The sequence below is a fragment of the Pseudogemmobacter lacusdianii genome (genome assembly GCF_030848395.1).
Taxonomy (GTDB): Bacteria; Pseudomonadota; Alphaproteobacteria; order Rhodobacterales; family Rhodobacteraceae; genus Pseudogemmobacter; species Pseudogemmobacter lacusdianii.
In genome coordinates this window covers 55,713-143,409 of sequence record NZ_JAVDBT010000012.1, presented here as the reverse complement: position 1 = coordinate 143,409, position 87,697 = coordinate 55,713, and the positions used below count along the sequence as shown (strand labels likewise).

Genomic DNA, 87,697 nt, shown 5'->3' with positions numbered 1-87,697 from the left:
CCGTCGTCGCCCTCGCCGCAACCGTCATCTTCTGGCTATGACACAAGAACGAGTCCTGACCCTAATGGCCTGTTTTCTTGCGGCTTTTCGGCAGTTCCCACCAGTTACCAGATATTCCCGCCTATATGCAGGTTCTTCTGTCACCGCACATTACTGGCGATTCCCGTCAGACGGGCCGAGTCGAGGGGGATTCTCACCCGCCGCATAAGTCTAGCGAAGCCGGCGCCAAGGCACCAGCCAGCCTTTGGTGAGTCGCTTAAGAATCTGGATTCGCTTGGCTCTTTAGAGGCAGGTCACGCTGCGCCGGTGCAGATGTGAGCGGCCAGAGATCACTCGCCGCCGTTGGTGGCGCGGTCGTTCTGCCGGGCCTTACGATCGCCCTTTTCACGGTTAACGCCGCCAGCATTCGGCTCAGTATTGCCGCGAATCGTATTGGCGTGTTTCTCAGCGGCCAGATCCATCTTACGCTTTTGCGCCTCGGCCTCGACGCGGAAGCCGTCTTTCGGTGCGTTTTGACCAGGATGCGGGGGGTGGTTCGGCTTGTCTGCGGACATATGCGGTCCTCCTTTCAAGAAAGAACCCATCGGCGCAGACAATGTTCCGGAGAAAACACCCCTGCGCCTTGGGGGACGCAGGGGGAAGCACAGGCTGAGCCTTAGGGGACGTTGCGGCTCAGCAGGGGAAGGGGGGACGCCTTGGCCCCATGTGGTGACCTTCGCCGCCGAAGGTCACAGCAAAATGACAGAGGCGCGGCCCCTGCGAGCCGCGCCTTTTTGCTAGATTTTGAGCGCATTTAGCGCGAGCGGATCATCCCGACGATGTCCTTGGTCTCATCGATGACCGGGCGCGCAATCGCATCCGCGCGATCAGCGCCTTTGCCAAGGATGCGGTCAATCTCGGCCGGATCTTTCATCAGCCGGTTCATCTCGGTCGTGATCGGCGAAAGCTTGGCCACGGCGAGATCGGCGAGCTTGGGCTTAAAGGTGCCAAACTGCGCCCCGGCAAACTCGGTCACCACTTGATCGACGCTGAGCCCGGAAAGCCCGGCATAGATGTTGATCAGATTGCGTGCATCGGGGCGGTCTTTCAGTCCTTCGGCGCTCTCGGGCAGCGGCTCAGAATCCGTCTTGGCGCGGCGGATCTTCTTGGCAATCGCATCGGCATCATCGGTGAGGTTGATGCGGCTGTTGTCCGAAGGGTCCGACTTCGACATCTTCTTGGTGCCATCGGTCAGGCTCATCACCCGAGTGCCCGCGCCCTCGATCACCGGCTCGGTGATCGGGAAGAAGGTGCGGCCGTAGTCATGATTGAACTTGGCGGCAATGTCGCGCGCCAGTTCCAGATGCTGCTTTTGGTCTTCGCCGACCGGCACATGGGTGGCTTTATAAAGCAGAATATCCGCCGCCATCAGCGAAGGGTAAGCCAAGAGACCCAAAGAGGAATTCTCGGCATTCTTGCCAGCGGTTTTGTCCTTGAACTGGGTCATCCGATACATCCAGCCGATGCGGGCGACACAGTTGAAGATCCAAGCAAGCTCGGCATGGCCGGTGACTTGGCTTTGGTTGAACAGGATCGAACGGTCGGGGTCGATGCCAGCGGCGATAAAGGCGGCTGCCGCCTCACGGGTCTGCTGACGCAGCCGCTCGGGGTCTTGCCAGACGGTGATCGCATGCAGGTCCACGAGACAGTAAATCGTCTCGATCCCCTCGTCCTGTTTCTCAACGAAGCGCTTCAGCGCCCCTAGATAATTGCCCAGCGTCAAACCGCCCGAGGGTTGGATGCCCGAGAAGATGCGCTGTGGGAAGGTCGTGGCCATTAGGGACTCCGGCTGGAAATCGACACCTGTCTCGCGTAATCCATGGGTCAAGGGGCGTCAACGGCCCCGCGCCGGTAACCTTGGCGCATCTGCCGATGGGAGAGACTATGGACCGCGACTTGAACGCCCCGCCGCTGAACCCTTTGCCTTGGATCGTCTGGGCGCTGGCCTTGCCGATCATTGCGGTCGAAGTGGTGGTGCAACTGGGCGCGATGGGCTTTGCCGGTGGCCCGGATGCCATTGGCTGGCGGCTGCGGGCGATGGAATATTTCGCCTTCGCACCCGATTTCCTGCGCCGCTCGCTGATGACCGGTGACTGGCCGCTGCAAGTGATCTGGCGGCAGGTGTCTTATATTCTGGTGCAACGGGACATCACCTCGACGCTCTTCGTCGTCGTCTTCCTTCTGGCTTTGGGCAAGATGGTGGGTGAGATCTTCCGCTGGTGGGCGGTGGCGCTGATCTTCCTTGCCTCGGCGGCAATGGGGGCCTTAATCTACACTTTGGTGATGCCCACCAATCAGATCCCCCTGATCGGAGGTTTCCCAGCGGCCTATGGTTTGATCGGGGCGTTCACCTTCATCATGTGGGTGCGCCACAGCGCCTCGGGCAGCAACCAATGGCGCGCCTTTAGTATGATCGGCGTGCTGATGGGGGTGCAGATCTTCTTCGGCGCAATCTATGGCGGGGTGACTTGGGTGGCCGAGTTGGGCGGTTTTGTCACCGGCTTTGCGCTGTCCTTCCTTGTTGCGCCCGGCGGGCCGCGCCAGCTGATGCAGCATCTGCGCCGCCGCTAAATCCCTTAGCGCCCCGCCCTATTTTCTGCCCCGGCGAAGCGAGGCTTTCAGCTCTGCCATGCTCATCGCGCCAATCGCGGCGGCACTGCCGAAATAGGTCACGATCCCGGCCAGCACGATGACCCCGAGTGCCGCCGTGCGCGGGCCGGGCGTCGCCAGCTGGGGGGCGAGCCAAGTGGAAAGCCCCCAAAGCACCACGCCCATCAAAGCCGATGCGACCACGATCCGCGGCACGCGCTGCACAAAACGCGCATCAAACCGGGCCGCGGCGCCCATAGCGCGGGTGCCGCGCCACAGCTGCCAGACCATCACCCAAGCCGAGGCCGTGGTGGCGATGGCCGCCGCCAAGAAGCCGACAAATGGCATCAGCGCGAGCGCGATGACAAGGTTCACCACCATCGACCAGACCGCAAAACGGAACGGGCTGCGGGTGTCTTCGCGCGCATAATACAGCGGTTGCAGCACCTTTTGCAGCACGAAGGCGGGCAGGCCGATGCCGTACACCGCCAAAGCCTGCGCGGTATAGATCGCGGCTTGCGGGCCGAAAGCGCCCCTCTCATAGACCACCGTGATGATCGGCCAAGCGATCACCACCAGCGCCACGGCGGCGGGCAGGGTCAAAAGCAGCGCAAATTCGGTGCCCCGGTTGTAAGCATCGCGCGAGCCTTGGTCATCGGCGGCGCGCAGACGCCGCGACAGCTCGGGCAGAAGCACGATGCCGATGGCGATGCCCACCACGCCCAAGGGCAGTTGGTAAAGCCGGTCGGCATTATAGAGCCAAGCCATAGCCCCATCGGTGGCCGAGGCAACCTGCCGCCCGACGATCAAGTTGATCTGCACCACGCCGCCCGCCAGCACCGCCGGGGCCGCAATCACCGCCAGACGCCGCAACTCGGGCGTCAGGCGCGGCATGCGGAAGGGGAGCCGGAAGCCCAAACGGCGCACCGCGATCCACGTCACCAAAAGCTGCAACACGCCCGAGATCGAGACCGCCCAAGCTTGGGTATAGGCCATATCCCAGCCAAAGCGATCCGCCAGCAGCATCCCCGCAATCAGCGACAGCGACAAAAGCACCGTCACAGCCGAGGTCACCACAAACCGCCCCATCGCATTGAGCATCCCCGACAAAAGCGCGGTCAGCGAGATGAAGAGGATATAGGGAAAGGCGATCCGCCCCATGGTCACGGCCAGATCAAACCGCTCATCTCCGACAAAGCCCGAGGCCATCGCCAAGACCAGCACCGGCATGGCGATGATGGCCAGCAGCGAGAACACCGTCAGCAGCGCCGCCATCCCCCAATAGGCATCGCGGGCAAAGCCCTCGGCATCCTCTTTCGCCTCGGATTTCTTGGCAAACATCGGCACGAAGGCGAAGTTGAAAGCGCCCTCGGCAAAGAAGCGGCGGAACATATTGGGCAGCGATTGCGCGACGATAAAGGCCTCGGCCACCGGGCCATCGCCAAGGAAACGCGCCATCAGAATGTCGCGCACCAGCCCGGCAATGCGGCTGATCAGGGTCCAAAAGCCCACCGTCAGGAAGCCCGAGATCAAGCGCATGGGTTTCATCGTCAAAGGCCTTTCGCGGCGCGCGCATTCGAAAATCGCAACAGGGGAAGCGTCTTGGCAGCGATAGCACATTTTCCCGCGCCAAGAGCAAGTCCCAGAGCCTGCCTCAGCGCGGGGAGGGGGCTAGCCCTGCGCCCGCTCGGCACCTTCGGCAATGGCAGCGCGCAGCTTTTTCTCCAAAGCCTCTTGCTTGGACTTTTGGTGCAGCTTCAGTCCGAACATGTCTTTGACATAGAACGTGTCCACCACCTGCGCGCCATAGGTCGCGATCACCGCCGAGACGATCGAGATATGGTTGTTCGCAAAAGTCCGGGTCAGGTCATAAAGCAGCCCCGGCCGGTCGCGGGTGTCGACCTCGATGATCGTGTAGATCTCCGAGCCTTCATTGTCGAAGGTGATATGGGTCGGGAAGCGGAACTCACGCTCGCGCTTTTTCACCTTATCGCGGTCCTTCAAAGCCTCACGCGGGACGACTTCGCCCTTTAGCGTGCGGTCAATCATCTGCCGCAAGCGCGGCAGGCGCGAGACCTCATAGGGTTTGCCCTCGGCATCCTGCACCCAGAAAACCGGCGTCGCATAGCCGTCTTTCGACGTATAGGTGCGGGCATCGACCACGTTGGCGCCAACCAAAGCCAAGGCCCCGGCCAAGCGGCTGAAGATCCCCGGATGATCGACCAAGGCAAAGCAAGCGCGGGTGGCGTCGCGGTCAGGATCGGGGTGCAGATCGATGCGGATCTCACCATCGGACAGATCGCGCAGAAGGGTTGCAAAGACCGCCTGCGTCTCGGTCATCAAGCCTTGCCAATAGGGCGCATAATGGCGGCCAAGCTCTGCCCGGATGTCCTTGGCCTCCCAGCCGGTCAAAGCCTCACGCAAGGCGCGCTTGGCCTCATCCTCGCGGTTGGCGCGGTTGACGCGCTCAAGCCCGCCCTCAAGCGCTGTCGCGGTTTCCTTGTGCAACTGGCGCAAGAGCATCGCCTTCCAGTTGTTCCAAGTGCCCGGCCCGACGCCGCGAATGTCGCAGACCGTCAGCACGGTCAAAAGGTCCAGCCTTTTGCGAGTTTTTACCGCTTTGGCAAAGTCGCGCACCGTGCGCGGATCGCCGATGTCGCGCTTTTGCGCGGTGTCGGACATCAGCAGGTGATAGCGCACCAGCCATTCGACCGTCTCGCATTCCTCTTCATTCAGCCCCAGCCGCGGGCAGATCCGCCGCGCGATCAGCGCGCCAAGGATCGAGTGATCTTCGGGCCGACCCTTGCCAATGTCATGCAGAAGAAGGGCGACATAAAGGACCTTCCGGCTGATCCCCTCTTTCAAGATCGAGGAGGAGAGCGGCAGGTCCTCGACCAGCTCGCCGCGCTCGATCTGGGCCAGAATGCTGATGGTCTGGATGGTGTGCTCGTCCACCGTATAGTGGTGGTAGACGTTGAACTGCATCATCGCCACGATCGGCTCAAACTCGGGGATGAAGGCCGAGAGCACGCCCAGTTCGTTCATCCGCCGCAGGGGGCGTTCGGGGTTGCCATGCTTTAAAAGCATATCCAGGAAGATCCGCGCTGCTTCCGGGTCTTCGCGCATGCCATCGTCAATAAGATGCAGGTTCGCGGCCACGATCCGCATCACATTGGGGTGGATCAGATAGCCGGTGCGCAGGCCTTCCTCGAAAAGCCGCAACAGGTTCAATTTGTCGGAAAGGAAGGCTTGCGGGTCTTTCACATCCAAGCGGCCCTGCACCAGCTTATAGCCCGGCTTCACCCTTTTGCTGCGCTTGAAGATACCAAAGAGGCTGGCCTCACGCTTGGCGTGGCGGGCTTCCAACTCGGTGAGGAAGACGCGAGTCAGCTCGCCCACGCGGGTGGCGTGGCGGAAGTAGTCTTGCATGAAGACCTCAACCGCGCGGCGGCCGCCTTGGTCCTTATAACCCATGCGCGCCGCCACCTCGACTTGCAGATCGAAGGTCAGCTGGTCGGTGGCACGTTTGGTGATGTGATGCATATGGCAGCGCGCGGCCCAGAGGAAATCCTCGGCGCGGTGGAAGGCCTCATATTCATCGCGGGTGAACAGCCCGGCATCGACCAGCCCCGCCGCACGCGGCACCCGGTGCAGGTATTTGCCAATCCAGTATAGCGTTTGCAGGTCGCGCAAACCGCCTTTGCCTTCCTTGATATTCGGCTCAAGCAGGTAACGCTGCCCGCCCTGGCGCTTGTGGCGCGCGGCACGTTCCGCGAGTTTGGCCTCAATGAACTCCGGCCCGGTTTTGCTGAACAGCTCGGTCCAAAGCCGCTCGGCCAGTTCATTGGCCAAGGGCTTGTCGCCCGCCACATAGCGATGCTCCAAAAGCGCGGTGCGGATGGTGATGTCGTCGCGCCCAAGCCGGATGCAATCGGCAATGGTGCGCGACGAATGCCCGACCTTCAGCTTCAGATCCCACAGAAGATAAAGCATCGTCTCGATCAGAGATTCCGCCCAAGGCGTGATCTTCCAAGGCGTGACGAAGAGGAGATCCACATCGGAATGCGGCGCCATTTCGGCCCGACCATAGCCGCCGACCGCGAGAACGGCGATGCGCTCAGCCTCGGTCGGGTTGGGCAGGGGGTGCAAGCTCTGCGCCACGGCAAAGGCCGCCATCACCAGACCATCGGTCAGATGCGCCTGCGACAGCACGAAATGCCGCGCATGGCGTGGGTCATTGGCAAAAGCGGCTTCCAGCACCGCATTGCCTTGGGCTTTGGCGGCGCTGAGATGCTTTGTTGCCAAAGCGCGGGCCGTCAAAGCGTCACTGCCCGCAGGCCGCTCGGCCAAGATCGACGAGCTCAGCGAAAGCGGGTCGATAATGTCAGCGGGGGGCAGCAAAAGCGGCCCCCCGGACAATGGACCTGCAGGAAGGGCGGGCCGATCAGAGGCCGGCGCCGGAGAAGCTACGCGGTGCGGGGTCAATCACAAAGACCTGGTTGTTGCGGATTTCAGCGACCGCCAGGCCGCGCTCATTGCTGCCATCCCCGCGGAAGCGGAAGATGCCGGTGACGCCGACGAAGCCCGCGCCTTGCGTCAGGCCCGAGGCGCCAAGCCCCTTGCCAGATTTCGCCAAAGCGCCAATGGCGGCGATGCCGTCATAGGCAAGGCCCGCGACCGGCAAAGGCTGCTCGCCATAAGCGGCGGTGTAGCGGTTTTGGAACTGTGCTTGCAGATTGGGATCGGGCAAAGCGAACCAGCCCCCCTGCACGCCGGGCAAAGACAGCGTGGCATGGGGAATATCCCAACGCGTCAGGCCCAAGAATTTGGTGGTGGAACGGTCAAGCCCACTGTTGACCAAGGATTGCGTCAAAAGCGGCAAAGCGCCTGCCGTGTCGGCGGTCATGAAAAGTGCCGAGGCACCTGCAGATTTCGCGGTCGACACGATCGTCGGCGCGGCCGCTGCGACCCCGCTTTGCGAGAATTCATAGCCCTGCACCGCCACAACCGTGCCACCCGCCGCTGCAACGCCGCGCTGGATGGCGGCTTTGCCAACCTCACCGGCGGTGTTTTGATCATGCACGATCATCACGCGATTTTTGCCACTGCGCACGGCGAAACTCGCCAGCCGCGAGGCGGTGTTTTGGAAGGTCGGCCCCAGAACATAGACATTGCCGCCCGCGATATCGGTGTTGTTCGAGAAGGCGAGGACCGAAATCCCACGCGGTGCGGCAGCGACGCCGACCGCATTGGCCTCTTGCGCAAAGACCGGGCCAAGGATCACCATCGCGCCCTCATCCATCGCTTTGGTGGCCATCGCGCGGGCACTATCGGGCGTGCCGCCGGTCTGATAGACGCGCAAATCAATGGTGACGCCGGAAAGGTCCGCCATCGCCAAACGCGCTGCATTCTCCAACTGGCGAGCCATTGCAAGATCGGTGGCTTGGCCTGAACCGCCTGGAACCAGCAGGGCCACCTGAACCGGCTCACCTCGGCCGGGATTGGGGCCACCCGATGGGCCTGCAGAGACGCAAGCCGAGAGCGCGAGGGCGGAAAGAGTAAGTGCAGCCGGCGCCAGTCGGCGGGTGAGAACAAGCTGGATCAAGGACTTGCAGCCCTTGCGGAATGCGGACAACATGAAATTACCTTGTATCTGGAGAGGCTCAGTGACGATTGGCAGGTTAGAGGGTTCCACCTCCCGTGTAAACGCGGCCCGCGCGCTTTGCCGGAGGATGGCATGAGCCGCGCCCCCATGGGTGGCGGCGCAGGCGGTATTCCGCCGGGCCTGCATCTGGTTGCCGTGCCGATTGGCGCGGCGCGCGACATCACTTTGCGGGCGCTGGACCTTCTGGCCGGGGCCGATGTGCTGGCCGCCGAAGACACCCGCACCCTGCGCCATCTGATGGAAATCCACGGCGTGGCGCTGAACGGTCGCCCGCTGGTGGCCTATCACGACCATAATGAGGCCGAGGCTTTGCCGCGTCTGATGGGCTTTTTGCGCGCCGGAAAGTCGGTGGCCTATGCGCCCGAGGCGGGCACGCCCTTGGTCTCGGATCCGGGCTATGGTCTGGCGCGGGCGGCTGCGGCCGAAGGCCTGCCCGTTGTGGCTGCACCCGGCGCCTCGGCGGTGCTGACGGCGCTGGCGGTCTCAGGCCTGCCTTCGGACCGGTTCCTCTTTGCAGGCTTTCCACCCTCGGGCGCCGGCGATCGTACCCGGTTTATCGCGGAGCTGGCGCCCTTGCGGGCCACTTTGATCCTTTACGAATCGCCCCGCCGACTGGGGCGCTTGCTGGTGGAACTCGCCGCCGGTCTTGGCCCCGAGCGCCAAGCCGCCGTCTGCCGCGAACTGACCAAACGCTTCGAAGAAGTGACCCGCGGCAGTCTGTCGGAACTGGCCGAGATTTATGCTGCAGCTGATCCCAAAGGCGAAATCGTCCTGGTTATCGATCGTGGCGCAGAGATTCAGGCCGATGAGGCGACCTTGGAAGATATGCTGCGTGCCGCGATGACAACGCTTAGCGTGAAGGATGCCGCCGCAGAGGTCGCGGCAAAAACCGGCAGCAGTAAACGAAGCCTTTACCAAATGGCGCTAAACCTGACCAAGAGTTGAAAGCCCCGTGCTACCTTTGCGTCAAATGAGGTGACAGATGCCCTTTGACTTTGGTTTTGGTCTCGACAGTGTAACGCCGCGCCAGCACCGTGGGCGAATGGCTCAACTGTCTGGCCTCGCGGCTGAAGATGTCGTTTTGCGCAGTTACGAAGCCCAAGGGTATCACTTGGTCGCGCGCCGCAAGCGTGGCCCTGTGGCCGAAATCGATCTTCTCTTGCGTCAAGGCGCGCAGCTTATCGCGGTTGAGGTTAAATCCAGCCGCACCCATGATGCCGCAATGGCACTGGCCCGTCCGGGCCAATTGCACCGCGTGGCAATGGCGTGCGAGGGCTGCATGTATGACATGGCCGCAGATGGGATTTCCGACATGCGACTTGATCTGGCGCTTGTTGATGGGCAGGGCCGGGTCGAAGTGATGCAATCCGTGCTTTACTACTAAGGCTCTGCCTCGGTTTCACGCGCAGGGGGTTTGCATCCCCCGCTGCCATAGGTCATCAAAGGGCATCTTGTGATGGAGATGTCGATGGCCCTGAAGGTCGCCTTGCAGATGGACCCGATTGGGTCGGTCAATATTCACGCCGATTCCACCTTCCGCATCGGGCTCGAAGCTCAGGCGCGGGGGCATGCGCTGTTTTTCTACATGCCAGACAAGCTTGCCTTCATCGAAGGTCGGGTGATCGCCCGCGGTCACTGGATCGAATTGCGCAATGAATTGGGCAATCACGTCTCCTACGGCCCCGAGGTTGAGCTCGATTTGGCCGATCTTGACGTGGTTTGGCTGCGGCAAGATCCGCCCTTTGACATGGGCTACATCACCAATACGCATTTGCTAGACATGGTTCATCCCAAGACCTTGGTGGTGAATGATCCGTTCTGGGTGCGCAATTATCCCGAAAAGCTCTTGGTGCTGAACTTCCCCGAGCTGACCCCGCCCACCGCCATCGCCCGCGATCTGACCACGATTCGCGCCTTTAAAGCCAAGCATGGCGACATCATTCTGAAGCCTTTGTATGGCAACGGTGGTGCGGGCGTCTTCCGGCTCGATGCCAATGACCGCAACCTGTCCTCGCTGCATGAACTCTTCACCGGCATCAACCGCGAGCCTTTGATCGTGCAAAAGTTCCTGCCCGCCGTCGCCAAGGGCGACAAGCGGGTGATCTTGGTGAATGGTGAGCCGGTGGGGGCGATCAACCGGGTCCCGCAAGCTGGGGAAACGCGTTCAAACATGCATGTGGGGGGGCGGCCTGAGAAGGTCGGTCTGACCGAGCGCGATCTTGAAATTTGCCGCGTCATCGGCCCGACTTTGCGCGAAAAGGGGCAGATCTTTGTGGGCATCGATGTGATTGGCGATTGGCTGACCGAGATCAACGTGACCTCGCCCACCGGCATTCAAGAGCTGGAGCGGTTTGACGGGATCAATACCGCCGCCAAAATCTGGGAAGTGATCGAAGCCAAGCGCGGGGGGTGACGCGCTGGCCTTCACCCCGGCTTCCCCGTCAGCCGATAGCTGATCGCCTCGGCGATATGCGGCTGGCGGACCTGCGGCGATTCGTCGAGATCGGCGATGGTGCGCGCGACCCGCAACACCCGGTGATAGGCGCGGGCCGAAAGGCCCATTCGCTCGGCCACCTTCAAAAGCAAAGCCTTGCCCTCGGCATCAGGACTGGCGGTTTCCTCTAAAATCGCGCCCTCCATATCCGCATTGACCCGCAGATTTGGCTTTTGCGCGAAGCGCTGGTCTTGTCGTGCGCGGGCCTGCGCCACCCGCGCCGCCACCACAGTCGAGCTTTCACCCGAGGCCGGCAGGTCCAGATCGGTGAAGGCGACCGGCGGCACCTCGACCCGCAGATCAATCCGGTCCATCAGCGGGCCCGAGATCCGGCCAAGATAGTCATCGCCGCACAGCGGGGCCTTGCCGCAGGCGCGGGCCGGATCGGTCAGATAGCCGCAGCGGCAGGGATTGGCGGCTGCGACCAGCAAAAATCGGCAAGGATAGCGGACATGGGCATTGGCGCGGGCGACGACAACCTCGCCGGTCTCCATCGGCTGGCGCAGGGTTTCCAGCACCGCACGCGGAAATTCGGGCAACTCATCCAAGAAGAGCACGCCGTTATGCGCCAGCGAAATCTCCCCCGGCTTGGCCCCCTTGCCGCCGCCCACCACTGCCGCGATTGAGGCGGTGTGGTGCGGTTCTCGGAACGGGCGACTGCGCGAAATCCCCCCTTCGCTCAGCAGCCCGGCCAACGAGTGGATCATTGAGGTCTCTAGCGCTTCACTGGCGCTTAACGGGGGCATGATGCTCGCTAACCGTGCCGCAAGCATAGATTTTCCTGAGCCGGGCGGACCCAGCATCAAAAGATGATGCCGCCCGGCAGCGGCGATTTCTAGCGCCCGCTTGGCGCGCTCTTGGCCCTTCACCTCGCGCAGGTCACGCCCCGAAGGGGGCATTGTCACTGCGCCAGCTTGGGCGGCAGGCAGAGCCGCTTGGCCGGTGAAGTGCCGCACCACGGCGTTCAAATTCTCGACGCCTAGAACCTGCGTGGCCCCCACCCAAGCCGCCTCGGCCCCACAGGCGCGCGGGCATAATAGCGCGCGATCGCCCTCGGCCGCGGCTATCGCCGCCGGCAAAGCGCCCAGCACCGGCATCACCCGTCCATCCAGCGACAGCTCTCCCAGCGCAACGTGATGCTCAAGCTCATCGCGGGGGATGATCTCCAGCTCCGCCAACAGCGCCAGGGCGATCGGCAGGTCGAAATGCGAGCCCTCTTTCGGCAGATCAGCGGGCGAGAGATGCACGGTAATGCGCTTTTGCGGCAAAGCGATGGACAAAGCGGCCAGCGCCGAGCGGACCCGCTCGCGCGCCTCGGAGACGGCTTTATCGGGCAGGCCGACCAGTGAAAAGCTGGGCGTCCCTGGGGTCATGGCGCATTGGACTTCGACCAGACGCGCGTCAACGCCCTCAAAAGCCACAGTATAGGCGCGCGCGACCATGCTCCGGCTTTCTGCTTAAAGTTGGTTAAAAAAGGGCTTCGCCTTTGGGGTAGCGGAGGAATGGTTAAGAAAAGGTAAGCAAAGACGCGCTCCGCAGAGCGGACCGGTCAATATGCGCCATGAATGGGGGGCGAGCACGGCGCTTATGTTGGGGGCTGGGGCAAAGCGATGGGCCTCGCTCGGCCGGTTACCTTTCCGTCAGCCCAATCGCCGGGCTGCTCAAGGTTAGGACCTCGCACGACCAAGCCGGTGATGGGCGTTCAGGGAAGGTAATTGATTTCAAAGGTTTGAGCAGGAGTAAGGCTCAGGCTTGTCACCGAAAGATTGTCGATCCTTTGCGCGAAAGCCTCTTCGGTCGAGATCCCAAGTGCGGTCTGCAAAGCGCAGAGGATCGGGCCGAAATGGGCGACGACGATGATATCGGGAGCAAGGCCTTGCAGGCGCTTAAGTGCGGTCACACTGCGGGCCAATAGCCTGTTCCAGCTTTCGCCGCCGGGCGGGCGGACATCGCCGGGATGCTCCCAAAAGGCGTTGATAAGCTCGGGCGTCTCAGCCTCAATTTCGGCGAATGAACGGGTTTCCCAAGCTCCGAAATGCATCTCGCGCAGATCGGGGTCATGCGGCAAGCGGACGCGGCCGAGGAAATCGGCGGTGGCCACGGCGCGCGACAGATCGGATGAGATCACCGGCGCCTTTTCGGGCAAGTACTGGTGCAGCCGCTGCAAAGCAGCACTGTCGGAAAGATCGGCCGGCAGATCAGTCCAGCCAATCATGCATTTGGCATGGGTCGGCGCGTGGCGCACCAGCCAAAACCGGGTCACGGAAGGTGACCTTTCAGAGCCAAAGGCAGGCCCGCAAAGACCGCCACTGCCAGATCGGCCGCCGCCGCCACGCGCTGGTTCAGCCGCCCCTGCTCATCCCGGAAACGCCGCGACAAAGCATCCAGCGGCACGATGCCCGAGCCGACCTCATTGGTCACGCAAATGACCCGTGCGGGGCATGCCGTCAAAGCCTCAATCAAACGCGCAGATTCTGTTGTAAGTTCATGATCTGCCAGCAAATGATTGGTCAGCCACAGCGTGAGGCAATCGACCAAAACCACCTCATCGGGCTGCGCTTGTGCCAAGGCGAAGCCCAAATCCAACGGCGCCTCAACCGTTACCCAATCCGTGCCGCGCTGGGCTTGGTGCAGGGCAATCCGCTCCTCCATCTCGCCGTCAAAGGCCTGCGCGGTGGCAATATAGCGCCGTTTCAGCCCGCAGCCCTTGGCCAAAACCTCGGCATAAGTGGATTTTCCCGAACGCGCGCCGCCGGTGATGAGGGTCAGATGCGGCAAGATCAGCGGGGCAGGGGGCACAGGCAACCTCATCGGCGAAACTGGCTTTGTATAGCCCTGCCGCGCGCTGCCGCGAAGGTCCAAAAGCGGCCAGCACGCGGGATTTCCCGCCTGCAAGCCGTTGAGTTTGCCCGGCCCTCGCCCTAACCTACACCGAAAGTGAGGTGCGCAATGCTGGCCGGGAAACGGGTGCTTTTGATCATCGGCGGCGGGATCGCGGCCTATAAAAGCTTGGATCTGATCCGCCGCTTGCGCGAGCGTGGGGTGAAGGTCCGCGCGGTGATGACAGCCGGCGCGCAGGAGTTCATCACGCCGCTCGCGGTCGGGGCTTTGACCGCGGATCATGTTTTCACCGATCTTTTCGACCGTCAGGACGAGCAGGATGTCGGCCATATCCGTCTGGCCCGTGACACCGATCTCGTGCTGATCGCCCCTGCCACCGCCGACCGGATGGCGCAAATGGCGCAGGGTCTTGCGGGCGATCTGGCCGGTGCGGTGCTTTTGGCCACCAAAGCGCCGGTCCTTTTGGCTCCGGCGATGAACCCCGCGATGTGGGCGCATGCCGCGACGCGGCGCAACCATGCCACTTTGCAAGGCGATGGGCTGCATTTCATCGGCCCCAATCGTGGAGAAATGGCCGAACGCGGTGAGGCTGGTGAGGGCCGTATGGCCGAACCTTTAGAGATTGTCGCCGCGGTTGAGGCGCTCTTTTCCGCAGGCCCTTTGCAGGGCAAACATGTGCTTGTCACCTCGGGTCCCACCCATGAACCCATTGATCCGGTTCGCTATATCGCCAACCGTTCCTCGGGTGCGCAAGGCACGGCCGTCGCTGCTGCTTTGCGTGATCTGGGCGCACGGGTCAGTTTTGTCACTGGCCCCGCCACAGTCCCGCCCCCATCGGGCGTTACGGTCATTCGGGTTGAGACTGCGCGTGAGATGCTGGCGGCGGTTGAGGCCGCTTTGCCCGCAGATGCTGCCGTCATGGCCGCCGCCGTCGCCGATTGGCGGGTGGAAAACGCGGGCGCGCAGAAGATGAAGAAAGACGGCTCGGGCCGCGCCCCGGCGCTGAACTTTGCCGAAAACCCCGATATTCTTGCAACGGTTTCCAAATCTGCCAACCGCCCGCAATTGGTGGTGGGCTTTGCCGCTGAAACCGAAACCGTGGTCGAACACGCCACGGCCAAACGGCTCCGCAAGGGCTGCGACTGGATCGTCGCCAATGATGTCTCGCCCGCCACCGGCATCATGGGCGGCAGCGAAAACGCGGTCACTTTGATCTCGGAGACCGGTGCCGAGGCATGGCCGCGCATGGGCAAGGATGAGGTGGCGCGCCGCTTGGCCGCCCGGATCGCGGAGGTGTTGTCATGAGTATTTCGGTTGCCATTCTGCGCGAGGATTGGGCCGATCCCGAACTGCCCTTGCCGATTTACCAAACCGCTGGCGCGGCGGGGGCCGATATTTGCGCCAATTTTCCGCCCGAGAGCCGCGCGGAAGGGCTGACCCTGCAACCGATGCAGCGCGCGATCTGCCCCACGGGCCTGCGCGTCGCGATCCCGGCAGGGTTTGAGATGCAGATCCGTCCGCGCTCGGGTCTGGCGACGAAACATGGGATTTCATTGCCAAATACGCCGGGCACCATCGACAGCGATTATCGCGGCCCCTTGGGCGTGGCGCTCATTAACCTTGGGCCTGAACCTTACACGATCCGGCACGGCGACCGGGTCGCCCAAGCCGTGGTGGCCCCTGTGGTGCAAGCAAGCTTCGTGGTGGTCGAGGCGCTCGACAGCACCGATCGCGGCGAAGGCGGCTTCGGCTCCACCGGATTTGGCGCGGTGAGTTTTGGCTTGGGCTTGAGATGATCGGACTTTTCGGCTTTGCGGCGATCTGGGGCTTTGGCCTTTGGCGCGGCGCAAAGCGGCTGGCGCTTTGGACCATCTCGGCGCTCTGGCTGGGGCTCATCCTTCTGGTCCACTCCCCCCGCTTCGGTGCTGAAGGGCCAGCGCGCATCCTTGGCGGAGAGTTCCAAGCTTGGCTGGTCTTGGGCCTTTTGGGGCTTGGCATCTTTCTATACGCGAGCTTCTTTCAGGCCGTGAAAGCGCGGATCAAACGGCCCGAGCCGGTGCCGCAAACCGCAGGCTTTTCTGATGCAGAACTGAACCGCTACACCCGCCATATCCTTCTGCGCGAGATTGGCGGGCCGGGGCAAAAGCGGCTGAAAGAGGCGCGGGTTTTGGTGGTGGGGGCAGGGGGGCTTGGCTCGCCAGCGCTCCTTTATTTGGCCGCCAGCGGCGTTGGCACCATCGGCGTCATCGATGCAGATGTGGTTGAGGCCTCGAACCTGCAGCGCCAAGTCATCCACCGCGATGCGGGCATCGGCATGCCCAAGGTTTTCTCGGCTGAAGCGGCGATGAAGGCGCTGAACCCCTTTATCGCCCTGCGCCCCTATCACCGTGAGATCACCGCCGAGAATGCCGGTGATCTCTTGGAAGATTACGATCTTGTGCTGGATGGCACCGATAATTTCGACACGCGCGATCTGGTGAACATCGCTTGCGTCAATGCGGGCAAGCCATTGATTTCAGGCGCGATTACCCAATGGGAGGGGCAACTTTCCATCTGGGATCCGGCGCGCGGCGCCCCTTGCGCGCATTGCATTTTCCCCAATCGTCCTGCGCCGGGCATGGTGCCAACCTGCGCCGAAGCCGGGGTTGCCTCGCCCTTGCCGGGGATCATTGGCACAATGATGGCGATGGAGGCGCTGAAGCTGATCACCGGCGCGGGTGAGCCCTTGCGCGGTCGCCTGATGATCCACGACGCGCTTTATGCCGAGACGCGTGTGATCGGCCTCAAGCGCCGCGGCGATTGCGCAATCTGTGGCACAGCGCCGCCTGCCTCGCACAAGCCATAAGAAAAGGGGCAGCCGAAGCCGCCCCTTTCTTAACGTTTCCTCAGATCTTAGCCGAAGCGGTAGCTCGAGGCGGTGACGCCGCCAAAAAGATCGGTGTCGTGATAGACCCGCGTCGCCACCTCACCTTCGGCTGCGCCCAAAGCGGCATAGACCGGGATGAAATGGTCTTCCTCGGCATGGGCCTCGCGGGCATGCGGGGCTTTTTCCCAGTCCAAAAGCTGCGCCGTGCGCTCGGCCGGGGGCAGGGCCAAAGTCTCGCCCAGCCATTTGTCAAAGGCCTCCGAGGGGACTTTCGCGCCAGGGCCAAAGTTGCGCAGGTTGTGATAGCTGAGGCCAGAGCCAAGGATCAGCACGCCCTCATCGCGCAAGGGCGCCAAAGCGCGGCCCAATGCCAAGTGCTCTTCGGGAGAATATCCTTTGCGCAAGGATACTTGGAACAATGGCACCGAGGCATCGGGATACATCACATAGGCCGGCACAAAGGTGCCGTGGTCATAGCCCTGCACCGGATCCAACCGCACCGGCAGACCTGCGGCGGCAATCAAATCCGCCGTGCGCTGCGCCAGTTCAGGCGCGCCGGGGGATTTATACTGGATCTCAAAGGTGTGCGGCGGGAAGCCGTGATAGTCATAAACCATCGGCGGCTGGGCCGAGGACATGACGGCGAAGCTGTCATCCTCCCAGTGACCCGAGATCATCAAGATAGCCTTCGGCGTCTCGGGCAATTCTTTGACCATCGCATTGAAGCTGGCTTCAAGGTTCACAAAGCGGGCGCGCCAATCGGGCATCCAAGGCCAAGGGCCGCCGCCGTGGCTGATAAAATAGGTGGGCATCCGTGCCATGAGGTTCTCCTTTGTCTTCTTAAAGGCAAGATGGCGGTCCACCGCTCATTGTGCAATTGGGCGCAGCCGGTGATTTATTGTGCGTGGCCGCACATCTCGGCCTGCGGATGGTCGGCGCGGCCTGCGCCAGCAGCGGACACTTCTTGCAAGCCGCTAGCCGCTTCATCATAGTCGTGCCAAACCTGAGGGGAGCCTGACCCATGAAACTGACCACCGCCTTTGGCGCTGCCGCGCTGACGCTTTTCGCCACGACCAGCCTTGCGCAAGATCTGCCGGATCTGGGCGGCAAGGAAATCGTGGTTGTCACCGAAAACGCCTATCCGCCGCTGCAGTTCCTTGACAAATCCGGCGCTGCGGTGGGCTGGGAATATGATGCGATGGCCGAGGTCGCTAAGCGTCTGAACGCCGTGGTGAAATACGAAAACACCAGCTGGGATGCGATGATCCCCGCAATCTCCGAGGCGCAATATGACATCGGCATGACCGGAATCACCATCAAGGAAGAGCGGATGGAGATGGTCGATTTTTCCGACGCCTATATGCGCTCGGAAATGCTGATGATGGTGCGCGCCGATGAGACGCGTTTCACCGATGCCGCCAGCTTCGCCGCCGATCCGAACCTTTTGGTTTCGGCCCAGCCCGGAACCTCGCCCTTCTATGCCGCCGTTTACGATATTCTCGACGGCAATGAGGAAAACCCCCGCATCATCAAGTTTGAAACCTTTGGCGCTGGGCTTGAGGCGCTGAAGAGTGGCGATGTCGATCTGACTTTGTCGGATTCGACCGGGGCCAATGGCTATGTTGGTGCCTCGAACGGCACGCTGAAAATCATCGGTGAGCCGCTGGCATCGGAAGATTTCGGCTTCATCTTCCCCAAAGGCTCGGATCTGGTGGAGCCGGTCAATGCCGCGATTGCCGCGATGCAGGCTGATGGCACGCTGGATGCGCTGAACCAAAAGTGGTTCGTTGACTATAAGATGGGCGAATGAACCTTTGGCCTAATGGGCTCGGGGCGCTTGCCCCGCGCGCCGACCGATGACGCCCAGTTCTAAGCCTGAAAACGATTTTCCCTGGTGGCTGGTGATCCTTGCGGTCACCGGCCTTTGGCTTTTCTACGAGGTGCTGTCGGATGACACCTATCGCAGCGCTTTAAGAACGCTCACCAAGGGGATCTGGATCACCCTTGGTGTGGCGGTCTTCGCCTATATCGGGGCCTGCCTGATCGGACTTGGTCTTGCGGTGATGGGGCTGTCTAAGCGCCTTTGGCTGCGCCAACTGGCCCGGCTTTACATCGAGGTGATGCGCGGTGTGCCGATCATCGTGCTCTTGCTCTATGTCGCCTTCGTGCTGGTGCCGGGGCTGGTGCAGGGGGTGAATTGGCTCTTTGGTGAGGGAACTTTGCGCACCCGCGATGTGCCGCTTTTGTGGCGCGCAGTGCTGGCTTTGATGCTGGCCTATTCCGCCTTTCTGGCCGAGATCTTTCGCGCGGGGCTCCAGGCCGTCGACAAGGGCCAGATCGAGGCGGCTATGGCCTTGGGGCTTACCCCGCGCCAACGCTTCCGGCTGATCCTCTTCCCGCAAGCCTTCCGCATGGTTCTGCCGCCCTTGGGCAATGATTTCGTCGCGATGGTGAAGGATTCCTCACTGGTCGCCGTGCTGGGCATCGGCGATGTGGCGCAGTTGGCCAAGGTGACGGCAGCAGGCAATTTTCGCTATTTTGAGACCTATAATGTCGCCGCGCTGATCTATCTGGTGATGACGATTGGTCTGTCTTTGCTGCTGCGGCGGTTTGAGACCCGGATGCGGATGCGCGGGCGCGAGCGGGTTTAGGGGGCGCTGCCCCCGCCGGGCCTTGCGGCCCGCCTCCCCCGGGATATTTTAAGACAAGAAATGATCAGGAAGGAGCGTTCGATGAACGTGCTTTTGCAGAAATGGGACGGCGGTTTTGGCCTGCCGCCCTTCGCGCACATCAAGGATGAAGACTTCCTGCCGGCTTTTGAGACGGGTTTGGCCGAGGGCCGCGCAGCGATTGCCGAGATCGCCAATGGTCCGGGCACCAGCTTTGCCGAGGTGATCGAGGCTTTGGAGCAGGCTGGCGAGACGCTCGACCGGGTGGCCGGGGTGTTCTACAATCTCGCCGGCGCGGATTCCACCGATGCGCGTGAGGCTTTGCAGCGCGATCTGGCGCCGAAGCTGAGCGCTTATTCGAGCGAGATCACCAATAACAAATTGCTTTATGCCAAGATCGAAACCCTTTGGCAGCGCCGCGAAACGCTGGGTCTCAGCCCCGAGCAACTGCGCGTGTTGGAGCTTTACCGCCGCATGTTTGTCCGCTCCGGCGCGGCTTTGGAGGGGGAAGGGGCCGCGCGGCTGACGGAGGTCAAAGCCCGGCTCGCCGTCCTTGGTACCCAGTTCAGCCAGAACCTTCTGGCGGATGAGCGCAGCTGGTTCATGGAGCTTTCCGAAGACGACCTCGAAGGTCTGCCCGGCTTCGTGATCGAGGCCGCCCGCGCCGCCGGGGCCGAGCGCGGCCTTGGCCCGGTGGTCACGCTCAACCGCAGCCTCATCGTGCCCTTCTTGCAATTCTCGCCCCGCCGCGCCTTGCGTCAGCGCGCCTATGAGGCTTGGGTCGCGCGCGGTGCCAATGGCGGCGCCACCGACAACCGCGGCATCGCGGCTGAGACCTTGGCCTTGCGTGCCGAGCGGGCGGCGCTTTTGGGCTACGAAGATTTCGCCAGCTTCAAGCTTGAGCCTGAGATGGCCAAAACCCCGCAAGCGGTGCGCGATCTTTTGATGCGCGTCTGGACCCCGGCCCGCAAAAAGGCGCTGGAAGATGCCGCTGTCTTGGAGGCGATGCTGCACAAAGACGGCATCTCGGGCCCCTTAGAGGCTTGGGATTGGCGCTATTACAGCGAGCAGCGCCGCAAGGCCGAGCATGACCTCGATGAGGCGGTGCTGAAGCCCTATCTCTCGCTCAACGCCATGCTGGGCGCGATGTTCGACTGCGCCACGAAGCTCTTCGGCCTGCAGTTCCGCGAGATCGATGGCCCCTTCTACCACCCCGACGTCCGCGGCTGGGAGGTGACCCGCAACGGCAGCCATATCGCTGTTTTCCTTGGCGATTATTTCGCGCGTGGCTCGAAACGTTCGGGCGCTTGGTGCTCGGCCATGCGCAGCCAGCGCAAGCTGGGCGGCGCGCAGCGGCCGATCGTGGTCAATGTCTGCAACTTCGCCAAGGGCGATCCCTGCCTTCTCAGCTACGACGACGCCCGCACGCTCTTCCACGAATTCGGCCATGCGTTGCACCAGATGCTTTCGGATGTGACCTATGAGTTCATCTCTGGCACCTCGGTCGCCCGCGATTTCGTCGAACTGCCGAGCCAGCTTTACGAACACTGGCTTGAGGTGCCCGCCGTGCTCGAAGCCCATGCCCGCCATGTCGAGACGGGTGCGCCAATGCCTGCCGATCTTCTGAAGCGGCTTTTGGACGCCGGCACCTATGATCAGGGTTTTGCCACGGTCGAATTCCTCTCCTCGGCTCTGGTCGATCTGGAATTCCACTCCGGCCCGCCGCCCGCCGATCCGATGCAAAAGCAAGCGGAGGTCTTGGAAAGCCTTGGCATGCCGCGCGCGATCCGCATGCGCCACGCCACGCCGCAATTCGCGCATGTCTTCTCGGGCGACGGCTATTCTTCGGGCTATTACAGCTACATGTGGTCCGAGGTGATGGACGCCGATGCCTTCGCGGCCTTTGAAGAAACCGGCGATCCCTTCGATCCCGAAACCGCCGCTAGGTTGGAGAAATTCATCCTCTCCGCCGGTGGCAGCCAAGATGCCGAGGCGCTTTACACCCAATTCCGCGGCAAAATGCCGGGGGTGGAGGCTTTGTTGAAAGGCCGCGGCCTTCTCGACGCCTGAGCAAAAGCGGGGCCTTTCCCGCTTTCAGAACAAAAATATCCCCGCCGGAGGCTCCTCCGGCGGGGCATGGCATTCCGGCCAAGGCCTTAGCGCCGCAACGCCCCCGGAGGCATGCCATAAGCGCGGCGAAAAGCGCGGCTCAAAGTGGCGGGGCTTGAAAAACCTGTCCGCAAGGCGATTTCCGCTAATGGATGCTGGGTCTCAGACAGCAACTTCCGCGCCGCTTGCAGCCGCAAGGCCAGCCCATGCGCGCCGGGCGTGGTGCCAAAGGCTTGGCGGAACAAAGCTTCCAACCGACGTGGCGACAGCCCAACCGCCGCCGCGGTCTCGGCGGTGCTTTCGGGCGCATCAAGCCGCGCCTCCATCCGGGCGGCGGCACGGGCCACGCGCGGGTCCATCGCGGGGTCGGTGCCGGGGCGCGCCAATTGCGGCTCTCCCCCGGGGCGCACGGAGGTGAGGAAGGACAGAGCCACCTGCCGTGCCAGCGCCGCCCCATGCCGGGCGCGAATAAGATGCAGCATGAAATCCTGCGCGGGCGCCGCTCCGCCAATCGTTACCCGGTTGCGATCAATGACATAGCGGTCGGGGGCCACGTCAATCTCGGGGTGGCGGGCGGCCAGATCCTCTTGATCCTCCCAATGCACCGTGGCGCGGTAGCCGTTCAAAAGCCCCGCCCGCGCCAGCACCCAAGGCCCGGCATCGACCCCTCCAACCAGCGCAAAACGCGGCGCAATCCGGCGCAATTCGCGGATCAAAGGCCGTGTCGCCACCTCATCCAAGCGGTAGCCCGCGATCACGATCAGCGCATCCGCCCCCACCGCCGCCGCCAGTGGCCCTGAGGAGGGCAGCGAGAGCCCGCAAGTCAAAGCCGAAGGCGCGCCATCGGGCGTCACCACTCGCCAGCGAAACGCCTCATGCCCCAATTGGCGGTTGGCATTGCGCAAGGGATCCAGCGCCGAAGCCACCTCAAGGATCGAGGATTGCGGCAGCACGAAGAGCGCGATGGTGAGGGCTGCGCGCGAGGGTGCAAAGATTGCATTTTCCGTCATGCAAAATGCGTAATCTGCAACGCATGGCTTTCCAAGCCCTTTATGCTGACCACAACTCTAGGGAGGAACCTATGCCGCTGACCATGAACCGCGAAGTCTTCATCACCGCCGCCATCACTGGCTCGGGCGGCACGCAGGACCGCAGCCCGCATGTGCCGCGCAGTCCCAAGCAAATCGCCGAAAGCGCCATTGCCGCCGCCAAAGCCGGCGCTGCCGTGGTGCATTGCCATGTACGTGACCCCGAAACCGGTAAACCCTCGCGCAGGCTGGACTATTACCGCGAAGTGACCGAGCGGATCCGCGATTCGGACACCGATGTGGTCTTGAACCTGACCGCCGGTATGGGCGGGGATCTGATGTTCGATGGCACCGAGAATATGAGCCGTATGGCCGCGCATTCCGACATGGCTGGCGCAGAAGAGCGTGTGGCGCATGTCGTTGAATGCCGCCCCGAGATCTGCACGCTGGATTGCGGCACGATGAACTTCAACGAGGCCGATTATGTGATGGTCAATACTCCCGGCATGCTGCGGGATATGGCCAAGCGCATGGTCGCCTCGGGCACGCGGATCGAGATTGAGGCCTTTGACACCGGCCATCTGTGGCTGGCGAAATCCTTGGCAGATGAAGGCATTATCCCTGATCCGGTGCTGGTGCAGCTGTGCATGGGCGTGCCGTGGGGCGCGCCGGATGACCTCAACACTTTCATGGCGATGGTCAATAATGTGCCGAAAAACTGGCACTGGTCGGCCTTTGCTTTGGGGCGGCACCAGATGCCCTATGTGGCGGCTTCGGTGTTGGCAGGCGGCAACGTCCGCGTGGGGCTTGAGGACAACCTCTGGCTCGACAAGGGCGTGCTGGCGACCAATGCGCAACTGGTCGAACGCGCCACCACGATCATTGAGAACCTTGGCGCGCGGGTGATCACCCCGGCCGAGGTGCGCGCCAAGCTGCAACTCGAAAAGCGCGCGCCTTTGGCGAAGTGATCCGCCAAAAAGGGGGAGCCGCCGTTCCGGCGGCAGCCTCCGGCGGGGATATTTTTAGACAGAAAATGACAGGCGCCACGCAGATGGCCCGGGTCTGAACAGGGAAGGAAGGTGCCGGATGGCACGTAAGGCAGCGATTGTCGGCGGTGGGGTGATCGGTGGCGGCTGGACCGCGCGGTTCTTGCTGAATGGTTGGGATGTGGGCGTCTTCGACCCCGATCCGCAAGCCGAGCGCAAGATCAGCGAAGTGCTGGCCAATGCCCGCGCCGCTCTGCCGGCTTTGTCGGATGTGCCGATGCCGCCCGAGGGCAAGCTGACCTTCCACGGCACCATTGGCGAGGCGGTTGAGGGCGCGGAATATGTGCAGGAATCGGTCTCGGAGCGGATCGAGCTGAAGCACCGGGTCTATGCCCAATTGCAGCAGGCCAATCCGGGCGTGTTGATCGGCTCTTCGACCTCTGGTTTTAAGGCGACGGACCTCCAACAAGGCTCTCCGGCGCCCGAGAATATCATCGTCGCGCACCCGTTTAACCCGGTGTATTTGCTGCCTTTGTCCGAGATTTCAGGCTCGGAGAAGAACACCGAAGCCACGGTGCAAAAGACGGTTCAGATCATGAAGGACATCGGGATGTTCCCGCTGGTGATCCGTCATGAGATCGACGCGTTCATCGGCAACCGCTTCCTTGAAGCGGTCTGGCGTGAGGCGCTTTGGATGCTGAAAGACGGCATCGCCACCACCGAGGAAATCGACGAAGCGATCCGCATGGGCTTTGGTCTGCGCTGGGGCCAAATGGGGCTTTTCGAGACCTATCGCATCGCCGGCGGCGAGGCCGGGATGAAGCATTTCATGGCACAATTCGGCCCGGCGCTGAAATGGCCTTGGACCAAGCTCATGGATGTGCCCGAGTTCAATGATGAGTTGGTGGAGCTGGTTTCCAGCCAGTCCGACGCGCAATCGGGCATGTATTCGATCCGCGAATTGGAGCGGATCCGCGACCAAAACCTGGTGGGCTTCCTGCGGTCTTTGAAGGATCGCAACTGGGGCGCGGGTAAGGTTCTGCGCGAGCATGATGAGGCCCGCGCCGCCGCCTTCCACGCCGAGATGCAAAAGGGCATCGATACCGGCCCGAAAGCCGCGCCTTTGGTCATGGCACAGATGCAGGTGCTGCCCGGTTGGATCGATTACAACGGCCATATGACCGAAAGCCGCTACTATTTTGCCAATAGCGAGACGGTCGACAACTTCCTGCGGCTGATCGGTGCGGGGATGGATTACGTCGCCGCCGGTCAATCCTTCTACTCGGCCGAGACCCATATTCGCCATCTTGGCGAGGCCAAATTGGGCGACCGGATCCGGGGCGAGTTGCAGATCATCTCGGCGGATGAAAAGCGTTTCCGGTCATTCGTGCGCATCATGAAGGATGATGAATGCGTGGCGACGATCGAACAGGTCTGCCTGCATGTCGATATGAAGGCCGGCAAATCCTCGCGCGCCGCACCCGAGGTTTGGGCCAAGCTGCAAGCCATCGCCGAGGCGCATGCCAGCCTGCCGCTGCCGGAAGGCGCGGGCCGCGCCGTCGGTCAAAAGCGCTAAAAGTTACAATTCTCGGGGGGGCAGCCCCCGGGAACCGTCCTTCAATTGCAAGATTGGTGAAAACCATGGACTTCGGTCTGAACGAAGAACAGCAGATGGTCGTCGACACGACCCGGGCCTTTGTGGAAGCCGAGCTCTTCCCGCATGAGCTTGAGGTCGAACGCAGCGGCGTCTTGCGCGCGGATCTGCGCCAAGAGATCCAACAAAAGGCCATCGAGGCCGGGCTTTATGCCGCCAATATGCCGGTGGAAGTGGGGGGCGCTGGTCTCGATACGATGACCTGGCTTCTTTACGAAAAGGAACTTGGCAAGGCCAATTACGCGCTGCATTGGACCTGCGTTTGTAGACCTTCGAACATTTTGCTCGCTTGCGAGGGCGACCAGCGCGACCGCTATCTGATGCCTGCCGTCCGCGGCGAGCGGCATGATTGCCAAGCGATGACCGAGCCGGGCGCGGGCTCGGACCTGCGCGGAATGAAGGCTTTCGCCCGCGCAGATGGCGATGATTTTGTGCTGAACGGCACCAAACATTTCATCAGCCACGCCGATGTTGCGGATTTCGCCATCGTCTGGGTGGCAACGGGCGAGGAAGACACGCCGCGCGGCAAGAAAAAGCTGATCACGGCGTTTTTGGTCGATAAAGGCACGCCGGGTTTCACGGTGCGCGAGGGCTATCGCAACGTGAGCCACCGCGGCTATCCGAACTCGGTGCTTGAGTTCGATGAATGCCGTTTGCCGAAGAGCCAGATCTTGGGAGAGCTGCACAAAGGCTTTGAAGTTGCAGGGAAATGGCTTGGCGCGACGCGGTTGCAGGTGGCGTCGACCTGCCTTGGCCGCTCTGAGCGCGCCTTGGGATTGGCACTGCAATATGCCGCCGAGCGCAAGCAATTTGGCCAGTTGATCGGCAAGTTCCAAGGCATCAGCTTTAAGCTTGCCGATATGGCGATGGAGCTGAAAGCGGCAGAGCTTTTGACCCGCGAGGCGGCGTGGAAATACGATCAAGGCACGGTGACCGAGGCCGATATGTCGATGGCCAAGCTGAAGGCGACCGAGGTTTTGGCCCATATCGCCGATGAGGCGATCCAGATTCATGGCGGCATGGGGCTGATGGATGAGTTGCCCTTGGAGCGGATCTGGCGCGACGCGCGGGTCGAGCGGATCTGGGAAGGCACGTCTGAAATCCAGCGCCATATCATCAGCCGCGAAATGCTGCGTGCTTTGGGGGCGTAAGGCCCTTTTCGCAAGGGCGGGGGGCCAGCCCCCCGCACCCCCCGGGATATTTTTAGACAGATGAAAGGATTTGTTAATCTTGTTGAGCAAATCTGACTCCGCGGTACAGGCGGGGACGCCGATGACCGTGACAGGTGAAACCCAGCCTCGCCCCGTCGGGGCTGGGCGCCCTCGCAGCCCTTTCATCTGTCCGGAAATATCCCGGGGTCCGGGGCAGAGCCCCGGCGCCGCAGGCAAAGCAGGGGGCCGCGCATGAGCCGCCTTGATCGTCTGCTGCGGCCGCGCCATATCGCGGTCCTCGGTGCCGGTTGGGCGCTGAATGTTATTGAGCAATGCGCCAAGATGGGCTTTGCCGGGCCGGTCTGGCCGGTGCACCCGACCCGTGAAGAAATTGGCGGGCTGAAGGCTTATAAGAGCCTTTCGGACCTGCCCGAGCCGCCCGATGCCACTTTCATCGGGGTCAACCGCCATGCCACCGTTGAGGTGGTGGACGAGTTGCGCCGCATTGGGGCAGGGGGGGCGATCTGCTTCGCCTCGGGCTGGACCGAGGCGGGCGCGCCCGAGTTGCAAGAAAAGCTGATCGCCACGGCGGGCGAGATGCCGATCCTTGGCCCCAATTGCTACGGCGTGATCAATTACCTTGATGGCGCGCTGCTCTGGCCCGACCAGCATGGCGGCGTCAGGGTGGAAAAGGGCGTGGCTCTGGTCAGCCAATCCTCCAACATCGTGATCAATATGGGCATGCAGGCGCGTGGCCTGCCGGTGGCTTATGTCGCCTGCCTCGGCAATGCCGCCGTTGTCGGGCTGGCCGAGCTGACCGGCGCGCTCTTGGATGATCCGCGCGTCACCGCCGTGGGCCTTTATATCGAGGGCATCGACGACGCCCCCGCCTTTGCCGCCTTGGCCGAGAAGGCCCGCGCCATGGGCAAAGGCGTGGTCGCGATCAAGTCCGGCAAGACCGAACTGTCGCGCACCGCCGCCGCTTCACACACCGCCTCATTGGCCGGGGGCGGGGCCGCGTCTTCTGCCTTCCTGCGCCAGATCGGCGTGGCCGAGGTCAACTCGCCTTCCGAGTTGATCGAGACGCTGAAGATCTTCCATCTGCACGGGCCGCAAATCGGCACCCGCATCTGCTCGCTCTCCTGTTCGGGCGGCGAGGCGGGGCTGGTGGCGGATCTCGCCGCCCCCTTCGGTATCGATTTCCCCCCGGTGCCGCAAGCCACGCATGACCGGCTCTTCAACGTGCTGGGTGAGATCCCAACGATCTCTAACCCATTGGATTACCACACTTTCATCTGGGGCGACGGGCCGAAAACCACCGAGGTTTTCTCGGCCATGCTCGAGCCCTATGACGCCGGTATCTATATCATCGACACGCCGCGCATTGACCGCTGCGATCCGTCTTCCTACCAGCCCGCACTCGACGCCATCGTCGCGGCGCAAAAGGCCACCGGCAAAATCGCCTTCCCCGTCGCTTCGATGGTGGAGAATTTCGGCGAGGCTCGCGTGACCGAAATGCGCGAGGCCGGGGTCTGCACGCTTCTCGGCCTCGAAACTGCGCTCGCCGCGATCAAAGCCGCGCAAACCGCCCCGGGCACCCAAGGCTGGCGGCCTGCCAAAGCCTTGCCACCGCGCGACAGCACCCTGCTTTCCGAGGCAGAAGGCAAGGCGCTTTTGGCCAAGGCTGGCGTGGCAGTGCCGCGTGCGATCACCGCTAAGGCATTGAAAGATCTCGACACCTCCGGCCTTACCGCTCCCTTCGCCCTCAAGGGCCTTGGCTTTGCCCATAAGACCGAAGCGGGCGCCGTTCGCCTCAATCTCTCTACCCTTGAAGGGCAAGAAGAGATGCCAGGCGCCACCGGCTATCTGGTCGAAGAAATGGTCACCGGCACCGTGGCCGAGATCCTTATCGGCCTGCGCCGCGACCCGATCTATGGCGTGACCCTGACCCTCGGCATGGGCGGCGTCACGGCCGAAGTTCTGGCCGACACCGTCACCCTCGTCCTCCCCGCCACCGAGGCGCAAATCCTTAACGGGGCGAAAACGCTCCGCCTTTGGCCGCTTCTCGACGGCTATCGCGGCCGCGCCAAGGCCGATATGGCCGAGGTTGCCCGCATCGCCACCCGTCTCGGCGCCGCAATGCTCGCCGATGACACGCTTGAAGAGATTGAAATCAACCCGATCCTCGTCAAAGCGCAAGGCGCCGTGGCGGTGGATGCGCTGATCCGAAAGGTCTGAGATATGGCAATGGAAATGCGGACCGAAGGTCCGATCAAAACCCGGCGCGATGGCGCCATCCTCGAGGTCACGCTCGACTCCGGCAAGGCCAATGCGATCAGCCTGAAAACCAGCCGCGTCATGGGCCTCGTCTTCCGCGACTTCCGCGATGACGACAGCCTGCGCATCTGCATCGTCCGCGCCTCGGGCGAGAAATTCTTCTGCCCCGGCTGGGACTTAAAGGCTGCGGCCGAGGGCGATGCCGTGGACGGCGATTACGGCGTGGGCGGCTTCGGCGGCCTGCAGGAACTCCCGAACCTCAACAAACCGGTGATCATGGCGGTGCAGGGCATCTGCTGCGGCGGCGGGCTGGAGCTGGCGCTTTCGGGCGACATCATCCTTTGCTCCACCAATGCCACCTTCGCTTTGCCGGAGATCCGCTCCGGCACCGTCGCCGATGCGGCCTCGATCAAACTCCCGAAACGCATCCCCTATCACGTCGCCATGGACCTCCTCCTGACGGGCCGCTGGTTCGACGCCGAAGAAGCCCACCGCTGGGGGCTCATCAAGGAAATCTGCCAGCCGGATCAACTGCTTGATAAGGCGTGGGAGCTTGCCCGCCTGCTCGAATCCGGCCCGCCCTTGGTCTATGCCGCGATCAAAGAAGTGGTGCGTGAGGCCGAAGCCATGCGCTTCCAAGATGCGCTCAACCGCATCACCAAGCGGCTGATGCCGACCGTCGACAAGCTCTATTCCTCCGAAGACCAACTCGAAGGCGCGCGGGCTTTTGCCGAAAAACGCGACCCGGTCTGGAAGGGCAAGTAACCCCGCCACGGCAAAGCAAGGCCCCGGATCGCCGCATCCGGGGCCTTTTCACATCTGCTGCAAAGATGTTCCATTCGCGACCCATCCGCGTCGCGAAAATCCAAACCGTTGCCAAAACCCCGCTCTAGCCTTTCCCCATTCGCCTTGACCCAAATACTCCACGGGGGTCCGGGGGTGTGAAACCCCCGGCCGCCGCCAGCCAGAGCGCCCACCCATGGAAGAGACAGATTACATCATCATCGGCGCAGGCTCGGCCGGTTGCACGCTGGCCAACCGCCTGACCGAAGACAGCCGCCACCACGTCACCTTACTCGAAGCCGGCGGCAGCGACCGGCGCTTTTTCGTCCAAATGCCATTGGGTTACGGCAAACTTTTCTACGACCCAGGCGTCAATTGGCTCTACAGCGCCGAGCCTGACCCCGGCCTCAACCACCAGCGCGACCATATCCCGCGCGGCCGGATTTTGGGCGGCTCCTCCTCGATCAACGCCATGGTCTGGATGCGCGGCCACCAAGCCGATTACGAAGAATGGGGCCGAGACAATCCCGGCTGGGGCTGGGACGAGGTGCTCAAAGCCTACCGCGAGATCGAGGATAATGAGGCCGGCGGCGACGCTTGGCGCGGCAAGGGCGGCCCTCTCTTCATCAGCAAAAACCGCAAAGGCCTGCATTGGCTGGTCGAGGATTACATCAAGGCCTGCGCCGAGGCGGGCCTGCCCTATAACCCTGATTTCAATGGTGAAAGCCAAGAAGGGGCGGGCACCTACCAACTCACCGTCAAAGGAGGTCGCCGCAATTCCGCCGCCCGCGCCTTCCTGCGCCCGGCGATGCGGCGCAAGAACTTGCGGGTCGAGACCGGCGCGCAAGTCACCCGCGTGTTGATCGAAGAAGGCCGCGCGACGGGCGTCGAATATCTGCAAAACGGCCAGCGCAAAACCCTTCGCGCCCGCGCCGAGGTCATCCTTTGCGGCGGCGCCATCAACTCACCGCAGCTTTTGCAGCTTTCCGGCATCGGCGATGGCGCACTTTTGCAAGAGATGGGCCTCCAAACCCTCGTCGATAACCCCAATGTCGGCGCCCATCTCAGCGACCATCACGGCATCAACTACACATGGCAGATGAAAGTGCCGACTTATAACAACATCCTGCGGCCTTGGTTCGGTAAGGCTTTGATGGGGATGTGGTATCTCGCCCTCGGCGGCGGGCCCTTGGCCAAATCGATCAACCATGGCGGCGGTTTTTTCCGCACAAGACCCGCGCTTGAGCGCCCCAATATGCAGCTCTATATGCAGGCCTTCTCAACGCTTATCCCGAAAGCGGGTGAGCGCCCGCTGTTAACCCCCGACCCATTCCCCGGTCTGTCACTTGGCCTTTCCAACTGCCGCCCCACCTCACGCGGCCATATCCGCATCGCCTCGCCCGATCCGCTGGCGCATCCAAAGATCACCCCCAACGCCTTCTCGACGCCCGAGGATGTCGAAGAGATGCTGCTCGCGGTGAAATTCCTGCGCAAAATCGCCGCTCAGCCCAGCTTTGCCCGCTGGGTGGAAGAGGAGCTCCGCCCCGGCCCCGATGTTCAGTCGGACGAGGCGCTGATCGACGATTTCCGGTGGCGCTCCGGGACCGTCTATCACCCGTCCTGCACCGCCCGCATGGGGGCAAGCGCCGAGACTTCGGTGATTGACGCTAAATTGCGGGTGCATGGCGTGCAGGGCCTCCGCGTCGCCGATGCCTCCAGCTTCCCCAATCTCATTGCAGGCAATACCAATGCCCCGGCGATCATGCTCGGCTGGAAAGCGGGCGAGATCATTCTGACGGAGTCCAAGTAGCCAGCTTGGCGGGCATCGAGCCCGCCTGCGCTGGCTTGCCTCCGGCGGGAGTATTTAAGTCAAGATGAAATACCCGCGTTAGAGCTTCATCTTGACTTAAATACTCTCAGGGGGCTCGGGGGCAGAATGCCCCCGACATGTTCGAGGGCGGCGGGTCTTACTCGCCGCGGGGGAAGCGTTTGTTCTCTTCCAAAACGTTCAGATCCATATGGTTGCGCATATAGCGCTCGGAGGCCGCGCGCAGGGGTTGGTGGTCCCAAGGATAGTAATTGCCGTTGCGCAAAGCCTCATAGACCACCCAGCGCCGGGCTTGGCTTTGCCGCACCTCGGCGTCATAGGCCGCAAGATCCCAGCGTGCTGCGGCAAGGGCGCGGAAATGCGCCATAACCTTCACCGCGCGCGGATCTTCGGCCAAATTCTCCCGCTCTTCGGGGTCATGGGCGAGGTCGAAAAGCTGCTCAGGATCGGCCATGCATTTGGTATATTTCCAAACCCCATGCCGCAACGCCACCATCGGCGTGATCGAGCCTTCGGCGGCATATTCCATCGCCACCGGGCTGTGGCGTGGCTGGCCTTTGGCCAAAGGCACCAAGGATTCGCCATCGGTCCAAGGCATGACCGCTTCCATCGACACCCCCGCCAGATCGCAAAGCGTGGGCAGAAGGTCGATGGTCGAGACCGGGGTGTCGATCCTTTGCGGATCAAGCCCTGGGGCGGCGATCATCAAAGGCACGCGGGCCGAGCCTTCAAAGAAGTTCATCTTGAACCAAAGCCCGCGCCGGCCCAGCATCTCGCCGTGGTCTGAGACGAAGACCACGATCGCCTCTTGCCGGCTCGCCTCAAGTGCCGCCAAGATTTCTCCAATTTTATCATCGACATAAGAGATATTGGCGAAATAGCCCTGCCTTGCGCGGCGGATGTGCTCTTCGGTCACCTCCAGCCCGCGCCAATCGCAAGCGTCCAAAAGCCGCTGCGCATGTGGGTCTTGATCCTCATAAGCCACCGGCTCGGGCGGCTCACATTCCGGCGCGCCTTCGTAGAGATCCCAATATTTGCGCCGCGCCACGAACGGGTCATGCGGATGGGTGAAGCTGGCGGTCAGGCACCAAGGCCGCGCATCCGCCCCACGCGACAGATCATAGATCTTCTGCACCGCTTGATGCGCGACATCATCGTCATATTCCAATTGGTTGGTGATCTCGGCCACGCCTGCGCCGGTCACCGAGCCCAAGTTGTGATACCACCAATCAATCCGCTCACCGGGCTTGCGATAATCCGGGGTCCAGCCGAAATCCGCGGGGTAGATATCCGTCGTCAGCCGCTCTTCAAAACCATGCAGCTGGTCGGGGCCCACGAAATGCATTTTGCCCGCAAGGCAGGTCTGATAGCCCGCGCGGCGCAGGTGATGCGCAAAGGTCGGGATGTCCGAGGTGAACTCGGCCGCATTGTCATAGACCCGCGTCCGGCGCGGCAGCTGGCCCGACATAAAGCTTGCCCGCCCCGGCGCGCACAGCGGCGAGGCGGTGTAGCTTTGCGCAAAGCGCACCGAGCGCGCGGCCAGTTTGCGCAAGTTCGGCACCTGCAAGAACGCCTCTGGCCCGTCGGGGAACAAAGTCCCTGTCAGCTGGTCCACCATCAAAATCAAGATGTTCGGGCGAGTCATATAGGTCTCCGACAGGGCAATGGCAGGGCGAATCCCGCAGCAGTCTAACCCGCGCCAGCCGCAGGGCTAGCGCGGAACGACCGCTCCTTGGCCAGAAGCGAAATCTTAGCTGGGCAAGCGGTACAGCCGCACCGGCGCTTTCGGGCCACGGGCGATCTCGCCCCGCGCCTCCAGATCCAGCTGCACGCATTTCAGCCACCAGCCGGCCTTATCGCCTTCGGGAAACAGCGTTGCATCCAGATGCGGCAGCAAAGCGGCCTTCGCCTCGGCCGGGGTCATTCCCGGCTCTTGGTCGGGCAAGGCCGCCATAAGGGCTTGATGCATCGCCATATATTTGGCGCGGTTCACCAGACCGACATGGCTGGGAGAGGTGACGTTCAGCACCTCAATCTGTTCGCCGTCAGGGTCGTTCATTTGGTCGCAGATCGTGTCATCGGCCATCGCTTTGGCGCTGGTCAGCATGTGCGGCAAGGGTTCGCTCCTTAAGGTGATCTCGGACGCAAAGGCGGTAGGGGCAGAGATGTCTTGTCTGGGCGTGGCCGTAGCACGGGCCTTTCATAGCGCGCGGCGGGCGCGTGCTCCGCTGCCCCGTCTGCCAGCAACTTGCCGCAGCCAAGGCCGGTCTGTCCAGCTTTCGTTACGCCAAGGCAGATGTCGTGCCCGATGTCGGAAAACGCGGTCAAAGCGCCGCTGCCAAGGCCGAGCCCGTGCCAAATCTCTATCCAATTGACCATCAAAGGACTTTCCCTTGGACGGAGAAGGGGGGCGAGGGCTTGCGCTTCCTGAGTTGCGCTGCAAAACTTTGGGCCGAAGATCAGGCACCTCCTTCGCCAAGCCTTTGCCGTGCAGTGCCTCGTTCCACGATCAGGATTTCTTCAAATCCCTCATAAAAGATTTGCTCCAAATCCTCTGATCGCGTTTTATTGACTAACAACTCAACAAAAGAATCTACCGGGGAAAACCCTGGGGACACATAGGGAGAACACCAATATGACGGACGCTCGTCAGCGCCTGGACCACATGATTTCTGAAGCCCGCCGCGGTCGTATGAACCGCCGCGAGTTCATCGGCCGCTCGACTGCGCTTGGGCTGTCGGCTGGCACCGCAGCTGCGCTTTTTGGCCATGCCGCGCTTGCGCAAGAGCCCAAAAAGGGCGGCACTTTGCGCGCCGGTATCTCGGGTGGTGAAAGCACCAACTCGCTGGATCCGGGCCTGGCGCTCTCGCCGGTTCCCTATGTCGCCAACTCGCAATGGGGCGAGACGATGGTGTCGATGACGCCCGATGGCCAAGTCGATATGCGCCTTGTCGATGACATCTCGGCCTCGGCCGATTCGAAGGTCTGGACCTTCCGCGTGCGCCAAGGCGTCACCTTCTCCAACGGCGCGCCTGTCACCGCCGAAGATATCGTCGCCACCTTCAAGCGTCACACCGATGAGGCCGCGCAATCGGGCGCGCTCGGCGTGGTCAAAGGCATCACCGAGATGAAGGCCGAAGGCGACAAGGTCGAGCTGACGCTGGATTCGGGTTCGGCTGACCTTCCCGTGCTGTTGACCGACTATCACCTGGTCATTCAGCCCGGCGGCGGCTTTGATAACCCCAATGCGGGCATCGGCGCTGGTCCCTATATCCTCGACACGTTCGAGCCGGGCGTGCGCTACACGATGAAGCGCAACCCCAACTATTTCGACAGCAGCATCGCCCATGCTGATGAGATCGAGATCCTTGCGATCAACGACAACACCGCCCGGACCGCTGCTTTGCAGGCCGGTCAGGTGCATATGATCAACCGGGTTGACCCGAAGATCTTTGAACTGCTGCAAGGCGCTCCGGGCATCCAAGTCCGCCGCGTGCCGGGCCGCGGGCATTACATCTTCATCATGCATTGCGACAAAGCGCCCTTCGATAATAACGATCTGCGTATGGCGCTGAAATACGGCGTCAACCGTCAGGAAATGGTCGATAAGATCCTTGGCGGTCTGGGCTCGCTGGGCAATGACTTCCCGATCAACGCCGCTTATCCGCTCTTTGACGACAGCTTCCCGCAGCGCGAATATGACGCGGCTAAGGCCAAAGAATATTACGAAAAATCCGGCCATGACGGCAGCCCGATCATCCTGCGCACGGCGCCGGGGGCCTTCCCGGGGGCGGTGGATGCGGCCAACCTCTTCGCCGCTTCGGCCAATGCGGCGGGCATCCCGCTGCAAGTCCAGCTGGAGCCCGATGACGGCTATTGGTCCAACGTCTGGAACGTCGAGCCCTTCTGCGCCAGCTATTGGGGCGGTCGTCCGGTGCAAGATCAGATGTATTCCACCGCCTATCTCTCGACCGCGGAATGGAACGACACCCGGTTCAAGAACGCCAAATTCGACGAGGTGCTGATCGCCGCCCGCGCCGAGCTGGATCAAACCAAGCGCAAGGCACAATATTCCGAGATGGCCGCGATGGTCCGTGACGAAGGCGGTCTGATCCTGCCGATGTTCAACGATTATGTGGCGGGCGTCTCCGATAAGGTCGGTGGCTGGTTCGACGATCCGAATGGCGAGATGATGAGCGGCCGCGCTCTGTCGCAGTGCTGGTTGGTCTGAGGCCAGCCCGGTGCATCCTATCGTAAAACTTCTGGTCCAGCGCATCGCGCTGGGCCTGCTGTTGTTGCTTGCTGTGTCTGCAGTGATTTTCCTTGGTGTCGAGGCGCTTCCCGGTGACACCGCTCAGGCGATCCTCGGCCAGTCAGCGACACCGCAGGCGCTTGAAAACTTGCGCGCGCAGCTGGGGCTGAGCGATCCGCCCCTGACGCGCTATTTCAACTGGCTCGGCGGCATTTTGACCGGCGATCTGGGCAAAGCTCTCACCAATGGCGCCGATATCGCCGCCTCGATCAAACCGAGGCTGGCCAATACGCTTTTCCTTGCCGGATGTGCGGCTGTCATCGCCGTGCCCTTGGCGATCCTTCTGGGCCTTGTTGCCGCCCGCTATGCTGGCAAATGGCCCGATAAGGTGATCTCCGGCATCACGCTTTCCACGATCTCGCTGCCCGAATTCGTCGTCGGCTATATCGTGATGTATATCTTTGGCGTCAAAATGGGTTGGTTCTCGCCCACCGCCATGACCTTCCCGGGCATGAGCTTCTGGGACCGCCTCCATGCCGTGGCTTTGCCGGTCATCGTGCTGGTGCTTGTGGTGCTGGCGCATATGATGCGCATGACCCGCGCCGCGATCCTCAACGTCATGCAATCGGCCTATATCGAGACGGCCGAGCTGAAAGGCGTGACCCCGATGAACATCATCTGGAAACACGCTTTGCCCAATGCCATCGCGCCGGTCGTGGCGGTGGTCATGCTCAACCTCGCCTACCTCGTGGTCGGCGTTGTCGTGGTTGAGGTGGTCTTCAGCTACAATGCCCTTGGCCAATATCTCGTGGATCATGTGACCAAGCGCGATCTTCCGGTGGTGCAGGCGGTGGGGCTGATCTTCGCGGGCGTCTATATCCTGCTCAACATGCTGGCAGATGTGATCGGCATCATCGCCAACCCGCGTCTGAGGCACCCCAAATGAGAATTCCGCTCTCTGCCCTGATCGGGATGATCTTCACCGGCGGCTTCATATTTGTCGCCATTTTCGCCCATTGGATCGCGCCTTATCCGATCAACGACCCCGTGGGGGGCGTGTGGGAGGCACCATCGGCCCAATTCTGGCTGGGCACCGATACCATCGGCCGCGATATTCTCTCGCGGCTGATCTACGGCGCGCAGGTGACGATCTTCGTGGCGCTGGCCGCCTCGATCCTCTCCTTTGCGCTTGGCACCTTCTTGGGCTTCACCGCCGCCGTCTCGGGCGGCTGGCTGGACCAAGCGCTGTCGCGCTCGGTCGATCTGATGATGGCGATCCCTTCGCTGATCGTCGCCTTGGTGCTGCTCTCCGTCCTGCCGCTTAACCTTACCGTTTTGGTGCTGGTCATCGGCATCCTCGATTCCACCCGGGTCTTCCGGCTTTCGCGCGCCGTCGCCGCCGATATCGCGGTGATGGAATATGTCGAGGCCGCCAAACTGCGCGGCGAGAAGGGCAATTGGATCATCTTCAAAGAGATCCTGCCCAATGCGCTTTCGCCCTTGGTGGCCGAGTTTGGCCTGCGCTTCATCTTCGCCGTGCTCTTCATCTCGACGCTCTCCTTCCTTGGCCTCGGCATCCAACCGCCGCTCGCCGATTGGGGCGGCATGGTGAAGGAAAACCGCGACGGGCTGATCTACGGCAAAACCGCCGCCATGCTGCCCGCTGCGGCGATCGCGGCCTTGGCGATCAGCGTCAACTTGGTGGCGGACTGGATCCTGACCCGCACCTCCAGCCTGAAAGGAGGCCGCGGTGGCTGATGATCTTTTGCTCAACATCAAAGGCTTGGTGATCGAAGCCACCGCCTATCCGCCGGGAGAGCCGCCCAAAGACATCACTTTGGTGCACGGCGTCGATTTGGCGCTCAAACGCGGCAAGGTGCTGGGGCTCATTGGCGAATCCGGCGCTGGCAAATCCACCATCGGGCTTTCGGCCATGTCCTATGGGCGCGGCGGGGTGCGGCTGGCGGCGGGCAGCATCATGCTCAACGGGCGGGAAATCCGCACCGCTGCGCCAACCGATCTGCGGCATCTGCGCGGGCGTGAGGTGACCTACGTCTCACAATCCGCCGCCGCCTCTTTCAACCCGGCAAAGAGGTTGATGGAGCAGGTGATTGAGACCAGCATCGGCCACGGTCTTATGACCAAAGCCGAGGCCGAAGCCCGCGCCGTCACGCTTTTCCGCAAGCTTGGCCTGCCCAATCCCGAAACCATCGGCAGCCGCTACCCGCACCAAGTCTCGGGCGGGCAGTTGCAGCGGGTGATGACGGCGATGGCGCTTTGCCCAAAGCCGGACCTCGTGATCTTCGATGAGCCGACCACGGCCCTCGATGTCACCACCCAGATCGACGTTCTGGCCGCGATCAAAGAGGCGATCCGCGACACCCAAGTCGCCGCGCTCTACATCACCCATGACCTTGCCGTGGTGGCGCAGGTCTCGGATGAGATCATGGTGTTGCGCCAAGGCCGCATGGTCGAACTTGGCACCACCGATCAGATCATCAACGCCCCGCGCGAGGATTACACCAAAGCCCTCGTCGCGGTGCGCTCGATCGAGCATGAGGAAAAGCCCGAAGCACCCGCCGTGCTTTCGATCCAGAACGTCACCGCGCGCTATCGCGGCACCAATTTTGACGTGCTGAAGAACATCACGCTCGATCTGCCCGCCGGGCAGACCTTGGCGGTGGTGGGTGAATCCGGCTCGGGCAAATCCACTCTGGCCCGCGCCATCACCGGGCTTTTGCCGCCCCGCTCGGGCCGGATCAGCTTTGCAGGCCGCACGCTCTCGAATGAGACCAAGGCCCGCAGCATGGATGATCTGCGCGAGATCCAGATGATCTATCAGATGGCCGATACGGCGATGAACCCGCGCCAGACCGTGGGCGATATCATCGGGCGGCCCTTGGAGCTCTATTTCGGTCTTAAAGGCGCCGAGAAGCAGCGCCGGGTGCAAGAGCTTTTGGACCAGATCGAGATGGGGGCAGGCTTCGCCCGCCGCTATCCGGCCGAGCTTTCGGGCGGGCAAAAGCAGCGCGTCTGCATCGCCCGCGCTTTGGCTGCCAAGCCCAAGCTGATCATCTGTGATGAGGTGACCTCGGCCTTGGACCCCTTGGTCGCGGATGGCATCCTGAAGCTGCTTCTGAACCTTCAGGCGGAATCGCAGGTCGCCTATCTCTTCATCACCCATGACCTCGCCACGGTGCGGGCGATCTCGGACAAGATCGCGGTGATGTATAAGGGGGCGGTGGTGCGTTACGGGCAAAAGTCAGACGTGCTGGCGCCGCCCTTCGACGACTACACCGACCTGCTCCTGTCCTCGGTGCCCGAGATGCGTCTGGGCTGGCTGGAAGAGGTGATCTCCACCCGCAAAATGGCCAGCGCCGGCAACTGACCGGCTTTCTAACAGGGGCAGCGCCGACCGCGCTGCCCCTTCGCGCACAGCCATACCAAAGCCATACCTTTTCCATATGTGAACCAGACGGAATCCAGACGTGACAAAACTGCTTCTCATCATCATTGACGGCGTGCCCTATCGCAACTGGCGCCGCCTTTTCGGCAATCTTGAAGGCTGGGTCGAGCATGGCGATGCGCAGGTGCGCCGCATGCGCTCGGTCCTGCCCTCCACCTCGGCCAGTTGCTATGCGTCGATCCACACCGGTGTGCCGCCGCAAGAGCATGGGATCTGGACCAATGGTGGCATTAAGCGCCTGGAATTCCCCGATATTTTCTCCGAGTTGACCAAGGCGGGCAAGACCACCGGCGCGGTCACCCACAGCTATTGGTCCGAGTTTTTTAACCGTGCTCCCTTCGATGTGGTCCGGGATATCGAATATGATGAGCCGGGCGGCCCGATCACCCATGGTCGTTTCCACACCATGGCGGGCTATAATCTGATCAACCAGATGACCCCCTCGGACTTCGATCTCTTCGGCACGCTCACGCGGCTTTGTGAAGTGAAATCAATTGATTACGGCATCTATCACAGCTGCACCTTGGACTCGATGGGTCACCGTTTCTTCCACGATTGCCAAGAAATGGACCACGCCTGTTTCCTGATGGACGCCACCTTGGCCCCCTTCATCCAACGCTGGCGCGACAATGGCTATGAGGTGATCGTCACCGCCGACCACGGCCAAGACGACCGCGGCCACCACGGCGGCACGACCGAGGATCAGCGCGACTTCGCCTTCTATTACTTCGGTGATGCGAAGTTGCCGCCACAAGATGTTGTGTTGGATCAGTTGGCTCTGGCGCCTTCGATCTTGACCCGGATGGGCGTTCCGGTGCCCGCCACGATGAAGGCGAAGAGCTTCTTCTCCTGAAGCTTACGAGGCATAGTCAGGGCTCTGCTCATCCAGCAAGGCCCTGATTTCACGCAAGAAATGATCGCCGACGCCGGGATAGGACTCCCATTCCTGCGCGGTTTTCTCGGCAACCTCATCCGACAAGACCCGCAACGGCTTGCCCGTTTGCAGCGCCAAAATATAGGTCGCTGCCGCTTTTTCGAAATAATAGAGGCGGTTAAAGGTTTCAGCCACTGTGCGACCGATGATCAGCACGCCGTGGTTGCCCATGATCAGCGTATGCAGCTTCGGGTCCGCCAGCATCTCGGCGCAGCGCGCCCCCTCATCGGCAAAGGCCATGCCGCCGTAATGGTCATCCACAACGTAACGGTTGAAAAACATTGCGGAATTTTGGTCGATCGGCGGCAGGGAACTGTCCGCCAAACTCGCCAAAACTGTCGCATGAACCGAATGCACATGCATCAAACAGCGCGCATGGGGCAGGGCGCGATGGATGCTGCCATGCAGCCCCCAAGCCGTGGGATCGGGCGCATCGGGCCGGTCCATCGTCGAGGGGTCATTGGCATCCAGCTCCAGCAAGCTTGAAGCCGTGATCCGCGCGAAATGCCGCCCGTTCGGGTTGATCAAAAACTTGCTGCCCTCGGGGTTTACTGCCAGAGAAAAGTGATTGGAAACAGCCTCATGCATGTTCTCCCGCACCGTCCAGCGGAAGGCTGCGGCCAGATCGACCCGCTCGGCCCAATGGGTCAGGTTGGCGTGTTTCATCGCAAATCCTCCTTGGGGCTGGCAGCCGATGCGGGCTTGGTGCTCACGTTAAGCACTCTGCGCGCGATTTCCTGAGCAGGCAAGGAAAAGCGCCAGGCCGCAAACCAAGACAGAATTGTGGCGTGCTGCCTTAAAAACTCCGGGGATTGCCCATAGTTCCACCGCATCTCTCTGTCATCTTAGGCCAAGTTCGAACGCCGCCTTTAGGAGATTGTGATGCAGTTAACGCGTGATTTTGGGCTGGATGGCGCTCTTCCCGTGGGCTGGGGCGTTCGCGTTATGGTGCTCAGCAATGATGCGCAAAGCCCTTTGCAAGAGCGGCTTGCCGGCATGGGTGGCGTGGTTGAGCATGAGATTGAGGTTTATGCCGCCTTGTCCGCTATCATCGACGACCCTGCTGGATACGGGCTTTTTGTGGTTGATTGCGACAGCTTAGGCGGGGTGGAGGTCGGCGCGCGCGTCGCCGCAACTTTGACCGCAGTGCAAAGCCGGGTGCCGGTCATTCTGATCTCCGAAGCGCACAGCACCCAAGTTTTCCCGCAAGAGCGCGATGAACCGGTTTGCCTGCGCGGCCCGGTTTCGGTCCTGTCGCTGCGCATGGGCTTTGAACACGCTTTGCGCGATCGGCTGGTCTGGCGCGCCGCCTGACTCTGTGCGATCGCTGGGATTAACACGCGCCTGCGGCAGGCTAACAAGTGCTTTCGGGACAGGGCAAAAGAAAAGGGCAGGTCGCACAGACCTGCCCTTTGCCGTTTATCCACCAAAGTTTGGCTTAGGCCAGGGCCAGATTGGTCGCTGATTCGCGGCCATCACGACCTGCTTCGATGTCGAAAGTGACGGCTTGGCCGTCCTTCAAACCGGTCAGGCCAGCGCGTTGCAGCGCCGTGATGTGAACGAACACGTCTTTCTTACCACCCTCGGGGGCGATGAAGCCGAAACCTTTGGTTTCATTAAACCATTTCACGGTGCCCTTGGCCATCGTGATGTCTCCTGATCGTAATACCGCCCGCGGAGTGCGGCGGCCTGGCGCAGCTAACTTTGGTCGAAACTGTGCCGCAATACGGAGCAGTCGAAGAGTAACGTCGCAATTGCCATTCTCTAGTATTCGGAATGCAAAATCAAGATGACGTGCGAACGGTTAATGGAAATGGCAAAAATGCCCAGCCAATACCGATGGCGAGCGTCATGATGCCGGTGCCGCTCCATATCAATAGGCCGGTCAGCAATGTGCTTCCAAGCAGCATTGCAATAGAAAAGGCGATAAGACCAATAAGGCCCGCCGTGATGGAAAGAATGATCGCCATTTATATCTCCATCCTTCTCCAATCAGAAAATACATTCAATTGGGCGAAAATGGGGCGTTAGGCTGAAGGCGCGTGGGGCGTGTCTTTGGTGGTGCTGGGGGCCGAGGTGCGGGGTGGGCTGGCCTTGGGGCTTTGAGGCCGTCCGGCGCAGCCTAGGCGGGTGTTTGGCGCTACCGCTTCGCCCTTTGGTTGGTGTGGCTGCCTAGGGGCGCTTAGCTTGTAGCGGTCGCGCTGGCTTAGAACACGTCCAGTAAGTCGCGCTGGCTTAGAACACGTCCAGTAAATAGAGGATGATGATGATCGGGATCGGGATGCCAATGACCCAAGCCAAAATGCCTTTCATTATGCCTCCACTGGTTAATTCATATGCCTTCGTGCCCCCAACGCGCGGCGATGCGTTAGGTTCCCAGTGTGACGCAATTTTGTCGCGAAATAGTTAATCGCTGGCTTAGGCTGTATAGCTCAGATCCGTGGGGCCAATGGTATTCGGTAAAAGTTAATTCATCTGCCTATGAATAACTCCAATCGAAGTGAATGGGTCAGTGTGGACATTGATGTCTATGTTCTATTGCGGGGTGGGGAGTTCGGCCTGGGTGCTTTAAAGTTGTGCGGCAATAAGCTTCAGCATCTTTTGTGGAGCAATTTTGGTGCGATTTGCGCAATAATGCGAAAGAATGATTGGAGGATTTGGTTTTAACATTCATATTTCGTTAATATTAAACTGGCCGGTTTAGAAAGCTGTCGATCAATTGACCGATCCTCCCTGCGCGGCGCTTTCGGGATCGGACAGCGCCTCGGTGATAGGGGAGAGGGCGAATGCAAAAGGCGGGAGCATTGCCCCCGCCTTTTGTCGTTTCAATCACCGCATAATTAACGGGTGAATTTCTTGTGCTTCACGCGCGAGGGGTTCACTGCATCCGGCCCCAGACGGCGGATCTTGTCGGCCTCATAATCCTCGAAGTTGCCTTCAAAGAATTCGACATGTGCGTCGCCTTCGAAGGCAAGGATATGGGTGCAGAGACGGTCAAGGAAGAAGCGGTCGTGCGAGATGATAACGGCGCAACCAGCGAAATCTTCGATAGCAGCTTCAAGGGCTTGCAGCGTTTCTACGTCCAAGTCGTTGGTCGGCTCGTCGAGCAGAAGCACGTTGCCGCCCGAGCGCAAGAGCTTGGCCATATGCACGCGGTTGCGCTCACCACCCGAAAGGACGCCGACCTTCTTCTGCTGGTCCGAGCCCTTGAAGTTGAACGCACCCACATAGCTGCGGCTTGCCACTTCGGCATCGCCCAGAACCACGATGTCGAGCCCGTCCGAGATCTCTTCCCAAACGGTCTTATTCGCGTCCAAAGCATCGCGCGACTGGTCGACGTAAGAGAGCTGCACCGTGTCACCCAAGGTGATCGTGCCGGTGTCGGGCTTCTCGGTGCCGATGATCATCTTCATCAGCGTCGATTTGCCGGCACCGTTCGGACCGATCACCCCAATGATGCCGCCCGGCGGCAGCATGAAGCTGAGGTTCTCAATCAGCTGCTTGTCGCCCATCGCCTTGGAAACATTCTCAAATTCGATGACCTTCGAGCCGAGACGCGGCCCGTGAGGAATGATGATCTGGGCCTTGCCGACCAGCTCTTTGACCGACTCGTCCGCCATTTTGTTATAAGCGGCGATACGGGCTTTGGACTTGGCCTGACGGGCTTTCGCACCGGCGCGGATCCACTCAAGTTCCTTCTCAAGCACTTTCTGCTTGGCTTTGTCTTCGCGGGCTTCCTGCGCCAGACGCTTGGCCTTGGCATCAAGCCAGGAGGAATAGTTGCCCTCATGGGGCAGGCCGCGGCCGCGCTCCAGCTCAAGGATCCAAGTGGTGATGTCATCCAGGAAGTAACGGTCGTGGGTGACCGTCAGGATGGTGCCTTTATAGGCGATCAGGTGCTTTTGCAGCCATGCGATCGTCTCGGCGTCCAAGTGGTTGGTCGGTTCGTCAAGGAGGAGCATATCGGGCTCTTCCAAGAGCAGCTTGCACAAAGCCACGCGGCGGCGCTCACCGCCCGAGAGGGTTGAGACATCGGCGTCATCGGGCGGGCAGCGCAAAGCTTCCATCGCGATATCGACCTGATTGTCCAATTCCCACAGGTTATGGGCGTCAATCTCGTCTTGCAGCTGGGCCATCTCCTCGGCGGTCTCGTCCGAGTAGTTCATCGCTAGCTCATTGTAGCGATCAAGCTTGGCTTGCTTTTCCGCCACGCCCAGCATCACGTTCTCACGAACGTTGAGGGTCTCATCCAGTTGCGGCTCCTGCGGCAGGTAGCCAACCTTTGCGCCTTTGGCGGCCCAAGCCTCACCTTGGAAATCCTTGTCCCAGCCCGCCATCACGCGCAGCAAGGTGGATTTACCCGCGCCGTTGACCCCAACGACGCCGATTTTCACGCCCGGGAGGAAGTTCAGGTGGATGTTCTCGAACACCTTTTTCCCGCCGGGATAGGTCTTGGACACGCCTTCCATATGGTAGACATATTGATAGCTGGCCATGGTGCTCTCCATCATCATCCGTGCTTGGCCGTCCATGTAGCGATCAGCAGGGCTAAGGGCAACGGGGAAGGCATAAATCGCCCTTTGGGGTTGACCTTTACGTCACGGTGCGCAGGGTGGCGGCGATTTGGGCAAAGGGCGGGACGGAGCGGTGCGGACAGGGTTTCCCAATGCCAAGCCCGGTATGGTGATCGGGCTTCTTGGCGGGTCGTTCGATCCCGCGCATGAGGGGCATGTCCATATCACCCATGAGGCGCTGAAGCGGATCGGGCTGGACCGGGTCTGGTGGCTGGTCTCGCCCGGCAATCCCTTGAAGGCGCGCCAGCCCGCGCCGATGCCCGCCCGGATCGCGCAAGCGCGGCGGATGCTGAAGGATGATCCGCGCGTCGTGGTCTCCGATATTGAGGCGCGACTAGGTACGCGCTTCACCGCAGATACGATTGCCCGGCTGCAAGAGCTTTACCCCGGGGTCAGCTTCGTCTGGCTGATGGGGGCGGATAATCTGGCGCAATTTCACAAATGGGACCGCTGGCGCGAGATTATGGAGCGGGTGCCGGTTGGCGTGCTGGCGCGCCCCGGCTCGGGCCTGAAAGCCCGGCTTTCGGTCGCGGCGCAGGTGTACCGGGGCAACCGGGTGGCGCGCGGCGAGAACTTGGCACATCGCAATGGTCCGGCTTGGGTCTTTGTGAACGTGCCGATGAGCGCGGCCTCATCCTCGGAGATCCGGGCCAAGGGGCAGTGGAAGCCTTAAGCCTGATCAGCTTTAGGTGAGCCATCCGCGCGCTTGACTGGCCTCCCTGCCTTTCGGTTTGATAAGGAACGGCGATACCGAGAAGGATTCTGGCGTGATTGATCGGCGGTTGTTTCTGACGGGGCTTTTGGCGGGCCTTTCCACGCCCGCTTGGGCCGAAGGTATTGCGCGCTCGCCTCGTCCGGTTTTGCGTGGAGACCGGGTGCCGGGCGCTGCCCCTGCTGCCGCCGCACCGCAAAGCATCGCCGCGCTGATCGCGGCGGCCAAGCTCGGCGGCTCGGTTGGCTGTGTGGTGGTGGATGCCACCACGGGTGCGGTGCTGGAAGCGCATGAGCCGCAGGTGCAGCTGCCACCAGCCTCGGTCGCCAAAGCGATCACAGCACTTTACGCTTTGGAAAAGCTTGGCCCGGATTATCGCTTTGTCACCCGCGTCTTGGCCACTGGGCCGGTGCAGGGCGGCATTGTGCAGGGCGATCTTGTGCTGGTGGGCGGCGGCGATCCGACGCTGCAAACCGACCAGCTTGGCGCTTTGGTGGCGCAATTGGCGCAGGCCGGGTTGAAAGGCGTGACGGGGCGGCTCCTCCTTTGGGACCGTGCCTTGCCGCGGCTGGATACGATCACCGATGATCAGCCGGTGCATGTGGGCTACGATCCGGCTCTTTCGGGGCTAAACCTTAATTTCAACCGCGTGCATTTTGAGTGGAAGAAAGCCGGAGCGGATTGGGCGGTCAGCATGGATGCGCGGGGCGAGCGTTTCGTGCCAGCCGTCGCGGGCATCACCGGCAAGGTCGCCAAGCGAGACACGCCGGTCTTCACCTATAAGCAAACCGCACAGACCGAGGAATGGACCGTGGCCTCGGCTGCGTTGGGCAAGGGCGGCAGCCGCTGGTTGCCGGTGCGCCGCCCTGCGCTTTATCTGGGCGAGGTGTTTCGGGTGATGGCGCGCGCGCAAGGCATCACCTTGCCAGCGGGGCAGGTGGTCGAGGCATTGCCTTCGGGGCAAGAGCTGGGCCGCAGCACCAGTGAGCCTTTGACCAAGGTTCTGCGCGATATGCTGCGGTTTTCCACCAATATCACTGCCGAATGCTGTGGTCTGACCGCGAGCCGCGCCTCCGGGCTGGCGGGCTCGGGCAAGGCGATGTCGGATTGGGCGGGCTCGCGGCTGGGGATCAATGCCAAGTTTACCGATCATTCCGGCCTTGGCGCCGGTTCGCGCGTGACGGCGGCAGAGATGGCGAAGGCTTTGCTCGCCGCCCACCGTGCTGGGATGGAGCTAAAGCCCATCTTGCGCGATATGGGGATGCGCGATGACAGCGGTAAGGTGATCGACAATCATCCGGTGAAGGTGCTCGCCAAATCGGGGACGTTGAACTTTGTCTCGGGTCTGGCCGGTCATATCGTGCCGCCGGGGGGGCGCGAGTTGATCTTTGCGATCTTCACCGGCGATCCGGCGCGGCGCGATGCGGTGCCGGTGGCGCAGCGCGAAGGGCCCGAGGGGGTGTCGTCTTGGACCAAGCGCTCGCGCCGCTTGCAGGGGCAGTTGATCAACCGCTGGGCGGGCCTTTACGCATAAAAGCGGTTACGCTTAGGCCGCCCATCAGGCTCATGGCTTTAGGGTTGCATATGCCGCACCCGCGCGCCCCATTCGATGGCGGCGGCGTGGAGACGGTCAACGGCCAGCTCTTCACGCACTTCCTCAAGCATCTGCAATTCGACCTGTGTATGGTGACCATCGGCAGTCACCACGTCACAGGCCAAGGCATAGGCGGTCTCGAAAAGCCGCTCGGGCAAAGCGGCGCGCACCAGCCCGAACAAGGCATCCAGCCCGTCCTCTTCTTCGAAGAGATCGATCACGATACGGGTGACCTCGCGGATCCGATCGGTGTCATAGCCCGCAAAGATCGGCATATGGCCCACCATGCGCTGAATGGCCACCAGCTCGGCCGTGCGCATATCTTGGTCCGAGGCCGAGCAGGCCACCATCACGGCCACCAACGCATCTTGCGCAGTCATCAAGGTGGTATCGGTCACGATCAGCTCCTACATCACATTGATTGAGAGATTATTGACCCCAGCCCCCTGCGGCAATAGAGGACGGAACGCCCCAGACACGGTGTCACGGGCTTTTCAGGAGTGGTGAGCATGACTTCCCTGCGCGATGCTGCAATGAATTCGAAGGCCTGGCCCTTTGAAGAGGCCCGCGCGGTCCTGAAACGGTTCGGCGGCAAGGATCCGAAAAAGGGCCATGCGCTGTTTGAAACCGGCTATGGCCCCTCGGGTCTGCCGCATATCGGCACCTTTGGCGAGGTGGCGCGCACGACGATGATCCGCCGTGCCTTTGAGATGATCTGTGACATCCCGACCCGGCTAATCTGCTTCTCGGATGACGTGGACGGCATGCGCAAAGTGCCGGAAAACGTGCCGAACCAAGAGCTTCTGCACGCCAATATCCAAAAGCCGCTGACTTCGGTCCCGGATCCTTTTGAGCTTTACGAAAGCTTTGGCCATCACAACAACGCCATGTTGCGCCGGTTCTTGGACACTTTTGGGTTTGAATATGAGTTCATCTCGGCCACCGAGTTCTACAAATCGGGCCAGTTTGACCCGACCTTGCGGCTGGCGGCGGAACGTTATGACCAGATCATGGCGATCATGCTGAAGTCTTTGCGCGAAGAGCGTCAGCAGACCTATTCCTGCTTCCTGCCGATCCATCCGGAAACCGGCAGGGTGCTTTATGTGCCGATGAAACACGTTGATAAGGTGAACCACACCATCACCTTCGACGATGAAACCGGCCGCGAATGGACGCTGCCCGTCACCGGCGGCAACGTAAAGCTGCAATGGAAGCCGGATTTCGGTGCCCGCTGGGCGGCGCTGGATGTCGACTTCGAGATGTATGGCAAGGACCACTCGACCAACACGCCGATCTATGACGGCATTTGTGAGGTTCTGGGCGGCAAGAAGCCCAATCACTTCACCTATGAGCTGTTCTTGGATGAGCAGGGCCAGAAGATCTCGAAATCCAAGGGCAATGGCCTGACGATTGACGAGTGGCTGACCTATGCTGCCTCGGAAAGCCTGTCCTATTTCATGTATCAAAAGCCGAAGACGGCCAAGCGCATGTCTTGGGATGTGATCCCGCGGGCGGTGGATGAATACCACCAGCAGCTGCGCGCCTTCCCCGATCAGACGATCGATCAACAGGCCAATAACCCGGTCTTCCACATCCACAACGGCAAGCCGCCGGAGTCGAAGATGGTGGTGCCGTTTGGGATGCTCTTGAACCTTGCCTCGGTGGCGGGGGCCAAGGATGCCAAGGGCCTTTGGGGCTTCATCAAGCGCTATGCGCCCGATGCCTCGCCTGAGACGCATCCCGATCTTGATGCCGCGGCCGGTTTCGCTTTGCGCTACTTCGACGACAAGATCGCACCGACCCGCACCTTCCGCCTGCCTTCCGACAAAGAGCGCGCGGCGATGGAGGATCTGGTTGCTAAGCTGAAAGTTTGGGACGGCGGTCTGGACGATGAGGCGCTGCAATCGATGGTCTTCGCCATCGGCAAAGAGCATGAATTCGAGCCGCTCCGCGATTGGTTCAAGGCGCTTTATGAGGTTCTGCTTGGCGCCTCGGACGGCCCACGCTTTGGCGGCTTCATCGCGCTTTATGGTGTCGATGAGACGGTGGCTTTGATCGAAAAAGCACTGGCTGGCGGTTTGATCGCTAAGTGATCCTTCCGAAGTCAGACATGAAAGGCGCGGTCCATTGGGCCGCGCCTTTTGCGTTGCGCCCCCAAGTCCTCCGCGCGCTGGTCTGAGGTCGCGTTAACCTCTCGTTGATACCTCCCTTGCCCCAAGGCGCGTGTCTGGGCCGCGGGTGAGGCTCATGCGCCCTTGATCCGCCAAGAGGCAAGGGGAGCAGAGATGAACAAGGTGATTACCGAAGGGCTGGTCCTGATGCCGCCGGCTTTCGCGGCGGGGTTAAGCCTGTGGTCCAGCGGCAATGGGCGCCCGGGCGATGCCTCGTATAATGGCGCGTCGAACGCGGCTTATGTCAGCAATGACGCCGATTTCGCGGGCTGTCTTGAGCTGAAAAAAACCAGTTCCACGCAACGGCTGCGCTCATTCAGCCAAACGCCGCTGCGGCGCGATATGTATCTGCGGATCAGCGCGCGGGTGAAGGCGGTCTCGGGCAACTTGCCTTCGGTGCGGATCGCGCTTTGGGCGGGGGATGCGGCTTCGGCCAATGTGACCACGGCGGTGCAGACCGGCCCTTCGGTGGCGCTGACCGATTACGGCAGCGTTGTCACCATCGAGGCGATTGTGGGCGCAGGCAACCGCACCGGCGTGGCGATGCCTTTGGGGGCAACGGCGACCTTTGCTCATATCGGTATCGATCTGACCGGGGCCAATGGCGGGACTGTGCGTATCGATGATCTGGTGGTCGAGGATGTCACCTCGGTCTTTCTGCGCGACATGATGGATATGGTCGATGTGCGCGATTACGGTGCTAAGGGCGATGGCAGCAGCAATGACATTGCGGCCTTTATGGCGGCGGATGCGGCGGCGGCGGGGCGGACGATTGTGGTCTCGCAAGGCAGCTATAACCTGCCGGGAAACCTGACGATCAACGCGCCGATCCGCTTTCAGGGCACAGTGGTTCAACCTGCGGCCAATCGGCTGATCTTGACCCGCAACTTCGATCTCGAGACCTATTCGCGGGCCTTCAATGGCGATGTGGAGGGGTTCAAGCGCGCACTTCAGGCTTTGTTTTATTTCACCGATCACGTCACCTTTGACATGTCAGGGCGGCGCGTTGATCTGACCGAGCCTTTGGATGTGGCCGCTTTGGCGGGACTCAACTCCTTCACCAACCGGCGGGTTTTGCGCAATGGCTCGCTCAATGCGGTGTCGTCGAGCGGTTGGACGAATGAGGTGGTAACCTCGGTTGGCACCTATGCCATTGCCAATTCGACCCAACTCACCGCTGTGGCCAATGTGGCCAATGTGCCGGTTGGGGCCTTGGTGCAGAGCACCGGGGTTGGACGTGAGGTCTATGTCAAATCGAAGAACATCGGGGCTGGCACGGTTGAGCTGTCGCAGCCGCTTTACGCTGCCGCTGGCACCCGGACCTACACCTTCACCCGCTTTAAATATCTGATGGATTTCAGCAATTTCGCGCTGCTGTCGCGGTTTGAGATCCATGAGGTGGAGTTCAACTGCCTTGGCAGTTGCTCGGGCGTGCTTCTGCCAATGTCGGGTACGGTGTTCCGCTTCGACAGCTGCACCTTCAACCGCCCGAAGGATCGCGGCATCAGCTCGGCCGGGACCGGCTGTCAGGGGATGTGGGTCGATTACTGCCAGTTCCTGTCGAATGAGCAGCCGCTCAACGCGCAAGACCGCAGCACGATTGCGATCAATGTGCAGGCCAATGACGTGAAATTCCGCAACAACCGCATCGTGCGCTTCAAGCATTTTGCGGTGATGAACGGCACCAGCCATATGATCTGCAACAATCATTTCTTCCAAGGCGATGATGCAGCAGCGGGGGTGCGGCTGGCGGGGATCGTCTTTACACAGACCAATGTTGCCACCGTGGTCTCGGGCAATTACATCGACAATTGCTTCATCGAATGGGGCAATGAGCATGACCCAGAGCCCGGCTTCAGCAATGAGTTCTCCTTCGGTGGGCTGAATGTCGTGGGCAATATCTTCATCGCCTCGGACGTGAGTGCCGCCTTCCGCTGGATTGTGGTGAAACCCTATGGCTCGGGCCATTTCTTCAATGGATTCAGTTTGGTGAACAACACCTTCCGGGTGTTCAACGCCACGGTGGACCGGGTCGAGATGGTGGATACTTCTTTTGCCAGCTTGGATTTCACCCGCTCGCGCAATGTGCGGGTCAAGGGGAATACCTTCAATCAGGTCAGTCAGACGATCCAAAATCCGATCGTGATGAGCCATAGTCAGACCACGGCGGCGGATACTTGGGTGCTCGATCCGGGCGGCTTCACGCCCTTTGGGGCGCGGATCCGAACCGTCGAAAGCGTGATGCCCGAGGGCGCAATCACCAATGCGGCCAATGTGACTCGGTTCAATTTCCCCAATGCGGTGGTGGGGCAGGGGCCGGGGGGCAGTCAGGCCAATCTGCGCTGGGGAGAGGCGGTGAAGGGGAAGGTGACGGCTGTCTTGCGGATGGACGTGACGGTCTAGGCCTTAGCTCTCGAACGCAAAAGGGCGGCCGTTGGGCCGCCCTTTTGGCATATGCTGCGAAGGTGCTCAGACCTTCATCATTGCGATGAGGTCATCCGAGGTCAGCCGGAAGGCGCGGGCAAAGCCACCATTCAGCAAAGCGGTTTGCGGGATGATCCGCACGAAATGGAAATCCGGCAGATCGATATAGACCGTGGCCTTGGGGTTGCGCTCGAGCCAGCGCGCGCGCAGCTCGGCGCGGCCAGGGTGGTCGGCGGGCAGGAACTCGGCTTGGGCGCGCACCATCAGCCGCGCATGGGTCATCGGGTCGCCCTTGGGGCCAACATCGCCCACCATCATCGCGCAAGCACCATTGGTGCGCAAAGCGCGCGTGTGCGGCGCCAGCTCGGAGATCAGGCAGAGCGGACCCTCAACCGGATCAATCGCGAAGGTGATGCGGCTGATGCCGGGGGTGCCATTGTCGGGGTCGGTCCAAGCCAGCGCGGCATGGCCGGTCTCGAGAAGGCCCCGCGCCTCAGCGCGCGCGCCCTCATCGGCATTCATCACCGGATCGCGGGGATTTTCTTTGATGATCAGGGGCTCTGACATGGCTGCTCCATCGCTAGCGGTCGAAATTGCTGGCGTGGTAGCATGGCAGGTGGGGCCGGAGAGCACTGGCCTCTGTTCCCGCCAAGGCATTCCCTGGCTGCGGATCTTGGTCTGGGCGCGCGCGGCGCTGCTGTCAAGCCGCCGCGCGCATTCGAAGCTAAGGATTTTCCTTAGAGATTGTCGGCCTGCGGGAAGCCCAAGACGTGGTAGCCGCCGTCGACATGGATGATCTCACCCGTGGTCGCCGCGCCATAATCGGAGCAGAGCCAAGCCGCCGTGCCGCCGATGGTGTCGAGCGTGGCGTTCGAGCGCAAAGGTGCGTTGTCCTCGGTGTGGCGGAAGGTGGCGCGAGCGCCGCCGATCGCCGAGCCTGCCAGCGTCTTCATCGGGCCAGGCGAGATCGCATTGACGCGGATCTTTTGCGGGCCAAGGTCATTCGCCAAATAGCGCGTCGCCGATTCCAGCGCCGCCTTGGCCACGCCCATCACATTGTAATTCGGCGCGATTTTGTTGGACCCTTGGAAGGTCAGCGTGATCAGCGTGCCGCCATCCACCATCAAGGGCTCGGCGCGGCGGGCCACCTCGATGAAGCTGTAGCAAGAAATCACCAACGAATTGCTGAAATTGGCCTTCGAGGTGTTCACAAAACGCCCCGTCAGCTCATTCTTGTCGGAGTAGGCGATGGCATGGATCACGAAGTCCAGCTTGCCCCAGCGGTCCTTCAGCGTGTCAAAGCAGGCATCCAAAGACGCCTCATCCGTCACATCGACATCAACCAGAATGTCCGACCCGACCGAGGCCGCCAGCGGTGCAAGCCGTTTGCCAAAGGCCTCGCCCTGATAGGAAAACGCCAGCTCCGCGCCCTCAGCCGCCAGCACCGAGGCGATGCCCCAAGCGATGGACCGTTCGTTCGCGACCCCCATCACAAGGCCGCGCTTCCCCTTCATAAGGTCTGCCATACTGGCCCCCTGAAAATGACACGTTCAATGATTGGGCCTGATCGTTTCAGGCCCAAACTTTTCAAGACAAAGCCCGGTTAGGCGCGGTATTTCGACATAACCAAGGTGGCATTGGTGCCGCCAAAGCCGAAAGAGTTCGAAAGCACGCTATCAAGCTCAACATTGTCGCGCAGGCTGGTGACGATCTCAGCCGGGTCGAGGGCCGGGTCCAAGGTGGTCACGTTGGCCGAGGCCGCAATGAAGCCCTTGTTCATCATGATCAGCGAATAGATCGCCTCATGCACGCCGGTCGCGCCCAAGCTGTGGCCGGTCAGCGATTTGGTCGAGGCGATCGGCGGCGTGGTGCCTTTGCCAAAGACCCGGCGGATCGCTTCCACTTCCGTGACATCGCCCACAGAGGTCGAGGTGCCGTGGCTGTTGATATAGTCGATCTTGCGACCTTCCGGCAGGGTCGAGACGGCAAGCCGCATCGAACGCTCACCACCCTCACCCGAGGGGGCGACCATGTCATGGCCGTCCGAGGTGGCACCGTAGCCGGTGACTTCGCCGTAGATCTTCGCGCCGCGCGCCAAAGCGTGGTTCAGCTCTTCCAAGACCACCACACCGCCGCCGCCTGCGATGACGAAACCGTCGCGGGTCGCGTCATAGGTGCGGCTCGCGGTTTCCGGTGCGTCGTTGTATTTGGACGACATCGCGCCCATCGCGTCGAAGAGGCAGGAGAGCGTCCAGTCCAACTCTTCGCCGCCGCCGGCAAAGACCACGTCTTGCTTGCCCATTTGGATCAATTCCGCGCCATTGCCGATGCAATGCGCCGAGGTCGAGCAGGCCGAGGTGATCGAATAGTTCACGCCCTTGATCTTGAAAGGCGTCGCCAAGCAGGCGGAGACCGTCGAGGACATGCCCTTGGTCACGCCAAACGGCCCGATCCGCTTCGGGCTGCCGCTTTCGCGCACGATATTATGGGCTTTGAAGAACGATTTCGTCGAAGGCCCGCCGGAACCCACGATGATGCCGGTGCGCTCGTTCGAGACCTCGGCATCCGTCAGGCCGGAATCCGCGATCGCCTGACGCATGGCGATGAAAGTATAGGCCGCACCATCGCCCATGAAGCGCAGGTCGCGCTTGTCGATGTGATCCTCGATCGCCAGTTTGACGGTGCCGTGGACTTGGCTGCGGAAGCCGTGCTCGGCATAATCCGGCGCAAAGACGATGCCGGATTTACCAGCCCGCAGTGAGGCTTCCACCTCGGTTACATCGTTGCCGATGGATGAGACGATGCCGATCCCGGTGATGACGACGCGGCGCATGGGGGCCTCCCTTATTAGCTGAAGCCTGTTTAGGGCACGGGCGAGAGTGGAGCAAGCGGGTAGGGCGGGTTGCCCCGCATTGCGTAGGCGATCCGCCGGAAGCCCACCTTTTAAGTGCAAAAGAAAAGGGCCCGCTGAGGGGCCCTTGTCACAGCGATGGGCGGCTTAGCTTTCGCTCAGCGCCACTTTCATGTCTTTGACGAGATAGATCGTCTCACCATCGGCCTCGACCCGGCCATCGGCCACGCCCATCGTCAGGCGGCGGGTTTGGATCGCTTTGGTGAAATCGACGTAATAGGTCAGCTTCTTACGGTCGGGGCGGACCATACCGGTCAGTTTGACCTCGCCCACACCAAGCGCATAGCCGCGCCCTTGCCAGCCACGCCAGCCAAGGTTGAAGCCGGTGAGCTGCCACAGGCCATCAAGGCCCAAGCAGCCCGGCATGATCGGGTTGCCGGGGAAGTGGCAGTCGAAGAACCACAGATCCGGGGTGATGTCGAACTCGGCCACCACATGGCCTTTGCCATGCTCGCCGCGATCTTCCGAGATATCGGTGATCCGGTCCATCATCAGCATCGGCGGTGCCGGAAGCTGGGCATTGCCCGGCCCGAAAAGCTCACCGCGCGAGCATTTCAGCAGATCTTCTTTGTCAAAGCTGGTCGGAAACAGACCCATAAGCCCGGCATCCCTTGGTAAAGATTGTTGTCAAAGATGTAACATTGCAGCGGAAGTCTAGGCAAGGGCAGGGCGCAGAGTTGCGCCGAAGACGGTGGGAAATCCGACCCAATCTGGGGATTTTACGAAACGCATTGATTCGTCCGCCCCCGGATTTTATATGGTCAGAAGAAGAAAACGGATTCTGAGCATGGGTTTGACGGCAGAAAAGCGCAGTGCGGACTGGCTGGCGCAGGGCGGATTGCGCCCGACGCGGCAGCGTCTGGCCTTGGCTGGGCTGCTTGTCGGAGACGGCGAAGACCGCCATGTCACGGCCGAGGGCCTCTTTGCCGCCGCCAGCGATGCGGGCGAGAAGGTGAGCCTTGCGACGGTCTACAATACGCTGCGCGCCTTTTGTGAGGCGGGGCTGATGTCCGAAGTCGTGGTCGATGGCTCGAAAAGCTACTTTGATACGCGAATGGACGATCATCCGCATTTCTTCTGGGAAGACAGCGCCACCTTGACCGACGCGCCCAAGGATGAGCTGAAGATCACCGGCCTGCCGATGGCGCCTGATGGCACCGAGATTGCGAAGGTCGATGTGGTGATCCGCCTGCGCCGCAAGTGAGCGGCGTTTAGGCCACGCAAGCCCAAGCCTGTTGTAGATCCGCCGTAAGCTCGGCCCGCGCTTGTTTTTGGGCGGCCGCATCTTGGCGGCGCAAAATACCCGAAGGGTGCCAACTGATCAGCACCTGCCCGCCGTGAAGCCCGGTTTCGATCGTGCCGCGCCGCGCGGTCAGCGGCTGGTCATTGCCGGTCAGCGCATAAGCGGCCGAGGCGCCAAGTGCTACCACCAGCTGCGGCTGTATGAAGGCAAGCTCAAGTCCCAGCCACCAGCGGCAATGGTCAATCTCGGCCGAATTAGGGTTTTGGTGCAGGCGTTGCTTGCCGCGCGGGGTGAATTTGAAATGCTTTACCGCATTGGTCAGCCAGAGTTTGTCCTCGGGAAGACCCGTTTCCATCATCACTTGCCGCAACAATTGCCCGGCTGGGCCGACGAAGGGCCTGCCTTCTAGATCCTCACGGTCCCCCGGCTGTTCGCCCACCAGCATCAGCCGCGCATCCGCAGCGCCGCTGCCCCAAACGGTTTGGGTCGCCGCTTCACAAAGCCCGCAGCGGCGGCATTGCAGGGCGGCCTGCTGCGCCTCTTCAAGGCTTTCGGGCAAAGCAGGGGCGACGGGCATCGTGGCGCGGTAACGGGTGGAGATCGCCGCCGCACCGGGCTTGGGCGTTGACGCCGCCGCCTCACGCATCCTTTGCACGCGCGCTTCGGCATCTTGCAGCATCTCGGGGATGAGGCGCGTCTCGGGCAGGTTTTTCCAATATTTCTTCGGCATCTCCGAGCGCATCGCATCTAGCTTCACGCGGGCCGGGTTGAAAATATTGGCAAAATAGGTGGCCCAAAGGCCTTCTGAGGCATCATCCGGTAGATCGGGCCGTGCGCCTCCGGGATGAAAGCTGAGCACCCTATTCTCAAACCGCGCGGTCTGGCGCGGGGTGGCGATCAGCCAATCCATATCGGCGAAACGCTTGGCAAAGAAGGTGCTGCCCGGCTCAACGATATGATGGTCCGGCTCAAACCAAGCGGCAAAGCGACGGCGCGGGCCGTCACTCGGCATCTCGCGAAATCGCACGAAGGCATGCATCTTATGGATGTCGCGCGAGACCGCCTTGGCCATCAATTGCAATCTTTGCCCCAAAGGATCGGCCTTTGACAAAGGCGCGCCCGTGCCGCGATCGAGCTGCCAAAGCGCCTGGTAAAGCAGCGCAAAACGCTCGGGTGCGGCGTTGTAGCTGACCGAGCGGGCGAGCTTCAGAAACACTTGCGAGACATTCACCGCATGAGGGCCAAGCTCGCGGGGGAGGGGGGTGGCGGCGAAAAGCCCGGTGTCGCCAGACCAGTCGATCTGATCGGGCGGGATGCGGTGGCTGATCGCCAGCCGCGCCGCCGCGCGCCAGTCGTCAAAGCGACCGGGATCGCCCAGATCGACGCCGTAGCTCATATCAGCAGCAGCTGCTCGGGCGGCGGCGCGAACTGCGCGCGCAGATTGGCGCTGTCGGTCAGCCCGCCGGGCGTCCAGCCGGGCGCGGTGATGAAGGGCCGCGCCTTTTTCATCGAGGCACCCAGCCGGGTCAGATCTTCATAACGCAAGGCGCGGTTGCGCCGGGCAGCGATGATCCGATCGACCGATTTCACCCCGAAGCCCGGCACCCGCAACAAAAGATCGCGGCTGGCGCGGTTCACATCCAGAGGAAAAAGCCCACGATGCTGCAGGGCCCATGCAAGCTTGGGGTCTATTTCAAGATCGAGATTGCCGCCCTGCATTCCGGTGGTGATCTCATTCGCATCAAAGCCATAAAACCGCAGGAGCCAGTCGGCTTGATAAAGCCGATGCTCGCGCAGAAGCGGCGGCTGGATCAGCGGCAAAGCGGCCGAGGCATCGGGGATCGGTGAGAAGGCCGAGTAATAGACCCGCCGCAGCTTGTAGCCCGTATAAAGCCGGGTCGAGCTTTGCAGGATCGTCGCATCATTGGTGCCATCGGCCCCGATGATCATCTGGGTGCTTTGCCCGGCGGGGGCAAATTTTGGCGGACGCTTGCCCGTATGACTGCGCTCTTTGGTCGCCTCTTGCTCCACCCGCACCTGAGCCATCGCGCCGCGAATGGTCTCGGGCCGCTTTTCGGGCGCGAATTTCCGCACAGAATCATCCTGCGGTAGCTCGATGTTGATCGAGAGGCGGTCGGCATAAAGCCCCGCTTCTCGGATCAGCTCGGGCGCGGCGTCGGGGATGGTTTTAAGATGGATATAGCCCTTAAACCCATGATCCACCCGCAGGGTTTTGGCGATCCGCACCATATCGGCCATCGTCTGGTCAGGCGATTTGATGATGCCAGAGGAGAGAAAGAGCCCCTCGATATAATTGCGCCGGTAAAATTCAAGCGTCAGCGAGACCACTTCCTCGACCGAGAACCGCGCGCGTTCCACGTTGGAGGACACGCGATTGATGCAATAGGCGCAGTCGAAGATGCAGAAATTGGTCATCAGGATCTTCAACAGGCTGATGCAGCGCCCATCTGGCGTATAGGCGTGGCAGATCCCTGCGCCCCCGGAAGATCCCAAGCCGTCTTTGCGCGAATCCCGCTTCTCGCCCCCTGATGAGGCGCAAGAGGCGTCATATTTGGCTGCATCCGACAGGATCGCCAGCTTATCTTGAAGGGTCTTTGCCATAGTTTTCTAGTAAATGTTCATGCTTTGTTTGGCAATTTTTACTCAAGCTTGCCCAAGAAAATGTGATCGCATTGTTCGCGCGGGTGCTGCGGGGCCACGGCAGTCGGTAAGTGCTTGGCGCTGCGGCAAAGCCCGTCGCCGTGAAGTGTTACCGCATGTGTCAATAAAGTGAGGCAACTTCTGCGCAAACGGGGCCGAAACCCTTAGCAATCTGCTTGAAACACCCTTCGGGGCAACTTAATCGGAGATAAGGTCCTTTCCTCGATCAAACGCATTTGCAGCGTGAAGCTGCTCGCTAACATCAGCCGCTTTGTGGTTCAGGAGAAGGTACGAGTTAAGGTCAGCGTTTTGCTGCGATGAAAGGGAACTTCCGGGGGTATGATCGAAGAGAACCTGCTGCTGATCCTTGTCGGGCTACCCTTCGCAGCGGCTGTCGCCGCGAGCACGGTTTCAACGACGGCGCATTCTGCGGCGGCATGGGTCTCGGGCCTGCTTCTCGCAACGGGCCTGATGATCCTCGGGGTTCTGCATGAGCCGATCAGCCAGGGCGAGGTTCTGCGCAGCTCGGTCCGTTGGGTGCCGTCGCTGGGGCTGAACCTGACCTTTCGCATGGATGGCTTCGTCTGGCTTTTCGTCGCGCTTGTCCTGGGGATCGGCATTCTGGTGCTGCTTTATGCGCGCTATTATCTGTCGAAATCTGACCCGGTTCCACGCTTCTACGCGTTCTTGATGGCTTTCACCGGCGCGATGCTGGGCATGTTGATGTCGGGGAACATCCTGATGTTGGCTGTCTTTTGGGAGATGACCTCGATCCTCTCTTTCCTGCTGATCGGCTATTGGCATCAGGGGCAGGCGGCGCGCGATGGGGCGCGGATGGCGCTGATCGTCACCGGTATGGGCGGGCTGGCGCTGCTTCTGTCGATGTTGATCCTTGGCCAGATCGTTGGCAGCTATGATCTTGATCGGGTGCTGGCGGCCGGAGATGTCGTGCGCGCCTCGCCGCTTTATCCGGTGGTTTTGATCCTTTTCCTTCTGGGTTGCTTTACCAAATCGGCGCAGATGCCGTTCCATTTCTGGCTGCCCGGTGCGATGGCCGCGCCGACGCCGGTCTCGGCTTTTCTGCATTCGGCAACGATGGTGAAGGCGGGGGTGTTCCTGCTGGTGCGCTTCTCACCGGTCTTGGGACAGACCGATCTGTGGTTCTATCTGGTCACCGGCACCGGCATGCTGACGCTGGTCGTGGCCTCGATCATTGCGCTTTTCCGTCATGATCTTAAAGGCTTGTTGGCCTATTCGACCATCAGCCATCTGGGGTTGATCACCGCATTGGCGGGGATTGGCAGCACCGGGGCCATTTTGGCTGCGATCTTCCATATCGTGAACCACGCCGTCTTTAAGGCCAGCCTTTTCATGGCCGCCGGCATCATCGATCATGAGGCTGGCACCCGCGATATGCGCAAGCTGAGTGGCTTGATGCGCTATATGCCGGTCACCGGCGCTTTGGCGATCATCGCCTCGGGCGCAATGGCGGGCGTGCCTTTGCTGAACGGCTTTATCTCGAAAGAGATGTTCTTTGCCGAGGCGGCGGATTGGCACAATGGCACTTGGCTCGACAATTCGTTGCCGTGGTTTGCCACTTTGGCGGCGATCTTCGCCGTCGCCTATTCGATCCGCTTCATCGCCACCGTCTTCTTCGGGCCCGAGCCGACGCAACTGCCCAAAACCCCGCATGAGCCGCCGTCTTTGATGCGCCGTCCGGTCGAGTTGTTGGTGCTGACTTGCATGGTGGTGGGGATCCTGCCCGGCCTCACGCTGGGGCCAACTTTGAACCTTGCGGCGCAATCGGTCAGCGGCCCGGATACGCCTTACACCGATATCTCCGTCTGGCATGGCTTTAACCTGCCATTGGTGATGAGCCTTGTGGCTTTGGTGGCCGGGGCCTTGGTTTATCTGGCGCTGGGCGCGCGGATCTCGAAAGCGCCGGAATGGCCGCCGATGCTGCAACAGCTGCGCGCGCAACGGATTTTTGAGCGGTTCTTGCTGATGTTCACTTGGGTGCTGCCGCGCCAGATCCACCGCCTGACCGGGACCGAGCAGTTGCAGCCGCAGCTGCGACTGATTGTGCTTTTGGCGATTGCCGCCGCCGCGGCGCCGCTTTGGGGCGTGTTGCGTCAGGCGCCGGCGCCGCTGGCTACGGATTTGAACCCCGGCTTTGCCCTGATGTGGCTGGTGGGGGCGGTCTGCGCCATCGGGGCTGCATGGATGGCGAAATACCACCGCTTTGCCGCCGTGGTGCTTTTGGGTGGGGCAGGGGCTGTCACCTGTCTGACCTTCGCGTGGATCTCGGCGCCGGATCTGGCGGTGACCCAGCTTCTCGTTGAGATCGTGACCACGGTTCTTCTGCTCTTGGGCTTGCGTTGGCTGCCCAAGCGCCGCGAAGAGATTGAGGTCGACAAGCTGCGCCCGGCCAAGCTGCGCCGCATTCGCGATCTGATCATCGCGGTTGTGGCGGGCGGCGGGCTGGCCAGCATCGCTTATGTGATGATGACTTGGCCATTGATCCCCAATGTCGGCAATTGGTTCTTGCGCAATGCCTATAGCGAGGGCGGCGGCACCAACGTCGTCAATGTGATCTTGGTCGACTTCCGCGCCTTCGACACCTTTGGTGAGATCACGGTTCTGGCCATCGTCGGCATCACCGTCTTCTCGCTTTTGCGCCGCTTCCGGCCCGCGCCGGAGAGCATTGCCTTGACCCAAAGCCAGGTTGATCTGGAGGAGGGCAATCTGGCCGATGTGCTGTTGGTGCCTTCGGTGATCATGCGCTGGATGTTCCCGGTGATGATCGTGCTGGCGGCCTATCTCTTCTTCCGCGGCCATGACTTGCCGGGGGGCGGCTTTGCAGCGGGCGTCACCATCTCGATCGCGTTCTTGCTGCAATATCTGGCGCATGATGTGCGCTGGATCGAGGCGCGGCTGACCGTGCTGCCGACCCGGTGGATGGGCCTTGGGCTTTTGATGGCCGGGGCGACGGGGGTGGGGGCCTTCCTCTTTGGCTATCCGTTCCTGACCGCGCATGCGCAATATGTGAACATCCCGCTGATCGGCAAAGTGCCGGCGGCGACGGCGATGCTCTTTGACGCCGGGGTCTTCTCGCTGGTGCTGGGCGCGACCGTGTTGATGTTGATCGCCTTGGCCCACCAATCGCTGCGGATCGCGCGGATGCGCGAGCGTGACACCGCCGCCGCTGAGAAGGAGGCCGCATAATGGAACTGGTCCTGTCCGGAGCCATTGGCATTCTGGCCGCCTCGGGGATTTGGCTCTTGCTGCGCCCGCGCACCTTTCAGGTCATCGTCGGGCTTTGCCTGCTCAGCTATGCTGTCAACCTTTTCATCTTCTCGATGGGGCGGCTGACCTTTGGTGCGCCGGCGATCATGCCGCGCGGCGGTTTCGTCAATCCGGCCTCCTATGCCGATCCCTTGCCGCAAGCTTTGGTGCTGACGGCCATCGTCATCAGCTTCGCCACGACGGCGCTGTTTCTTGTGGTGCTGATCGCCTCACGCGGGTTGACCGGCACCGACCACGTTGACGGCAAGGAGCCGTAACTATGCTCCCCGGTCCCGATCACCTGATCATTCTTCCGATCCTGATCCCGTTCTTCGCGGGCGCTTTGATGCTGATCTATGATGAGCGTCAGCGTCGCGCGAAGCTCACGATCAGCATGATCTCGGTTCTCGCCTCGCTTTGGGCGGCGGTTGAGTTGTTGATCCGCTCAAAGGGCAGTGAGCTGACCGGCAACAACGATATCGGCTTTTATCTCTTAGGGGATTGGGCCGCGCCTTATGGCATCATTCTGGTCATCGACCGGTTGTCGGCGATGATGTTGGTGCTGACCGGGCTTTTGGCTTTGCCCGCGCTGACCTATGCTTCGGCGGCTTGGGCGCGGCAGGGCCAGCACTTCCACAGCATGTTCCAGTTCTTGCTTATGGGGCTCAATGGTGCCTTCCTAACGGGCGATCTTTTCAACCTTTTCGTCTTCTTCGAGGTGCTGCTGGCGGCCTCTTACGGGCTCTTGCTGCATGGCGGTGGCCAGCTGAGGGTGCGCGGCGGTCTGCATTACATTGCGATCAACCTCACGGGATCGCTGCTGTTCCTGATCGGGGTCTCTCTGGTTTACGGCGCCACAGGCACGCTGAATATGGCGCAATTGTCGAACCTTGTGCCGATGCTGCCCGAGGCGCGGCGCCCCTTGTTCCATGCCGGCGCCACGATCATGGGGCTGGCCTTCCTCATCAAGGCTGGGATCTGGCCTTTGTCCTTCTGGCTGCCCACCGCTTATATGGCGGGTGCCGCACCGGTGGCGGCGATCTTCGCGATCATGACCAAGGTTGGCGTCTATGTGATCGTGCGGCTTTCTTTCCTGCTTTTTGGTCCCGGTGCGGGGGCTTCGGCAGGATTTGGCGGCGAGATGGTGATGCTGGGCGGTATGGCCACGGTCACCTTCGGCTTTATCGGCGTCTTGGCTTCGCAAGGCGTGGGGCGCATGGCTGCGCATTTGGTGCTGGTCTCCTCGGGCACGGTGCTGGCCTCGGCCGGTTTTGTGCTCTCGGGGCAGGATCCGCAGATCCTTGCAGCGTCGCTTTACTATATGCTGGCCTCAACGCTGGCGATCAGCGCGCTCTTCTTGCTGATTGAGCCGATGGGCCGTGAGGATGGTGGCATTGCCGCTTTGCTGGCGCTGACGGCCGATGCTTACGGTCTCGATGAGCGTGAAGAGGACCGCCAACCCGAGGTGGGGCTGGCGATCCCCGGCACTTTGACCGTGCTTGGCTTGGCCTTCTTTGCCTGCGTGCTGGTGCTTGCGGGCCTGCCGCCTTTGGCAGGGTTCATTGGCAAGCTGGGCATTCTGCAAGGGCTCTTGATGCAGGGCGAAGAGGTGCCGCGTTTGGCATGGATCTTCGTCACTTTGCTGATCGTTTCCGGCTTTGCCACGCTGATCGGCCTTGTCCGGGTCGGCATTCAGACCTTCTGGGCCAGTGAGGGCGACCCGCCGCGCGTCTTGGCGCTGGAAATCGCGCCTGTGATGGTGGTGGTGGGGCTTTTGATCCTGATGACCGTCAAAGCCGATGTCACTTTGCGCTATATGCTCGACACCGCTGATGCCGTCTTGCAACCCTCGATCTATGCCGAGGGCGTGCTGGGGGCACCGCGCGCGGCCGATGAGGAAGCGGAGGTCGTCATCCCATGAGCCGCATCCTGCCCCACCCGCTGTTGACCGCCGCATTAACCTTGATGTGGCTCTTGCTGACCAGCTTCAGCCTTGGCCATCTGCTGCTCGGCTTTGCCATCGCCACTTTGGCGGGCCGAGCCTTGGCGCTGATTGAGCCGCAGACCCCGCATATCCGCTCATGGCGGGCGATCTTAAAGCTGATGCGCATTGTCTCGATCGATATCATTCGGTCGAACTGGGCCGTAGCGGCGCTGATCGTAACGTCGGGCCGCCACGGCAAGCGTGTCTCGGCCATCGTGGATATTCCGCTTCGGCTGAAGGATCCGGTGCCGCTGGCGCTTTTGGCTATGGTGATCACCGCCACGCCGGGCACAGCTTGGCTGGATTACGACCGCGAAACCGGCGTGCTTTTACTGCATGTCTTTGATGTGGTCGATGAAGATGAATGGCGCGCGTTGATCCGTGACCGGTATGAGGCTCTGCTGTTGGAGGCTTTCGCATGACCTTGGTGCTTTGGCTGGCGCTGAACTTCGCGCAATTCGCTTTGGCCTTGGCGGCTTGTCTCGCTTGTGTGCGGATCGTCATCGGACCGCGCGCACAAGACCGGGTCTTGGGTCTCGACGCACTTTATATGTGCACCTTGCTGCTTTTTATCGTCACCGGCATGCGGCTTGGCACGCCGTTCCTGTTCGAGGCGTCTTTGGTCATCGCCATCGGTGGCTTTGTCAGCACGGTGACTTTGGCCAAATTCCTTCTGCGCGGTGAGGTGATCGAATGACCGCGCTGGACGGATTGCCGCCGTGGCTGATGGGGATCGTTGCGCTTCTTGTGGTACTGGGCAGCAGCTTGACGCTGATTGGCACCATTGGCCTCGTGCAGCTGCGCAGCTTTTTTGACCGCATCCATGCGCCGACTTTGGGCACCAGCTGGGGGGCGGCTTCGATCCTGATCGCCTCGCTGATCAGCTGGTCTTGGATCGAGGATCGCATCTTCTTGCATGAGCTGGTGATCGGCGTCTTCATCATGGTGACGACGCCGGTGACGATGATGCTGCTCGGCCGCGCGACCTTGCACCGCCAACGTGCCGAAGCGCGGCTCAGCGCTTTGGAGGGGGGATCGCATGACATCGGCAATGCCGCTGATGAGCTTTCGGTCGAAGATGAAGCGCTGGAGCGCGCCGAGGATGAGGCCGAAGCCGCAGCTGCTGCGCAAGTGCCGCCGCCCGAGGCCGATGCAAAGCCCTAACCGCCTCTAACAGGCAAACCGCGCGCGGGGCTCAGGCCCTCACGGCCTGCTTTTGCTTTGGCAAGGCCGTAGGCTTTGGCTGGTCATGCGCCCTAGAATTTTGCGCCAATGGAGAAGTGTTGACGTGGCGTAAGTGCGGCCGTTACAACGTTGTAGGAACAACGCTACAAGTTGAGTCGCAATGACGAAGCCTGCCCCCCTGAGGCCAAAGCCTGACGGCGCTGGCAGCTCTGTCCAGCTCCTGCCGCTGAGCGAGCTGCCCGGTCCCAACCTTGCCATGCGCAAACTGCCGCATCCCGGCCGTTGGCTGGCAGCCGCCGTGGTGGTTCTCCTTTTGGCAGTGCTCGTGCGCGCCTTTGCCTTGGGCAATATCCGTTGGGAGATCGTGGGAGAGTTTCTGACCGCGCCGGTGATCATCAAGGGCTTTGGTTGGACCATGCTGATCACCATTGCCGCGCTCGCTTTGGGTGTGGTCTTGGGCTTTGGCTTTGGCATGATGCGGCTCTCGGCCAACCCGGTTTTGCGTTACGTCGCATGGTTCTACGTCTGGGTCTTCCGCGGCACGCCGGTGCTATTGCAGCTGCTGATCTGGTTCAATATCGCGCTGATTTTCCCCAATCTCTACATCCCCGGCGTGGTTGATGTGAAAATGGTGGTGGTGATGACGCCCTTTGTCGCCGCCGTCTTAGGGCTTGGTGTCAACGAGGGCTCTTACCTGACCGAGGTGGTGCGCGGTGGCATCCTGTCCGTCGACAAGGGGCAGGTCGAGGCCGCGCATACGCTTGGTATGACGCCGGGCCAGACCATGCGCCGTATCATCTTGCCACAGACCATGCGGCTGATCCTGCCGGTTTTGGGCAATTCGGCGGTGGGTATGCTGAAGTTCTCCTCACTCGCCGCCACGATCGCGATGACCGAGATGCTGAACGCTGCGCAGCGGATCTATTTCATCAATGGCGCGGTGATCGAGATGCTCTTCGTCTGTGCGCTTTGGTATCTCATGGGCACCTCGGTGCTTTCAGTTGGGCAATTTTATCTTGAGCGCCACTTTGGCCGCAGCCAAGGGGGCAGGGCATGAGCGCGCCCATCGTCAAAACCGTCGGTTTGCGGAAATCTTTCGGCCCGAATGAGGTATTGAAAGGCATCGATCTTGAGGTCACCCAAGGCGAGGTGCTGTGCATCCTTGGTCCCTCCGGCTCGGGCAAATCCACGCTTCTGCGCTGCATCAACCATCTTGAGGTGCCGAACGGCGGCTATGTTTGGGTCGATGGCCAGATCATCGGCTATGAGCTGCGCAAGGATGTGCTGCACGAGCTAACGGTAAAGCGGCTGCGCGCCCAGCAAAGCCAGTTGGGCATGGTGTTCCAGCACTTCAATCTCTTCGCGCATCGCAGCGTGTTGGGCAATGTGATCGAAGGCCCGATGGTGGTGCGCGGCTTGTCACGGGCCGAGGCCACGGAGCGGGCCATGGCGCTTTTGGACCTCGTCGGTCTGGCCGAGAAGGCCGAAGCTTGGCCGGCCGAGCTTTCTGGCGGGCAAAAGCAGCGCGTTGCCATCGCGCGGGCGCTGGCGATGGAGCCGCGAGTGATGCTGTTCGATGAGCCGACCTCGGCGCTGGATCCCGAACTGGTCGGCGAGGTGCTTGAGGTGATGCGTCGCCTTGCCGCCTCGGGCACCACGATGATCGTCGTCACCCATGAGATCGGTTTCGCCCGCGAGGTCGCTGACCGGGTGGTTGTGATGATCGACGGTGAGATCCGCGAGACTGGCCCCGCCGAGGCGGTATTGGCCGACCCCAAAGACCCCCGCGTGCGCAGCTTTTTGGGCCGTGTTTTGGCCCGCCCCGCAGAATGTGACGCTTAACGTTCCTAAGATCCGCGACCCCATAACAAACTGAACCAAAAACGACGTCCAACAGACAAGAGGATTAAGCCATGAACAAGAAAATCCTAAGCCGCACAGCCCTTGCCACTCTGCTCAGCGCCGCTTTGACCCTGCCGGCAATGGCCGAGGTTGATGCTGCCGCACAAGCCCTGCTGCCCGAGGCGAACAAAGCCTCGGGTAAGCTGTTGGTTGTGACCTCGCTTGCCTATCCGCCGATGGAATATACCGAAGCAGGCTCGGAAGAGCTTTTGGGCTTCGATATGGATCTGGCGCGGGAAATCGGCGCGCGTCTGGGGCTTGCGGTGGAATTTGCCAATGTGGAATTTCCGCAGCTGATCCCGCAGGTTGTGACTGGCCGCTCCGAGATGATCATCTCGGCTTTCTCGGATAAGAAAGAGCGCCAAGCTCAGCTGAGCTTCATCGACTATTTCAACACCGGCAACGTGTTTTACTCGACCGCCGAGCATAAAGACGCGATCAAGTCCGAGGCCGATCTTTGCGGTAAGACCATTGCGGTCGCCACCGGCACCAGCTGGGTGACTTGGGCGGAAGAGGTGGGCAAGGCCAATTGCCCGGCCGATAACCTTTACAATGTGATCCAGATCCCGACCCAAGCCGAACATATCATGCAGATCAAACAGGGCCGCGCGCAGGCCTCGGTGATCGGTGTCGAAGGTCTGGCGGATTTGCAGATCCAAGAACCGGATGCCTTCTATCAGATCGGCGAGATGGGCGATCCGAACCCCTATGGCATTGCCTTCGAAAAATCGAATACGGGCTTGCGTGACGCGGCGCTGGCCGCGCTGAACGGTATGCTGGCCGATGGCACCTATGGTGAAATCGTCGCCCGCTATCATCTGGAAGTGGGCGCTGTGACGGAATTCGTCATCGACGGCGCCAAGAACTAAGCGGGAGAGCGCGTGTGAGCGGATCAAGCGACACCACAGAGACGGCGGGGGCGGTCAACCCGCCCGCGCAGGCCTTGGCGGCGGTGACGCTTGATCCCTATAGCGGCGAACAGATCTACCGGCAGCTCTACCGCGGCCTGCAGGGGCTGATCCTGTCGGGCGTGTGGCGTGAGGGCGATATGATGCCTTCCGAAAATGAGATGCGAGACCATTTCCAGATCGCGCGGACCACGGTGCGCCACGCCTTTTCGCTCTTGGTCAGCGAGGGGTTGGTGCGGCAGGTGCGCGGGAAGGGCTCGATTGTCACGCATCGACCGGTCACCCATTCGGTGTGGAATTTCGGCTCTTTCACTGATCTGGCGCGGTCGCGGGGCAAACGGCCGGTCACGCGTGTGTTGGAACATCGGGTGGAGGACGGCTGCCTGATCTTGGTGCGGGCGCGCGGCCTTGAAGACCCGGCGGGGGGTGAGGCGGTGGATTGGCTGAACCTTGATCATTCGCGCCTGTCGGTCCTGCGCCATCCCGGGATTGAGGACTATGATTTCGCCAGCCAATCGCTCTACGCGGTTTTGCTACGCGATTATGGCCGCACGCCTGTCCGAGCCGAGGTGAAGCTTTCCATCCTGCCGCCAAGCCCACGCTTGCTTGAGGTCTTTGGCACTGACGATGGCGTGCCCGGATACCTCTGCGCCTCGGGCGAGGTGTTGGACGCGGCGGGAGAGGCAATCGAGCAGACCTCGATCGTTTATTCCCCACGGATCGAGATGAAATTTGCAACCCGCTGGGGAGGCGCCGAGCCGCGCCATTCCTTCAGCAAGGGAGACGAGAATGTCTAAACTTGACCGCGTTTTTGCGGAGTCAAAGCCGATCCTTGGCATGCTGCATCTTGGCGGTGACACGCCCGAAGATCGGCTGAGCCGCGCCGAGCATGAGGCCCGCATTCTGGCGGATGCGGGCGTTGATGGCTTTGTGGTCGAGAATTACTTTGGCGATGCGACGGATGTCGAGCGCGCGCTGGAGCGGTTGGTTGCGCTGAATTTGGGGCCGCGGATCGGGGTTAATCTTTTGCGCGACAACGACCGGGCCTTTGCGCTTGCCCGGCAATATCCAGTTGATTTCATTCAGATCGATTCGATCTCGGGCCATCTTTCGCCTGAAGATGAACCGGGTTTCGCCGCGCATCTGGCGCAAGATCGCGCCTCGGTCCCAGCTTTGCTGTTGGGTGGGGTGCGGTTCAAATATCAGCCCGTGCTCTCAGGCAGGACCGAGGCCGAGGATCTTGCCTTGGGGGCCAAGCGCTGCGACGCGGTGGTGGTCACCTCGGACGCGACCGGGCAAGAGACTGACCCTGAAAAGCTGCGCCGGTTCCGCGCCACTTTGGGCGATGCAACCCCGATCATCGTCGGGGCGGGCATGACCGAGGCCAATGCCGAGGCGCAGTTGGCTTTGGCCGATGGGGCCATCGTTGGCTCTTGGTTGAAAGAGGGCCATGTCGATAAGGGATTGATGTCGGCCGAATATGCGCAGCGCTTCATGGGGGCCGTGCGCCGGGCGCGGGCGGTGCTGGCATGATCTTGCGTGCTGAAGACCTGACAGCCATGGCTTTTGCGCCTTTCGGCCGGGTTTACGACCTGCGCGGGGCGGAAGATCCGGGCGTCAAAGCTTCAAGCGGGGATGGGTGGAGTGACCGCTTCATCCGTGGCTCGCTGATCGACGGGGCAGGCAGCCTTGGCCGCACGGTTGGCCCTTCGGCCCCGTGGGACTGCCATGAGATGGAGCGCCATCCTTTGACCGAAGAGGCGCTCTTTTGCGCCGAGAATCCGATCGTTCTGGCGGTCGCCCCCTCGGGTGAAGGCACGGCGCCGCTGGCGCATGAGGTACGGGGCTTCATCCTGCGACCGGGCCAAGTGGCTGTGATGTATCGTAATATCTGGCATGACGCCTGCCGGGGACTGCATGGTCCGACGGCCTATTATTGGATGGCGCAGACCGGTCTTGGCATCGACCCTTGGGTCGAAGTTGCAGGCGGCGCGGTGAGGGTTGAGCTGTGAGCGCCTTTTTCATCGGCGATGTGGCGCTGGACGAATATTACACGGCCGAGCGTTGGCCCGGCGTGGCCGATAAGGATTTCGTGCAAGAATTGCCGGCGGAATGTGGTGGCTCCATCGCCAATGCGGCCGTGGTGCATGCCGCCTTGGGCGGTAAGCCCGAGTTCATCTCGCTTTTGAACGACAGCCCGCTCTCGGACCGCTTGATCGCCGATTTGCAGGCCAATGGCGTCTCGACCCGCCATATGCTGCGCCAAGCAGGCATTCCGGACTCGCGCAACCTTATCTTCCTTGTCGGTGGGGAGCATGTCGTCCTGACCGTCGAGATGGGCCAGCAGCCAATGCCCTTGCCGCCCGCCACGATGGAGGCTCTGCGCCAACCGGGGCTTTTATATACAACGCTTTACCGCGTGCGGCGGTTGGTCGAGGCTGAGACGGGCCTTGGGCAAGCCGCGCTTCTGGCCGATTTGCGCCAGCATGGGCGCAAATTGATCTTCGATCTCGACGTGGGCGGCGCGGATGAGGCGGATCTGCCCTATCTGACCGGCGCCGAGGTGGTGATCTTTAACGAGGTTGGCTTCCGCGCCACCTTCGGCGCGGATGATCTGCATTTGGCCGAGCCGTGGCGCCAGCGCATGGGCATAACCCGTCTGATCCGCACGATGGCGGCCGATGGTGCCGAGGCGTTGGACCGCGGCCGTGTGACGCGCGTTCGCGGCCTCACGGTCGGCGTGGTGGATGTCACCGGGGCAGGGGACACCTTTGGCGCAGCTTTGGCTTCTGGCTTGGATCAAGGCCAAGACTTTGATCAGGCGCTGGAATTTTCAGTTGCTGCCGCGTCCCGTTCGGTCACGATACATGGGCCGCGCGGCGGTAAAGCCACGCGCGCCGAGGTTATGGATTGGCTCGCAAAGCGCTAAGGCGGCGTGGTTAATAGCCGCGCACCCGGTCCACAAGGTGCAAGAAGCTCTCGCCCGCCTCACCACGGCGAATGTTTTCGGCGATCAACACCGAGGCTGTTGCCGCCCGAGTGTCGGCGGCGACATGCGGGGTCACGGTGACCTTAGGATGGGCCCAGAACGGATGGTCTTTCGGCAAAGGCTCTACGCGGAAGACATCCAATGCGGCATGGCCCAAGGTGCCGTGATCCAAGGCATATAGCAGCGCCTCATCATCGATCAGCGGGCCGCGACCGGGGTTCAGGACGGCGGCCCCGGGTGCGAGAAGTGCGAGAGTTTCAGCGTTGAGCACATTCTCGGTCTCTGGCGTTTTCGGCAAAAGCGTCACCACAATATCCGCGCCCTTTAGCGCACGGCGCAGGCCATCCTCACCATGCTCGCAGGGGAAGTCCTTGATATCTTTGGGCGTGCGGCTCCACCCGGTCACGTTGAAGTTCAGAGCCTTCAGCGCGCGGGCGGATGCCAACCCCAGCACGCCAAGCCCCAGCATCGCCACCTTCCGCTCACGCGCCAGCGGCGGGCAGGTCGGATCCCAAATCCGATCGGGGTTCACCGTATAGCGGTCAAGCCCAAGATGATGGCGCAGGCTGTGGCCAACCACCCATTCCACCATTCCTTCGGTGAGGCCCGGATCGGCCATCCGCGACAAAGGTTGGGTGAGCGTGGCGTTGCCGGTGATCCGCTCGACCCCGGCCCATAGGTTTTGCACAAGCTTGGCGCGGGTGAAGGGCGCGTAATCCACCAATGGCGCCGTGGGCGCGGTCAGGATGTAATCAACTTGCGAAGGATCAATGTTGCCGCCCTGATCTTTGATCTCGTGATAGGCCACGAGATGCGCTGCAATGCCGGCTTGGCTCAATGCTTCCGTAAGGGGGGCGTGATACTCGTCCCAAAGGGCCGGTACGGCAAAAAGGATCACAGGCATGTCAGGTCCTTATCAAGTTCAGCCAAATTGGTAGGCGGGAAGTTTGGCCCCTGCAACCAAAGCCCACGGTTTTTCAACGCTTTTCCGGCTGATGCGGTAAGGGCCCCGTGACATCCGGCGCGACGATCCCCATATTCCGCCTATCCCCAAGCGATCTGGCCACCAGCCGGGCCGCGTATTTGGGCCCGAATTGAACAGGAGATGCCCGATGTTCCTTCAGACCAGCAAGACCACGATGGTTCAGCCCGAAAATGCACTCCCCGGCCGGGCTGAGCCGCTGCCAACCGCCGAGACGCATTCTATCTTTGGCCGCCCGTTGAAGGCACCCGTGCCTGAGGGGATGGAAGAGGCGATGTTCGGAATGGGTTGCTATTGGGGGGTAGAGCGGAAGTTTTGGAATGTTCCGGGCGTTTGGATGACGGCGGTCGGCTTCACCGGTGGCATCACGCCCAACCCGACCTATAAAGAAACCTGCACCCAACTGACCGGCCATAATGAGGTGGTGCGGGTGATCTACGATCCGGCAGTGGTCTCTTACGATGAGCTGTTGAAGCTTTTCTGGGAGAACCATGACCCGACCCAAGGCATGCGGCAGGGCAATGACATCGGCACCACCTATCGCTCTGGGATCTATACCTATTCCGACGCCCAAGCTGCAGCGGCCGAGACCTCGCGCGCGGTCTATCAGCAGGCGTTGACTGCGGCGGGACGCGGCCAGATCACCACCGAGATCATCCCCGCGCCAGTGTTCTACTATGCCGAGGCCGAGCATCAGCAGTATCTGGAGAAGAACCCCGCAGGTTATTGCGGCATCGGCGGTACTGGCGTCACCTGCCCAATCGGCACTGGCGTGCGCGCTTAAGCTGGGGCCTAACGGCGAACCTTGCGTTCATTGCGGGGCGAAACTGCGTCCGCGATGGCGCCGGGCATGGACGCGGCCGCGCATTGGCGCTAACCCAAGCCTGACCCGCAAGGAGCCCGAACATGCCCACCTGGACCGCCCTGACCACGCTCGACGGCGAAGACGCCGCCCAATCCTTGGCCGATGCGATCGAGGAGATGGTGCCAGAGCCTTATGGCGTTGGCGTTTTCGACATCGAAGACGGCTCCGGGCGCTGGGAAGTTGGCGCTTACTTCGACGAGGCACCGAATGAGATCGTGCTTGAGATCCTTGCCGCCGCCTATGGTGCGAAGCCCTTCGCCATCTCGGAACTGCCGGATGTGAACTGGGTCGCCAAGGTCCAGCGTGAGCTGCACCCGGTGGATGCAGGCCGCTTCTTCGTCTTTGGGCCGCATGACCGTGATAAACTGCCCGAAGGTCGCGTCGCGCTTGAGATTGAGGCCGCGATGGCCTTTGGCACCGGGCACCACCAGACCACGCTGGGCTGCCTTTTGGCCTTTGATAAGCTGTTCACCGACGGATATCGGTTCGAGAACGTGGCCGATATTGGTGCCGGCACGGCGGTTCTGGCGATGGCAGCGGCCAAGGTGCTGCCCGAGGCAAAAATCCTTGCGTCGGACATTGATCCCGTCGCGGTGGATGTGTCGCGTGCCAATCTCGCGGTCAATGATCTCGCTGGCCGGGTCACTTGCGTTGAGGCGGCGGGCTTTGATCATGTGACGATTCGCAAGGCCGCACCCTTTGATCTGGTTTTCGCCAATATTCTCAAAGGCCCTCTGGTTGAATTGGCCCCCGACATGGCGCGCTATGTGGCACCGGGCGGGCGGGTGATTCTCTCAGGTCTCTTGGCCACCCAGGCCGAGCAAATCATCGAGCGTTACGAAACTTGTCAGTTCCGTCTGCAATCTCGCGACGATCTTGGCGATTGGTCCGCATTGGTTCTTGAGCGGATCTAATCGCTCGGAAGTTTCAGCAGATTCGCGCGAAAAGCTGGCCATTTGTGGCAGCTTGCTCAATTCTTGCCCCATAGAAACCACATCAAAGCCGCAAGGCAGGGGTGTCGCCTATGGCAAAGACGGTCTGGGCTGATCCGAATCTGAGCGATTTTTACAGCCGCGTGGCGCGGATTGAGAAGGCGCATGCCAAGGGCTACGGCTTTGAAGCGCAGGGCACCTTGGGTCGCTCGTCCACGCATCGCCGGCAACGGTCAACCTGGAAGCTGGTTAAGCCTTTGCTGGTGGTGCTGGCTGCGGGTTTTGCCACAAAGGGCGTGATCCATTACCATATCGGCGCGCCGCTTTACGAAGAGCGTGTCGCGGCGCTGATGCAGGGTGAGGGGTTTGATTGGTTGGGAGGCGCGTTGATGCAGGCCGATCCCGCGACGCGTGCCATCTCGTCCACCTTGGTGGCTGTGCTTAAGAGATAGCGCGAGCTGTAAACCATACAGTTTTAGAAAAAGGAAAAGCCGCCCCCAAATCAACGGGATGCGGCTAACCTCTGTCCGGTGACTGCCGCATTCTGCTGGCAGTCTATGGCTTGGCGCTGGGCTTAGCGGCCCATCATCTCGATGTCGCCACGGCACAGGCCGATATCGTCCAGCTCGCGATCCGAGAGCTTGCCGAGGGCCTTGCGGGTGACGCGGGCGTCGTTCCAGGCTGCCAGCATCGCCAGGATGCGGCTCAAGCCGGTGACTGCGCGGTACGTCGTGATGGCGCCGAACGGTGCCGGGCGGCTCGTTTCGATGGCGGCCATGTGATGTTCCTTTTCAAACTGCTTAAATCCAAGGCATCGTGCTTTGGATGACAGCGATTTAGACTTGCTGCATGTGCAAAGCAAGCGAGGCCCAAGCAAGGCCGCCTTGCAGCGGCTGCATGCCTCGTGTCACAATTTTGCCGCCAATTTTAAGGGGTTTTGCGCAATTTTCGGACTCGGCGCAATCTGGCAGACGGATTTGAGTTGGGTTGTGTCGTTTTCTGCGCCTGCACAATAGCTGCCCCGCAGCTGCAGGTTGCAAACTTGGCATTGGCGGATGTTCACTATTCGTGCTAGGTTTGGAAAAAATAATATAAGGAAGTGGGCAGGATGCGGGTGATCGGGATCGATCCGGGGTTGCGTAACCTTGGCTGGGGGGTGATCGACGTGCAGGGCGCGCGCTTGACCCATGTGGCCAATGGCATTTGCCACTCGGACGGCGCCAAGGATGATTTGGCACGGCGTTTGTGCAGCCTGCACAGCCAATTGAGCGAAATTTTCCGCAAATTTTCTCCCGATTCGGCGGCGATCGAGCATACTTTTGTCAATAAGGACGCGGTGGCGACGCTGAAATTGGGCCAGGCGCGCGGCATTGCGCTGCTGGTGCCGGCGCAATTTGGCCTTGAGGTTGGGGAATATGCGCCGAATGCGGTGAAGAAGACGGTGGTTGGCGTGGGGCATGCTGCAAAGCAGCAAGTTGAGCATATGGTGAAGCTACACTTTCCCGGCGTGCAGATTGTTGGCGCCGACGCCGCCGATGCCTTGGCCATCGCGGTCTGCCACGCGCATCACTGCCAATCTGCGGGCCGGTTGCAGGCGGCCTTGTTAAAGGCCGCAGGATGAGCGGCACTGCATTGAAGGGGGCGGGCAGATGATTGGTAAGATCGCCGGGCGGCTGGATTGGAAGGGGCTCGATCAGGTGCTGATCGACTGCCGCGGCGTTGGTTATCTGGTGCATGTCAGCGACCGCACCCTGGCCAGTCTGCCGCCCGAAGGCGAGTTTTGCGCGCTCTATACTGAGCTTTTGGTGCGCGAGGATCTGCTGCAACTCTTTGGTTTTCCGACGATGTTGGAAAAGGAGTGGCATAAACTTCTGATGACGGTGCAGGGCGTTGGCGCAAAAGCCTCAATGGCGATCCTGGGCACTTTGGGGGCCGAAGGCGTTGCGCGGGCGATCTCGCTTGGCGACGCACGGGCGGTGCAGGCGGCGCCGGGCGTGGGGCCGAAGCTGGCGCAGCGGATCATTCTTGAGCTGAAGACGAAAGCACCCAGCCTGATGGCGGCGGGGGCGCGGCTCTCGGCAGCGCCGCAGATGGACGAAACGGTGATCGAAAGCGCACCGGCTGCCGCCTCAAAGCCTGCCAAGCGTGCGCCAAAGGTGGATGATGCTGCACTGCGGCGTGCGGCGGCTTCCGCCGATGCGCTGTCGGCTTTGGTCAATCTGGGCTATTCGCAAGGGGATGCGGCGCAGGCCGTGGCGACGATCGCGGGCGAAGACCCCGAGGTCGAGACCGCTGGCCTGATCCGTTCCGCCCTTAAGCTTTTGCAACCGCGATAAAATATGCAGCCAGATCCCTCTCTCCGGCCCGAGAAACTTCCCGAAGACAGTGACCGCGCTTTGCGGCCGCAGGGGCTTGAGGAATTCATCGGCCAGCACGAGGCCCGCGCCAACCTGCGTGTCTTTATCGAGGCCGCAAAAATGCGTGGCGAGGCGATGGATCATACGTTGTTCCACGGCCCGCCGGGGCTTGGCAAAACCACGCTCGCACAAATTATGGCGCGGGAACTGGGGGTTGGCTTCCGGATGACCTCGGGGCCGGTCTTGGCGCGCCCCGGCGATCTGGCAGCGATCCTGACCAATCTTGAGCCGCGCGATGTGCTGTTCATCGACGAAATTCACCGTCTCTCGCCGGTCGTCGAAGAGGTGCTTTACCCTGCGATGGAGGATTTTGCGCTGGATCTGGTGATCGGCGAGGGGCCTGCCGCGCGCACCGTGCGCATTGATCTGCAGCCTTTCACGCTGGTCGGTGCGACCACGCGGCTTGGGCTTCTGACCACGCCGCTCCGCGACCGTTTCGGCATTCCGACCCGGCTACAATTCTACACCGAGGATGAGCTTTTTGAGATCGTCAGTCGCGGCGCGCGGCTTTTGGGTGTGCAGGCGGATGAGCTCGGCTGCCGCGAGATTGCGCGCCGCGCGCGGGGCACGCCGCGTATTGCAGGGCGGCTTTTACGCCGGGTGGTCGATTTCGCAATGGTTGAGGCCGGGGGCAAGATCGACCGTGTTTTGGCGGATCGCGCACTCACAAGGCTTGGTGTGGATCAGCTGGGGCTGGACGGTGCCGACCGACGCTATCTTCTTTTGCTGGCTGAGAATTACGGCGGCGGGCCGGTGGGGGTAGAAACCATAGCCGCAGCCCTCTCGGAGCCGCGCGACGCAATTGAAGAGGTGATTGAGCCCTATCTTTTGCAGCAAGGTCTGATCCAGCGCACCCCGCGCGGGCGGATGCTGGCGGCGAAAGCTTGGCGTCATCTGGGGTTGGATGCGCCGCGCCCGCCGGGACAGGCCGAGCTTTTTGACGGCTAATCCAAAGCTGACCGGGGGCTTGACCCTTGCAAGGGCTTGCGGGAAACCGGGGGGATGACAGCCTCCATCACCCCCCCGATGTCGCCCGCAGAAATCGAATCCCTGTTCACCCGCGCCGACGGGTCTTTCCTTTGTGCGCGTTGGGGAAGGCCCATCGTTCCGGTCATCTTTGGTGTCGAAGAAGCGGTTCTTGGCACCGTGAAAGGCGCGATTGAGGCGGTGGTCGCCCTTGCAGGCCATCAGATGGCTGAGACGGACCCCGAACTTGGGGCCAATCTCATGGTGTTTTTCTTCCGCGACTGGGCCGAGTTGCCGCAGGTGCCGAAGCTAGATCAAATGATCCCCGACCTTGGGCCGCTGTGCGAAAAGTTGGACGCGCGCGGCGCCAATCAATATCGCACCTTCCGCTATGACAAGGACGGCACCATCCGCGCCGCTTTTGTTTTCCTGCGGATGGATGACCATCTGGCGCAGCTTGCGGCGGAGGATTTGGCGCTGGAACAGGCGGCCAAGGTCATGCTCAGCTGGGGCGAGGCCGCCTTTGCCAACCGTTCAGTTCTGGCAGCGGTCGATGGCAGGGGGATATTACACCCGCAGATCGCCGCCGTGATCCGCGCCGCCTATGACCGGCTGTTGCCGGCGGTGGCGCAAGATAAAACCCATGCATTGCGGCTGTTTGCGCGCCTGCCGTCCGCGCTTTAGGTTTCGAGGCAGCGCAACCCTTTGGGTAAGGATCTGACGATGAATGAAGCGCGGCACCGTTTTGCCTTGCGTGTCTATTATGAAGACACTGATCTTGCGGGCATTGTCTATTACGCCAATTACCTGAAATTCATCGAGCGTGGTCGCAGCGAGTGGATCGCCGATCTGGGCATTGATCAGATGTCGCTGCGGGCCGAGAGCGGCATCGTCTTTGCCGTGCGCCGGGTCGAGGCAGACTATCTGCGTCCAGCCGTCTTTGGCGATCAGCTTGAGGTGACGACAGCTCTTAAGCTGATCGGTGGAGCTAGGCTGGTGCTGGAGCAGGCCGTTCTGCGCGGCGATGAGGTTCTCTTCCGGGCCGAAATCACGCTGGTTTGCATGTCTGCTGCCGGCCAAGCGCAAAGAGTGCCGCCAGCCATTCGTGAAAGGCTTAGCGCAGGGCGCGTACAGCAGAGATAGGCGAAGATGCCTAGATTTTCGCCTATGCCCTTCATCCCGCCCGCAAAAATCCGCCGGGTTTGACAAAATTTTTACGCATCACGGCGCCGCTCATGAACATGTGTTGGCTTTCCCTCTGTAACCTTGGTAGAATCGGCGCTAACGGAGCCACAAAGGCCCGATTATAAACGAGCAGGCGTAATGGAAACTGGAACCCTCGCACTGGCGCCGGAGATCGATTTCTCCATGCTTGCCCTCTTCGCGCGCGCCACCCTTACCGTTAAGATTGTCATGCTGATGCTGATGGTCATGTCCTTCTGGTCATGGGCAATCATCATTCAAAAGCATTTGATGTTCCGCACTGCGCGGCAAGATGCTGCGATCTTTGATCGCGCCTTCTGGTCGGGCGAGCCTTTGGACGAGCTTTACGAAAAGATCGGGCCGGAACCGCAGGGCGCCTCGGAGAAGGTGTTTGCGGCTGGGATGCTCGAATGGCGCCGCAGCCATAAACAAGACGGCGCTTTGATTGCTGGCGCGCAGGCGCGGATTGACCGGGCGATGGATGTCGCCATCGCGCGCGAATCTGAGCAGCTGAACAAGGGCCTGTCCTTCCTTGCCACCACCGGCTCGACCGCGCCTTTTATCGGGCTGTTCGGCACGGTTTGGGGGATCAAGCACAGCTTTGAGCAGATCGCCATCAGCCAAAACACCAACCTTGCCGTTGTGGCCCCCGGTATTGCCGAGGCGCTGCTGGCAACCGGCGTTGGCCTGATCGCGGCTATTCCGGCGGTGGTGTTCTACAACAAGCTGAATTCGGATTCCGAGCATATCCAAGGCAATTACGAAAGCTTTGCCGACGAATTCGCGACCATCCTGTCGCGCCAGTTGGACGCTTAAGTCATGGGCGCGGGTGTGGCGAAGAAAAGCGGAGGCGGCGGACGTCGTGGCCGCCGCAAGGGCTCATCCGCCGCGATGAGCGAGATTAACGTCACGCCTTTCGTGGACGTGATGTTGGTGCTTTTGATCATCTTCATGGTGGCCGCCCCGATGCTGCAAGTCGGCGTGCCGGTGAAACTGCCCGAGACTTCGGCCAATGCGATGCCGAATGAAGAGGAGGAGCCGCTGACCATCACCATCACCGCCGAGGGCGATCTGATGCTGATGACCACCGAGGTTCCCGAGACTGAACTGATCCCGCGCTTGGCGGCCATCGCGGCTGAGCGGACCTCGAAGAAGGTTTTCCTGCGCGCCGATGGGCGGCTGCCCTATGAGCGGGTGGCGCAGGTGATGGGCGCCTTGAACGCCGGTGGGTTCAACGAAATCGGTCTGGTGACCGATGGCGATGGCCCGCGGATGGATGGGGGCTGATTCCAGTGCGGGATTGGGGCCAAGAGACCCAGCTGTCCAAAGGCACAATCATCTCAGGCGCGGGCCATATCGGCCTGATCCTGTGGGTGGTCGTGGGCGAATGGCTGTTCCCGCATACTGAACCGGAAGAGATCGCTGTGATGGCGGTCTCGACCATGTCCTCGGCCGAGTTTGAGGCGATGGCCTCGGCAATCCCTTCGCCGCCCGTAAGCGATGCGCCCGAGCAGCCCGAGGCGGCTGATCCCGATGCCGTGCCGGTGCCGCCGGATGTTGAGCCTTCGGTTGAAACGGCGCCCAGTTCGCAACCTCAAGCGCCGCAGCCCGAGGCGCAGCCGTCTGTGTCCGAGCCTGACCCTGCACCTTCCGTGGCCGATCCGGCTCCGGATGATGTGGTGATGGCGCCTGATGAGCAGCCGATCCCCTCGATGTCGTCGAGCCTGCGACCAAAACCGAAGCCCGCCGCAATCGTCGCGCCGGATCCGGTTTCCGTGCCCGAAGATGCGGTGACCGCCGAGACGCCCAGCGAAGCCATCTCGGATGCGCCGGCCGAGGTGCCGCCCGAAGTCGTCGAAGAGCCGCAGCCCGAGGCCGTGGCCGAAGAGACTGGCGATATTATTGAGACTGAGGCGACTGAAGAGCAGGATGAGCCTTTGGGCATGGCCAGCTCGCCCCGCCCGAAGGCCAAGCCGAACCGTCCGGCACCGGTGGAAACGCCCGTCGAAACCCCGGTTGAGACGCCCGCCGAAGACACTTCGGCCGCCGATGATGCGATTGCCGCGGCCTTGGCAGAGGCGGAAGCCGAAGAGCGCGCCGCAGAAGCTGCACGGCAAGCCGAAGCCGCCGCTGCGGCTGCTGCTGCCGCGTCGAATGCACCTTCGACCAGCGGCCCGCCGATGTCGGCAGGCGAGATTGGCGATGTGCGTGCGGCGATCGGCGGCAAATGGAGCCTTGGCGCGGTCTCGACCGATACCCTGCGCACGACGATTGTGGTGCGTGTGACCTTCGATCAGACCGGCAAGCCCACCGACATTCAGCTGGTCAGCAGTGACGGCCCCAGCCAAGCCGCCACAGATACCGCCTTTTCCGCCGCCCGCAGCGCGATCATTCGCGCGGGGCGTGAGGGCGGCATTCCTTTCCCGCCCGACAAGTATGAAACTTGGAAAGTGGTGGATTTCGTCTTCGATCCCAATGGGATGAGGTTCAGATGAGCCGCATGCCTTGGGTGCGTATCGCAGAAATTTCAACAATGGGTCGCTTGATCCACGGATTTCCCCGCAACCCTTTGCTCGTCTGGGAGTAAAGTAATGTGGGACAAGGCAACAAGAAACGGAGCACGAGGCAGATGAAACCGTCCATCCGCATACTTCCTGCGCTGCTGGCATTGGCGATGGGCCCCTTGGCCACGCTGCCCGCTATGGCGCAAGAGCCGCTGCGCATCGTCATCGATCAGGCCGTGATCGACCCGATGCCCGTCGCGGTCCCGGTCTTCGTGGACGAGGGGGGCGCCGGTGATCTGGCGCGCAACCTGAGCCGCGTTGTGGCCGCTGACCTTGCTGGCACCGGGCTCTTCCGTGAGATCCCGCAAGAGGCCCATATCAGCCGCATCGGCAGCTTTGACGGCGGCATCGCCTTTGAAGATTGGCGCGCGGTCAATGCCCGCGTGCTGGTCACCGGCGCTGTCTCGGCCTCGGGCGGGCGTGTGACGGTCAAGTTCCGCGCCTTTGACGTGGTCAATGGTTCGGTCATCGAAGGGGCGGCGCTGCAATTTGCCGGCACCACCGACGGCTGGCGCCGCATGGCGCATAAGGTCTCGGACGTGGTCTATTCGAAGATCACCGGCGAGGGCGGTTATTTCGACAGCCGTGTGGTCTTCGTCTCGGAGTCGGGTCCGAAGAACGCACGAGCCAAGCGCCTGGCGGTGATGGATTACGATGGCGCCAATGTGCAATATCTGACCGACAGCGCTGCGATCGTGCTGGCTCCGCGCTTCTCGCCCGCGGGCGACCGTATCCTTTACACCAGCTATGAGACCGGCTTCCCGCGCATCACCTTGATGGATGTGGGCAGCTTGAAGCGTCAAACCTTGGGCGAGCAGCCCGGCACCATGACCTTTGCCCCGCGCTTCTCGCCCGATGGTGGCACCGTGGTCTTCAGCCTTGAGCGTGGCGGCAACACCGACATCTATTCGATGAACCTGCGCAGCGGTGGGCTTACTCAGCTGACCAACTCGCCCTCGATCGAGACTGCACCTTCGTTCAGCCCCGATGGCAGCCAGATCGTCTTTGAAAGCGACCGCTCCGGCGCGCCGCAGATCTATATCATGCCGGCTTCGGGCGGCGAGGGCCGTCGGATCTCGGGCGGCGAGGGGCGCTATGGCACCCCGGTCTGGAGCCCGCGCGGCGACCTTGTGGCCTTTACCAAGCAAAACAAGGGTCGCTTCCACATTGGCGTGATGCGCACCGATGGCAGCGAAGAGCGTCTGCTCACCGCTTCGTTCCTTGACGAGGGTCCGACTTGGGCACCCAATGGCCGGGTGATCATGTTCACCCGGGAAACCAGCGGCGACGGCGGCCAAGCGGGCCTGTGGTCGGTGGACATCTCGGGGCGCAACCTCAAGCAGATCTCGACCGATGGTCCGGCCAGCGATCCGGCATGGTCGCCACTGCTGCCGTGATAATTCTGCGCCGGATTCCCAAACCGGCGCAAAACTGATAGAAGCGGGAAACCCGGACGTGCAGATGCCGGTCCGCGCCAAATTGAAGGACAGAGAAGCGATGACGTTCATTCCCAAGGGCTTGTTGATCATGTCGGTGCTGGCTTTGGCCGCCTGCCAAAATCCTGACCGCTATGGCTCGGGCGGTGCTGGTGGCGCTGGCGGTGCCGGCGGTGCGGGCGGTGGCTATATCGACACCACCGGGCTTGGGGATCCGAACGACCCGAGTTCGATTGCCTATTTCAACCAATCGGTTGGCGACCGCGTGCTCTTTGGCAACGACCAGTCCACCGTCTCGCCCGAAGGCCGCACCATCCTGATGGGCCAAGCCAATTGGCTGAACCAAAACCCCGGTTATGCCGTGATCATCGAAGGCCATGCCGACGAGAAGGGCACGCGCGAGTATAACTTGGCACTGGGCGCCCGCCGCGCCGCTTCGGTGCAGCAGTTCCTGATCAGCCAAGGCGTGAATGGTGGCCGGATGAAGACCATCTCCTACGGCAAAGAGCGCCCGATTGAGGTCTGCTCGGAGGAATCCTGCTACACCCGGAACCGCCGTGCTGTGACGGTGTTGTCGGTCGGCTCGGGGGTCTAAGATGGCGCGCCTGCGCTTTATCTTCCCGCTGATGGCGCTGTCTTTGGCAGCGCCCATCGCGACATCGGCCGGGGCGGATACCCTGGCCGATATCAAGGTTCAGTTGGGCCAGTTGGCGGCGGATTTCAATTCGCTGCGGGCTGAGCTTTCCACCACCGGCAGCATGGCCTCTGTCGGCGGCGGAGATGCTTTGCAGCGCATGGATGCCATCGAGGCCGAGCTGTCGCGTCTGACTGCGCGGGCCGAGGAAATCGAGCTGCGGGTGAACCGGGTTGTCAGCGATGGCAGCAACCGCATCGGTGATATTGAGTTTCGTTTGTGCGAGGCGACACCGGGCTGTGATCCGATGAACATGCCAGCCACCACGCCTTTGGGCGGCGGCGCTGGCGCGGCTGCTCCGGCGGCTTCGTCTCAACCAGCCGCCTCCACTGGCGGGCCCGAGCTTGCAATGGGCGAACAGGCGGATTTTGACCGGGCCAAGGAGGTGCTCGGTCAGGGTGACTTTCGCGGGGCTGCAACGCTCCTTGAGACCTTTACGCAATCCTTTCCTGGCGGCCCCTTAAGCCAAGAGGCCTATTTCTTGCGCGGTGAGGCTTTGTCCCAACTGGGCGAGACGGCGAATGCCGCCCGCGCCTATCTTGAGGCTTATTCGGGCGATCCGCAGGGCCGCTTCGCCGCCGATTCGCTTTTGAAGCTGGGGCAGGCCTTGGGCGCTTTGGGTCAAACGCCGGAAGCTTGCGTGACCATGGCCGAGGTGACCTTGCAATATCCTGGCAGTGCGGCGGCCTCGCAGGCGCCAATGGCCATGCAGGGGTTGGGGTGTCCGTAAGCCTGCAAGCTCGGCTGGATCGGCCAGAGGCGCAGAGCATTGCAGTGGCGCTATCGGGCGGCGGAGATTCCGTCGCCCTTTTGCATATGCTGCGAGAGGCGGGGCATCAGGTGCAGGCCGTCACCGTGGACCATGGCTTGCGCGCTGAAAGCGCCGATGAGGCGGCGATGGTCGGCGGCTGGTGCCGCGATTGGGGCGTGCCGCATCAGGTTTTGCGCTGGGAGGATCATCCCAAGACTGGCAATCTGATGGATGCCGCCCGCCGCGCCCGCCGCGACTTGATCCATGATTGGACGCTCGCGCAGGGCCTGAGCACGGTGGTGCTGGGCCATACGGCCGATGATCAGGCCGAGACTTTGCTGATGGGGCTGACCCGGGCTGCCGGGATCGACGGGCTTTGCGGCTTGCGGCCAAGCTGGCAACAGGGGGCGGTGACATGGGCGCGCCCGATGCTGAGGCTGACTCGGGACGAGTTGCGAGATTGGCTCAGCAGCCATGGCCTGCCTTGGGTCGAGGATCCCAGCAACAGCAACGACCGCTTCCTGCGCGCCCGCACCCGTAAGCTCTTGGCGGGGCTTGCACCTTTGGGGCTGACCCCGGCGAGGCTGGCGGAATCGGCGGCGCATCTAGCCCGCGCACGGCAGGCTTTAGATGCGGCGGTGCTCGAGGCTGCGACGCGGGTCTGCGACGAGCGCGCCGGGGCGCTGCATCTGGACCCCGGTGCTTTCGCCGCTTTGCCCGAAGAGATCGCGCGCCGTTTGGCGCAGGCGATGATTCTGTGGCTGAGCGGCGCGGACTACCCCCCCCGCGCGGCGGATTTGGCGCGGTTCATCGCCGCAGTCCAAGACGGCAGAGCGGCGACTTTGGCCGGATGTCGTCTTAAGAATAGCTGGCTGACGGTTGAGCCGCGGCATGCGGACCTCCGCCGCTGGAGACTGACAGGGCAGGGGGAGGCCGCCCTGCTGGGAGCCGAGGGCCTGCGACAGTTGGAAAATTGGCGCGGCTGCGGCTTGCCGCGCCATGTGCTGGAACTGACACCCGCGCTTTGGCAGGGGGATCGACTGATCGCCGCCCCTTGCGCGGGCTTCGGCTTGGCTTCGGCAGAATGCGCGCCTTCCTTCAAAGCTTGGCTCTTATCGCATTGAACCTAGGCCTCAGATGATTATCTTGGGGCAAAGCCCTGCCACAACCGGTGGCAAGTGGCGGTTACGGGAGTCCATTCGTGAACAATGCACGGAACTTTGCCTTCTGGGGCGTCCTGCTGCTTCTCATCCTTATGCTGTTCCAGCTGTTCTCCGGCGGGCAATCGTCGATGTCTTCGCGCAGCATCAGCTACTCAGACTTTGTGCAGATGGTCGACAGTGACCGGGTGCAATCGGTCACCTTAGATGGCGAGCGGGTCGAGATTAAGGCCAAGGATGGTGCCAACCTTGTGGCCATCAAGCCCGAGGGAGAGGTGGTCACGGACCGGCTGATCGCCAAAGGCATCGACGTCAAGGCGACGCCACAAGAAGAATCCGGCTTCATGTCGGTCCTCTCGATCTACCTGCCGCTGCTTTTGCTGATCGGCGTGTGGATCTTCTTCATGAACCGCATGCAAGGCGGCGGCAAAGGCGGGGCGATGGGCTTTGGCAAGTCCAAAGCCAAGCTTCTGACCGAGAAGAACGGCCGTGTGACCTTTGACGATGTTGCCGGCATCGATGAAGCCAAGGAAGAGCTGGAAGAAATTGTCGAATTCCTGCGCAACCCGCAGAAATTCAGCCGCCTCGGCGGTAAAATCCCGAAAGGCGCTTTGCTGGTTGGCCCTCCGGGCACGGGTAAAACCCTTCTGGCACGCGCCATTGCCGGTGAGGCAGGCGTGCCCTTCTTCACCATCTCGGGCTCGGACTTTGTTGAGATGTTCGTTGGTGTGGGGGCTTCCCGCGTCCGCGATATGTTTGAGCAAGCCAAGAAGAATGCGCCCTGCATCGTCTTTATCGACGAGATCGACGCTGTGGGCCGCGCGCGTGGCGTTGGCATCGGCGGCGGTAATGATGAGCGTGAGCAGACGCTGAACCAGTTGCTCGTTGAGATGGACGGGTTTGAGGCCAATGAAGGCGTGATCATCATCGCGGCCACCAACCGCAAGGATGTGCTGGACCCTGCGCTTTTGCGTCCGGGCCGGTTTGACCGCCAGATCCATGTGCCGAACCCCGATATCAAGGGCCGCGAGAAGATCCTTTCGGTGCATGCGCGCAAAGTGCCGCTGGGGCCGGATGTCGATCTGCGCACCATCGCGCGCGGCTCGCCGGGCTTTTCGGGTGCTGACCTGATGAACCTTGTGAATGAGGCCGCATTGATGGCCGCTCGCGTGGGCCGTCGCTTCGTCACCATGGTCGATTTCGAGAATGCCAAAGACAAGGTGATGATGGGGGCAGAGCGCCGCTCGATGGTGCTGACGCCGGAACAAAAGGAAATGACCGCCTATCATGAGGCTGGCCATGCCATCGTTGGCATGACCCTGCCGAAATGCGACCCGGTCTACAAAGCCACGATCATCCCGCGCGGCGGTGCGCTTGGCATGGTGATGAGCCTGCCCGAGATGGACCGTTTGAACTGGCACAAGGATCAATGCGAGCAGCGCATCGCCATGACGATGGCGGGCAAAGCGGCGGAGATCTTGAAATACGGCCCCGATGCGGTCTCGAACGGCCCTTCGGGCGATATCCAGCAAGCCTCGGCCTTGGCGCGGGCGATGGTGTTGCGCTGGGGCATGTCGGAAGTCGTTGGCAACATTGACTATTCCGAAGCGCATGAAGGCTATAGCGGCAATACCGGCGGTTTCTCGGTCTCGGCCGAAACCAAGGGCCTGATCGAGCGCGAAGTAAAGCGCATGATCGATGAGGGCTATGACAGCGCCTTCCGCATCCTGACCGAGCGTCAGGAAGATTGGGAGCGGCTGGCCAAGGGGCTTTTGGAATATGAGACCCTGACCGGCGATGAGATCCGCCGCGTGATCGCGGGTGAGCGTCTGGGCGAGGATGGTGATGCTGGCACGCCTCCCGCGCCTTCGGATGGTGGCTCGTCCAGCTTGGTGGCGATCCCTAAGACCCGCAAGCCGCGCGCGCCGAAAAGCAAGCCGGATCCGGAACCCGCACCGCTCTGACGGCATTATGAAAGGCCCCGCATCTGCGGGGCCTTTTGCGCTTTTAGGGGCAGATCCATCAGCCGCAGGGACCGGGGCAGGGGACAAGTATGATCACAATATATCGCGAAGCCGGTGGGCGTTTGGTGGCGGAAAAGCTGGCGGCGGACGCGCCATCTGCTGCGCTTGAACCTTTGGCGGATGTGGTCTGGATCGATTTGGTCAGCCCAATCCCTTCCGAAGAACAGCTGATCGAAGCGGCTTTAGAGATCCTTGTCCCCAGTCGCGAAGATATGGAGGAGATTGAATATTCCTCTGGCGCTTATACCGCCCATGGTGCGCAATATCTGACGGTGCATGTGTTGGAACAGGCAGAGGGCCATCCCGCCTATCTTGGGCCAGTCACTTGTATCGTCACCCGTGCGCGGTTGGTAACGGTGCGCTACCACGAGCCCCCCGCCCTTGCCGCTTTTGCCGAACGGGCGTTGGGCCATGAGCTGGGTTGCCTGGACGGCATCACCACGATGATGGCGCTGATGGAGACCATCGTCGACCGTCTGGCCGACCTTCTTGAAGATCAAAGCCGCCGACTTGAAGCCACCACCCGCGCGATCTTTGCCGCGCATCGCCCCTCGGGACGGATGGAGGTGCTGTCGAGCTTGATGCAACGGATCGGCAAGGCCGAGGATTTGAATGGCAAGCTGAATGAGAGCCTGCAGACCTTGGCGCGGGTGACGGGCTTTATGGGATTGGTCGGCCCAAGTTTTGAGCATGGGGCCGAAAGGGCACGGCTGAAGACGCTGACGCGGGATGTGCGGTCGTTGCTGGACGCCTCGACCCGGCAAGAGCGCAAGATCGATTTTCAGCTGAACGCGACTTTGGGGGTCATCAACATCCGCCAAGCCGATGTGATTAAGATTTTCTCGGTCGTGGCTTTCGTCTTCCTGCCGCCCACTTTGATCGCCAGCATCTATGGGATGAACTTCGCCTTCATGCCCGAGCTTGAATGGCGCTGGGGCTATCCGGCGGCTTTGGGGGCGATGGTGCTCTCGGCCTTGCTGCCTTACCTTTTGTTCAGATGGAAGAAATGGCTGTGACCGATTGGAACCCTGCCGCCTATGCCGCCTTTCGCGGCCTGCGGTTGCGCCCCGCTTTGGACCTTTTGGCGCAAGTGCCTGACCTGCCGCCGGGCGATGTGGTCGATCTTGGCTGCGGCGATGGCGCGGCGGCGGCGGCCTTGGCGATGCGCTTTGCCGGGCGGCAGCTGATCGGCGTGGATGCCTCGCCCGCGATGCTGGCCAAGGCGCAAGGCTATGATGCGCGGGTCGAGGCGGATATTGCGACATGGGTGCCAGAGGCTGCACCAGCGCTGATCTTTACCAACGCGGCGCTGCAATGGCTGGGCGATCACGCGGGGCTTTTGCCGCGATTGGTGGGCGTCTTGGCTAAAGGTGGCACATTGGCGGTGCAGATGCCGGTAAACTACCTTGCCCCCTCGCATCAGCTGTTGCGCGATCTGGCGATGGCCATGTTCCCCGACCGCTTTGATTTCGCTGGCTTTACGCCGCCCGTTGCCGCGCCGGAGACCTATTGGGATCTGTTGCACCCCT

The 87,697-nt window shown here is 61.6% G+C and carries 83 protein-coding genes (1 of these 83 running past the window's edge); 58 read left to right on the top strand and 25 right to left on the bottom strand.

Translation table 11 applies throughout. The features are described 5' to 3' along the window. Window positions 1–329 precede the first annotated feature (329 nt). Both Q9295_RS13370 and trpS read right to left on the bottom strand, forming a co-directional pair. On the bottom strand, window positions 330–554 hold the full coding sequence (locus Q9295_RS13370) for a hypothetical protein (protein ID WP_306681064.1): 225 nt from the start codon (window positions 552–554) through the stop codon (window positions 330–332). Window positions 555–793: 239 nt separating this feature from the next. Then, a complete protein-coding gene (gene trpS, locus Q9295_RS13365; protein ID WP_306681063.1) occupies window positions 794–1,816 on the bottom strand; it encodes a tryptophan--tRNA ligase in 1,023 nt (340 codons plus the stop codon). Window positions 1,817–1,923: 107 nt separating this feature from the next. On the opposite strand from trpS, the gene Q9295_RS13360 reads away from it, so the two are divergent. Next, window positions 1,924–2,610, top strand: coding sequence for a rhomboid family intramembrane serine protease (locus Q9295_RS13360; RefSeq protein ID WP_306681062.1), 687 nt, complete (start codon window positions 1,924–1,926; stop codon window positions 2,608–2,610). Window positions 2,611–2,628: 18 nt separating this feature from the next. Here the strand turns inward: Q9295_RS13360 and murJ are convergent, their stop codons facing one another. The 3 genes from murJ to Q9295_RS13345 all read right to left on the bottom strand — a co-directional run bounded on the left by murJ (window position 2,629) and on the right by Q9295_RS13345 (window position 8,266). Further along, window positions 2,629–4,176, bottom strand: coding sequence for a murein biosynthesis integral membrane protein MurJ (murJ, locus tag Q9295_RS13355; protein WP_306681061.1), 1,548 nt, complete (start codon window positions 4,174–4,176; stop codon window positions 2,629–2,631). Between the two features lie 123 nt (window positions 4,177–4,299). Beyond that, window positions 4,300–7,113 (bottom strand): [protein-PII] uridylyltransferase, encoded by a 2,814-nt coding sequence (locus Q9295_RS13350; RefSeq protein WP_306681060.1) that lies wholly within the window; start codon window positions 7,111–7,113, stop codon window positions 4,300–4,302. Next, a complete protein-coding gene (locus tag Q9295_RS13345) occupies window positions 7,073–8,266 on the bottom strand; it encodes a penicillin-binding protein activator (protein ID WP_306681059.1) in 1,194 nt (397 codons plus the stop codon). Before Q9295_RS13345 ends, Q9295_RS13350 begins: the two co-directional genes overlap by 41 nt. A 99-nt stretch (window positions 8,267–8,365) precedes the next feature. On the opposite strand from Q9295_RS13345, the gene rsmI reads away from it, so the two are divergent. From rsmI to gshB, 3 genes are all read left to right on the top strand, one after another. Further along, complete coding sequence (rsmI, locus tag Q9295_RS13340; RefSeq protein WP_306681058.1) at window positions 8,366–9,238, top strand: 16S rRNA (cytidine(1402)-2'-O)-methyltransferase; 873 nt, start codon at window positions 8,366–8,368, stop codon at window positions 9,236–9,238. 37 nt (window positions 9,239–9,275) lie between these two features. After that, entirely contained in the window at window positions 9,276–9,677 is a 402-nt protein-coding gene (locus Q9295_RS13335; protein WP_306681057.1) for a YraN family protein, read from the top strand. A gap of 84 nt (window positions 9,678–9,761) precedes the next feature. Beyond that, window positions 9,762–10,706 (top strand): glutathione synthase, encoded by a 945-nt coding sequence (gene gshB / locus Q9295_RS13330; protein ID WP_306681056.1) that lies wholly within the window; start codon window positions 9,762–9,764, stop codon window positions 10,704–10,706. A gap of 11 nt (window positions 10,707–10,717) precedes the next feature. On the opposite strand, the gene Q9295_RS13325 is transcribed toward gshB, so the two are convergent. From Q9295_RS13325 to cobU, 3 genes are all read right to left on the bottom strand, one after another. Further along, complete coding sequence (locus Q9295_RS13325) at window positions 10,718–12,229, bottom strand: YifB family Mg chelatase-like AAA ATPase (RefSeq protein WP_306681055.1); 1,512 nt, start codon at window positions 12,227–12,229, stop codon at window positions 10,718–10,720. A gap of 260 nt (window positions 12,230–12,489) precedes the next feature. Further along, complete coding sequence (locus Q9295_RS13320; protein WP_306681054.1) at window positions 12,490–13,050, bottom strand: histidine phosphatase family protein; 561 nt, start codon at window positions 13,048–13,050, stop codon at window positions 12,490–12,492. Further along, window positions 13,047–13,586 carry a bifunctional adenosylcobinamide kinase/adenosylcobinamide-phosphate guanylyltransferase gene (cobU, locus tag Q9295_RS13315; protein WP_306681053.1) on the bottom strand — a complete coding sequence of 180 codons (540 nt, stop codon included), beginning with the start codon at window positions 13,584–13,586 and terminating at the stop codon, window positions 13,047–13,049. Before cobU ends, Q9295_RS13320 begins: the two co-directional genes overlap by 4 nt. 150 nt (window positions 13,587–13,736) lie before the next feature. Here cobU and coaBC point away from each other — a divergent pair, with 150 nt between their 5' ends. From coaBC to Q9295_RS13300, 3 genes are read left to right on the top strand one after another with little or no spacing between them, the layout of a single operon-like run. Beyond that, window positions 13,737–14,933, top strand: coding sequence for a bifunctional phosphopantothenoylcysteine decarboxylase/phosphopantothenate--cysteine ligase CoaBC (coaBC, locus tag Q9295_RS13310; protein ID WP_306681052.1), 1,197 nt, complete (start codon window positions 13,737–13,739; stop codon window positions 14,931–14,933). Then, the gene (gene dut / locus Q9295_RS13305) at window positions 14,930–15,424 is read left to right on the top strand and encodes a dUTP diphosphatase (protein WP_306681051.1); all 495 of its coding nucleotides are present in this window, start codon (window positions 14,930–14,932) and stop codon (window positions 15,422–15,424) included. Before coaBC ends, dut begins: the two co-directional genes overlap by 4 nt. Next, window positions 15,421–16,473: a HesA/MoeB/ThiF family protein gene (locus Q9295_RS13300; protein WP_306681050.1), complete on the top strand. Its 1,053-nt coding sequence runs from the start codon at window positions 15,421–15,423 to the stop codon at window positions 16,471–16,473. Before dut ends, Q9295_RS13300 begins: the two co-directional genes overlap by 4 nt. 47 nt (window positions 16,474–16,520) lie before the next feature. Here the strand turns inward: Q9295_RS13300 and Q9295_RS13295 are convergent, their stop codons facing one another. Next, window positions 16,521–17,315 (bottom strand): DODA-type extradiol aromatic ring-opening family dioxygenase, encoded by a 795-nt coding sequence (locus tag Q9295_RS13295; protein WP_306681049.1) that lies wholly within the window; start codon window positions 17,313–17,315, stop codon window positions 16,521–16,523. 200 nt (window positions 17,316–17,515) lie between these two features. On the opposite strand from Q9295_RS13295, the gene Q9295_RS13290 reads away from it, so the two are divergent. The 3 genes from Q9295_RS13290 to Q9295_RS13280 all read left to right on the top strand — a co-directional run bounded on the left by Q9295_RS13290 (window position 17,516) and on the right by Q9295_RS13280 (window position 21,233). Further along, window positions 17,516–18,304, top strand: a complete 789-nt coding sequence (locus tag Q9295_RS13290) for a transporter substrate-binding domain-containing protein (protein WP_306681048.1) — start codon at window positions 17,516–17,518, stop codon at window positions 18,302–18,304. 46 nt (window positions 18,305–18,350) lie between these two features. Beyond that, entirely contained in the window at window positions 18,351–19,145 is a 795-nt protein-coding gene (locus Q9295_RS13285) for an amino acid ABC transporter permease (protein ID WP_306681047.1), read from the top strand. A gap of 81 nt (window positions 19,146–19,226) precedes the next feature. Continuing rightward, the gene (locus Q9295_RS13280; protein ID WP_306681046.1) at window positions 19,227–21,233 is read left to right on the top strand and encodes a M3 family metallopeptidase; all 2,007 of its coding nucleotides are present in this window, start codon (window positions 19,227–19,229) and stop codon (window positions 21,231–21,233) included. A gap of 86 nt (window positions 21,234–21,319) precedes the next feature. Here the strand turns inward: Q9295_RS13280 and Q9295_RS13275 are convergent, their stop codons facing one another. Then, window positions 21,320–22,282 carry a GlxA family transcriptional regulator gene (locus Q9295_RS13275; RefSeq protein ID WP_306681045.1) on the bottom strand — a complete coding sequence of 321 codons (963 nt, stop codon included), beginning with the start codon at window positions 22,280–22,282 and terminating at the stop codon, window positions 21,320–21,322. A 71-nt stretch (window positions 22,283–22,353) separates the two neighbouring features. Between Q9295_RS13275 and bcoG the strand changes: the two genes are divergently transcribed. The 6 genes from bcoG (at window position 22,354) to Q9295_RS13245 (ending at window position 30,961) form a co-directional block, all read left to right on the top strand. Continuing rightward, the gene (bcoG, locus tag Q9295_RS13270; protein ID WP_306681044.1) at window positions 22,354–23,268 is read left to right on the top strand and encodes a 3-dehydrocarnitine:acetyl-CoA trimethylamine transferase BcoG; all 915 of its coding nucleotides are present in this window, start codon (window positions 22,354–22,356) and stop codon (window positions 23,266–23,268) included. A gap of 118 nt (window positions 23,269–23,386) precedes the next feature. Beyond that, window positions 23,387–24,862, top strand: a complete 1,476-nt coding sequence (locus tag Q9295_RS13265; RefSeq protein ID WP_306681043.1) for a carnitine 3-dehydrogenase — start codon at window positions 23,387–23,389, stop codon at window positions 24,860–24,862. A 65-nt stretch (window positions 24,863–24,927) separates the two neighbouring features. Next, complete coding sequence (locus Q9295_RS13260) at window positions 24,928–26,091, top strand: acyl-CoA dehydrogenase family protein (protein ID WP_306681042.1); 1,164 nt, start codon at window positions 24,928–24,930, stop codon at window positions 26,089–26,091. Between the two features lie 252 nt (window positions 26,092–26,343). Beyond that, complete coding sequence (locus Q9295_RS13255; RefSeq protein ID WP_306681041.1) at window positions 26,344–28,329, top strand: acetate--CoA ligase family protein; 1,986 nt, start codon at window positions 26,344–26,346, stop codon at window positions 28,327–28,329. Window positions 28,330–28,332: 3 nt separating this feature from the next. Beyond that, window positions 28,333–29,133 carry a carnitinyl-CoA dehydratase gene (locus tag Q9295_RS13250; protein ID WP_306681040.1) on the top strand — a complete coding sequence of 267 codons (801 nt, stop codon included), beginning with the start codon at window positions 28,333–28,335 and terminating at the stop codon, window positions 29,131–29,133. A gap of 214 nt (window positions 29,134–29,347) precedes the next feature. Beyond that, complete coding sequence (locus tag Q9295_RS13245; protein ID WP_306681039.1) at window positions 29,348–30,961, top strand: GMC family oxidoreductase; 1,614 nt, start codon at window positions 29,348–29,350, stop codon at window positions 30,959–30,961. A gap of 157 nt (window positions 30,962–31,118) precedes the next feature. On the opposite strand, the gene betC is transcribed toward Q9295_RS13245, so the two are convergent. Both betC and Q9295_RS13235 read right to left on the bottom strand, forming a co-directional pair. Further along, a complete protein-coding gene (gene betC / locus Q9295_RS13240) occupies window positions 31,119–32,624 on the bottom strand; it encodes a choline-sulfatase (protein ID WP_306681038.1) in 1,506 nt (501 codons plus the stop codon). A gap of 105 nt (window positions 32,625–32,729) precedes the next feature. Continuing rightward, window positions 32,730–33,086 carry a DUF6958 family protein gene (locus tag Q9295_RS13235; RefSeq protein ID WP_306681068.1) on the bottom strand — a complete coding sequence of 119 codons (357 nt, stop codon included), beginning with the start codon at window positions 33,084–33,086 and terminating at the stop codon, window positions 32,730–32,732. Window positions 33,087–33,614: 528 nt separating this feature from the next. On the opposite strand from Q9295_RS13235, the gene Q9295_RS13230 reads away from it, so the two are divergent. The 5 genes from Q9295_RS13230 to Q9295_RS13210 all read left to right on the top strand — a co-directional run bounded on the left by Q9295_RS13230 (window position 33,615) and on the right by Q9295_RS13210 (window position 39,550). Continuing rightward, window positions 33,615–35,210 carry an ABC transporter substrate-binding protein gene (locus Q9295_RS13230; RefSeq protein ID WP_306681037.1) on the top strand — a complete coding sequence of 532 codons (1,596 nt, stop codon included), beginning with the start codon at window positions 33,615–33,617 and terminating at the stop codon, window positions 35,208–35,210. A gap of 10 nt (window positions 35,211–35,220) precedes the next feature. After that, a complete protein-coding gene (locus Q9295_RS13225; RefSeq protein ID WP_306681036.1) occupies window positions 35,221–36,177 on the top strand; it encodes an ABC transporter permease in 957 nt (318 codons plus the stop codon). After that, entirely contained in the window at window positions 36,174–36,989 is an 816-nt protein-coding gene (locus Q9295_RS13220; RefSeq protein WP_306681035.1) for an ABC transporter permease, read from the top strand. Before Q9295_RS13225 ends, Q9295_RS13220 begins: the two co-directional genes overlap by 4 nt. After that, window positions 36,982–38,619 carry an ABC transporter ATP-binding protein gene (locus Q9295_RS13215; protein ID WP_306681034.1) on the top strand — a complete coding sequence of 546 codons (1,638 nt, stop codon included), beginning with the start codon at window positions 36,982–36,984 and terminating at the stop codon, window positions 38,617–38,619. The genes Q9295_RS13220 and Q9295_RS13215 overlap by 8 nt, the downstream gene beginning before the upstream one ends. A 100-nt stretch (window positions 38,620–38,719) precedes the next feature. Beyond that, window positions 38,720–39,550, top strand: a complete 831-nt coding sequence (locus tag Q9295_RS13210) for an alkaline phosphatase family protein (protein ID WP_306681033.1) — start codon at window positions 38,720–38,722, stop codon at window positions 39,548–39,550. A gap of 3 nt (window positions 39,551–39,553) precedes the next feature. Here the strand turns inward: Q9295_RS13210 and Q9295_RS13205 are convergent, their stop codons facing one another. Further along, window positions 39,554–40,297, bottom strand: a complete 744-nt coding sequence (locus Q9295_RS13205; RefSeq protein ID WP_306681032.1) for a class II aldolase and adducin N-terminal domain-containing protein — start codon at window positions 40,295–40,297, stop codon at window positions 39,554–39,556. A gap of 216 nt (window positions 40,298–40,513) precedes the next feature. Here Q9295_RS13205 and Q9295_RS13200 point away from each other — a divergent pair, with 216 nt between their 5' ends. Then, a complete protein-coding gene (locus tag Q9295_RS13200) occupies window positions 40,514–40,945 on the top strand; it encodes a hypothetical protein (RefSeq protein ID WP_306681031.1) in 432 nt (143 codons plus the stop codon). Window positions 40,946–41,069: 124 nt separating this feature from the next. Here Q9295_RS13200 and Q9295_RS13195 read toward each other — a convergent pair whose 3' ends face one another. From Q9295_RS13195 to ettA, 3 genes are all read right to left on the bottom strand, one after another. Further along, complete coding sequence (locus tag Q9295_RS13195; RefSeq protein WP_306681030.1) at window positions 41,070–41,276, bottom strand: cold-shock protein; 207 nt, start codon at window positions 41,274–41,276, stop codon at window positions 41,070–41,072. A 139-nt stretch (window positions 41,277–41,415) separates the two neighbouring features. Further along, window positions 41,416–41,601 (bottom strand): hypothetical protein, encoded by a 186-nt coding sequence (locus tag Q9295_RS13190; RefSeq protein ID WP_306681029.1) that lies wholly within the window; start codon window positions 41,599–41,601, stop codon window positions 41,416–41,418. An 870-nt stretch (window positions 41,602–42,471) separates the two neighbouring features. Then, window positions 42,472–44,127, bottom strand: coding sequence for an energy-dependent translational throttle protein EttA (gene ettA / locus Q9295_RS13185; RefSeq protein ID WP_306681067.1), 1,656 nt, complete (start codon window positions 44,125–44,127; stop codon window positions 42,472–42,474). A gap of 151 nt (window positions 44,128–44,278) precedes the next feature. Between ettA and Q9295_RS13180 the strand changes: the two genes are divergently transcribed. Then, on the top strand, window positions 44,279–44,878 hold the full coding sequence (locus Q9295_RS13180) for a nicotinate-nucleotide adenylyltransferase (protein WP_306681028.1): 600 nt from the start codon (window positions 44,279–44,281) through the stop codon (window positions 44,876–44,878). Window positions 44,879–44,972: 94 nt separating this feature from the next. Next, on the top strand, window positions 44,973–46,451 hold the full coding sequence (gene dacB / locus Q9295_RS13175) for a D-alanyl-D-alanine carboxypeptidase/D-alanyl-D-alanine endopeptidase (protein WP_306681027.1): 1,479 nt from the start codon (window positions 44,973–44,975) through the stop codon (window positions 46,449–46,451). A 38-nt stretch (window positions 46,452–46,489) separates the two neighbouring features. Here the strand turns inward: dacB and Q9295_RS13170 are convergent, their stop codons facing one another. Further along, window positions 46,490–46,891 carry a tellurite resistance TerB family protein gene (locus Q9295_RS13170; protein ID WP_373457467.1) on the bottom strand — a complete coding sequence of 134 codons (402 nt, stop codon included), beginning with the start codon at window positions 46,889–46,891 and terminating at the stop codon, window positions 46,490–46,492. Between the two features lie 129 nt (window positions 46,892–47,020). Here Q9295_RS13170 and Q9295_RS13165 point away from each other — a divergent pair, with 129 nt between their 5' ends. Both Q9295_RS13165 and Q9295_RS13160 read left to right on the top strand, forming a co-directional pair. Then, the gene (locus Q9295_RS13165; RefSeq protein WP_306681025.1) at window positions 47,021–48,604 is read left to right on the top strand and encodes a lysine--tRNA ligase; all 1,584 of its coding nucleotides are present in this window, start codon (window positions 47,021–47,023) and stop codon (window positions 48,602–48,604) included. A gap of 192 nt (window positions 48,605–48,796) precedes the next feature. Next, window positions 48,797–51,085 (top strand): right-handed parallel beta-helix repeat-containing protein, encoded by a 2,289-nt coding sequence (locus Q9295_RS13160; protein ID WP_306681024.1) that lies wholly within the window; start codon window positions 48,797–48,799, stop codon window positions 51,083–51,085. Between the two features lie 66 nt (window positions 51,086–51,151). Here Q9295_RS13160 and Q9295_RS13155 read toward each other — a convergent pair whose 3' ends face one another. The 4 genes from Q9295_RS13155 to fabA all read right to left on the bottom strand — a co-directional run bounded on the left by Q9295_RS13155 (window position 51,152) and on the right by fabA (window position 54,614). Then, on the bottom strand, window positions 51,152–51,673 hold the full coding sequence (locus Q9295_RS13155; protein ID WP_306681023.1) for a HugZ family pyridoxamine 5'-phosphate oxidase: 522 nt from the start codon (window positions 51,671–51,673) through the stop codon (window positions 51,152–51,154). A gap of 170 nt (window positions 51,674–51,843) precedes the next feature. Further along, window positions 51,844–52,632, bottom strand: a complete 789-nt coding sequence (locus Q9295_RS13150) for an enoyl-ACP reductase FabI (RefSeq protein ID WP_306681022.1) — start codon at window positions 52,630–52,632, stop codon at window positions 51,844–51,846. A gap of 77 nt (window positions 52,633–52,709) precedes the next feature. Continuing rightward, the gene (gene fabB, locus Q9295_RS13145) at window positions 52,710–53,939 is read right to left on the bottom strand and encodes a beta-ketoacyl-ACP synthase I (protein WP_306681021.1); all 1,230 of its coding nucleotides are present in this window, start codon (window positions 53,937–53,939) and stop codon (window positions 52,710–52,712) included. A 165-nt stretch (window positions 53,940–54,104) separates the two neighbouring features. Next, the gene (gene fabA / locus Q9295_RS13140; protein ID WP_306681020.1) at window positions 54,105–54,614 is read right to left on the bottom strand and encodes a bifunctional 3-hydroxydecanoyl-ACP dehydratase/trans-2-decenoyl-ACP isomerase; all 510 of its coding nucleotides are present in this window, start codon (window positions 54,612–54,614) and stop codon (window positions 54,105–54,107) included. A 190-nt stretch (window positions 54,615–54,804) separates the two neighbouring features. Here fabA and irrA point away from each other — a divergent pair, with 190 nt between their 5' ends. Beyond that, on the top strand, window positions 54,805–55,221 hold the full coding sequence (gene irrA / locus Q9295_RS13135; protein WP_306681019.1) for an iron response transcriptional regulator IrrA: 417 nt from the start codon (window positions 54,805–54,807) through the stop codon (window positions 55,219–55,221). Window positions 55,222–55,228: 7 nt separating this feature from the next. On the opposite strand, the gene Q9295_RS13130 is transcribed toward irrA, so the two are convergent. Further along, window positions 55,229–56,656, bottom strand: coding sequence for a UdgX family uracil-DNA binding protein (locus Q9295_RS13130; RefSeq protein ID WP_306681018.1), 1,428 nt, complete (start codon window positions 56,654–56,656; stop codon window positions 55,229–55,231). Next, a complete protein-coding gene (locus Q9295_RS13125; RefSeq protein ID WP_306681017.1) occupies window positions 56,653–57,882 on the bottom strand; it encodes a putative DNA modification/repair radical SAM protein in 1,230 nt (409 codons plus the stop codon). The genes Q9295_RS13130 and Q9295_RS13125 overlap by 4 nt, the downstream gene beginning before the upstream one ends. 378 nt (window positions 57,883–58,260) lie before the next feature. Here Q9295_RS13125 and Q9295_RS13120 point away from each other — a divergent pair, with 378 nt between their 5' ends. The 13 genes from Q9295_RS13120 (at window position 58,261) to Q9295_RS13060 (ending at window position 70,114) form a co-directional block, all read left to right on the top strand. After that, window positions 58,261–61,146 carry a monovalent cation/H+ antiporter subunit A gene (locus Q9295_RS13120; RefSeq protein ID WP_306681016.1) on the top strand — a complete coding sequence of 962 codons (2,886 nt, stop codon included), beginning with the start codon at window positions 58,261–58,263 and terminating at the stop codon, window positions 61,144–61,146. Then, complete coding sequence (locus Q9295_RS13115; RefSeq protein ID WP_306681015.1) at window positions 61,146–61,484, top strand: Na+/H+ antiporter subunit C; 339 nt, start codon at window positions 61,146–61,148, stop codon at window positions 61,482–61,484. The genes Q9295_RS13120 and Q9295_RS13115 overlap by 1 nt, the downstream gene beginning before the upstream one ends. A 2-nt stretch (window positions 61,485–61,486) precedes the next feature. Further along, complete coding sequence (locus Q9295_RS13110) at window positions 61,487–63,127, top strand: monovalent cation/H+ antiporter subunit D (RefSeq protein WP_306681014.1); 1,641 nt, start codon at window positions 61,487–61,489, stop codon at window positions 63,125–63,127. After that, entirely contained in the window at window positions 63,124–63,612 is a 489-nt protein-coding gene (locus Q9295_RS13105; protein ID WP_306681013.1) for a Na+/H+ antiporter subunit E, read from the top strand. Before Q9295_RS13110 ends, Q9295_RS13105 begins: the two co-directional genes overlap by 4 nt. Continuing rightward, window positions 63,609–63,887: a K+/H+ antiporter subunit F gene (locus tag Q9295_RS13100; protein ID WP_306681012.1), complete on the top strand. Its 279-nt coding sequence runs from the start codon at window positions 63,609–63,611 to the stop codon at window positions 63,885–63,887. The genes Q9295_RS13105 and Q9295_RS13100 overlap by 4 nt, the downstream gene beginning before the upstream one ends. Further along, entirely contained in the window at window positions 63,884–64,354 is a 471-nt protein-coding gene (gene mnhG, locus Q9295_RS13095; RefSeq protein WP_306681011.1) for a monovalent cation/H(+) antiporter subunit G, read from the top strand. Before Q9295_RS13100 ends, mnhG begins: the two co-directional genes overlap by 4 nt. A gap of 181 nt (window positions 64,355–64,535) precedes the next feature. Further along, the gene (locus Q9295_RS13090; RefSeq protein WP_306681010.1) at window positions 64,536–65,432 is read left to right on the top strand and encodes an amino acid ABC transporter permease; all 897 of its coding nucleotides are present in this window, start codon (window positions 64,536–64,538) and stop codon (window positions 65,430–65,432) included. After that, entirely contained in the window at window positions 65,429–66,217 is a 789-nt protein-coding gene (locus Q9295_RS13085) for an amino acid ABC transporter ATP-binding protein (protein WP_306681009.1), read from the top strand. Before Q9295_RS13090 ends, Q9295_RS13085 begins: the two co-directional genes overlap by 4 nt. Window positions 66,218–66,288: 71 nt before the next feature. Next, a complete protein-coding gene (locus Q9295_RS13080; RefSeq protein ID WP_306681008.1) occupies window positions 66,289–67,146 on the top strand; it encodes an ABC transporter substrate-binding protein in 858 nt (285 codons plus the stop codon). Window positions 67,147–67,160: 14 nt separating this feature from the next. After that, entirely contained in the window at window positions 67,161–67,982 is an 822-nt protein-coding gene (locus Q9295_RS13075) for a GntR family transcriptional regulator (RefSeq protein ID WP_306681007.1), read from the top strand. Continuing rightward, window positions 67,975–68,718, top strand: coding sequence for a BtpA/SgcQ family protein (locus Q9295_RS13070; protein WP_306681006.1), 744 nt, complete (start codon window positions 67,975–67,977; stop codon window positions 68,716–68,718). Before Q9295_RS13075 ends, Q9295_RS13070 begins: the two co-directional genes overlap by 8 nt. Continuing rightward, window positions 68,715–69,197: an ureidoglycolate lyase gene (locus Q9295_RS13065; protein ID WP_306681005.1), complete on the top strand. Its 483-nt coding sequence runs from the start codon at window positions 68,715–68,717 to the stop codon at window positions 69,195–69,197. Before Q9295_RS13070 ends, Q9295_RS13065 begins: the two co-directional genes overlap by 4 nt. Next, window positions 69,194–70,114 carry a carbohydrate kinase family protein gene (locus Q9295_RS13060; RefSeq protein WP_306681004.1) on the top strand — a complete coding sequence of 307 codons (921 nt, stop codon included), beginning with the start codon at window positions 69,194–69,196 and terminating at the stop codon, window positions 70,112–70,114. The genes Q9295_RS13065 and Q9295_RS13060 overlap by 4 nt, the downstream gene beginning before the upstream one ends. A gap of 10 nt (window positions 70,115–70,124) precedes the next feature. Here Q9295_RS13060 and Q9295_RS13055 read toward each other — a convergent pair whose 3' ends face one another. Then, the gene (locus tag Q9295_RS13055; protein ID WP_306681003.1) at window positions 70,125–71,078 is read right to left on the bottom strand and encodes a 2-hydroxyacid dehydrogenase; all 954 of its coding nucleotides are present in this window, start codon (window positions 71,076–71,078) and stop codon (window positions 70,125–70,127) included. Between the two features lie 208 nt (window positions 71,079–71,286). On the opposite strand from Q9295_RS13055, the gene msrA reads away from it, so the two are divergent. The 3 genes from msrA (at window position 71,287) to Q9295_RS13040 (ending at window position 73,405) form a co-directional block, all read left to right on the top strand. Next, on the top strand, window positions 71,287–71,940 hold the full coding sequence (gene msrA / locus Q9295_RS13050) for a peptide-methionine (S)-S-oxide reductase MsrA (RefSeq protein WP_306681002.1): 654 nt from the start codon (window positions 71,287–71,289) through the stop codon (window positions 71,938–71,940). 122 nt (window positions 71,941–72,062) lie between these two features. Further along, window positions 72,063–72,935 carry a 50S ribosomal protein L11 methyltransferase gene (locus Q9295_RS13045; protein WP_306681001.1) on the top strand — a complete coding sequence of 291 codons (873 nt, stop codon included), beginning with the start codon at window positions 72,063–72,065 and terminating at the stop codon, window positions 72,933–72,935. Between the two features lie 110 nt (window positions 72,936–73,045). Continuing rightward, on the top strand, window positions 73,046–73,405 hold the full coding sequence (locus Q9295_RS13040; protein WP_306681000.1) for a hypothetical protein: 360 nt from the start codon (window positions 73,046–73,048) through the stop codon (window positions 73,403–73,405). Between the two features lie 122 nt (window positions 73,406–73,527). Here Q9295_RS13040 and Q9295_RS13035 read toward each other — a convergent pair whose 3' ends face one another. Beyond that, on the bottom strand, window positions 73,528–73,731 hold the full coding sequence (locus Q9295_RS13035; protein WP_306680999.1) for a DUF1127 domain-containing protein: 204 nt from the start codon (window positions 73,729–73,731) through the stop codon (window positions 73,528–73,530). A gap of 330 nt (window positions 73,732–74,061) precedes the next feature. Here Q9295_RS13035 and ruvC point away from each other — a divergent pair, with 330 nt between their 5' ends. From ruvC to Q9295_RS12960, 15 genes are all read left to right on the top strand, one after another. Next, complete coding sequence (gene ruvC, locus Q9295_RS13030) at window positions 74,062–74,574, top strand: crossover junction endodeoxyribonuclease RuvC (RefSeq protein ID WP_306680998.1); 513 nt, start codon at window positions 74,062–74,064, stop codon at window positions 74,572–74,574. Between the two features lie 28 nt (window positions 74,575–74,602). Beyond that, entirely contained in the window at window positions 74,603–75,289 is a 687-nt protein-coding gene (gene ruvA, locus Q9295_RS13025; RefSeq protein ID WP_306680997.1) for a Holliday junction branch migration protein RuvA, read from the top strand. A 3-nt stretch (window positions 75,290–75,292) separates the two neighbouring features. Then, window positions 75,293–76,318: a Holliday junction branch migration DNA helicase RuvB gene (ruvB, locus tag Q9295_RS13020; protein WP_306680996.1), complete on the top strand. Its 1,026-nt coding sequence runs from the start codon at window positions 75,293–75,295 to the stop codon at window positions 76,316–76,318. A 78-nt stretch (window positions 76,319–76,396) separates the two neighbouring features. Beyond that, entirely contained in the window at window positions 76,397–77,020 is a 624-nt protein-coding gene (locus tag Q9295_RS13015) for a hypothetical protein (protein WP_306681066.1), read from the top strand. A 39-nt stretch (window positions 77,021–77,059) separates the two neighbouring features. Next, window positions 77,060–77,479, top strand: a complete 420-nt coding sequence (ybgC, locus tag Q9295_RS13010) for a tol-pal system-associated acyl-CoA thioesterase (protein ID WP_306680995.1) — start codon at window positions 77,060–77,062, stop codon at window positions 77,477–77,479. Window positions 77,480–77,659: 180 nt separating this feature from the next. Next, window positions 77,660–78,355, top strand: a complete 696-nt coding sequence (tolQ, locus tag Q9295_RS13005) for a protein TolQ (RefSeq protein ID WP_306680993.1) — start codon at window positions 77,660–77,662, stop codon at window positions 78,353–78,355. A 3-nt stretch (window positions 78,356–78,358) separates the two neighbouring features. Continuing rightward, entirely contained in the window at window positions 78,359–78,826 is a 468-nt protein-coding gene (tolR, locus tag Q9295_RS13000) for a protein TolR (RefSeq protein ID WP_306680992.1), read from the top strand. 5 nt (window positions 78,827–78,831) lie between these two features. Continuing rightward, entirely contained in the window at window positions 78,832–80,034 is a 1,203-nt protein-coding gene (gene tolA, locus Q9295_RS12995; RefSeq protein ID WP_306680991.1) for a cell envelope integrity protein TolA, read from the top strand. A gap of 134 nt (window positions 80,035–80,168) precedes the next feature. Further along, entirely contained in the window at window positions 80,169–81,500 is a 1,332-nt protein-coding gene (tolB, locus tag Q9295_RS12990; RefSeq protein WP_306680990.1) for a Tol-Pal system beta propeller repeat protein TolB, read from the top strand. A gap of 100 nt (window positions 81,501–81,600) precedes the next feature. Further along, window positions 81,601–82,134, top strand: a complete 534-nt coding sequence (gene pal / locus Q9295_RS12985; protein WP_306680989.1) for a peptidoglycan-associated lipoprotein Pal — start codon at window positions 81,601–81,603, stop codon at window positions 82,132–82,134. Between the two features lie 10 nt (window positions 82,135–82,144). Then, on the top strand, window positions 82,145–82,963 hold the full coding sequence (ybgF, locus tag Q9295_RS12980; RefSeq protein WP_373457466.1) for a tol-pal system protein YbgF: 819 nt from the start codon (window positions 82,145–82,147) through the stop codon (window positions 82,961–82,963). Beyond that, window positions 82,954–84,108: a tRNA lysidine(34) synthetase TilS gene (tilS, locus tag Q9295_RS12975; protein ID WP_306680987.1), complete on the top strand. Its 1,155-nt coding sequence runs from the start codon at window positions 82,954–82,956 to the stop codon at window positions 84,106–84,108. The genes ybgF and tilS overlap by 10 nt, the downstream gene beginning before the upstream one ends. Window positions 84,109–84,185: 77 nt before the next feature. Next, window positions 84,186–86,108 (top strand): ATP-dependent zinc metalloprotease FtsH, encoded by a 1,923-nt coding sequence (ftsH, locus tag Q9295_RS12970; RefSeq protein WP_306680986.1) that lies wholly within the window; start codon window positions 84,186–84,188, stop codon window positions 86,106–86,108. A gap of 89 nt (window positions 86,109–86,197) precedes the next feature. After that, entirely contained in the window at window positions 86,198–87,184 is a 987-nt protein-coding gene (locus Q9295_RS12965) for a magnesium transporter CorA family protein (protein ID WP_306680985.1), read from the top strand. Next, window positions 87,175–87,697 carry the 5' portion of a methyltransferase domain-containing protein gene (locus Q9295_RS12960; RefSeq protein WP_306680984.1) on the top strand. Its footprint extends 248 nt past the window's final position, so 523 of the gene's 771 nt are visible here — the first part of the coding sequence; the start codon lies at window positions 87,175–87,177; the stop codon falls past the right edge of the window. Before Q9295_RS12965 ends, Q9295_RS12960 begins: the two co-directional genes overlap by 10 nt.

Bases quoted from the DNA above. Each gene is read 5' to 3' on its own strand.
- Q9295_RS13370 (WP_306681064.1), bottom strand. From the start codon at position 554: ATGTCCGCAGACAAGCCGAACCACCCCCCGCATCCTGGTCAAAACGCA.
- trpS (WP_306681063.1), bottom strand. From the start codon at position 1,816: ATGGCCACGACCTTCCCACAGCGCATCTTCTCGGGCATCCAACCCTCG.
- Q9295_RS13360 (WP_306681062.1), top strand. From the start codon at position 1,924: ATGGACCGCGACTTGAACGCCCCGCCGCTGAACCCTTTGCCTTGGATC.
- murJ (WP_306681061.1), bottom strand. From the start codon at position 4,176: ATGAAACCCATGCGCTTGATCTCGGGCTTCCTGACGGTGGGCTTTTGG.
- Q9295_RS13345 (WP_306681059.1), bottom strand. From the start codon at position 8,266: ATGTTGTCCGCATTCCGCAAGGGCTGCAAGTCCTTGATCCAGCTTGTT.
- rsmI (WP_306681058.1), top strand. From the start codon at position 8,366: ATGAGCCGCGCCCCCATGGGTGGCGGCGCAGGCGGTATTCCGCCGGGC.
- Q9295_RS13335 (WP_306681057.1), top strand. From the start codon at position 9,276: ATGCCCTTTGACTTTGGTTTTGGTCTCGACAGTGTAACGCCGCGCCAG.
- gshB (WP_306681056.1), top strand. From the start codon at position 9,762: ATGGCCCTGAAGGTCGCCTTGCAGATGGACCCGATTGGGTCGGTCAAT.
- Q9295_RS13325 (WP_306681055.1), bottom strand. From the start codon at position 12,229: ATGGTCGCGCGCGCCTATACTGTGGCTTTTGAGGGCGTTGACGCGCGT.
- coaBC (WP_306681052.1), top strand. From the start codon at position 13,737: ATGCTGGCCGGGAAACGGGTGCTTTTGATCATCGGCGGCGGGATCGCG.
- dut (WP_306681051.1), top strand. From the start codon at position 14,930: ATGAGTATTTCGGTTGCCATTCTGCGCGAGGATTGGGCCGATCCCGAA.
- Q9295_RS13300 (WP_306681050.1), top strand. From the start codon at position 15,421: ATGATCGGACTTTTCGGCTTTGCGGCGATCTGGGGCTTTGGCCTTTGG.
- Q9295_RS13295 (WP_306681049.1), bottom strand. From the start codon at position 17,315: ATGGCACGGATGCCCACCTATTTTATCAGCCACGGCGGCGGCCCTTGG.
- Q9295_RS13290 (WP_306681048.1), top strand. From the start codon at position 17,516: ATGAAACTGACCACCGCCTTTGGCGCTGCCGCGCTGACGCTTTTCGCC.
- Q9295_RS13285 (WP_306681047.1), top strand. From the start codon at position 18,351: ATGACGCCCAGTTCTAAGCCTGAAAACGATTTTCCCTGGTGGCTGGTG.
- Q9295_RS13280 (WP_306681046.1), top strand. From the start codon at position 19,227: ATGAACGTGCTTTTGCAGAAATGGGACGGCGGTTTTGGCCTGCCGCCC.
- Q9295_RS13275 (WP_306681045.1), bottom strand. From the start codon at position 22,282: ATGACGGAAAATGCAATCTTTGCACCCTCGCGCGCAGCCCTCACCATC.
- bcoG (WP_306681044.1), top strand. From the start codon at position 22,354: ATGCCGCTGACCATGAACCGCGAAGTCTTCATCACCGCCGCCATCACT.
- Q9295_RS13265 (WP_306681043.1), top strand. From the start codon at position 23,387: ATGGCACGTAAGGCAGCGATTGTCGGCGGTGGGGTGATCGGTGGCGGC.
- Q9295_RS13260 (WP_306681042.1), top strand. From the start codon at position 24,928: ATGGACTTCGGTCTGAACGAAGAACAGCAGATGGTCGTCGACACGACC.
- Q9295_RS13255 (WP_306681041.1), top strand. From the start codon at position 26,344: ATGAGCCGCCTTGATCGTCTGCTGCGGCCGCGCCATATCGCGGTCCTC.
- Q9295_RS13250 (WP_306681040.1), top strand. From the start codon at position 28,333: ATGGCAATGGAAATGCGGACCGAAGGTCCGATCAAAACCCGGCGCGAT.
- Q9295_RS13245 (WP_306681039.1), top strand. From the start codon at position 29,348: ATGGAAGAGACAGATTACATCATCATCGGCGCAGGCTCGGCCGGTTGC.
- betC (WP_306681038.1), bottom strand. From the start codon at position 32,624: ATGACTCGCCCGAACATCTTGATTTTGATGGTGGACCAGCTGACAGGG.
- Q9295_RS13235 (WP_306681068.1), bottom strand. From the start codon at position 33,086: ATGCTGACCAGCGCCAAAGCGATGGCCGATGACACGATCTGCGACCAA.
- Q9295_RS13230 (WP_306681037.1), top strand. From the start codon at position 33,615: ATGACGGACGCTCGTCAGCGCCTGGACCACATGATTTCTGAAGCCCGC.
- Q9295_RS13220 (WP_306681035.1), top strand. From the start codon at position 36,174: ATGAGAATTCCGCTCTCTGCCCTGATCGGGATGATCTTCACCGGCGGC.
- Q9295_RS13205 (WP_306681032.1), bottom strand. From the start codon at position 40,297: ATGAAACACGCCAACCTGACCCATTGGGCCGAGCGGGTCGATCTGGCC.
- Q9295_RS13200 (WP_306681031.1), top strand. From the start codon at position 40,514: ATGCAGTTAACGCGTGATTTTGGGCTGGATGGCGCTCTTCCCGTGGGC.
- Q9295_RS13195 (WP_306681030.1), bottom strand. From the start codon at position 41,276: ATGGCCAAGGGCACCGTGAAATGGTTTAATGAAACCAAAGGTTTCGGC.
- Q9295_RS13190 (WP_306681029.1), bottom strand. From the start codon at position 41,601: ATGGCGATCATTCTTTCCATCACGGCGGGCCTTATTGGTCTTATCGCC.
- ettA (WP_306681067.1), bottom strand. From the start codon at position 44,127: ATGGCCAGCTATCAATATGTCTACCATATGGAAGGCGTGTCCAAGACC.
- Q9295_RS13170 (WP_373457467.1), bottom strand. From the start codon at position 46,891: ATGACTGCGCAAGATGCGTTGGTGGCCGTGATGGTGGCCTGCTCGGCC.
- Q9295_RS13165 (WP_306681025.1), top strand. From the start codon at position 47,021: ATGACTTCCCTGCGCGATGCTGCAATGAATTCGAAGGCCTGGCCCTTT.
- Q9295_RS13160 (WP_306681024.1), top strand. From the start codon at position 48,797: ATGAACAAGGTGATTACCGAAGGGCTGGTCCTGATGCCGCCGGCTTTC.
- Q9295_RS13155 (WP_306681023.1), bottom strand. From the start codon at position 51,673: ATGTCAGAGCCCCTGATCATCAAAGAAAATCCCCGCGATCCGGTGATG.
- Q9295_RS13150 (WP_306681022.1), bottom strand. From the start codon at position 52,632: ATGGCAGACCTTATGAAGGGGAAGCGCGGCCTTGTGATGGGGGTCGCG.
- fabB (WP_306681021.1), bottom strand. From the start codon at position 53,939: ATGCGCCGCGTCGTCATCACCGGGATCGGCATCGTCTCATCCATCGGC.
- fabA (WP_306681020.1), bottom strand. From the start codon at position 54,614: ATGGGTCTGTTTCCGACCAGCTTTGACAAAGAAGATCTGCTGAAATGC.
- irrA (WP_306681019.1), top strand. From the start codon at position 54,805: ATGGGTTTGACGGCAGAAAAGCGCAGTGCGGACTGGCTGGCGCAGGGC.
- Q9295_RS13130 (WP_306681018.1), bottom strand. From the start codon at position 56,656: ATGAGCTACGGCGTCGATCTGGGCGATCCCGGTCGCTTTGACGACTGG.
- Q9295_RS13125 (WP_306681017.1), bottom strand. From the start codon at position 57,882: ATGGCAAAGACCCTTCAAGATAAGCTGGCGATCCTGTCGGATGCAGCC.
- Q9295_RS13120 (WP_306681016.1), top strand. From the start codon at position 58,261: ATGATCGAAGAGAACCTGCTGCTGATCCTTGTCGGGCTACCCTTCGCA.
- Q9295_RS13115 (WP_306681015.1), top strand. From the start codon at position 61,146: ATGGAACTGGTCCTGTCCGGAGCCATTGGCATTCTGGCCGCCTCGGGG.
- Q9295_RS13110 (WP_306681014.1), top strand. From the start codon at position 61,487: ATGCTCCCCGGTCCCGATCACCTGATCATTCTTCCGATCCTGATCCCG.
- Q9295_RS13105 (WP_306681013.1), top strand. From the start codon at position 63,124: ATGAGCCGCATCCTGCCCCACCCGCTGTTGACCGCCGCATTAACCTTG.
- Q9295_RS13100 (WP_306681012.1), top strand. From the start codon at position 63,609: ATGACCTTGGTGCTTTGGCTGGCGCTGAACTTCGCGCAATTCGCTTTG.
- mnhG (WP_306681011.1), top strand. From the start codon at position 63,884: ATGACCGCGCTGGACGGATTGCCGCCGTGGCTGATGGGGATCGTTGCG.
- Q9295_RS13090 (WP_306681010.1), top strand. From the start codon at position 64,536: ATGACGAAGCCTGCCCCCCTGAGGCCAAAGCCTGACGGCGCTGGCAGC.
- Q9295_RS13085 (WP_306681009.1), top strand. From the start codon at position 65,429: ATGAGCGCGCCCATCGTCAAAACCGTCGGTTTGCGGAAATCTTTCGGC.
- Q9295_RS13080 (WP_306681008.1), top strand. From the start codon at position 66,289: ATGAACAAGAAAATCCTAAGCCGCACAGCCCTTGCCACTCTGCTCAGC.
- Q9295_RS13070 (WP_306681006.1), top strand. From the start codon at position 67,975: ATGTCTAAACTTGACCGCGTTTTTGCGGAGTCAAAGCCGATCCTTGGC.
- Q9295_RS13065 (WP_306681005.1), top strand. From the start codon at position 68,715: ATGATCTTGCGTGCTGAAGACCTGACAGCCATGGCTTTTGCGCCTTTC.
- Q9295_RS13055 (WP_306681003.1), bottom strand. From the start codon at position 71,078: ATGCCTGTGATCCTTTTTGCCGTACCGGCCCTTTGGGACGAGTATCAC.
- msrA (WP_306681002.1), top strand. From the start codon at position 71,287: ATGTTCCTTCAGACCAGCAAGACCACGATGGTTCAGCCCGAAAATGCA.
- Q9295_RS13045 (WP_306681001.1), top strand. From the start codon at position 72,063: ATGCCCACCTGGACCGCCCTGACCACGCTCGACGGCGAAGACGCCGCC.
- Q9295_RS13040 (WP_306681000.1), top strand. From the start codon at position 73,046: ATGGCAAAGACGGTCTGGGCTGATCCGAATCTGAGCGATTTTTACAGC.
- Q9295_RS13035 (WP_306680999.1), bottom strand. From the start codon at position 73,731: ATGGCCGCCATCGAAACGAGCCGCCCGGCACCGTTCGGCGCCATCACG.
- ruvC (WP_306680998.1), top strand. From the start codon at position 74,062: ATGCGGGTGATCGGGATCGATCCGGGGTTGCGTAACCTTGGCTGGGGG.
- ruvA (WP_306680997.1), top strand. From the start codon at position 74,603: ATGATTGGTAAGATCGCCGGGCGGCTGGATTGGAAGGGGCTCGATCAG.
- ruvB (WP_306680996.1), top strand. From the start codon at position 75,293: ATGCAGCCAGATCCCTCTCTCCGGCCCGAGAAACTTCCCGAAGACAGT.
- Q9295_RS13015 (WP_306681066.1), top strand. From the start codon at position 76,397: ATGTCGCCCGCAGAAATCGAATCCCTGTTCACCCGCGCCGACGGGTCT.
- ybgC (WP_306680995.1), top strand. From the start codon at position 77,060: ATGAATGAAGCGCGGCACCGTTTTGCCTTGCGTGTCTATTATGAAGAC.
- tolQ (WP_306680993.1), top strand. From the start codon at position 77,660: ATGGAAACTGGAACCCTCGCACTGGCGCCGGAGATCGATTTCTCCATG.
- tolR (WP_306680992.1), top strand. From the start codon at position 78,359: ATGGGCGCGGGTGTGGCGAAGAAAAGCGGAGGCGGCGGACGTCGTGGC.
- tolB (WP_306680990.1), top strand. From the start codon at position 80,169: ATGAAACCGTCCATCCGCATACTTCCTGCGCTGCTGGCATTGGCGATG.
- pal (WP_306680989.1), top strand. From the start codon at position 81,601: ATGACGTTCATTCCCAAGGGCTTGTTGATCATGTCGGTGCTGGCTTTG.
- Q9295_RS12965 (WP_306680985.1), top strand. From the start codon at position 86,198: ATGATCACAATATATCGCGAAGCCGGTGGGCGTTTGGTGGCGGAAAAG.